128 protein-coding genes and 5 pseudogenes (1 of these 133 cut by a window edge) are annotated in these 115343 nt (G+C 44.0%); 112 read left to right on the top strand and 21 right to left on the bottom strand.

Annotated elements, in window-relative coordinates; translation table 11 throughout:
* Nucleotides 1–143: 143 nt before the first annotated feature.
* The 3 genes from MHI30_RS13880 (at nt 144) to MHI30_RS13870 (ending at nt 3664) form a co-directional block, all read left to right on the top strand.
* A complete protein-coding gene (locus MHI30_RS13880) occupies nt 144–806 on the top strand; it encodes a hypothetical protein (protein WP_075752203.1) in 663 nt (220 codons plus the stop codon).
* Between the two features lie 1195 nt (nt 807–2001).
* Nucleotides 2002–2847, top strand: coding sequence for a MerR family DNA-binding transcriptional regulator (locus MHI30_RS13875; protein ID WP_075752207.1), 846 nt, complete (start codon nt 2002–2004; stop codon nt 2845–2847).
* Nucleotides 2848–3094: 247 nt separating this feature from the next.
* Entirely contained in the window at nt 3095–3664 is a 570-nt protein-coding gene (locus MHI30_RS13870) for a flavin reductase family protein (RefSeq protein ID WP_025811105.1), read from the top strand.
* A 315-nt stretch (nt 3665–3979) separates the two neighbouring features.
* Here MHI30_RS13870 and MHI30_RS13865 read toward each other — a convergent pair whose 3' ends face one another.
* Nucleotides 3980–4711, bottom strand: coding sequence for a MurR/RpiR family transcriptional regulator (locus tag MHI30_RS13865; RefSeq protein ID WP_048350351.1), 732 nt, complete (start codon nt 4709–4711; stop codon nt 3980–3982).
* 210 nt (nt 4712–4921) lie between these two features.
* Between MHI30_RS13865 and MHI30_RS13860 the strand changes: the two genes are divergently transcribed.
* The 6 genes and pseudogenes from MHI30_RS13860 to MHI30_RS13835 all read left to right on the top strand — a co-directional run.
* Nucleotides 4922–6250 (top strand): 6-phospho-beta-glucosidase, encoded by a 1329-nt coding sequence (locus MHI30_RS13860; protein WP_020452298.1) that lies wholly within the window; start codon nt 4922–4924, stop codon nt 6248–6250.
* 55 nt (nt 6251–6305) lie between these two features.
* Entirely contained in the window at nt 6306–6731 is a 426-nt protein-coding gene (locus MHI30_RS13855) for an HAD family hydrolase (protein ID WP_316246583.1), read from the top strand.
* On the top strand, nt 6623–7072 hold the full coding sequence (locus tag MHI30_RS13850) for an HAD hydrolase family protein (protein ID WP_272914533.1): 450 nt from the start codon (nt 6623–6625) through the stop codon (nt 7070–7072). Before MHI30_RS13855 ends, MHI30_RS13850 begins: the two co-directional genes overlap by 109 nt.
* A 478-nt stretch (nt 7073–7550) precedes the next feature.
* A complete protein-coding gene (gene cotD, locus MHI30_RS13845; RefSeq protein WP_075752209.1) occupies nt 7551–7775 on the top strand; it encodes a spore coat protein CotD in 225 nt (74 codons plus the stop codon).
* Between the two features lie 109 nt (nt 7776–7884).
* A pseudogene (locus MHI30_RS13840) lies at nt 7885–8067 on the top strand (VOC family protein); the annotation flags it as partial.
* A gap of 297 nt (nt 8068–8364) precedes the next feature.
* Nucleotides 8365–8616 (top strand): annotated as a pseudogene (locus MHI30_RS13835) (MFS transporter); the annotation flags it as partial.
* A 165-nt stretch (nt 8617–8781) separates the two neighbouring features.
* On the opposite strand, the pseudogene MHI30_RS13830 reads toward MHI30_RS13835, so the two are convergent.
* A pseudogene (locus MHI30_RS13830) lies at nt 8782–9089 on the bottom strand (sigma factor-like helix-turn-helix DNA-binding protein); the annotation flags it as partial.
* 37 nt (nt 9090–9126) lie between these two features.
* Nucleotides 9127–9462, bottom strand: coding sequence for a hypothetical protein (locus tag MHI30_RS13825; RefSeq protein ID WP_178388305.1), 336 nt, complete (start codon nt 9460–9462; stop codon nt 9127–9129).
* A 716-nt stretch (nt 9463–10178) separates the two neighbouring features.
* Here MHI30_RS13825 and MHI30_RS13820 point away from each other — a divergent pair.
* The 5 genes from MHI30_RS13820 (at nt 10179) to MHI30_RS13800 (ending at nt 14325) form a co-directional block, all read left to right on the top strand.
* Complete coding sequence (locus tag MHI30_RS13820) at nt 10179–10610, top strand: hypothetical protein (RefSeq protein ID WP_075752211.1); 432 nt, start codon at nt 10179–10181, stop codon at nt 10608–10610.
* A 64-nt stretch (nt 10611–10674) separates the two neighbouring features.
* The gene (locus MHI30_RS13815) at nt 10675–12714 is read left to right on the top strand and encodes a hypothetical protein (protein WP_075752213.1); all 2040 of its coding nucleotides are present in this window, start codon (nt 10675–10677) and stop codon (nt 12712–12714) included.
* Between the two features lies 1 nt (nt 12715).
* Complete coding sequence (locus MHI30_RS13810) at nt 12716–12922, top strand: hypothetical protein (protein ID WP_075752215.1); 207 nt, start codon at nt 12716–12718, stop codon at nt 12920–12922.
* Between the two features lie 4 nt (nt 12923–12926).
* A complete protein-coding gene (locus MHI30_RS13805; protein ID WP_075752217.1) occupies nt 12927–13838 on the top strand; it encodes a hypothetical protein in 912 nt (303 codons plus the stop codon).
* Nucleotides 13801–14325, top strand: coding sequence for a GNAT family N-acetyltransferase (locus MHI30_RS13800; RefSeq protein WP_020452288.1), 525 nt, complete (start codon nt 13801–13803; stop codon nt 14323–14325). The genes MHI30_RS13805 and MHI30_RS13800 overlap by 38 nt, the downstream gene beginning before the upstream one ends.
* A gap of 185 nt (nt 14326–14510) precedes the next feature.
* Here the strand turns inward: MHI30_RS13800 and sigK are convergent, their stop codons facing one another.
* The gene (gene sigK, locus MHI30_RS13795) at nt 14511–15236 is read right to left on the bottom strand and encodes an RNA polymerase sporulation sigma factor SigK (protein WP_003183729.1); all 726 of its coding nucleotides are present in this window, start codon (nt 15234–15236) and stop codon (nt 14511–14513) included.
* A gap of 291 nt (nt 15237–15527) precedes the next feature.
* Between sigK and MHI30_RS13790 the strand changes: the two genes are divergently transcribed.
* Entirely contained in the window at nt 15528–15707 is a 180-nt protein-coding gene (locus MHI30_RS13790; RefSeq protein ID WP_154495329.1) for a hypothetical protein, read from the top strand.
* 73 nt (nt 15708–15780) lie between these two features.
* Here the strand turns inward: MHI30_RS13790 and MHI30_RS13785 are convergent, their stop codons facing one another.
* A complete protein-coding gene (locus MHI30_RS13785) occupies nt 15781–16260 on the bottom strand; it encodes a DUF1641 domain-containing protein (protein ID WP_075752219.1) in 480 nt (159 codons plus the stop codon).
* 21 nt (nt 16261–16281) lie between these two features.
* Entirely contained in the window at nt 16282–19221 is a 2940-nt protein-coding gene (gene fdhF / locus MHI30_RS13780; protein WP_020452286.1) for a formate dehydrogenase subunit alpha, read from the bottom strand.
* Between the two features lie 307 nt (nt 19222–19528).
* On the opposite strand from fdhF, the gene MHI30_RS13775 reads away from it, so the two are divergent.
* From MHI30_RS13775 to MHI30_RS13760, 4 genes are all read left to right on the top strand, one after another.
* Nucleotides 19529–19900, top strand: coding sequence for a DUF2294 domain-containing protein (locus MHI30_RS13775; RefSeq protein WP_025811122.1), 372 nt, complete (start codon nt 19529–19531; stop codon nt 19898–19900).
* Between the two features lie 28 nt (nt 19901–19928).
* On the top strand, nt 19929–20693 hold the full coding sequence (locus MHI30_RS13770; protein WP_020452284.1) for a GNAT family N-acetyltransferase: 765 nt from the start codon (nt 19929–19931) through the stop codon (nt 20691–20693).
* A gap of 162 nt (nt 20694–20855) precedes the next feature.
* Nucleotides 20856–21569 carry an SGNH/GDSL hydrolase family protein gene (locus MHI30_RS13765; protein WP_237562613.1) on the top strand — a complete coding sequence of 238 codons (714 nt, stop codon included), beginning with the start codon at nt 20856–20858 and terminating at the stop codon, nt 21567–21569.
* Between the two features lie 77 nt (nt 21570–21646).
* Nucleotides 21647–21802 (top strand): hypothetical protein, encoded by a 156-nt coding sequence (locus MHI30_RS13760; RefSeq protein ID WP_023855260.1) that lies wholly within the window; start codon nt 21647–21649, stop codon nt 21800–21802.
* A 114-nt stretch (nt 21803–21916) separates the two neighbouring features.
* Here MHI30_RS13760 and MHI30_RS13755 read toward each other — a convergent pair whose 3' ends face one another.
* Nucleotides 21917–22057 carry a sporulation histidine kinase inhibitor Sda gene (locus tag MHI30_RS13755; RefSeq protein ID WP_003183713.1) on the bottom strand — a complete coding sequence of 47 codons (141 nt, stop codon included), beginning with the start codon at nt 22055–22057 and terminating at the stop codon, nt 21917–21919.
* A gap of 368 nt (nt 22058–22425) precedes the next feature.
* Here MHI30_RS13755 and MHI30_RS13750 point away from each other — a divergent pair, with 368 nt between their 5' ends.
* Genes MHI30_RS13750 through MHI30_RS13715 form a run of 8 tightly spaced genes read left to right on the top strand, consistent with a single transcriptional unit; the run spans nt 22426 to nt 27451 of the window.
* A complete protein-coding gene (locus MHI30_RS13750) occupies nt 22426–22944 on the top strand; it encodes a YqeG family HAD IIIA-type phosphatase (RefSeq protein ID WP_020452282.1) in 519 nt (172 codons plus the stop codon).
* Nucleotides 22945–22947: 3 nt separating this feature from the next.
* Nucleotides 22948–24048 carry a ribosome biogenesis GTPase YqeH gene (yqeH, locus tag MHI30_RS13745; RefSeq protein WP_023855259.1) on the top strand — a complete coding sequence of 367 codons (1101 nt, stop codon included), beginning with the start codon at nt 22948–22950 and terminating at the stop codon, nt 24046–24048.
* 19 nt (nt 24049–24067) lie between these two features.
* On the top strand, nt 24068–24904 hold the full coding sequence (gene aroE / locus MHI30_RS13740) for a shikimate dehydrogenase (RefSeq protein ID WP_075752223.1): 837 nt from the start codon (nt 24068–24070) through the stop codon (nt 24902–24904).
* Nucleotides 24898–25188 carry a ribosome assembly RNA-binding protein YhbY gene (gene yhbY / locus MHI30_RS13735; RefSeq protein ID WP_075752225.1) on the top strand — a complete coding sequence of 97 codons (291 nt, stop codon included), beginning with the start codon at nt 24898–24900 and terminating at the stop codon, nt 25186–25188. Before aroE ends, yhbY begins: the two co-directional genes overlap by 7 nt.
* Nucleotides 25189–25206: 18 nt before the next feature.
* Nucleotides 25207–25776, top strand: a complete 570-nt coding sequence (locus MHI30_RS13730; protein ID WP_075752227.1) for a nicotinate-nucleotide adenylyltransferase — start codon at nt 25207–25209, stop codon at nt 25774–25776.
* Nucleotides 25766–26329, top strand: a complete 564-nt coding sequence (gene yqeK / locus MHI30_RS13725) for a bis(5'-nucleosyl)-tetraphosphatase (symmetrical) YqeK (RefSeq protein WP_020452278.1) — start codon at nt 25766–25768, stop codon at nt 26327–26329. Before MHI30_RS13730 ends, yqeK begins: the two co-directional genes overlap by 11 nt.
* Nucleotides 26330–26342: 13 nt before the next feature.
* A complete protein-coding gene (gene rsfS / locus MHI30_RS13720; RefSeq protein ID WP_020452277.1) occupies nt 26343–26699 on the top strand; it encodes a ribosome silencing factor in 357 nt (118 codons plus the stop codon).
* Complete coding sequence (locus tag MHI30_RS13715; RefSeq protein ID WP_020452276.1) at nt 26696–27451, top strand: class I SAM-dependent methyltransferase; 756 nt, start codon at nt 26696–26698, stop codon at nt 27449–27451. Before rsfS ends, MHI30_RS13715 begins: the two co-directional genes overlap by 4 nt.
* Nucleotides 27452–27520: 69 nt before the next feature.
* On the opposite strand, the gene comER is transcribed toward MHI30_RS13715, so the two are convergent.
* A complete protein-coding gene (comER, locus tag MHI30_RS13710) occupies nt 27521–28342 on the bottom strand; it encodes a late competence protein ComER (protein ID WP_075752229.1) in 822 nt (273 codons plus the stop codon).
* Between the two features lie 82 nt (nt 28343–28424).
* On the opposite strand from comER, the gene MHI30_RS13705 reads away from it, so the two are divergent.
* From MHI30_RS13705 to MHI30_RS13695, 3 genes are all read left to right on the top strand, one after another.
* A complete protein-coding gene (locus MHI30_RS13705) occupies nt 28425–29054 on the top strand; it encodes a helix-hairpin-helix domain-containing protein (protein ID WP_075752231.1) in 630 nt (209 codons plus the stop codon).
* A gap of 68 nt (nt 29055–29122) precedes the next feature.
* On the top strand, nt 29123–29692 hold the full coding sequence (locus MHI30_RS13700; RefSeq protein WP_020452273.1) for a ComE operon protein 2: 570 nt from the start codon (nt 29123–29125) through the stop codon (nt 29690–29692).
* 4 nt (nt 29693–29696) lie between these two features.
* Nucleotides 29697–32084 (top strand): DNA internalization-related competence protein ComEC/Rec2, encoded by a 2388-nt coding sequence (locus MHI30_RS13695; RefSeq protein WP_075752233.1) that lies wholly within the window; start codon nt 29697–29699, stop codon nt 32082–32084.
* A 24-nt stretch (nt 32085–32108) separates the two neighbouring features.
* Here the strand turns inward: MHI30_RS13695 and MHI30_RS13690 are convergent, their stop codons facing one another.
* Entirely contained in the window at nt 32109–32240 is a 132-nt protein-coding gene (locus MHI30_RS13690) for a YqzM family protein (protein ID WP_003183686.1), read from the bottom strand.
* Nucleotides 32241–32469: 229 nt separating this feature from the next.
* On the opposite strand from MHI30_RS13690, the gene holA reads away from it, so the two are divergent.
* A complete protein-coding gene (holA, locus tag MHI30_RS13685) occupies nt 32470–33495 on the top strand; it encodes a DNA polymerase III subunit delta (RefSeq protein ID WP_167564576.1) in 1026 nt (341 codons plus the stop codon).
* Nucleotides 33496–33588: 93 nt separating this feature from the next.
* Here holA and MHI30_RS13680 read toward each other — a convergent pair whose 3' ends face one another.
* The gene (locus tag MHI30_RS13680; RefSeq protein ID WP_020452270.1) at nt 33589–34122 is read right to left on the bottom strand and encodes an NAD(P)H-dependent oxidoreductase; all 534 of its coding nucleotides are present in this window, start codon (nt 34120–34122) and stop codon (nt 33589–33591) included.
* A 252-nt stretch (nt 34123–34374) separates the two neighbouring features.
* On the opposite strand from MHI30_RS13680, the gene MHI30_RS13675 reads away from it, so the two are divergent.
* Entirely contained in the window at nt 34375–34731 is a 357-nt protein-coding gene (locus MHI30_RS13675; RefSeq protein WP_020452269.1) for a winged helix-turn-helix transcriptional regulator, read from the top strand.
* Between the two features lie 379 nt (nt 34732–35110).
* The gene (locus MHI30_RS13670; protein ID WP_020452268.1) at nt 35111–35395 is read left to right on the top strand and encodes an RNA polymerase alpha subunit C-terminal domain-containing protein; all 285 of its coding nucleotides are present in this window, start codon (nt 35111–35113) and stop codon (nt 35393–35395) included.
* Nucleotides 35396–35846: 451 nt separating this feature from the next.
* Here the strand turns inward: MHI30_RS13670 and rpsT are convergent, their stop codons facing one another.
* Nucleotides 35847–36113 (bottom strand): 30S ribosomal protein S20, encoded by a 267-nt coding sequence (gene rpsT, locus MHI30_RS13665; protein ID WP_020452267.1) that lies wholly within the window; start codon nt 36111–36113, stop codon nt 35847–35849.
* 204 nt (nt 36114–36317) lie between these two features.
* Between rpsT and gpr the strand changes: the two genes are divergently transcribed.
* The 13 genes from gpr (at nt 36318) to deoC (ending at nt 51083) form a co-directional block, all read left to right on the top strand.
* The gene (gpr, locus tag MHI30_RS13660) at nt 36318–37424 is read left to right on the top strand and encodes a GPR endopeptidase (protein ID WP_050820711.1); all 1107 of its coding nucleotides are present in this window, start codon (nt 36318–36320) and stop codon (nt 37422–37424) included.
* Between the two features lie 117 nt (nt 37425–37541).
* Nucleotides 37542–38747, top strand: coding sequence for a stage II sporulation protein P (locus tag MHI30_RS13655; protein WP_075752238.1), 1206 nt, complete (start codon nt 37542–37544; stop codon nt 38745–38747).
* A 14-nt stretch (nt 38748–38761) separates the two neighbouring features.
* Nucleotides 38762–39085 carry a YqxA family protein gene (locus tag MHI30_RS13650; RefSeq protein ID WP_075752240.1) on the top strand — a complete coding sequence of 108 codons (324 nt, stop codon included), beginning with the start codon at nt 38762–38764 and terminating at the stop codon, nt 39083–39085.
* Nucleotides 39086–39230: 145 nt separating this feature from the next.
* Entirely contained in the window at nt 39231–41069 is a 1839-nt protein-coding gene (gene lepA / locus MHI30_RS13645; RefSeq protein ID WP_075752242.1) for a translation elongation factor 4, read from the top strand.
* Between the two features lie 59 nt (nt 41070–41128).
* Complete coding sequence (gene hemW / locus MHI30_RS13640) at nt 41129–42268, top strand: radical SAM family heme chaperone HemW (protein WP_075752244.1); 1140 nt, start codon at nt 41129–41131, stop codon at nt 42266–42268.
* Nucleotides 42269–42348: 80 nt separating this feature from the next.
* Nucleotides 42349–43380 carry a heat-inducible transcriptional repressor HrcA gene (hrcA, locus tag MHI30_RS13635; RefSeq protein ID WP_003183671.1) on the top strand — a complete coding sequence of 344 codons (1032 nt, stop codon included), beginning with the start codon at nt 42349–42351 and terminating at the stop codon, nt 43378–43380.
* A 78-nt stretch (nt 43381–43458) separates the two neighbouring features.
* Nucleotides 43459–44043 (top strand): nucleotide exchange factor GrpE, encoded by a 585-nt coding sequence (gene grpE, locus MHI30_RS13630; RefSeq protein ID WP_003183669.1) that lies wholly within the window; start codon nt 43459–43461, stop codon nt 44041–44043.
* 23 nt (nt 44044–44066) lie between these two features.
* On the top strand, nt 44067–45905 hold the full coding sequence (gene dnaK / locus MHI30_RS13625) for a molecular chaperone DnaK (RefSeq protein ID WP_075752246.1): 1839 nt from the start codon (nt 44067–44069) through the stop codon (nt 45903–45905).
* A 182-nt stretch (nt 45906–46087) separates the two neighbouring features.
* The gene (gene dnaJ / locus MHI30_RS13620) at nt 46088–47215 is read left to right on the top strand and encodes a molecular chaperone DnaJ (protein ID WP_065644202.1); all 1128 of its coding nucleotides are present in this window, start codon (nt 46088–46090) and stop codon (nt 47213–47215) included.
* Between the two features lie 23 nt (nt 47216–47238).
* Nucleotides 47239–48174: a 50S ribosomal protein L11 methyltransferase gene (gene prmA / locus MHI30_RS13615; protein WP_075752248.1), complete on the top strand. Its 936-nt coding sequence runs from the start codon at nt 47239–47241 to the stop codon at nt 48172–48174.
* A gap of 23 nt (nt 48175–48197) precedes the next feature.
* Nucleotides 48198–48965, top strand: a complete 768-nt coding sequence (locus tag MHI30_RS13610; protein ID WP_075752250.1) for a 16S rRNA (uracil(1498)-N(3))-methyltransferase — start codon at nt 48198–48200, stop codon at nt 48963–48965.
* Between the two features lie 2 nt (nt 48966–48967).
* Nucleotides 48968–50323 carry a tRNA (N(6)-L-threonylcarbamoyladenosine(37)-C(2))-methylthiotransferase MtaB gene (gene mtaB / locus MHI30_RS13605; RefSeq protein ID WP_075752251.1) on the top strand — a complete coding sequence of 452 codons (1356 nt, stop codon included), beginning with the start codon at nt 48968–48970 and terminating at the stop codon, nt 50321–50323.
* A gap of 88 nt (nt 50324–50411) precedes the next feature.
* Nucleotides 50412–51083, top strand: a complete 672-nt coding sequence (gene deoC / locus MHI30_RS13600) for a deoxyribose-phosphate aldolase (protein WP_075752253.1) — start codon at nt 50412–50414, stop codon at nt 51081–51083.
* Nucleotides 51084–51101: 18 nt separating this feature from the next.
* Here deoC and MHI30_RS13595 read toward each other — a convergent pair whose 3' ends face one another.
* On the bottom strand, nt 51102–52037 hold the full coding sequence (locus MHI30_RS13595; protein ID WP_075752255.1) for a Na/Pi symporter: 936 nt from the start codon (nt 52035–52037) through the stop codon (nt 51102–51104).
* A gap of 185 nt (nt 52038–52222) precedes the next feature.
* Between MHI30_RS13595 and rpsU the strand changes: the two genes are divergently transcribed.
* The 35 genes from rpsU (at nt 52223) to MHI30_RS13420 (ending at nt 82911) form a co-directional block, all read left to right on the top strand.
* Nucleotides 52223–52396 carry a 30S ribosomal protein S21 gene (rpsU, locus tag MHI30_RS13590; RefSeq protein ID WP_003183654.1) on the top strand — a complete coding sequence of 58 codons (174 nt, stop codon included), beginning with the start codon at nt 52223–52225 and terminating at the stop codon, nt 52394–52396.
* 14 nt (nt 52397–52410) lie between these two features.
* A complete protein-coding gene (locus MHI30_RS13585) occupies nt 52411–52857 on the top strand; it encodes a GatB/YqeY domain-containing protein (RefSeq protein ID WP_023855244.1) in 447 nt (148 codons plus the stop codon).
* Between the two features lie 143 nt (nt 52858–53000).
* Nucleotides 53001–54320 carry a nodulation protein NfeD gene (locus MHI30_RS13580; RefSeq protein WP_075752257.1) on the top strand — a complete coding sequence of 440 codons (1320 nt, stop codon included), beginning with the start codon at nt 53001–53003 and terminating at the stop codon, nt 54318–54320.
* Between the two features lie 23 nt (nt 54321–54343).
* Nucleotides 54344–55336, top strand: coding sequence for a flotillin-like protein FloA (gene floA, locus MHI30_RS13575; RefSeq protein ID WP_020452249.1), 993 nt, complete (start codon nt 54344–54346; stop codon nt 55334–55336).
* 29 nt (nt 55337–55365) lie between these two features.
* The gene (locus MHI30_RS13570; RefSeq protein WP_075752259.1) at nt 55366–55818 is read left to right on the top strand and encodes a hypothetical protein; all 453 of its coding nucleotides are present in this window, start codon (nt 55366–55368) and stop codon (nt 55816–55818) included.
* 55 nt (nt 55819–55873) lie between these two features.
* Nucleotides 55874–56155: a sporulation protein YqfC gene (yqfC, locus tag MHI30_RS13565; protein ID WP_020452247.1), complete on the top strand. Its 282-nt coding sequence runs from the start codon at nt 55874–55876 to the stop codon at nt 56153–56155.
* A 17-nt stretch (nt 56156–56172) separates the two neighbouring features.
* The gene (gene yqfD, locus MHI30_RS13560; RefSeq protein WP_075752261.1) at nt 56173–57369 is read left to right on the top strand and encodes a sporulation protein YqfD; all 1197 of its coding nucleotides are present in this window, start codon (nt 56173–56175) and stop codon (nt 57367–57369) included.
* A complete protein-coding gene (locus MHI30_RS13555; protein WP_017474322.1) occupies nt 57366–58325 on the top strand; it encodes a PhoH family protein in 960 nt (319 codons plus the stop codon). Before yqfD ends, MHI30_RS13555 begins: the two co-directional genes overlap by 4 nt.
* A gap of 164 nt (nt 58326–58489) precedes the next feature.
* Entirely contained in the window at nt 58490–60544 is a 2055-nt protein-coding gene (locus MHI30_RS13550; protein WP_237562614.1) for an HD family phosphohydrolase, read from the top strand.
* A complete protein-coding gene (ybeY, locus tag MHI30_RS13545) occupies nt 60541–61017 on the top strand; it encodes an rRNA maturation RNase YbeY (protein WP_075752265.1) in 477 nt (158 codons plus the stop codon). Before MHI30_RS13550 ends, ybeY begins: the two co-directional genes overlap by 4 nt.
* Nucleotides 60995–61375, top strand: coding sequence for a diacylglycerol kinase family protein (locus MHI30_RS13540; protein ID WP_075752267.1), 381 nt, complete (start codon nt 60995–60997; stop codon nt 61373–61375). The genes ybeY and MHI30_RS13540 overlap by 23 nt, the downstream gene beginning before the upstream one ends.
* A 132-nt stretch (nt 61376–61507) precedes the next feature.
* Entirely contained in the window at nt 61508–61918 is a 411-nt protein-coding gene (locus MHI30_RS13535) for a cytidine deaminase (RefSeq protein ID WP_065644190.1), read from the top strand.
* Nucleotides 61899–62804 (top strand): GTPase Era, encoded by a 906-nt coding sequence (gene era / locus MHI30_RS13530; protein WP_023855242.1) that lies wholly within the window; start codon nt 61899–61901, stop codon nt 62802–62804. The genes MHI30_RS13535 and era overlap by 20 nt, the downstream gene beginning before the upstream one ends.
* Nucleotides 62805–62965: 161 nt before the next feature.
* Entirely contained in the window at nt 62966–63109 is a 144-nt protein-coding gene (locus MHI30_RS13525) for a YqzL family protein (RefSeq protein ID WP_003183626.1), read from the top strand.
* Nucleotides 63110–63146: 37 nt separating this feature from the next.
* Nucleotides 63147–63917, top strand: coding sequence for a DNA repair protein RecO (gene recO, locus MHI30_RS13520; protein WP_075752269.1), 771 nt, complete (start codon nt 63147–63149; stop codon nt 63915–63917).
* Between the two features lie 331 nt (nt 63918–64248).
* Entirely contained in the window at nt 64249–65136 is an 888-nt protein-coding gene (glyQ, locus tag MHI30_RS13515; RefSeq protein WP_075752270.1) for a glycine--tRNA ligase subunit alpha, read from the top strand.
* Complete coding sequence (glyS, locus tag MHI30_RS13510; protein WP_075752272.1) at nt 65129–67168, top strand: glycine--tRNA ligase subunit beta; 2040 nt, start codon at nt 65129–65131, stop codon at nt 67166–67168. The genes glyQ and glyS overlap by 8 nt, the downstream gene beginning before the upstream one ends.
* A gap of 196 nt (nt 67169–67364) precedes the next feature.
* On the top strand, nt 67365–68003 hold the full coding sequence (locus MHI30_RS13505) for a helix-turn-helix transcriptional regulator (RefSeq protein ID WP_025804968.1): 639 nt from the start codon (nt 67365–67367) through the stop codon (nt 68001–68003).
* A 25-nt stretch (nt 68004–68028) separates the two neighbouring features.
* Nucleotides 68029–68841, top strand: coding sequence for a pyruvate, water dikinase regulatory protein (locus tag MHI30_RS13500; protein ID WP_020452237.1), 813 nt, complete (start codon nt 68029–68031; stop codon nt 68839–68841).
* Between the two features lie 264 nt (nt 68842–69105).
* Nucleotides 69106–69597 (top strand): YaiI/YqxD family protein, encoded by a 492-nt coding sequence (locus MHI30_RS13495; RefSeq protein ID WP_020452236.1) that lies wholly within the window; start codon nt 69106–69108, stop codon nt 69595–69597.
* Nucleotides 69598–69629: 32 nt separating this feature from the next.
* Entirely contained in the window at nt 69630–71453 is a 1824-nt protein-coding gene (dnaG, locus tag MHI30_RS13490; protein ID WP_020452235.1) for a DNA primase, read from the top strand.
* Nucleotides 71454–71660: 207 nt separating this feature from the next.
* Nucleotides 71661–72782, top strand: a complete 1122-nt coding sequence (gene rpoD / locus MHI30_RS13485) for an RNA polymerase sigma factor RpoD (protein ID WP_043928723.1) — start codon at nt 71661–71663, stop codon at nt 72780–72782.
* Nucleotides 72783–73136: 354 nt separating this feature from the next.
* The gene (gene cccA, locus MHI30_RS13480; protein ID WP_020452233.1) at nt 73137–73496 is read left to right on the top strand and encodes a cytochrome c550; all 360 of its coding nucleotides are present in this window, start codon (nt 73137–73139) and stop codon (nt 73494–73496) included.
* 358 nt (nt 73497–73854) lie between these two features.
* Nucleotides 73855–74289: a DUF5082 family protein gene (locus tag MHI30_RS13475; protein WP_075752274.1), complete on the top strand. Its 435-nt coding sequence runs from the start codon at nt 73855–73857 to the stop codon at nt 74287–74289.
* Nucleotides 74289–74552 (top strand): YwqI/YxiC family protein, encoded by a 264-nt coding sequence (locus tag MHI30_RS13470; RefSeq protein ID WP_075752276.1) that lies wholly within the window; start codon nt 74289–74291, stop codon nt 74550–74552. Before MHI30_RS13475 ends, MHI30_RS13470 begins: the two co-directional genes overlap by 1 nt.
* A gap of 25 nt (nt 74553–74577) precedes the next feature.
* Nucleotides 74578–76596, top strand: coding sequence for a T7SS effector LXG polymorphic toxin (locus MHI30_RS13465; RefSeq protein ID WP_075752278.1), 2019 nt, complete (start codon nt 74578–74580; stop codon nt 76594–76596).
* Nucleotides 76597–76612: 16 nt separating this feature from the next.
* Nucleotides 76613–77122, top strand: coding sequence for an Imm6 family immunity protein (locus MHI30_RS13460; protein ID WP_075752280.1), 510 nt, complete (start codon nt 76613–76615; stop codon nt 77120–77122).
* 178 nt (nt 77123–77300) lie between these two features.
* Nucleotides 77301–77636 (top strand): hypothetical protein, encoded by a 336-nt coding sequence (locus MHI30_RS13455; protein WP_081379890.1) that lies wholly within the window; start codon nt 77301–77303, stop codon nt 77634–77636.
* A 16-nt stretch (nt 77637–77652) separates the two neighbouring features.
* Entirely contained in the window at nt 77653–78156 is a 504-nt protein-coding gene (locus MHI30_RS13450; RefSeq protein WP_075752282.1) for an Imm6 family immunity protein, read from the top strand.
* A 244-nt stretch (nt 78157–78400) separates the two neighbouring features.
* Nucleotides 78401–78916, top strand: coding sequence for an Imm6 family immunity protein (locus MHI30_RS13445; RefSeq protein WP_236808577.1), 516 nt, complete (start codon nt 78401–78403; stop codon nt 78914–78916).
* A 149-nt stretch (nt 78917–79065) separates the two neighbouring features.
* Nucleotides 79066–79725, top strand: coding sequence for a hypothetical protein (locus tag MHI30_RS13440; protein WP_256700631.1), 660 nt, complete (start codon nt 79066–79068; stop codon nt 79723–79725).
* A 122-nt stretch (nt 79726–79847) separates the two neighbouring features.
* The gene (locus MHI30_RS13435) at nt 79848–80072 is read left to right on the top strand and encodes a hypothetical protein (RefSeq protein ID WP_020452227.1); all 225 of its coding nucleotides are present in this window, start codon (nt 79848–79850) and stop codon (nt 80070–80072) included.
* Nucleotides 80073–80264: 192 nt separating this feature from the next.
* Complete coding sequence (locus MHI30_RS13430) at nt 80265–80990, top strand: endonuclease V (protein ID WP_075752288.1); 726 nt, start codon at nt 80265–80267, stop codon at nt 80988–80990.
* Nucleotides 80991–81145: 155 nt separating this feature from the next.
* On the top strand, nt 81146–81793 hold the full coding sequence (locus MHI30_RS13425) for a tRNA (adenine(22)-N(1))-methyltransferase TrmK (RefSeq protein ID WP_256700641.1): 648 nt from the start codon (nt 81146–81148) through the stop codon (nt 81791–81793).
* Nucleotides 81790–82911: a Nif3-like dinuclear metal center hexameric protein gene (locus MHI30_RS13420; RefSeq protein ID WP_075752290.1), complete on the top strand. Its 1122-nt coding sequence runs from the start codon at nt 81790–81792 to the stop codon at nt 82909–82911. Before MHI30_RS13425 ends, MHI30_RS13420 begins: the two co-directional genes overlap by 4 nt.
* Nucleotides 82912–82937: 26 nt before the next feature.
* Here MHI30_RS13420 and MHI30_RS13415 read toward each other — a convergent pair whose 3' ends face one another.
* Together MHI30_RS13415 and vrrA are read right to left on the bottom strand one after the other, a co-directional pair.
* Nucleotides 82938–83882, bottom strand: a complete 945-nt coding sequence (locus MHI30_RS13415; RefSeq protein WP_075752292.1) for a 4-hydroxy-3-methylbut-2-enyl diphosphate reductase — start codon at nt 83880–83882, stop codon at nt 82938–82940.
* A 120-nt stretch (nt 83883–84002) separates the two neighbouring features.
* Nucleotides 84003–84653: a VrrA/YqfQ family protein gene (gene vrrA / locus MHI30_RS13410; protein ID WP_075752294.1), complete on the bottom strand. Its 651-nt coding sequence runs from the start codon at nt 84651–84653 to the stop codon at nt 84003–84005.
* Nucleotides 84654–84908: 255 nt separating this feature from the next.
* Here vrrA and MHI30_RS13405 point away from each other — a divergent pair, with 255 nt between their 5' ends.
* Together MHI30_RS13405 and MHI30_RS13400 are read left to right on the top strand one after the other, a co-directional pair.
* Nucleotides 84909–86228, top strand: coding sequence for a DEAD/DEAH box helicase (locus MHI30_RS13405; RefSeq protein WP_075752296.1), 1320 nt, complete (start codon nt 84909–84911; stop codon nt 86226–86228).
* A gap of 11 nt (nt 86229–86239) precedes the next feature.
* A complete protein-coding gene (locus MHI30_RS13400) occupies nt 86240–87133 on the top strand; it encodes a deoxyribonuclease IV (RefSeq protein ID WP_075752298.1) in 894 nt (297 codons plus the stop codon).
* Between the two features lie 27 nt (nt 87134–87160).
* On the opposite strand, the gene MHI30_RS13395 is transcribed toward MHI30_RS13400, so the two are convergent.
* On the bottom strand, nt 87161–87415 hold the full coding sequence (locus MHI30_RS13395) for a DUF2624 domain-containing protein (RefSeq protein WP_023855226.1): 255 nt from the start codon (nt 87413–87415) through the stop codon (nt 87161–87163).
* 129 nt (nt 87416–87544) lie between these two features.
* Between MHI30_RS13395 and MHI30_RS13390 the strand changes: the two genes are divergently transcribed.
* From MHI30_RS13390 to MHI30_RS13375, 4 genes are all read left to right on the top strand, one after another.
* On the top strand, nt 87545–88429 hold the full coding sequence (locus MHI30_RS13390) for a YitT family protein (protein ID WP_020452218.1): 885 nt from the start codon (nt 87545–87547) through the stop codon (nt 88427–88429).
* A 143-nt stretch (nt 88430–88572) separates the two neighbouring features.
* Nucleotides 88573–89349, top strand: coding sequence for an ABC transporter ATP-binding protein (locus tag MHI30_RS13385; RefSeq protein WP_075752300.1), 777 nt, complete (start codon nt 88573–88575; stop codon nt 89347–89349).
* Nucleotides 89349–90209, top strand: coding sequence for a metal ABC transporter permease (locus tag MHI30_RS13380; protein WP_023855222.1), 861 nt, complete (start codon nt 89349–89351; stop codon nt 90207–90209). The genes MHI30_RS13385 and MHI30_RS13380 overlap by 1 nt, the downstream gene beginning before the upstream one ends.
* The gene (locus MHI30_RS13375; RefSeq protein WP_020452215.1) at nt 90187–90618 is read left to right on the top strand and encodes a Fur family transcriptional regulator; all 432 of its coding nucleotides are present in this window, start codon (nt 90187–90189) and stop codon (nt 90616–90618) included. The genes MHI30_RS13380 and MHI30_RS13375 overlap by 23 nt, the downstream gene beginning before the upstream one ends.
* A 69-nt stretch (nt 90619–90687) precedes the next feature.
* On the opposite strand, the gene MHI30_RS13370 is transcribed toward MHI30_RS13375, so the two are convergent.
* Nucleotides 90688–91272: a hypothetical protein gene (locus tag MHI30_RS13370; RefSeq protein ID WP_075752302.1), complete on the bottom strand. Its 585-nt coding sequence runs from the start codon at nt 91270–91272 to the stop codon at nt 90688–90690.
* A 137-nt stretch (nt 91273–91409) separates the two neighbouring features.
* On the opposite strand from MHI30_RS13370, the gene MHI30_RS13365 reads away from it, so the two are divergent.
* Nucleotides 91410–91784: a hypothetical protein gene (locus tag MHI30_RS13365; RefSeq protein ID WP_075752304.1), complete on the top strand. Its 375-nt coding sequence runs from the start codon at nt 91410–91412 to the stop codon at nt 91782–91784.
* A 38-nt stretch (nt 91785–91822) separates the two neighbouring features.
* On the opposite strand, the gene ispG is transcribed toward MHI30_RS13365, so the two are convergent.
* The 3 genes from ispG to MHI30_RS13350 all read right to left on the bottom strand — a co-directional run bounded on the left by ispG (nt 91823) and on the right by MHI30_RS13350 (nt 94196).
* On the bottom strand, nt 91823–92941 hold the full coding sequence (gene ispG / locus MHI30_RS13360; protein ID WP_085959519.1) for a flavodoxin-dependent (E)-4-hydroxy-3-methylbut-2-enyl-diphosphate synthase: 1119 nt from the start codon (nt 92939–92941) through the stop codon (nt 91823–91825).
* Nucleotides 92942–93047: 106 nt separating this feature from the next.
* Nucleotides 93048–93353, bottom strand: a complete 306-nt coding sequence (locus tag MHI30_RS13355) for a LysM domain-containing protein (RefSeq protein WP_075752515.1) — start codon at nt 93351–93353, stop codon at nt 93048–93050.
* A gap of 84 nt (nt 93354–93437) precedes the next feature.
* Nucleotides 93438–94196: a DUF1189 domain-containing protein gene (locus MHI30_RS13350; RefSeq protein ID WP_020452211.1), complete on the bottom strand. Its 759-nt coding sequence runs from the start codon at nt 94194–94196 to the stop codon at nt 93438–93440.
* A 157-nt stretch (nt 94197–94353) separates the two neighbouring features.
* Here MHI30_RS13350 and MHI30_RS13345 point away from each other — a divergent pair, with 157 nt between their 5' ends.
* From MHI30_RS13345 to MHI30_RS13265, 17 genes and pseudogenes are all read left to right on the top strand, one after another.
* A complete protein-coding gene (locus MHI30_RS13345) occupies nt 94354–94836 on the top strand; it encodes a DUF456 domain-containing protein (protein ID WP_075752306.1) in 483 nt (160 codons plus the stop codon).
* A 184-nt stretch (nt 94837–95020) separates the two neighbouring features.
* A complete protein-coding gene (gene sodA / locus MHI30_RS13340; protein WP_041817255.1) occupies nt 95021–95629 on the top strand; it encodes a superoxide dismutase SodA in 609 nt (202 codons plus the stop codon).
* 382 nt (nt 95630–96011) lie between these two features.
* Nucleotides 96012–97298: an MFS transporter gene (locus tag MHI30_RS13335; protein ID WP_020452208.1), complete on the top strand. Its 1287-nt coding sequence runs from the start codon at nt 96012–96014 to the stop codon at nt 97296–97298.
* Between the two features lie 101 nt (nt 97299–97399).
* The gene (locus tag MHI30_RS13330) at nt 97400–99520 is read left to right on the top strand and encodes a penicillin-binding protein 2 (protein WP_020452207.1); all 2121 of its coding nucleotides are present in this window, start codon (nt 97400–97402) and stop codon (nt 99518–99520) included.
* 192 nt (nt 99521–99712) lie between these two features.
* Nucleotides 99713–100630 carry a phosphate ABC transporter substrate-binding protein gene (locus MHI30_RS13325; protein WP_020452206.1) on the top strand — a complete coding sequence of 306 codons (918 nt, stop codon included), beginning with the start codon at nt 99713–99715 and terminating at the stop codon, nt 100628–100630.
* A gap of 74 nt (nt 100631–100704) precedes the next feature.
* On the top strand, nt 100705–101634 hold the full coding sequence (gene pstC / locus MHI30_RS13320; protein WP_003183532.1) for a phosphate ABC transporter permease subunit PstC: 930 nt from the start codon (nt 100705–100707) through the stop codon (nt 101632–101634).
* Nucleotides 101634–102521, top strand: a complete 888-nt coding sequence (gene pstA / locus MHI30_RS13315; protein ID WP_075752308.1) for a phosphate ABC transporter permease PstA — start codon at nt 101634–101636, stop codon at nt 102519–102521. Before pstC ends, pstA begins: the two co-directional genes overlap by 1 nt.
* Nucleotides 102522–102540: 19 nt before the next feature.
* Entirely contained in the window at nt 102541–103368 is an 828-nt protein-coding gene (gene pstB / locus MHI30_RS13310; RefSeq protein WP_020452204.1) for a phosphate ABC transporter ATP-binding protein PstB, read from the top strand.
* A gap of 12 nt (nt 103369–103380) precedes the next feature.
* A complete protein-coding gene (pstB, locus tag MHI30_RS13305; protein WP_020452203.1) occupies nt 103381–104160 on the top strand; it encodes a phosphate ABC transporter ATP-binding protein PstB in 780 nt (259 codons plus the stop codon).
* A gap of 170 nt (nt 104161–104330) precedes the next feature.
* Nucleotides 104331–104558, top strand: a pseudogene (locus tag MHI30_RS13300) (IS3 family transposase); the annotation flags it as partial.
* A 192-nt stretch (nt 104559–104750) separates the two neighbouring features.
* A complete protein-coding gene (locus MHI30_RS13295) occupies nt 104751–105404 on the top strand; it encodes a YIP1 family protein (RefSeq protein ID WP_075752312.1) in 654 nt (217 codons plus the stop codon).
* A 24-nt stretch (nt 105405–105428) separates the two neighbouring features.
* Complete coding sequence (locus MHI30_RS13290; protein ID WP_020452200.1) at nt 105429–105773, top strand: uberolysin/carnocyclin family circular bacteriocin; 345 nt, start codon at nt 105429–105431, stop codon at nt 105771–105773.
* Between the two features lie 72 nt (nt 105774–105845).
* The gene (locus tag MHI30_RS13285; protein ID WP_075752314.1) at nt 105846–107540 is read left to right on the top strand and encodes a hypothetical protein; all 1695 of its coding nucleotides are present in this window, start codon (nt 105846–105848) and stop codon (nt 107538–107540) included.
* Entirely contained in the window at nt 107537–108244 is a 708-nt protein-coding gene (locus tag MHI30_RS13280) for an ABC transporter ATP-binding protein (RefSeq protein WP_075752315.1), read from the top strand. Before MHI30_RS13285 ends, MHI30_RS13280 begins: the two co-directional genes overlap by 4 nt.
* Nucleotides 108241–108795, top strand: coding sequence for a stage II sporulation protein M (locus tag MHI30_RS13275; RefSeq protein ID WP_075752317.1), 555 nt, complete (start codon nt 108241–108243; stop codon nt 108793–108795). Before MHI30_RS13280 ends, MHI30_RS13275 begins: the two co-directional genes overlap by 4 nt.
* Nucleotides 108785–109081, top strand: coding sequence for a methyltransferase (locus tag MHI30_RS13270; RefSeq protein WP_075752319.1), 297 nt, complete (start codon nt 108785–108787; stop codon nt 109079–109081). Before MHI30_RS13275 ends, MHI30_RS13270 begins: the two co-directional genes overlap by 11 nt.
* A gap of 502 nt (nt 109082–109583) precedes the next feature.
* A pseudogene (locus MHI30_RS13265) lies at nt 109584–109834 on the top strand (IS3 family transposase); the annotation flags it as partial.
* Nucleotides 109835–109890: 56 nt separating this feature from the next.
* On the opposite strand, the gene MHI30_RS13260 reads toward MHI30_RS13265, so the two are convergent.
* Together MHI30_RS13260 and MHI30_RS13255 are read right to left on the bottom strand one after the other, a co-directional pair.
* Nucleotides 109891–110370 (bottom strand): endolytic transglycosylase MltG, encoded by a 480-nt coding sequence (locus MHI30_RS13260; RefSeq protein WP_075752321.1) that lies wholly within the window; start codon nt 110368–110370, stop codon nt 109891–109893.
* Nucleotides 110367–110717: a hypothetical protein gene (locus MHI30_RS13255; protein WP_011198121.1), complete on the bottom strand. Its 351-nt coding sequence runs from the start codon at nt 110715–110717 to the stop codon at nt 110367–110369. Before MHI30_RS13255 ends, MHI30_RS13260 begins: the two co-directional genes overlap by 4 nt.
* Before the next feature lie 175 nt (nt 110718–110892).
* On the opposite strand from MHI30_RS13255, the gene MHI30_RS13250 reads away from it, so the two are divergent.
* The 7 genes from MHI30_RS13250 to MHI30_RS13220 form a co-directional block, all read left to right on the top strand.
* Complete coding sequence (locus MHI30_RS13250; protein ID WP_075752323.1) at nt 110893–111390, top strand: hypothetical protein; 498 nt, start codon at nt 110893–110895, stop codon at nt 111388–111390.
* On the top strand, nt 111387–112316 hold the full coding sequence (locus tag MHI30_RS13245) for a glycosyltransferase family 4 protein (protein ID WP_237562596.1): 930 nt from the start codon (nt 111387–111389) through the stop codon (nt 112314–112316). The genes MHI30_RS13250 and MHI30_RS13245 overlap by 4 nt, the downstream gene beginning before the upstream one ends.
* A gap of 285 nt (nt 112317–112601) precedes the next feature.
* Entirely contained in the window at nt 112602–112751 is a 150-nt protein-coding gene (gene rpmG, locus MHI30_RS13240; RefSeq protein WP_003183500.1) for a 50S ribosomal protein L33, read from the top strand.
* Nucleotides 112752–112800: 49 nt separating this feature from the next.
* Nucleotides 112801–113373 carry a 5-formyltetrahydrofolate cyclo-ligase gene (locus MHI30_RS13235; protein ID WP_075752325.1) on the top strand — a complete coding sequence of 191 codons (573 nt, stop codon included), beginning with the start codon at nt 112801–112803 and terminating at the stop codon, nt 113371–113373.
* Nucleotides 113374–113415: 42 nt separating this feature from the next.
* Nucleotides 113416–113589 (top strand): hypothetical protein, encoded by a 174-nt coding sequence (locus MHI30_RS13230; RefSeq protein ID WP_167564577.1) that lies wholly within the window; start codon nt 113416–113418, stop codon nt 113587–113589.
* 96 nt (nt 113590–113685) lie between these two features.
* Entirely contained in the window at nt 113686–115224 is a 1539-nt protein-coding gene (locus MHI30_RS13225; RefSeq protein ID WP_075752327.1) for a rhomboid family intramembrane serine protease, read from the top strand.
* Between the two features lie 77 nt (nt 115225–115301).
* Nucleotides 115302–115343, top strand: partial view of a spore germination protein gene (locus MHI30_RS13220; protein WP_075752329.1) — the beginning only. 1413 nt of this gene lie beyond the right edge of the window; the window shows 42 of its 1455 coding nt (coding positions 1–42); it begins with the start codon at nt 115302–115304; its stop codon lies off the right edge, out of view.

Raw genomic sequence — 115343 nt, 5'->3', positions numbered from 1 at the left:
TCCAAGATGTCGATACATTCCCGTGGCATACAAAAAGCGATTTATTGACTTTAGGAAATCGATATTGACAAAAGTATTGTGTAAAATAACCCCTTTTTATAAAATGTAAAGTAATTATTTGGATATTCAAGGGGGAGAGAAGTGTGAAAAAGAAAATGTATTTTTTAATAGTACTGCTTTTTGCAGGTGGTTCTTTTGTGACTCCATATGACTTTGTCTCGGCTGAAGGGTTTGTAGAACATAAAACTGCCATTGACGATCTATATTACTCAGGGAAAAAGACAAGGGAAATTGTAAAAGATGGGCAGATGCATTTTACGCTGGAAACAACATACCATGAAAATGGAATCGTTGAAGCCATCGTTACGGAAAATAAACATACGACTCATATTCAATATAACCCTGCAACGGGCATGACCTTATTAAACGGTGTAACATTAGAAACAAAGAAAGAATTTGAAATGGGTTTGTCAGCGTACAAAGAAGTATACATGGGGACTGTAACAAATAATGTTCCGGCAGGCACTTTGGTTGGAGCGGCAATTTCTTTGACAAGTATATGGACCAGGGTTCCTGCGAGCAGAGTAAAACAAACAGTTTTAACCCTAACTTCATTGGCTGTAGGAGAGACACTTGATAAATTAATAAAGGTGAAAATCAAGCAATACAGAACTTCGAAGCCTGTCAAAGATGGAAGCATGTGTTACAAACAATATAAATATAAGCATAAGTCCACATGGTATTATAAGAAAAAACAAAGCAAACAACAAAGCTCAAGCTGGTTTTTACAAAGTAAGCCCTGTTAAGGAGCGGGAAAATGAGCAAATGTCCGGTATGCAGGAAACCGTTTACTTTTAGAGAAAAATCTAAACTTATTAGAACAAAGAGGCCAACTTGTCCCAGATGTAAAAGTCCGCTAAAGGAAACAACAGCTTCAAAATTGCTTTTTAGTTTGATTTTTATTTTGCCAATACTTTATTTTATGTCTTTTTGGAGCGGATGGGATTCACTATTAAAGTGGTTTTCTCTTTTTATTTGGATTGTGTTTTGTTTATTGATTTTGCAACCTGTACTTTATCGTTATGATAAGATAAAAAAGCTAAAGGACTGAATTGAACAAGTATTTAGTCCTTTAGCCTGTCAGGGAACTATGAATGTGCAAAAAATCCTCAGCGTATTCTTTTTTCATGTAAGAGTGCAGGTTTATCTCATCCTGAGTCTCTTCACTGAATATCACACTTCCTCTTCACCCATTTCTCAGATTCGGAATCATAGCTCCGCAAGATCCTGAGCTCCTTCTTCAAATCAAGGTCGAAACGGCCGAAGATGACTTCCTTTTTTCTGACATCCAAGGTGTCGATATATCTTTTGGCTTTGGTACCAATTAAGGCGGTAAAAGATGACATACACCATTTACTTGAAGCAAGTCATTACATACCTAGATTTATGGCCTTTTCGTTGGCGATAAGTAACAACTAAAACTTAACGTCTACTCATACCCGACTTACAAATTCCATATCTTCCGCTTAAAATGCAGCTATTCATGCCATTATATACACTCTATTGACTGTGAAATTGCTATAATGTGGTTAATTCTCATTCGCGTTTTGATGATCAAAAGAACCATGAACCCATCATGAATCACTACATAAAGAAACAGAAGATGGAGTCAAAGCAATGAGACGATATATCATGTCAATTTAACACGCACGAGTACACCATACCCGGATATTTGGTGGATTCTTTAATCATCTTCTGGCAGATACTCACCCCTTTCATAATCATTTTTAAAGCTGCGTAACAAATCATAAATCTATAGTGACTATAGGATCAATTCTTTTGTGCCTGCTTAACGAGCAATCGTTATGAGACAGGAACGATCATTTCTTGGTGGATATGTTGAACAAAGAACGAAAAAAGAAGTTCGTCTTAAACAGGCTTTTCTCAAGATCGTTCAGTTAAGGTCATCTTAGAGCTAACAAAGAAGAAAGGATGAGATTGATGAAGGAATATTTTTCAATTGGGGAAACAGCCCGTCTTAATAACATTTCAATTCAAACATTGCGCTATTATGATAAGATCGGAATTTTTAAGCCTCAATGTACAGACCGGGATAATGGCTATCGATATTACCATGTTAAACAGTTTTTTTATTTAGATATTATAAAATATCTCAAATCTATTAAAACACCTTTGGGAGAAATTAAGCGCATGATTTCACATACATCTACCCCTGAACGGATGCAAGCTTTTCTTGAGGAGCAAGAAAGCGTGATTGAGCGTGAGATGGAAAGCCTCGAACGTGCCAGGCAATTGCTTCAAAGAAGAAAGAACCAGCTTAATGAACAATTGGAGATACGCACTAAAAAAGAAGAAGGTCTAGTTTATGTTCGACATATAGGAGGCCAAACCATTTTAAAAGCAGCGGCACCTCAAGTGAATCCTCATGACCAATCAGATTTGTATTACCGAAAATTGGCTGAAGTTCTTGAAGAAAGAGGGGATATCGTTGATAACTATTATGGACTTATTTATGATTTAAAGCCCTATAAAGATTCCGGTGACATTTATTGCAACAGCGTTTATACGACGATTTATGACGAAGTAAAGATAGATACAGGAGAACAAAACATGAAGATAGATACAATCCCATCCGGCGAATATGTATGTATTTCATTTGATTGCACGGCAACAAATTATTTTTACTACTATCAAAAACTGTACCATTTTATTGAATCACATGGCATTCAAACGGATGGAAAAGTATATCAAGTTTCTTTTCCAAACAGCTATAACTCTTTAAAAGAAGAAGACTTCCTCACAGAATTTAGAGTGCGGAAAAAATAAAAACCCCTTGACCCTATAGTTGCTATAGGGTTTATGATTTATGCATCGTTCTGATTAATATTTGAAAGGAAGGATGTATAAGATGGCAGAAAATAAGACGCTTCGGTTACTCATGCCGCAAAGCCTGCTGGAAGCCCATTTATTAAATTCTAAACGAATGGTTCATTTGAAGAAGTACCTGGCGATTTAGATGTGTGCCTCTCAAATTTAAATAAAAAATGAATCTAAAACAAAAGGAGCGATGAAGATGAGAGCACCGATAGATGAACCCATTTGGTACGCCTACCCTGGAATGGTAGCTGTCGTTACGGCTCAATATGAAGGTGAAAAAAACGCAATGGCTTCCGGGTGGCATACGTATATTGGATCTTCTCCCGGAATGTATGGGATATCGATAAATAAAGAGACATATACTTACAAATTGATTGAGAAAAGCGGCGTTTTCGGTGTGAATTTTCTTCCGGGGAGATGTTCGGAACTCATTCAAGCATTAGGCACCCATAGCGGCAGAGATTTAAATAAGTTTGAAGCATTTCATATTCAATACGAAGAAGGACTAAAAGCTGAGATACCGATTTTAACTGATGCGTATTTTGCTTATGAGTGTAAAGTACACAGTATTTCCACTTTGGGCGATCAAGAGTGGATTGCGGGAGAAGTTTTACAGAGATATCAAGATAAAGAGCTTTTCTTAAAAAATGGTATGCCGAATTTAGAAAAATTGGATGTTCCGCTTCATATTGGAGGGTCCAGCTATCGAATATTAAATAGTCAAGCAGAGGAGCGTCAACACGTTTTTTATCCCAAAACTGATTGAAACATTCAGGCTCCTCCGCATTCCGCAAAGCTACTTTAAGAAAGCTTTGCGGTCTTTTTTTATAAAAAAGAGGATCATGTCACTCGTTATTTCTCTTTTATTAACGCTTTTGGGAGGAACAGTCCTTAGCTTTGGAGGAGACATAGAATTTTTTTATCACACCTGCTTCTTCTTCCCCCGGTAAAACCATGAAACATCCTCATCAGCACCCGTTTCTCGGGCCCGGGACATATAGCTCCGCGAAATCGCATTTCGGACTGCGTTTTTTCTTTTCTTTAAATCAAGCCCAGAAGCACCAGGCCGAAGGTAGCGATATTAGTCTTTATTGCTAAGCTTATAGATTTCGCGAGCCATTAATTCCAAAATATACATAACGGGGATTTGCGTAGTAATATTAGCATTTTCAAACCACTCTTCTGTCACGTAATACGCAATATTAATGTCGGATATTCTGGCAATTGTGGAGTGCTTATGATTTGTAATACTGATCACTTTACTTCCTTCTTGCTTGAGCTGATGAAGATGAGTAACTGTAGAATGGCCTTCACCTGAGACGGATAAAGCAATCGTTATGCTATTGCGGCGGAATTGGGAGTGCGTCGGAAAGTAAGGATCTTTAATATACATTGAAAATTTGCCTAAACATGAGAAATACCTTGCTCCATACTCGGCAAGAATACCTGAGCTTCCTACGCCGATAAAAATGACACTCTCCGCTTTGGCAATTAGAAGTGCGGCCTCCTCAATCTTTTCTTCTATGTCTCCTTTTAATGTTCTCTCAAAAAACTCGGCTACTGAATGTTGGGAACTCTTCAATACCGTCTTTTTATCTTTTTCTAACTGCATTTTAAGCTTCACTTTAAATTCCGAAAAACCCTCACAATTTAATTTTTTGCAGAAACGCAGAATGGAGGCTGTTGATACGTGGGTTTCATCTGCCAATTCGCGGATTCGCATATAGACGACTTTCTCGCCATTTTGACAAATGTAATTGTATAAAGAAGTTTCCAGTTCATTAAACGAAGCGATGATCTCGTGTGTAAACATGGATGCGGGACTCTCCTTCCCTTGACCCTTTCTGCTAACTCCATCTTAGCATACCTGCTTCATAAGAAACATAGTGTTACATATGTGCGACAAATGACTTCTTGTGTGATTAAAAACAACATGTTACCGGCTTATTTACCGGCTTGCTCATCTGCAGATACAATTTATCCATAAGTACTTTTGCTAAAATTACCCGGAGGTGTAAAGAGGATGACACAAGGTATTAAAATTGTCACGATTGGCGGGGGATCGAGTTATACTCCTGAATTAGTAGAAGGGTTTATCAAACGGTACGATGAATTGCCGGTTCGAGAGTTATGGCTGGTAGATATTGAAGCGGGAAAAGAAAAATTAGAAATCGTCGGAAACCTTGCGAAAAGAATGATTGAAAAAGCCGGTCTTCCAATTGAAATTCATTTAACGCTTGACAGGAGATCAGCTTTACACAATGCCGATTTTGTTACGACTCAGTTTCGCGTAGGGCTGCTTGATGCCCGTGCAAAGGATGAAAGAATACCTTTAAGTCATGGAGTTTTGGGCCAAGAAACAAACGGACCGGGCGGATTGTTTAAGGGGCTGCGTACCATTCCGGTTATATTGGATATTGTAAAAGATATGAAAGAACTATGTCCGGATGCCTGGTTAATCAACTTTACAAATCCTGCCGGCATGGTGACCGAAGCTGTCCTTCGCTACACTGACCATAAGAAAATTGTCGGCTTATGCAATGTTCCAATCGGAATTGAGATGGGGATCGCCAAGCTCTTGGATGTTGATCATTCACGGGTTCGCATTGATTTCGCCGGTCTCAATCATATGGTATATGGATTGGATGTATACGTCGACGGAGTCAGCGTAAAAGAGAAAGTGATGGAGCTGTTATCAGATCCCGAGAACAGCAGTTTTGTAAAAAACATCGAAGGGCAAGGCTGGGAGCCGGAATTTATCCGGGCATTAAATGTGTTAACTTGCCCATATCATATGTACTATTATAAGACAGATGAGATGCTCCAAAAAGAATTGGAAAACTTTAAAAAGGGAACAACGAGAGCTGAAGTCGTTCAGAAGCTTGAAGAGGAATTATTTGAGCTGTACAAAGACCCCGATCTGGCCGTTAAACCTCCCCAATTAGAGGAGCGCGGCGGAGCGTATTACAGCGATGCAGCCGTTCGTCTCATTTCGTCTATCTATAACGATAAACGTGATATTCAGCCGGTTAATACAATCAACAACGGAGCGATTGCAAGTATTCCGGATGACTCTGCGGTCGAAGTAAGCTGTGTGATTACAAAAGAAGGTCCAAGGCCAATCGTTCATGGTGATCTGCCAGTTGCAGTCCGGGGACTCGTCCAGCAAATCAAGTCATTTGAACGAGTAGGCGCCGAAGCCGCTGTAACAGGAAGCTATGATACAGCTTTGCTGGCGATGACGATCAATCCGCTTGTCCCTTCTGATAAAATCGGCAAAGCGATTTTAGATGAAATGCTCGAAGCGCATAAAGAGCATTTGCCAAGGTTTTTCAAAAAAATAGAAGCATAAGGGAGGAGCAGTTGGTTAAATTGGGCGTTCACTTTATGCTGATAAGGAGGAAAAAGTGAGCATAAAACTCATAGCGGTTGATATGGACGGAACGTTTTTGGACGATGAAATGAAATATAACAAAGATCGTTTTATGAAACAATATCGTGAATTAAAAGCACGGGGGATAAAATTTGTTGTTGCAAGCGGGAATCAATATGATCAGCTTAAATCCTTTTTTCCATCAATTGAAAATGAAATAGCTTTCGTTGCTGAGAACGGTGCTTATGTAATAGATTCGGGAAAAGAAATATTCTCAAGCGAAATGTCTAAAGAAACGATAAAAAAGGTTATCGATGTTTTAGAAGGATACGAATACACAAATCTAATTGTTTGCGGAAAAAAAGTGCTTATATACATGAAGATGTCCGCGACGATGCATATCATCATGCTCGTAAATATTATCATAAACTGCAAAAAGTGCCTCGTTTCGAAAATCTGAATGATAAAATATTCAAGTTCTCCACAAGCTTTTCCGCGGAAGATGTTTCAGGACTTTTACGCGACTTGAAAAAGTCAATCGGTTCTCTCGTTACTCCCGTATCAAGCGGACATGGCGACATCGATTTGATTATACCCGGCCTTCATAAAGCAAGCTGGATTAAAATCCTTCAAGAGCGGTGGGGGATTCGTGATGCTGAGTCAGCTGCATTTGGAGACAGCGGAAACGACCTGGAGATGATTTCCACTGTTCAGTATGGAATCGCAATGGAGAATGCCCAGAAAATGATTAAAGATGCTTCCCGATATATTACACAACAAATAACGAAGAGGGCGTCTTAAATGCAATAGACGCCATTCTTAAAAATGAAGAGCCTTTTATTTAACAATAATGGCTTATAGCTTCATAAGCTTTTTTTGCTGAAAAATAGATTCTTCAATAACTTAGCTGCATATTTCATTTGCTGAATTTTCAAATGATAGGGTTTCGTAACTGATCGTAAGTTTTGTTTTAATTGAGAGCTTAATGAAAGAAGCCGGGTTGTCAGTCCGGCTTCTGCGGCAACATTTCCCCTTCGCCTTCTTCCGCTTCTCCTTCTCCGCGCGGTAAAACTCATGAAACATCTTCATCAACGCCCGTTTCTCAGGTCCGCGACACATAGCTCCACGAAATCCCGAGCTGCGTTTTTTCTTTTTTTAGATGGAGGAAATGAATAGTCGATAAAAACAGAGTAAATATAGGTGATTGTAATAGTACATGTATCCACTCTATAGCATAGTTTAATAATGAATTTACTGTGATTGAAGGGAGGATTTAGTGATGTTTCATTGTAAAACAAATGTGATGCCGCCAATTGTGCATCCGACTAACTGTTGTGAAAATCATACTTTTTCAAAAACAATTGTCCCACATATTCATCCGCAGCATGTAACAAATGTGCATCACCAGCATTTCCAGCATGTGCATCAATATCCGCATTCTTATTCTAGTTACGATCCGGTTACACACTCTCACACTCATTGTGGTAAACCTTGTTGTAACTAGTGGGATTAAACAATGTCTGTATGGTTTACAGTGCATCTTCATATTTAGCACCCAAATGAAGGGTGCTTTTTGACTTGGATAGCTACTGATCACGGAAGGAATTGGTCTAAAGAAGCTATTTGCCGAAGGCATCCCAGTAACAATGTTTGGCGTTGCAGATATTCGTGAAGAGTACGAACGATTATTGGAAAACGGCGTGAAGTTTACGATGGAGCCGACAAAAATGGGCGAAGTCACAATAGCTGTCTTCGACGATACATGCGGCAACCATATTCAGATCATACAGAAGTAACGCAGCTTTAATGACTTGATTGGCAAATATTTAGTTCAGTGAAGTGATTTTTATCAAAAATTAAACAACTTTATGTTAACCCTGTCTTATTTTTAGGATGGGGTTATACATTTATTTCGTTTACTACTTGAGATTATCCGTTTTTGTAAGTGAAAGCTTGCCGTCGGTTATAAAAACCGGCCATATCAAACATTTGAAGTTTCTCATACTTAATGCCCGCCGTGTTCGTTAAATGTCAAACAACACAATCATATGTGTCCATTGGAGTTCCGATAGGAGAAAGATAATACGTTGACGAGCGACGCTTATACAGGGCTTGACAGCAAACAATTTCCAGAAGCAGGTGTCGGTATTCATATTATTGAAAACCTTGGTTCAAGCTTTGGGTCAGCTGTGATCGCAACCGTTGGCGCAACTGTCATGCAAGGATTGCAACCAACGATTGCGAATGGCTTAAAAGGTTATCATGCCGGGTTCTTAGTTTCTACAATAGTCATTTCCATAATCTTCATTCCAAGTCTATTTCTCACACATAAAAAAGTTCAATAAACAAATGGTCACAAGTGAAGCTGAAACGCTCCAAGCGCAATCAAATTGGCTGATTTATTCCATACGGAGAAACTTCAGCGAGCAGAAGACGCACCCGTTATCCAGCCAAATTAGCTCGTATAAAAAGAGGCCGGGTTTATATCATCCCGAGCCTCTTCATTGATTTCACTTCCCCTTCCCCTTCTTCCGCTTCTCCTTCTCAGCCGGATAAAACTCATGAAACATCTTCATCAGCGCGCGCTTTTCAATCCGCGACACATGCTCCGCGAGATCCCAAGCTCTTTCGCAATTTCGCGCTGTGTTTTTTCCTTCTTCAAATCAAGACCGAAGCGGCCGACGATGCCTTCTTTTTCTCTGCTGTCCAGGTGTCGATGTATTTTTTGACTTTTTCAAGCTCTGTGCCTGAGCTGGATGGTGTCGATGACGTCTTCGTTTTCCGATTTGAGGACATCGCTGAGGCTGATTTCGTTGCCACCCATAGGTTACCTGTTTGGAATTCAGGTGAAAAGTTCAGATAAAAGGAGTTTTACAATAGCTTGTTACATACCAAAAGCGATTTATTGACTTTAGGGAATTTATATTGACAAAAGTATTGCGTGAATAACTCCTTTTTATAAAATAAAAGGTAATGATTTGGATATTCAAGGGGGAGAGTAGCACTTTTTTTACAGGTGCTTGTTTTATGACTCCGTCAACAGGCATGACCTTATTAAACCGTGTAATATTAGAATCAAAGAAAGAATTTGAATGAGGCTTGTCAGCATACAAAGAAGTATACAAGGGGACTGTAACAAATAACGTTCCGGCAGGCACTTTGGTTGGAGCGGCAATTTCTTTGACAAGCATTTGGACCAGGGTTCCTGCGAGTAGAGTAAAACAAACAGTTTTGACTCTAACTTCATTAGTTGTAGGAGAGACACTTGATAAATTAATAAAGGTAAAAATCAAGCAATATAGAACTTCGAAGCCTGTCAAAGGTGGAAGCGTGTGTTACAAACGATATAAATATAAGCATAGGTCACTTGGTATTATAAAACAAACAAAGTAAACAACAAAGCTTAAGCTGGTTTTTACAAAGTAAGCCCTGTTAAAGAGAGAGAAAGTGAGCAAATGTCTGATATGCATGAAACCATTTACTTTTAGAGAAAAATATAAGCTTATTAGAACAAAGATGCCAACTTGCCACAGATATAAAAGTCCACTAAAGAAAACAACAGCTTCAAAATTGTTTTTTGGTTTGATTTTTATTTTGCCAATACTTTATTTTATGTCTTTATGGAGCGGATGGGATTCAATATTAAAGTGTTGAACAAGTACTCAGTCCTTTAACCTGCCAGGGAACTATGAATGTGCAAAAAATCCTAAGCGTATTCAAGAGGTCAGGGTCAGGTTTATGTCTCTCTGAGTCTCTTCGATGATGTTTTATGTATATTTAGTAATTTTATTTAACTTAGTAAAAAAAGACCGAAAATTCAGAATTATATTGACTGTTTATTCGATTTGGATAATAATGTTATTGGAGCCGCCATTAGGTAAAGAAATTTTAAGGAGGTAATTAGTTCATGTTAAAAGAAAAAGACTGTCAACAAACAAAAATAAATACCATATTAATTCAAGATCCTGCTCGTAATTGTGCTTATTATCTATCAAGCACTGCTTTAAACAAATATTTAACTGAGGGATGGACAAATCTTGAAGCAGGAACGGTTACATTTGTCCTTTCGAATGAAGGATTATTGCAAGAATTGACAGAGATAACTCCTGTTGATGAATCAAAGGAAATTAGTATTTTAATTCAAGATCCCGAAAACAATGTTGCTTATTATATCAATTCAGGGGAGCTAACAAAATATAAATGCGATCTTCCAGAATCTTGGGGAGATATACCTCAGGAAGCTCTAACTTTTATAGTTCCTAGAAATAATTTGATTGAAGAATTGCCAGGTGTAAGGCGAGGTCTTCTTCAAAACAATACCCCTAGACCTACGATGTAATCCAATAAAAAACTTAATGGTGGCTCATCTTAAACTCTAAGGAATAACAAAAGGAGTGATTTATTTGAAAACCTTTATAAAATCCATTCAAACAAACATTGTAACAAACCCTAACTTATTAATCATTCAAAGTCGTCTCCATAATCCCAATCTTTATTCGTCTGCTAAATGGATTATTTTCGATGCTGAGAACAAAAAGAGTTTTTTAATTTCAAGTTTCAAAATAATCAGTATATTAATTAAAGCTTCTGTTCCTATTAATATAGATGACCTCTTAAGTTACTTTAAAAATGATAGCCAAGTAACAAAAAATTTAATCTATAAATTAATTGATTTAAATATAATTCGAAAATCAATTTATCCTTTGAAAACCCAAACAAATTATACATATTTATATCAGTTATCAAACTTTAATTATCCGTTTCGAGATTATAGCGATCCCTTTTGGCTGGAAAAAGACTTAAAAATTATGGACCAATATAAAAGACATACTACACCTCCTTCAATATATCGTAAGGTAGAAGGGGAACCAATATTTCTAAAAAAACCGACATTGAATGATACAGTGAGCATTGTTAAAAACGGACCAATAAATGAAAATTTCATTGCTAATTTATTATATTTAACTCTTGGAAAAATAGGAGAAATTAAAGGTCCTACAGGACCTTTGTTAAAAAGAACAAGTCCTTCAGGAGGTGGGAGACATCCTACTGAAGGGATTTTACTTATCAGAAAAGCAATCGGGAATATTAAAGAGGGGAATTATGCCTATGATACAGAAACACATTCACTTGTAAAACTAGATAGCAGTAATATTAAATTAGATCATATCTTACCAGAAGGGACAGATTTTTCAATATTATTCACTGTTTGTCCAGAAAGAGCTATGTGGAGATATAGAGACATTCGAGCTTTTCGTCCAATGCTAATCGATATTGGACATGTTATAGAAACATTTAAACTTTTAATATCAAAGGCCAGTTATAATTTAATTAAAGGGGGAATAACTGAAGCAACTGAAGTAGCAGAAACATTAGGAATTAATTGGATGAAAGAGCCTGCATTTAACATTTTACATGTCGGCATAGAAAAAATGAATCTTAATAACCAAAATAAAATTTACACCCCTGTTTTCCTAAAAAAATTGGTTAATAGAGTAAGTTCATATACTGCTTTAAATTTATTAACAAATCCATTTTCCTGGATTGAAATTAAAAACGGTGCAATTTTCTTAAATATCATTTATCCAGAGCAAAGACAATTACATTTAAATATTTCAGACCTTGAAGTACTAACTCATTGTTTACCCTCTCAAAGAGGGGATCGATTAACTGATATAAAGAACATATTAAATTCTGTTAACTATTATAATGAAGATCCAGAAAAGAGACTCTATAATCTCATAAACAATTATGGACTCATTCCTGAACCCATAGCTAAAGATTGGTATAATCATATAGCTAAGTGGTCGATATATGGTTGGTATCCTTCTTTACTTCAACATGCCCATACTATTACAGAACTGAGCTACAAAAAAAATTCAAGTTTTTATGAAGAAAGTCCAAGAAGGGGATTTGAGAATTTAGAAAATTCATTAATGAAAAGAAGAACAGTTAGAGAATTCGAGAATGATATTGTAACCTTTGAATCTTTTAAAAACATTATCGATTCAATTTTCCCTATAACAGAAGGTTTGTCTTTAAATATATATATAGTCGCTTTTAATATAACAAAAATAAAAAATGGTTGTTATAAGATTATCAATAAAGATGACCGCTGGCAAATAAAAAAAACCGGGATCAGTTTAAACAGAAAAGAATTTCAGGATTTAGCAATTGGGCAGTATCCTGCAAGTGCAGGAGCGTTTAATATTGTAATGATAAATGAAATGGATGTTTCTTCATCAAAAAAATACGAAGAACAATTTATATCTTTAGGAAAATTAGGTCAGCGCATATGTTTAACTGCTACGAGAGAAGACTTGGGTGTATTTTTAACCCCTGCAGTGAAAGACAAGGCCCTTTTCGGAAAATTAGGAATTACACAATATGATAGATGTGCAACATATTTATTCAGTATTGGAGTTCCGAAAGGAGAAAGATAATATGTTATTCGAATTATTGTTTGAAAAAGTTTTTAAAAAAGGATGGAAATGTGCCTTATTAAATTCTAAAGAAAAAATTTTTTTATACGATCCTAAAGAAAAATATATGGTTATAATTCCCATAACAGAGTTAAAGCTATTGCTTGAAAAATTAGATGAATTTAATTCATTAAATAAACTAACTTATATTTTTATAAATAAAGGATGATTCTATGGTAAAAAAACATTCAGCTTTTTTCGAAATGTTTGGTTCACTTATAAAAGTAGAATGTTTACATGAAGAATGCTTGAAACAAATCAAGGAACATTTCCCAATTTTCATTAGTGAAGATCCATATACAGGTCCTGATATTATAGTAGAGTGTGACTGGAAAGAACAAGGGCGGTATTTGTTTCGATCAAGACCTGAAAATCAATCTGGTATATTAGAAGGTATTCGTATAAAATTGCCCGGAGGTTCTTCTAATTATACTGTTTGGGACAAGCTTGAACCCCCTTTACCGCCTTTTTCAGTACCACCTTTATCAAATCGATTTATCGGAATCCATGCCTCTTGCATTTCTGACAGTAATGGTAATAGTATGTTAATTGTCGGAGAAAGGGGATATGGAAAAAGTACTTTATCCTTAGAGTTAGTTAACAATTATGGTTATTATTTAGTTACTGATGAATTATCGATAATACATAATCGCAGTAATATAGTTGAACCTTACCCACGACCACTTGGAATTTGGGAAACTAATTCAGAGTGTGAGCTTATAAAAATAAACGTACCAGCTACAGAAGTTTGCGAACGGATTGCCGATACACCAACAGTAATTAAACAAATTATAATATTAGATAAAAAAATGAGTCATATTTCTTCCCCTTTAATAAAAAAATTAGATAGCTATTTAATATTAAAAGCTTTATTGACACAACATATAAACTTAGGGTTAAATATGGGTGATGCAATATCTACATTAGTTAATTTATCTGTGAAGATTCCTTCTGAACAATTGATATATTCAGATTTTAACCATTTAAGAGAAGCCGCCGATATTTGCGATATCCTCTTTAAGAAAAATATTAATTATAGGAGGAAAAATGTTTTTAATAAGAAAAGCCAAAGTGTCAGACGCTAATTCAATTGCCGAAGTTCATGTGGAAAGTTGGAAAACCACATATCAAGGAGTATTGCCTGATGACACGTTATCTAAGCTCTCTGTCGAAAATCAGGCAGAGCTTTGGAAAACTTCATTAAGTGATCCTCAAAATCAAGATATTGTCTATGTTGCAGAAGAAACCGACGGTAAAATTATAGGCTTTGCTTCCGGAGGTCCAAATCGCGATCATCTTAGCAAATATAAGGGTGAAGTTTCCGCGATTTATCTGTTGTTACAGTATCAAAAAAAAGGAATCGGCTCTCGACTAATGAGGGCGGTTGTAGAGGAGCTTGTAAAGAAAAACATAAAATCATTAATGGTATGGGTTTTAGCCGGTAATCCATCGATAAATTTTTATGAAAAATTAGGTGGAAGGCAGAGCACAACAAAACAAATACAATTCGGTGAAGATTATTTCAAAGCCATTGCTATCTGCTGGACGGATATAAATAGTTTTTTGTTATAAAATGATCTCCGCGTTATTATATGCTCCCCTAAAGGTAGGGCAGATGAAATAAAAAAATCTGTTTGGCTGCTTTGGGGGAGTCGGGATGCTCGTTACCAGGCCAATGATCGCACCCGTTATCCAGCCAAATTAGCTCGCATAAAAAGAGGCTGGGTTTTATATCATCCCAAGCCTCTTCATTGATCTCATTTCCCCTTCGCCTTCTTCCGCTTCTCCTTCTCAGCCCGGTAAAATTCATGAAACATCTTCATCAGCGCCCGCTTCTCAATCCGAGACACATAGCTCCGCGAGATCCCAAGCTCCTTCGCGATCTCGCGCTGCGTTTTTTCTTTCTTCAAATCAAGACCGAAGCGGCCGACGATGACTTCTTTTTCTCTGCCGTCAAGGATGTCGATGTATTTTTTGACTTTTTCAAGCTCCATGTTGAGCTGGATGGTGTCGATGACGTCTTCGTTTTCTGATTTGAGGACATCAATCAAACTGATTTCGTTGCCTTCTTTGTCCTGGCCGATCGGGTCGTGGAGTGAGACGTCTTTTTTCGTTTTTTTCAATGCCCGCAAATGCATGAGGATCTCGTTTTCTATACACCGCGCCGCATAAGTGGCGAGCTTTGTTCCTTTTCCGGCTGAATAGCTTTCGATTGCTTTGATCAGCCCGATCGTTCCGATGGAAATCAGGTCTTCTGCATCCTCGCCTGTGTTTTCGAATTTTTTGACGATGTGGGCGACCAGCCGGAGGTTATGCTCGATCAGCATGTTTCTCGCGTGTTCATCCCCCTGGGCCATCAGCTCCAAGTACTTTTTTTCGTCACTGCTTGACAGCGGTTGTGGAAAGGCATTGTTTTTCACATATGATACTAAAAAAACGAGTTCCTTGATGACATAACCGAGCGCTGCAAAAACACCTGTCATTATCGGCACCTCCACATAATGTATGTAGGCAGAAGCCTATATGTAAATGTATGTGGGAGGGGGGATGTCTGTGTCTGTACGCGGCAAAATTGCCGGACTGCCAAATATTCCGGCGTTCTGTTCTGCATGAAGCCGCTTGTTTTCGCCGGTGATGGCGACTGGTGCAACCGCTTCCATTTTTTATCCGTTTACAAAAGTTAACAAGAGCGGGATAATAAAGGCAAGGAGGTGAGGGTGCCGGACGGTTCACCATAGGGTAAACGTTATCAACCAGTCGGTCCGGTGCGGCAGATGAAAAACAAACGTCTGTTCATACTTTCGTTAATTGTACTGAGCGTGGTCATGATCGGAGTTCAGGAAACCTTCCCAAACCCGCTGACGACAGGTTTAATGACTGTCGTTATTGCGGTGGCAGTTTTTAATATTTTAAAAGAATCGCTGAATAAAAAAGATGAAACACACAGCAAATGAGGCGACAGAAAGCGTTTGCTTCTATCGCCAATAAGAAAACCGGCTCAAAGTGGTGAGCCGGTTTTCTTATTTGTTAGTCTTTCAATGCTTTTCCCATGCCTTTTAAAAATTGCAGGCCGAAGCCGACGGCCCGGTTGATGTCCGGGTCGTTCATGGCTTTCAGCAGATCGAGGACTCCGGTTTTTTTATCGCTTTTTAAAAAGTCTTCTCCTTGTTTTGTGCCGGCGACGATGCTTTCTACCAGTTTCCCCATGATTTCCGGTTCGGCTTTGGAGAGCGCGCCGCCTGTCGCAATGGCTGTATTCATCAGGTTTTTGACCGGCTCTTTAGACAGCTGGCCGAGGACGATTTTGGCGATATCTTCCTTCGCGCCGATCATGCTGTCTGCGGCATCAAGGACCCCGAGGCCGTTCAGTTCGCCGAGAAGCTTCATCGTTTTTGAAACGGCGGCTTCCTGTTCAGCCAAAAGGGTTTTGAGTTCTTCTAATTTTTCAAGCTTCATTTGCTCCTCAGATTTGTCTTCTTTGCGGATGGCGGTGATGGGAGCTGCCATGTGTGATGACCTCCTTTTGATTTAGTCTGTTAAATGAACGTACCCCGGACGCTTCCATTTCCGCTCGACTTCAGCTCCGTTTTGCGGATGGCGTTTCTTATTGCGCGGATTTGTTTTCGGCAGCGGCGGTTCTGCGCATCCGCCGAGCACTTCCATACGCACTTTTGTCTGCTTGTAAGCAGGTGTATTGGTACGCGCATCTACTGCGGGGCCTGTCAAGAAATTGATCGCCGATTCTTTATCTGTCGAGTTCATCGGCAAATACAATTCGTTCGCTCTAACCCGGTCTGTCACAAGCGCGGTTAATTTTACGGAGCCAAACGGCGAGATCAGTCTGACCTGCGATCCGTCGCAGATGCCCCTGTCTTTGGCGAGCTCAGGCGAGACTTCAACAAAGACGTCCGGCACTTTGGCTTGGATGCCTGCTGATTTGTTCGTCATATTTCCTTCGTGAAAATGCTCCAGCATTCGGCCGTTGTTAATGTGAAGGTCGTACTCTTCAGGGAATTCGGCAGGCTCTGTCCAGTCTGCTAGGGCAAAGCGCGCTTTCCGATCAGGGAAGTTAAAGCCGTCTTCATATAAAAGAGGCGTGCTTTCTCCGGTCAGGCTGCCCCACAGGAAGCTGTTCCATCCTTCAATTGCGTCATAATCCGCCTTTGCGAACAGTGGTGACAGGCTTGCCATTTCTGAAAAAATGTCTCCCGGGTGGCTGTAATGCCAGTCAGCTCCAAGCCGGTTTGCGATCTCTTGAATGATGACCCAGTCCGGCTTTGCGTCTCCGAGGGGCGAAAGGGCCTGATACAATCGCTGGACGCGTCTTTCCGTGTTTGTAAAAGTTCCTTCTTTTTCAAGCGAAGCTGACGCAGGCAGAACAACGTCGGCGTATTGGGCTGTTTTTGAAAGAAACATATCCTGAACCACAAGGAAATCAAGGCTTGATAAAATGTCATGGACCCGGTTTGCGTTTGAATCGACTAAAGCCATATCTTCTCCGACGATATACATGGCTTTCATTTTGCCTTCTTCAACGGCGTGAAGCATTTCGATGTTGTCGAGTCCGGGCTTCTCGTCGATTGTTGTGCCGTAAGCTTTTTCGAACTTTTTCCGCGCTTTGTCATCTGTAATATGCTGATATCCCGGAAGCCAGCCGGGAAGCGTCCCCATATCGCAGGCGCCCTGGACATTGTTGTGGCCGCGGAGCGGGTACGCCCCAGCGCCCGGGCGGCGGTAATTGCCGGTAGCTAAAAGAAGGTTTGAAATCGCGGCGGACGTGTCGGAACCGCCTGTGTTTTGGGTGACTCCCATCCCCCAGAGGACGCACGTGCCGTCGGCGTCACGGATCATCTCAGCGATTTGGATCAGCGTCTGTTGATTAATGCCTGTGATTTTTTCTGCATATTCAAGGGTGTATGTCTCAAGCGATTGTTTATATTCTTCAAAGAAATTGACGTTTTCATTGATAAACGCCTGATCGTGCCAGCCTTGGTCGATCATATACTTCGTCACGGCCATCAGCCATACTTGATCAGTTCCTTGCCGCGGTCTGATAAACAGATCCGAGCGTTCGGCCATTTCGTTTTTGCGAAGGTCGGCGACGATCAGCTTTTGTCCGTGAAGCTTATGGGCGCGCTTCACACGGGTTGCCAGTACCGGGTGGCCTTCGGCCGGGTTGGCGCCGACGATGATGACGAGGCCTGCTTTCGCGATGTCTTGAATGGTGCCGGCATCACCACCCATGCCGACTGTGCGGAATAATCCGTCCGTTGCCGGAGACTGGCAGTACCGCGAGCAGTTGTCGACATTGTTTGTGCCAAATACTTGCCGCGCCAGCTTTTGCATCAAGTAGTTTTCTTCATTCGTAATTTTTGAAGACGAAATAAACCCGACGGCGTCTTTTCCGCTCTGCTCCCGAATCGAGCCTAATCTGCGGGCGACGTAGTCAAGCGCTTCTTCCCAAGTTGATTCTACAAATTCGTCATTTTTGCGGATCAGCGGTTTGGTTAAACGTTCTTCCGCATTTACGAAATCCCATCCGAATTTCCCTTTCACACACGTCGAAATGGCGTTGACGGGAGCTTCTGACACAGGCTGAATTTTTAAGATGTCACGGCCTTTTGTCCATACTTCATATGAACAGCCGACACCGCAAAATGTACAGACGGTCTTTGTCTTTTTGATCCGCTGTGAACGCATCGCCGCCTCGACTTCTGAAACGGCAAAGATGCTGCTGTATCCCGGCTCTACATCTTTGACAAGGTCGATCATTGGCTCCATGACATCCGGTTTGATGCCTGTCATGAACCCGGCTTTTCCAAGCATCGATTTTTCCATTAACGCATTGCACGGACAAACCGTGACACACTGCCCGCAGCTGACGCATGATGACTCGTTGATTGAAACGCCTTCATCCCAGATCACCCGCGGCCGTTCACGCTCCCAATCAATTGAGAGCGTCTCATTGACCTGCAGGTTTTGGCACACTTCAACACATTGTCCGCATGCGATGCACTGATTCGGATCATAGCGGTAAAAGGGGTGCGACATATCGACTGCGCAAGACGGGTCTTCTTTTGGCGTGTAAGGGTATTTCTGCTCTTCGATTCCCATCATTTCTGCCGTATTATGTAGCGTACAGTTGCCGTTGTTGTTGTCGCATACCGTACAATAAAGCAAATGGTTTTCGAGCAGGCGGTCCATTGCTTCTTTTTGTGCTGCTTTGACCCGTTCTCCAGACAGGCTGACCGTCATTCCGTCTTCTGCCCGCAGGGAGCATGCCCGTTTTAATTTTCCGTCTGCTTCCACAATACAGGTATCACACGTTTGAATAGGATCCGTCTCCGGAACATGGCATATTTGCGGGTGTTCAAACCCGTTTTTGTTCAATATGTCTAAAACGGTTGCCCCGGCCGCTGCTTTAATTTCTTTGCCGTCTATCCGGACACTGATTGGCTTTCCGTCCATCTTTATTCCCCTCCATCATCTTTTCAAAATCAAAAAAGCCATGTACATATATACCGAATCCTGGCGCGGAAAGCGGTATAGACATACATGGCGGAATAGTTTACTAGCAAAGCTTACTAACAGACCAATCCTATATTGTCAGAATTCGATAGATTCATAACACGACGGTATTACAAATCCATCAGCCCGGCTTTTATTATAAAGTGATATTGATTATAATTCAATAGAATAGGAAAATTTTAACCAAGTGAAATGTCTAAGGGGACATCGAGACAGATGGAAGGTTTAAACGGAAGGGGTATGCATGATGTCTAAAAAAATCCACGAATTCAACGATATGATCCGCAAGCTTCGAAAAGAGCTGTTTGGCAAGGGGCCTGAACGGATTCACACGGTCTTTGTCGACAATATGGCAGTTTCGACGCTTTACGGCAATTTGACGGCGAGCGAGCAATTTATTGCAAGCACGTCGGAGGGAAGGGAAATGGTCCATGCCGCAAGGACGACCCTGATTCAGAAACACTACTCCAATCACGTGCCTGAGGGAATGGAGCAGCTCATCGGAGCGAAGCTCGAGCACCTTTTTACAGACATCAAAATTCAGGAGGATATTGCGGTGTCTGTTTTTATCTTTGACCGCAATATTGAATACGGCACCGAATCAGCCAGCGGGGCTTGACGATCGGTCTCAAGTTCGAGGGGGAGTCATGATGATTGAACTGAAATCGAGTGAAAAACGAAAAGCAAAGGTTTTGTTAACAGAAGAAAGTCCGACATTCGCGCATGCGATAGCCGAAGGACTTATCGAAGGAAACGTTTATATCGATGATTTCCTCACACCGGCCACTGTTCTTTTTCGAACAGCTACCGGGATTTATTATGTCGCTGGAGATATCCCCGACAGCGGAAGGAGCGAATGGCTTCATTATCTGAATGAACAGAGGAACGGAGCGCGCTTTACCGTGTTTTCGGCTTCTGAAGAGTGGGACGCCTTTTTAATCGGGGGGCTTGGCGAGCCTCTGCAGCAAATGGAGCGCGTGTCATTTTTCCTCGGAAAAGAGGAATATGTTCGCAGCGCCGCATTTGCCGGTGTTGAAAGATTTTCTGAAGATGACCTTCAAAAAAGCGTGAATTTTACGGAAAAATACGCGGTTGAGTATTGGGGAGGGCCAGGCCGTTTTTTGAAGAACGGTTTCGGATTTAAAGTGTCGCATGAAGGTGTGATCGCCAGTGAATGTGTCACCATTTTTTGTTCGGAACGCTTTGCCGAAGTTGATATCGTAACACACCCGGATTACAGGGGACGTGGGTTTGCAGTCCGCTGCGCCGGCGCCTTTATCGCGTATGCAATAGAGAACCGCTTGAAACCGCGCTGGGATTGCGACCGGCAAAACGACGCATCGATTCGCCTCGCTGAAAAATTAGGCTTTCGACCTGTCAAAACATATTCATTGTTTGTCGGAAAACCGTGAACCAATACGAATGTTTTTAAACAGGGGGGACAGGTTAAAGGCATAGTAAGGACTAAACGCTTGCAGGATGGCAGAGATTTCTCCCATTGAAAGTGCAGCTTCTCTCCTATATGATCGTAGTATTGGCTTTTGGAGGTGGTACGAATGAAAAAAAGCTTGGTGATGGTCCTCGTCTTTCTGCTTCTGCTTGCAGGCTGCGGAGAGGACGATCCCAGAAAAGTCGTAGCATTTGGAGACAGCAATACACGCGGCTCAAATTGGCAATTTCGCGATTATCCAAAAGCGGAAAAATGGGTCAATTTACTTCAGACTTCCCTTCAAGGGCAGTACAAAATAAATAATGCGGGAATAGGCGGAGAAACAACGGAAGACGCCAGGCTTCGGTTCAGGAAGGATGTGCTGGATGACGAGCCGGCATATCTTTTTATCATGTTCGGAACAAATGATGCAGCAATTCTTGCGAAAGGGCTGCCGCGCGTATCGAAAAAAAGGTTTAAAGAAAACCTCTATTATTTTGTTAAAGAAAGCCGCCGCCGCGGGATAGAGCCGATATTAATGACGTGCCTGCCGATCGTCGAAGGAAGCGGGGACAACATCTTTTATTATGCAAGATACCGGGCTGCTTCGTTTGAAAAATACGGAGGAGCGCGTAAATGGCACGATTCCTATAATGACGTCACAAGGGAAACGGCGCGTGAACTTGATGTTCCGCTAATCGACAACTGGAAAAACATCGTGAAAAAAGCAGGCGGAGCTACAGATGAGAAGCTGATCCATTCGGGGTTTATCGACCCATCGGGAAATCACTTAACCCCAAAAGGCGCGCGAATTATTTTTGAAGGAATTAATGAAAGTAAAGTCATAAAAACTTCTTGATTTAAGTAAAAGGCCTAGCCATTTCTCCTTTTTCTTCATAGGCTGTTACTATAACAGTCTAAAGGAGGAATGATGCGATGGGATATCCTTTTCCCGCTGGTCCGTGTTCGTACCCGGCTTATCCCGGATATGCAGGCGCCGCATACGGATATGCGTTCGTTGTCGTCCTTTTAGTCGTCCTGCTCGTCATCGGCGGGTTCTACTGGCTTAGTCCTCACGGATTCTTCAAATAGCACCTCTTTTAGAGAGGTGTTTTTTCATGAAAAACAGTAGTAAGCGTATTATTCAAGTGATATAATATCAACCTAAGTGAAAAAAAGCGGTAAGAGCGCTCGGGAGTGCTTGAGCTATGAAGAGACGGAAAGCAGATGACCGAGCGACCTTCTTTTGATTTCGGTTTCAATCAGCTCGATGAATTCGCGGTTCAAATTCATCTCATTTGCTTTAATGTATGATTCTATTAAAAGTTCATCAGACAGCTTTTTCATACTCGGTACCCATTTAATGGGGAAGACACCTCCTCGTAAAAATTGGAATAACCTGTTTGGAATGAGCATAAAATGTTAAGTTATATGATCTTTGTTTGAAGTACCTATAATCTATCATGAATATTGGGCGAGAACAATCGTTCTGTTATCCACACCAAAAAGTGGATAACTTGTGGGTATCATGTTTATAATTTAATAAAAGGTCGATGAAATATGAGTGGATACTGTGTGTAATTTTATCCACACCTGTTGAAGAATCCTATTATATGTCGAAAACTTTTCGGACAGCCGATTTTTTAAGACACTTTTAGATTTGATTCGACACATTGAAAAAAGAAGCAGTAATTGAAAGGAAAGGGTGCGGCTTTGTGTTAAAAAAGTTCTTTTTGCCGGATGAATTTGTAAAAAATATTTTTCATATTACCCCTGAAAAACTAAAAGAGCGCAATGTAAAAGGTATTATTACGGATTTGGACAACACGCTTGTAGAATGGGACAGGCCTAGTGCGACACCGCGTCTCATCGAGTGGTTTGAAGAGATGAAAGAGCACGGCATTAAAGTGACAATTGTCTCAAATAATAATGAAAAACGCGTCAAAATATTTTCTGAACCGCTTAATATTCCGTTTATTTACAAAGCGAAAAAGCCGATGGGCAGAGCTTTCAGAAAAGCCGTCAAAAATATGGGTCTTAAAAAAGAAGACGTCGTTGTCATAGGAGATCAGCTCATGACAGATGTGCTGGGAGGGAACCGCAATGGGTTCCATACCATTCTTGTCGTGCCTGTGGCTGCTTCCGACGGCTTTTTTACGCGTTTCAACCGCCAGGTGGAACGCAGAATTCTCAGCGCTTTAAAACGGAAAGGCCATATTCAGTGGGAGGACTAAAGAATGGAAAAGGTAGTTTGTATCGGATGCGGAGTCGCCATTCAAACCGAAGATAAAAATAAACTGGGCTACGCGCCTGAAGCATCGCTGTTAAAAGATAATGTCATCTGTCAGCGCTGCTTCAGATTGAAAAATTATAACGAAATTCAGGATGTTTCACTGACGGACGATGACTTTTTGAAAATCCTGCACGGCATCGGGGAAACGGATTCGCTTATTGTGAAAATCGTCGACATCTTTGATTTCAATGGAAGCTGGATCAACGGCCTAAACCGCTTTGTCGGAGGCAATCCGATCTTATTAATAGGAAACAAAGCAGACATTCTCCCTAAATCAGTCAAGCGCGAGCGCCTTGTAAACTGGATGAAGCGCGAAGCGAAAGAGCTCGGCTTAAGGCCTGTTGATGTGCTGCTCGTCAGCGCCGGGCGCGGGCAGGGGATGAAAGATGCGATCGACGCGATCGAACATTACAGACAAGGCAAAGACGTATATGTCGTCGGGTGTACGAACGTAGGGAAATCAACGTTTATCAATCGGATTATTAAAGAGGTTTCCGGAGAGGGCGACATTATTACGACATCCCAATATCCGGGGACGACGCTTGACGCGATTGAAATTCCTCTGGATGACGGATCGGCGATGTATGATACGCCGGGAATCATCAACCATCATCAAATGGCGCATTATGTCGCGAAACGCGATCTTAAAATATTAACGCCGAAGAAGGAGCTGAAGCCCCGCACCTTTCAGCTGAACGAAGAACAGACGCTGTTTTTCGGCGGATTGTCGCGGTTTGATTATGCAAGCGGAGGCAGATCTTCGTTTGTATGCTATATGCCGAATGAACTCAACATCCACAGAACAAAGCTTGAAAACGCGGATCAGCTGTATGAAAAGCACGCTGGGGAAATGCTTGCTCCCCCTGCAAAAGAAGATCTTGACTCGTTTCCGGAGCTTGTTAAACATACGTTTACGATTAAAGAGCCGAAAACGGACGTTGTGTTCTCGGGCCTCGGCTGGGTAACTGTCCAAGAGGCGAACCAAAAAATTGTTGCCCACGCGCCTAAAGGTGTTCACGTGTTTTTACGCAGATCTCTAATATAAGTGCTAAGGGGAGAGAGTTATGAAACCGATATACGGACTGATTGGCAATCCGGTGGCTCATTCCATGTCTCCGGACATCCATAATGCGGCTTTGGAGGATCTTTCTTTAGAAGGGTATTATCACGCTTTTCGCGTGGAAAATGAAGATCTTGAAGATGCTGTGAAAGGTATGCGAGCCCTTGGCATTCAAGGGTTTAATGTGACCGTCCCCCATAAAGTATCGATCATGAAGCATCTCGACCGTATTGATGAAAGCGCCGAAGCTCTCGGGGCGGTCAACACTGTCAGAAGAGAAAAAGAAGGGCTGGTCGGATATAATACAGATGGAGCAGGGTTTCTTAAATCGCTGAAGCCATCCCTTGATCGTCCCCTTTCTGAGCTCTCGATACTGTTGATGGGAGCCGGCGGTGCGGCGAGGGCGATATTTACCACTCTGGCAGCTGAGATGCCGAAGCAGCTGGACGTCGCGAATCGTACGCCTGAAAAGGCACTAGCGTTCACTCGGCGTTTTGAAGGAGAGGCACGTGCTTTGTCGTTGCAGGAAGCGGAAGCAGACTTGTCAGCATATGATATCGTGATTCAAACGACGTCGGTCGGGATGCATCCGAACATCGAAGCTGCCCCGCTTTCATTGGCGAATGCGAAAGAAACGTGCCTTGTATGCGATATTATCTACAATCCGCTGAAAACGGCCCTGTTGCAGGAGGCTGAAGCAAAAGGCTTGAAAACATTGGACGGAGTCGGCATGTTCATCGGCCAGGCGGCCCTAGCTTTTGAGCTGTGGACCGGACATGAGCCGAATATGGAAAAAATGAAATCAATTGTGTTGCAGCAACTAGGAGGAAAATCATGCTAACAGGAAAACAAAAACGCTATTTGCGCCGGGAAGCGCATCATCTGTCACCGATTTTTCAAGTCGGTAAAGGCGGAGTCAACGAAAACATGGTCAAACAAATCAGTGAAGCGCTTGAAGCCAGGGAATTGATCAAGGTGAGCGTGCTGCAAAACTGCGAGCAGCCTAAAGACGAAGTAGCCGAAGCGCTGGCGGCCGGAGCACGCGCCGAACTGGTGCAGACGATCGGAAACATTATCGTGCTGTATAAGGAGTCTGAAGAAAATAAAAAAATTGAGCTTCCTTAACGCTTAAAGGTGGTAATCATGAGGAAAATCGGGATTTTTGGAGGGACATTTGATCCTCCGCACAACGGGCATTTATTAATGGCAAATGAAGTCCTGTATAAACTGGATCTTGATGAAATTTGGTTCATGCCCAACCAAATTCCGCCGCATAAACAAAAAAACTCGTTTTCGTTAAGTATGCACAGGGCGGAAATGTTGAAGCTCGCTATATCGGGGAAAGAGCAATTTAAATTGGAGACGATCGAACTTGAAAGGGAAGGCCCTTCTTATACATTTGATACCGTTCGCCTGCTGAAAGACCGATATCCAAACGATGAGTTTTACTTTATTATCGGCGCGGATATGGTGGAATACCTGCCGAAATGGTCAAACATTGACAAGCTTGTCAACATGATTCAATTTGTCGGGGTGAAACGGCCCGGCTTTCAAATTGAGACGCCGTATCCGCTCGTTTTTGTCGATGTGCCTATTTTTGAAGTGTCATCATCTTTACTTAGGGACCGCATTAAAAATCAGCAGCCGACAGATTATTTAATCCCTGACGAAGTGAAGGTCTATGTGAAGGAGAATCATCTATATGAAACGTGAGGAAGCCTTAGCCTGCGTGCAAGAACAGCTGACAGAACAGCGCTACATCCATACGGTCGGCGTAATGGAGACGGCTGTAAAACTTGCCGAACGGTTTGGCGCAGATGTGAAAAAAGCCGAAATCGCCGCGATATTTCATGACTATGCCAAATTTCGCCCGAAAGAGGAAATGAAACAAATCATCCTCGACGGAGGCGGGCCGCTTGAAGTGCTCGATTTTCATCATGAACTATGGCATGCGCCGGCAGGAGCAACGCTTGTCAAAACAGAGGTTGGAATTACGGATGAAGACATCCTGTCAGCAATTCGATTCCATACATCTGGAAAGCCGAATATGACTCTTCTTGAGAAAGTGATTTATGTAGCGGATTATATCGAGCCGGGCCGCCGTTTTCCAGGGGTTGAAGAGGTTCGGACTCTAGCTGAAGAAGATTTGGATTTGGCCCTTATCCAGGCATTGAAAAATACGATTACCTTTTTAATTTCAAAAAATCAGGCTGTTTATCCGGAAACGGTCGCCACATATAATGCTTTAGTAAACGATAGACATTAGGAGGAATTACTGAATGGATCAAGCTTCAATTTTAAAAATTGCCGCAGAGGCCTGCGATGATAAACGGGCGGAAGATATTATCGCCTTGAATATGCAGGGGATTTCCCTCGTGGCTGATTATTTTCTGATTTGCCACGGGAATTCTGACAAACAGGTTCAGGCCATTGCCCGGGAAATTAAGGATCAAGCTGAAGAAAATGGAATCGACGTGAAGAAAATGGAGGGCTTTGACGAAGCCAGATGGGTTTTGATCGATTTGGGCGATGTCGTTGTCCACGTTTTCCACAAAGAGGAACGAGGCTATTACAACCTTGAAAAGCTGTGGGGAGACGCGCCGACTGAAGACCTTTCGTTCGGAGTTAATGAATGATCTATAAAGGATTTTCCGGTATTTATGACAAGCTGATGTCTCACGCTCCTTACGATGAGTGGGTCAGCTGGATTGAAAAAACGATCGGTGCACAGCAGAAAGAACGTATACGGATACTTGATCTGGCGTGCGGAACGGGTGAAATATCGGTCCGCTTGGCTGAAAAAGGCTACGATGTCACAGGAATCGATATCAGCGAAGATATGCTTGCCCAGGCTCAGTACAAAGCAGCCGTCCGGCAGCTCGATATTCAGTTCTTTCAGCAGGATATGCGCGAACTTGCCGGGCATGGGCAAGAGTTTGACGCGGTTGTGATCTGCTGTGACTCGCTGAATTATCTAAAGAGCGAAAAAGACGTTTTCAATACTTTTAAAAACGTTTTTTCTCTATTAAAAGAAGGCGGGCTTCTTCTGTTTGATGTTCATTCCATTTACAAAATGGATGTCGTTTTTCCGGGAAGTACGTATGCCGATCAGGATGAAGAAGTCAGCGTCATTTGGCAAAGCTATGCGGGGGATGAGCCTCATTCAGCTGTTCACGATTTGACCTTCTTCGTAGAAAGCGGAGGCGTATACGAAAGGTTTGATGAATCGCATGAACAGCGGACTTTCCAGACGGAAAAGTATATCAGCTTATTGCGGCAAGCCGGATTTGAGGTGCAGTGCGTGACTGCCGATTTTTCAAAATTGGAGCCTGGCGCAGAGTCGGAACGTCATTTTTATACAGCGAAAAAAACAAAAACCATCGTTTAATCGTAACGATGGTTTTTCATAATGCATTTTTCCTTTGTTGAGATCTCAGCGCATTCGTGAAACAATGAATCAAACGGAAAATTGCTTCTTGACTAGAGCGATATCTTCTTCATACTTCAAATGGGTGTTTCGGAACATCTGGCGGAACATATCCTGAACGCCGCTTTCCAGCGCCTTAATTCCCTCACCGGTTACACCGCCTTTAACGCACACCTTTTCCTGCAGGGCGGGCAATGTGTAATGCCCTGTTTCGAGCAGCCTTCCCAAACCTACCAGCATTTCTGTCGTCATTAAAATCGCGTCTTCTTTTGATACGGAGGTTTCTTCGACAGCGGCCTGAATAAACTCCTGAACCAAATAACTGACAAAGGCGGGGCCGCAGCTGACAATGTCTGAGGCGACCCTCGTAATCCCGCTTTCGATTTCAAGAGGGATTGAGATCTTGCTCACTAAAGCCGTCAATTTTTCTTTTGCCCCAGCTGTGCAGCTTTCTCCGAAAGTCAATAATGACACGCCAGACAACGCTCTGTTCGTAATGCTCGGGATCACTCTTGCCGCCTGGCAGGAGATGATGGCTTCCAGCTGTTCGACCTGCACCGGACTCGTAATGGTGACCACAATCTGATCGCGGGTGAAGACGGGTGAGAGCCGCTTTAGCAAAGGATAAATATCCAGCGGCTTTACACAGATAAACACGGCATCACTTTCCGTAATCACTTCTTCCGGCCGTTCTGCAACCTGAATGTCTGGGAATCGTTTTTTTATGTTTAACGCTTTGTCGATCGTTCGGTTAGTAATTGTTAAAGATGAGGGAATGACCGCTCTGGATTCAATCAACGCCTCAATTAAAATGGTCCCCATATTTCCTGTCCCGATAAAGCCGATATTCAATCGTTCTCCCCTCCTTTGAACCTGTATCTTTTAAACGATATGAAGGCTTCAGTAAAAATATGTATGAAAGCAGGTGAGCAGTTTGACAGATTGGCTAAAACAATATAAATGGCATGCGGCGGGAGGAGTGGCACTCGTCTTGATCATCAGCGCGGCCTTCATGCTGTTAAGCGGAAAGCGTGAAACTTCATCCGACATTTCCATTCCTGAAGAGGCTTCTGCACAGACTTTTGACAAGAAAGAGGAAGTGAAGCTTAAAAAAAACGCGGGGAGAGAGGAGGTTATCATCGATTTGAAAGGCGCTGTGAAAAATCCGGGCGTCTATCAAATGAAGGAGGGAGACAGGGTGCACGATGCATTGAAAAAAGCAGGCGGCACCGAGAAAAAAGCGGACCAACAGCAAATTAATCTGGCGGCCGTTTTGCGGGACGGTATGGTTCTTTACATTCCATTTGAAGGGGAAGAGGCCGCTGGCTCTCTTTCGGAAGCGGACTCAAGAGCAGACGGCAGCTCAGGTGATATCGTCAATATCAATACGGCTTCCTCTGAGGAGCTTCAGACGATTCCCGGGATCGGTCCTTCAAAAGCGGAAGCGGTAATCGAATACCGTGAGGAGAACGGAATGTTTCAGACGATTGAAGACATAACAAACGTTTCGGGAATTGGAGAGAAGTCTTTTGAAAGAATAAAATCTTCAATCACGGTAAAGTAAATTGACGTTTGCGGATAAACATATGTAAACTTAGGGAAGTCGACATCGTATTTTTGGAGGGAAAACAAGTGGAACGGATTTCTTGGGATCAATATTTTATGGCGCAAAGCCATTTGCTGGCGCTTCGCAGCACGTGTACAAGGCTTGCTGTAGGGGCGACGATTGTCAGGGATAAACGAATTATCGCAGGGGGCTACAACGGATCGATCGCCGGAGGTGTTCACTGTGCGGATGAAGGCTGCTATATGGTGGACGGGCATTGCATCAGAACGATTCACGCCGAGATGAACGCGATTCTTCAGTGTGCAAAATTCGGCGTTCCGACCGAAGGCGCTGAAATATATGTCACGCATTTTCCGTGCATTCAATGCTGTAAATCGATCATTCAGGCAGGTATTAAAACGATATACTATGCGAAGGATTACAAAAACCATCCTTACGCGGTTGAACTTTTCGATCAGGCTTCTGTTAAAGTGGAGCAGGTAGAGCTCGATGAGATGATTATCGACTTAAAAAACCAGGAAAAGTTATCGTTTGTGGCCGATCTGATCAAACAGCTGGCTGATAAAGGCCTTGAGGAAGAGGAAATCAGGAAAATACACGCAGAGGCCAACAAACTGTTTACAAGCTACGTGTAATTCAATGGACAGACATCGCATCTTCCCGTGCGGAGCGATTTCAGCGGCAGCCGGAATCGCCTCCGCTCACTCTTCTCTTTATCTCTTCCTCGCCGTCGGTTTTTTTCTGTTCTTTATCCTCTGTTTCTTCAACAAACAAATGCTCCTTTTCATCATATGTGCAGCGATTTGTATTTTATATTTCACTTCTTTTTACATGATCGACCATTTCAATACAACGATTTATCATGAAGGCAAATTTCACACGCTCGCTTCTGTTCGGGATATCCCCATAATGGACGGAGACCGGCTTTCATTCACAGCCGAAACAGATAAGGGGGAAGCTTTGAAAGCGGGCTATACGATCCGGTCTCCGCAAGAAAAACGGGCGCTCTCCGCTCTTCAGCCGGGAAGCATCTGTGTCATGCAAGGTGAATTAAGAGCGCCGAAAAAAGAGACGGTTCCTGGAACTTTTGATCAAAAAGAATCCTTGTATCAAAAAGGGATTCACTGGATATTTGCGGTTCAGTCCATTGAAAACTGCAAGCCGGGCGGCGGTCTTATGCCATTTCTATTGAACATCCGAAAAGCGGGCCTTGATTTTACAGAAGAAAATATGGCGAACCCGGCTGCCGGTATTGTAAGAGCGCTTACTTTCGGTGACCGGTTTCTCATTGAACAAGATGTACTGGACGGCTATCAGCGCCTTGGGATCATTCACCTTTTAGCGATTTCCGGGCTTCATGTCGGTCTGTTGTCGGCCGCTCTGTTCCACGTATTTATTCGCTTCGGTTTGACAAGAGAATGCGCCAAATGGCTGCTCGTTTTCGGGCTGCCCGTTGCGGCAGTTTTGACCGGAGGCGCCCCGTCGGTAGTGAGGGCGGTTCTCATGTCTGAAATCTATCTGCTGGCATCACTGTCTAAAAAGAACTTCAAAAGCGCCGATGTGATCAGCCTCGCCTGCCTCGGACTGCTGCTGTATCATCCTTATCTGCTATTTCAAGCCGGATTTCAGCTTTCTTTTGCCGTATCCTTCGTTTTCATTCTTTCAAAAGAAATATTGAACAAGCCGAAAAGCCGAATCTCTCAGCTGCTATTGGGGTCATTTTTGGCTCAGCTCGCTTCCCTTCCTATTCTGCTTATTCATTTTCAAGAGTTTTCATTTCTCAGCACAGTAATGAATCTGCTTTTCATACCTCTCTATATTTTTATCATCATGCCGCTGTCTTTCGGAAGCCTGTTGGCTTTCATATGTTTTCGTCCCTTGGGGGAGGCGGCAGCCTGTGTGCTGGACCGTCTGCTTGTGTGGAGCCATCAGGCTGTTAAAGCGGTGTCTGCCGCAGATGTTTTCGTTTTTTCTGCGGTTAAACCGCCGGATATTTTGTTGTTTTTCTACTTCGCAGCTATTTTTCTGTTTTTGCTGTTTCTTGAAAAAGAGATGTCGTTTCGTGCGGTTATGATTTCGTCCGGCTTCCTTGCCGCTGTGTTTGCTATTCACTTATATCTTCCTCAGTTTGCAGGAGAAGGAGAGGTCACAATGCTTGATATCGGCCAAGGTGACAGCATGTATGTCAGCGCTCCCGGTCAGAATGGCACCGTCTTCATTGATACGGGAGGAACCGTATCCTTCCGGAAAGAGCAGTGGAGAAAGCGGAAAAAGGATTTTTCCCTGGGAGAGAGCGTATTAATGCCATTTCTGGCATCCAAAGGAGTCAAGAAGCTCGATGCTTTAATTTTGACTCATGCTGATCAGGATCATATTGGTGAAGCTCAAGTGCTGATCCAAAAACATAAAGTCAAGCAATTGATCGTGCCGAAAGGCTTCGCAGCCGAACCGTCTGATGAAAAGCTGCTTCGCCTTGCCTTGAAAGAAGGCGTCAAGGTGCATGTAGCCAAAAGAGGTGACATCCTTCATATTGGCAATCTTGAATTTTATGTTCTTTCACCGAAAGAGGCGGACAAAAACAGCAAAAACAACGGTTCCCTCGTATTGTGGATGAAAGCGGGCGAATTTTCATGGCTGTTAACGGGCGATTTGGAGAAAGAAGGTGAAAATGAGATCATGAAAGTGTATCCGAATCTTAAAGCGGATATTCTGAAAGTCGGTCACCATGGAAGCAAAGGTTCTACGGGGGAAGATCTGATTAAGCAAATTGAGCCGAAAGCAGCCATCATTTCGGCGGGAGAGCACAACCGCTACGGCCATCCCCACGGGGAAGTGCTGGATATCTTAAACCGCCACCATGTGAAGGTATTCAGAACGGATCGGCACGGTTCGATTCAGTACCTATTTCGAGGCGGAAACGGAACGTTTTTGCTTCATCCCCCATATGATAAAGTACATTCCCCGCAAGAAAAAAAGACTGCTGAAAAACAGCAGCCGTCAAAAAGCCGCTTGCCTGACGGAGAGTAAAGCGGTGTCCATGACTTGGCTTGATTAAGCGGCCAGATGTATAACAGTAGCGATAATAAACATTGTAGCGAAAAAGCCAAAAGACACGATAAAACCGACACCTGAATCTACAAGATCGTTACGTTTGCTTTGCACGTCTTTTTCAAATTCATTCACAATTTACCCCTCCTATTGATATCCAGTATAATTCAATTCTTTGCAAAAATCTAGGAGCTTCATGCAACCGTTTTCTAAAATTTATGAACATCGTCTTCTATAAACTGACCCGGGGGTTTATGGAAGGCGTTTATTATAAATGAGAGAGCGGGTGACTCCGCTTCTCTCTTTACTAATTGCAAAACACGCTTTAGGATAGAAAGGAAGGATGAAAGAGGGGAAAATGCAGATGACGGTATTTGATATTTGGAAAAGCTTAAAAAAAGGCGATATTCATCCTGTTTATTGTTTATACGGGAAAGAGACGTATCTTCTGCAGGAGACGGTTCAAAGGATCAGACAAGCCGTTGTTGATGAAGAGACGAAGGATTTCAACCTTTCCGTATTTGATCTGGAAGAAGAGGCATTGGACCTTGCTGTTGAAGATGCTGAAACTTTTCCGTTTATGGGGGATAAGCGTCTTGTTGTTGCGAAAAACCCGTCTTTTTTAACAGCTGAAAAAAAGAAAGATAAAACGGAGCATAACCTCGGGAGCCTGGAGGATTATATTGTGCAGCCGGCGCCTTATTCTGTTTTTGTGCTGCTCGCTCCTTATGAAAAGCTTGATGAGAGGAAAAAGCTGACCAAGCTCTTGAAAAAACACGCCCATATGGTTGAAGCAAAAGAACTGAACGGCCGGGAAACGGCTGATTTTATCGCAGGGCTTGCAAAATCAGAGGGGAAGCTCATAGAACGAGAAGCGGCGGAGGAGCTTGTCATCCTGTGTAATGCCAGCCTGTCGGCCATTGCCCAAGAGGTGAAAAAGCTTAGTACATATATTGGTGATCGGGATTCGATCACGCTTGAAGACGTCAAAAAGCTCGTTGCCAGAGGTCTCGAGCAGAACATTTTTGAATTGATCAACAAGGTTGTGAACCGGAAGCGTACAGAAGCGCTGCAGATTTTCTATGATCTGTTAAAGCAAAATGAAGAACCGATCAAAATGATGGCGCTGATCGCAAACCAGTTCAGGCTTTTGATGCAGACGAAATACTTTTCGCAGCAGGGGTACGGGCAAAAGCAAATCGCCTCAAACCTCAAAGTTCACCCGTTCAGGGTGAAGCTCGCGATCGACCAGGCGAGGCTGTTTTCTGAAGAAGAGCTGAAAAGCATCATCGAGCATCTCGCCGTTATGGATTATGAAATGAAGACAGGCAAAAAAGACAAGCAGCTCCTGCTTGAGCTGTTTTTGCTCAAGCTTTTGCAGTCCGATTGAAAAAACGGCTCTCTAATTTTAAGAGAGCCGTTAGGCTGTCGAGAAAATCTCGACAGCCTTTTCAGTTATCCTTATTTCTTTTTCCATTTACCTTCATAATCGGCAAGCTTCACCCTTAGGTGATAAAACATGCTTTGCATATCGCTTCGCTTCGGCTTTGAGGATATTGTCATTAGGATTGTGAGATGCAAAAGCCGGAAGAAACGTGCCGTGACATCGGATAATAGTACCCTCAATCGGCCGTAAATACTCTTCTACAGTGAACATATTGCGGCCCCCAACGCGATATTCTTCTTCCGCTCCGCCTGTTGTCGTAGCAATCATGAATTCTTTGCCTTTCAAGTTTTCGCCTCCGGGGCCGTGCGCCCAGCCGTATGTCAGCACATCATCAAACCATTTTTTCAAAAGAGGCGGACAGCTGAACCAATAAAATGGGAACTGAAGAACGATCCGGTCATATTCAAGTAATAATCGCTGTTCTTTTTCAACATCGATACTCCAATTTTGATACTCCTGATACAGATCACGAATAAAGATATCAGGATGATTTTTCAATTCGTTCATTAGTGCCTTGTTCCATTTGGACTCCCTCAGATTTGGGTGTGCTGCAATTACCATTATGTTCATAAACATCTTCCTTTACTGTTTGTTGTTTTCCTTGAACCTTTGTTCGTCCCAATTATTACGAATATTTTTGGCATTGCAAAGTACGCTTTTTTTTCGTACATAGTCCTTTAAATCGTACGATTGCGGTGAAAGAACTTTTTTATGGTAGTACGGTAAACCGTACTATGTATGTAAAATAAGAGTACTACCGCGAATCAGAATGATATGGTAACGTAACTGATATCACGAATACCGAATCGGGAGTTGACAAAGATGAAGTCAAAAGTACAGGAAATGAAGACGACGGAAGGTATAATCATAACTTTGGCGGCCATAGGAGGAAAATGGAAGCCGCTGATCCTGTTCGTATTACTTCATGAAGGCACCAAACGCTTCGGAGAGCTGAGGCGGATGCTCCCTGGGGTTACACAAGGGATGCTGACCAACCAGCTTAGGGAGCTCGAACATGATGGTCTCGTCAAACGGCAAGTTTATCAGGAAATCCCTCCGAAGGTCGAATATAGTTTAACCGGGCACGGAAAAACGTTGGCGCCGGTGTTGACTGATATGTGCAGCTGGGGATATAAGCATCTCGACTTTGTGAAGCAATTGAGTGATGAAGAGGAATGAGTTTGGCCTAAAAGTCTTTACAACAATGGGGACCTTCATGATTTATGTCTATTTCGCTTCAGTCCGGGGCATTGTTTTTGGGGCGCTTCCCTTTCTTTACTCAAAACGTGTTTCACTTTGATGCCCGCTCCAGTTACTCACAGGTTATAAGTAAAACCATCCTTGCTAAACCGTTATGACGATCCGGGAACCAGTTGGAGCTTCGATTTCTGAAACCGACGATTTCGCAGCCTTTCTTTTTCCGGGAGATAGTTTAACGAGTTTCGGTGTATCCTGAATATGAACAGCAGAGGCCAAACATAGCAAAGGGGCACGATTGCAAAAAAAGAAAAGATAAAATCGGAAACATTGAAATGTGCGGAAAAGGAGAAATGTAAAAATGACAAAGAATTTAAGGACTTGCAGCAAAGGACACGAATATTATAAAAGCAGTGATTGTCCTGTTTGCCCGATTTGTGAGCAACAGCGCAAACCTGACAACGGATTTCTTTCATTGCTCTCTGCGCCAGCCAGACGAGCTTTGGAACACAATGGAATAACTTCTTTGCAGGATCTGTCAAAATACAGCGAAAAAGAGATTTTGAAATTTCACGGTATGGGACCGGCATCTTTGCCTAAATTGCGAGTTGCTTTGAAGGAAAAAGGGTTATCATTTAAAAGTTAAACACCATGAATGATTATACTTGTACATAGCAAGGGAACTTCCTTTTTTGGAAGTTCCCTTGCTATGTATAAAAATCAACAATATTTAGCACAAAAAATAGCGCCGTGCGAGTGAACATAGCTGACAGGTGGAAGGAAAGCTCTTCCCCTTGATAAGTCTTATACGCTATTTCATTTCATGTCCAGTTTACTCAATCCGCGAATATTTCGCTTCGGCACGGGTTCAGGCTTGACGCAAAAAAAGGTCGGACCCCAGAGCATTCTCTTTTCCGCAGAGCCTACCCATGGCTGGATTTTTGCAATGCAGCGCATCGCGCACATTGTCATGTTGATTTTCTTCCGCCAGCGGACCGCGCGGTTTTTACGATTTATCGGCGGTCTGACGGCTTCTCAATTAAGAGAGCCGTTTTTTTGACGGCAAGCAAAAAAGCTTGGCATGGCCAAGCTTTCTATTATGCAGAAAGTCCGTTCACTTTTTTCGCTAGGTTTGATTTGTAACGAGCTGCGGTGTTTTTGTGGACAAGACCTTTTTTAGCTGCTTTATCGATTTTCTTTGCTGCTGCAGAAAGAGCTGCTTTCGCTTTGTCTGCTTCGTTGTTGCTTACGAAAGTTTCAACTTGTTTCATAGCAGTGCGCATTGAAGATTTGATTGTTGCGTTGTGCGCGCGGCGCTCGTTGTTTGTTTTTGTGCGTTTGATCGCTGATTTAATGTTTGGCAATGTGTTTCACCTCCTAAGACATAACCTCTGTTCCTTTTCTATAGGTTAGATCTCAACAATAGAACAAATTGTATTCTATCAAACACACCCTTAGATTGCAATATAAATGTAAAGTATTTTTATTTGAAAGCTCCGCTTCGCGGGAATGTTTGCAGACCTTGTGGGCACACTAACACCAGTTATGTTTTTGGAGGGAATGCAAATATGGAGAAAAAGAAGCTTGATTTAAGTCAATATGCAGTCCGGACAGACTTAGCCGTGGAAGCGAGGGATCTGGCAGAGGAAAAGGAAGCTTCTCCAAAGAAAGAGCTGAAAGGGTTTACAGTCAAAGAATACGAAAAAGACGGGATCAAAATTCAGACAATGGACATTGATGAAGAAGGAGCGAAGCTGTCGGGGAAAAAAGCCGGCCGCTATTTAACCTTTGAAACACAAGGGATCAGACAGCAGGATTCCGTATTGCAGGAAAAAGTCGTCAATGTGTTCGCGAAGGAATTTTCCGCATTTCTCGATTATTTGAACATTCCGCGGGATGCCAGCTGCTTAATTGTAGGGCTCGGCAACTGGAATGTCACGCCTGACTCGCTCGGCCCCCTAGTGACGGAGAACCTTCTCGTGACGAGGCACCTTTTTCAGCTGCAGCCCGAAAATGTAGAGGATGGCTACCGTCCGGTGAGCGCGCTTTCCCCGGGAGTCATGGGCTTGACCGGAATTGAAACGAGCGACATTATCCAAGGGGTAATCGATCGCTCAAAGCCCGATTTTGTCATTGCCATTGATGCGCTGGCATCAAGAGGGATCGAGCGTGTGAATTCTACCATTCAAATTTCAGACAGCGGGATACACCCCGGGTCTGGGGTGGGGAATAAAAGAAAAGAGTTAAGCAAGGATACGCTTGGCATTCCGGTCATCGCCATCGGTGTTCCGACGGTGGTCGATGCCGTCACGATCACGAGTGATACGATTGATTATATGCTGAAGCATTTTGGAAGAGAGATGAGAGATGACAGTCCGTCCAGGTCGCTCGTTCCCGCGGGGATGAGCTTTGGGAAAAGAAAGGTCCTCACCGAAGAAGACCTTCCCGATGAGGAGCACCGCAAATCGTTTCTCGGTATAGTCGGAGGCCTCGCAGAGGATGAAAAAAGGCAGCTGATCCATGAAGTCCTCGCTCCGCTCGGCCATAACTTAATGGTGACCCCAAAAGAGGTCGATACCTTTATCGATGATATGGCAAATGTGATTGCGAACGGTCTGAACACAGCGCTTCATGAAAATGTCTCGCAGGACAATAAAGGAATGTATAACCACTAAGATCAAGGCGGCTGACCAGGCCGCTTTTTTTCGTGCTTATAGCATTGCCGGAACTTGTTCTACTTCCTCTATCTTGTACATAGTCTATTTACTAGACAAGCTCTGGAGGGATTTGCGATGAGAAAAAGAGGCAGGAATCGTCAGTTTGTGCTGGCTGTAAATGGAAGAAATGCGGTTAAGACAGTATTCTTATTTATCGTCAGCCTGCTGCTCGTTTTTATTTTATCAGGCGTGCTGACATCGCTGCGTCCTGAGTTAAGGCCGTCTTCATCGTTGTACCGGGTGACTGATGAACTGGCGGGCGAGACCTTTGGGCTCATTTTGGGAATGGAAAACCACTACTTCGCATCAGAATTGCCGGAACCGAATAAACGCTTTGAGCTTTCTCCCATCGTCTTGAAACTGGCGACCAGCATTAATTTAAAAGATCCGCGAAGTTTTCTCGGGCGGGAGCTTCCGGGCTTCTCTCATTTTGACTCGGAAATCCTCATTGCAGGGCAAGGGACGGATTACACGAATATGCCGTCAGAATCTCCGCCGCCGACAGAGGTCTTAAAAGAGGAGAGAGAAGCGAATCTTGCAGAGCTTGAAGGGAAGCAGAAAAAGAAAACAGGGGAGGAAAAACCCCCTGAACAATCGACGGGCGGCCGAAAAGTCGTATTTATCTACAATACGCACAATACGGAATCGTATCTCCCCTTTTTAAAAGGTGAGACGGAACCTAATCGGGCGATTCATTCGAAAGCAAATGTTACGCTTGTCAGCGATATGCTCGCAAATGCGATGAAATCGCAGGGTGTCGGGGCAATGGTGGATAAAACCGATTTTCAGGCGAATTTGCGGAAAAAAGGCTGGGCCTATGCCCGTTCCTATGATGAATCAAGGCCGGCCGTTAAAGAGGCGATGGCTCAAAACAAAGATTTACAGTATTTTATCGATATTCACAGAGATGCTACACGGAAAAAAGCGACCACAACAACGGTAAACGGAAAAAGCTATGCGAGGCTCGCATTTGTCATCGGTAAGAAGAGTCCTAATTTTGAATCGAATTTTAAATTGGCAAAAGAACTGCATGAACGGCTGGAAAAAAAATATCCCGGTTTGAGCCGCGGTGTTATATCTAAGGGAGCTGCCGGGGATAATGGCATATATAATCAGGATTTAAACGAAAGATCCGTCTTAATCGAATTTGGCGGCGTAGATAATAACCGCGAAGAGCTGGAGCGGGCTGCGGAAGCGATGGCGGATGTATTCAGCGAGATGTACTGGAATGCTGAAAAAGTTGATGCAGACACCGGTGAAGACGATAAGAAAAAACAATAGGACAGGTGATGGAAGTGGCTTCTTTTATGGGAAAATGCATATTGGCTTGCGCTGTCATGTTTTTCGGCGTCCTTCTCGGCATGCAGCAGGCGAACAACGGAATGATTGAAATGAAAGGGTATCAGGACCCTGATTTAAAAGCGGCGCTCAGCATATCTGAAGGGGATGCGAAAGAGGCGTCAGTCCTCGGCCATCAAATCGATTTGGAGGAAAAACAAAAAGAGCTGGAACAGCTGGAAGCTTTCAACCTCTTTTCCTCGGCCGGCCGCGCCCTGGCCGATTCGGTCACAAACACAGCCCGTTCATTGTATGACTGGATAAAGGAAAAAACGGAATAAGTAAAAGAAAAAACGAGCCGGATAGAGGACTCGTTTTTTCTTTTTCGGGTTTAGAAAGCATATGTGACTTAGCATTGAATCTTCACAACCCTATTGATATAATCTAAGCTAGCGCATATTGCGTTTCATAGTAGGAGTGATTAGTGTGACAGATAAAGAAAAACGATTACAAAGGCAGTCGAGAATCCGAAATTTCTCTATTATCGCCCATATCGACCACGGCAAGTCAACGCTTGCGGATCGAATCCTTGAAAAGACGGCGGCAATCACTCAAAGGGAAATGAAAGAACAGCTCCTCGACTCGATGGATTTGGAACGTGAAAGAGGAATCACCATTAAACTGAACTCCGTACAGCTGAAATATCAGGCAAAGGACGGAGAGGAATATATTTTTCATCTGATCGATACCCCGGGACACGTCGATTTTACGTATGAGGTTTCGAGAAGCCTTGCCGCATGCGAAGGCGCGATTCTCGTCGTCGACGCCGCACAGGGAATCGAGGCGCAAACGCTGGCAAACGTTTACCTTGCGCTTGACAACGACCTTGAAATCCTGCCGGTCATTAATAAAATCGACCTTCCAAGCGCAGAACCCGAACGCGTCCGCCAGGAAGTCGAGGATGTCATCGGTCTTGACGCTTCAGAAGCCGTCCTTGCTTCAGCAAAAGCAGGCATCGGAATTGAAGAAATATTGGAGCAGATCGTTGAAAAGGTTCCCGCACCAAGCGGAGATCCGGAAGCGCCGCTTCAGGCTCTGATCTTTGACTCTCTGTATGATGCATACCGCGGGGTCGTCGCCTATATCAGAGTCGTGCAAGGTACCGTAAAAGCCGGTCAAAAAATCAAGATGATGGCGACCGGAAAAGAATTTGAAGTCACTGAAGTCGGCGTTTTCACTCCGAAGGCCGTTCCGGTTGACGAACTGACTGTCGGCGACGTCGGATTCCTGACGGCCGCAATCAAAAACGTCGGAGACACCCGTGTAGGGGATACGATTACAAGTGCGGAAAACCCAGCGCCCGAAGCCCTGCCAGGCTACAGAAAGCTGAATCCGATGGTCTATTGCGGTCTGTATCCGATTGATACAGCGAAATACAACGACTTGCGGGAAGCGCTTGAAAAACTTGAGCTGAACGATTCAGCCCTGCAGTATGAGGCGGAAACGTCCCAAGCTCTAGGATTCGGCTTCCGCTGCGGTTTCCTGGGAATGCTTCACATGGAAATCATTCAGGAGCGGATTGAACGCGAATTCAACATCGATTTGATTACGACGGCTCCGAGCGTTATCTATGACGTGTACATGACAGACGGAGAAAAAATCGTTGTCGATAACCCGTCAAATATGCCTGATCCGCAGAAGATCGACCGGGTGGAAGAACCGTTCGTCAAAGCGACGATGATGGTGCCGAACGACTTTGTCGGAGCGGTCATGGAACTGTGCCAGGGCAAGCGCGGCCAGTTTATTGATATGCAGTACCTTGATGCGAACCGCGTCAGCATTGTCTACGAAATTCCGCTTGCGGAAATCGTCTACGAGTTTTTCGATCAGCTTAAATCAAATACGAAAGGCTATGCGTCATTTGATTACGAACTCATCGGATATAAACCGTCCAAGCTCGTGAAAATGGATATTATGCTGAACGGCGAAAAAATCGATGCCCTTTCCTTTATCGTTCACCGCGATTATGCTTATGAACGAGGAAAAGTTATCGTCGAAAAGCTGAAAGAGCTCATTCCGCGCCAGCAGTTTGAAGTGCCTGTCCAGGCAGCCATCGGTACAAAAATTGTCGCCCGTTCAACCATCAAAGCAATGCGCAAAAACGTTTTGGCGAAGTGCTACGGCGGGGATATTTCCAGAAAGCGCAAACTGCTTGAAAAGCAAAAGGAAGGAAAGCGAAGAATGAAACAGGTCGGCTCTGTCGAAGTTCCGCAGGAAGCCTTTATGGCAGTCCTGAAAATGGACGACAGCGGCCCGAAATCATAATCATGAGCCGCCGCAGCGTAACACACTGCGGCTTCTTCCTGTAAAAGAAGGTGAAAACAATGAAAGCAGCATATATCCATATTCCGTTTTGCGAGCACATTTGCCATTATTGCGACTTCAACAAGTTTTTTATTCAATCTCAGCCCGTTGATGAATATTTGCGTTCCTTAGAGAAGGAAATGGCCAATTCAATGGAGGCAACCGGACATCCGGAGCTGAAAACGATCTTTATCGGGGGAGGAACGCCGACATCGCTGTCGGCAGCTCAGCTCGAACGGCTCCTCGATTCCATTCATCGCGTTTTGAAACCGTCCGAAAGCCTTGCTGAATTTGCAGTGGAAGCCAATCCCGACGATTTATCAGCTGAAAAGCTGGATGTTTTAAAAGCTGCCGGTGTAGACAGGCTGAGCTTTGGCGTGCAGACGTTTGAAGACGAGCTGCTGAAAAAAATCGGCAGGGTTCACGAGCAAAAAGACGTACTCGTTTCGTTTGAAAGAGCGAGAAAGGCGGGGTTTGATAATATCAGCCTTGATCTGATGTTCGGTCTGCCCGGACAAACCATCGGCCACCTCGCTTCATCGCTCGATACGGCGCTTGCCCTCGGTGCTGAACACTATTCGGTTTATTCGCTGATCGTCGAACCGAAAACCGTTTTCTACAACTTGATGAAAAAAGGCCGGCTTCACCTGCCGCCGCAGGATCAGGAAGCTGAAATGTACGAACTCGTTATGCGGAAAATGGAAGAAGCGGGCATCGGCCAATACGAAATCAGCAACTACGCCAAAAAAGGATATGAGAGCAAACATAACCTCACATATTGGAACAATGAGGATTATTTCGGTTTTGGCGCGGGCGCACACGGTTATATCAATGGTGAAAGAACGGTAAATGCGGGCCCTGTCAAACATTATATCGACCTGATTGAACAGTCAGGTTTTCCTTATAAAGAAAAACACAGGGTTACAAAAAATGAACAGATTGAAGAAGAAATGTTTCTCGGTCTTCGAAAAACCGCGGGAGTAGACAAAGAACGCTTTTTCGAAAAATACGGAAGAACTGTTGACGATCTCTTCCCGAAAGTGCTCCATTCGCTGGAAGAAACAGGGCTGATTGTGAACACGAGCAAAAACGTATTTTTAACACATAATGGAAAATTGTTAGGGAATGAAGTATTTCAGGCATTCCTGGGTGAGTTATAATTGACATTTTGATTTCGGTTTGGTAATTTTGATATACAATTAGCACTCAGTTGTGCCGAGTGCTAACAGGGGTGATATGGATGTTAACAAATCGTCAGCTGTTAATCTTGCAGGTTATCGTCAACGATTTCATTCGTTCAGCTCAGCCGGTAGGATCAAGAACGCTTTCCAAAAAGGAAGATATCACATTCAGCTCGGCAACGATCAGAAACGAAATGGCTGACTTGGAAGAGCTCGGTTTTATCGAAAAAACCCACTCATCTTCAGGCCGGATTCCTTCTGAAAAGGGCTATCGCTATTATGTCGATCATCTGCTTTCACCTGGAAAGCTGTCAAAAACGGACTTAAACATTATTCATTCGATTTTCAAAGAAAAAATCTTTGAACTCGAAAAAGCCGTGCAGAAGTCGGCCCAAGTGCTGTCCGACCTGACAAATTATACATCGATTGTCCTCGGTCCGAGACTGAGTGAAAACCATCTCAAACAGATCCAGATTGTACCGATTCAGCCCAAGAAGGCCGTTGCCATTCTAGTAACGAATACCGGCCATGTGGAGAATAAAACGATTAACTTCCCGGCGGAGGTCGATCTTTCCGATCTCGAGAAGCTGGTGAATATATTAAATGAACGCCTTAGAGGCGTGCCGATCTCAGAACTGAAAGACAGGATTTTCAAAGAGGTTGTCATCTTCTTGAAGTCGCACATTCAAAATTACGATACGATTTTGCACGCGCTCGGCGCAACGCTGGATTCATCTGTTCAAACCGACCGGCTGTTTTTCGGCGGCAAGATTAACATGCTGAACCAGCCCGAATTTCACGATATTGACAGAGTGAAATCGCTATTGTCGCTCATTGAGAAAGAACAGGAGATTCTCCGGCTCTTTCAGTCGACTGAGTCCGGAATTACCATCAAAATCGGCAAAGAAAACGACTATGAAGAGATGGAAAACTGCAGCCTGATTACCGCAACATACACGGTCGGCTCAAAACAGATCGGCTCCATTGCGGTCATCGGACCGACGCGCATGGACTACTCCCGCGTCGTCGGCTTGCTTCAGCACGTATCATCTGACTTGTCAAAAGCGCTGACAAGTTTGTATGATGGGTAAGGCAGTACCTGAAAACAAACAGAAGGGAGGAATCCCTTCTTTATCATGAAACTCATCCTTTAAGGGAGGTGAACACAGATGGCAGAAGAAAAACAAAACGAAGAGCTAAACGAACAAGAGGAACTGAACGAGACAGAAGCGGAGACAGCCGAAGCTGAACAAACGGCTGCTGAAGCTGATGCCCCGGCAGAAGAAACTCAAACAGAAATGCTTGAAAAACAACTAAAAGAACTTCAAGAACGTCTTGAAGAAAAAGAAAATAAACTTTTACGTGTTCAGGCGGACTTTGAAAACTACAAAAGACGCGCACGCCTTGATCTCGAGGCTGCTGAAAAGTACCGCTCCCAGCGCATCATCAGCGATTTGCTGCCGGCGCTTGACAACTTTGAGCGCGCACTTCAGATCGATCCTGACAATGAGCAGACGAAAAGCCTGCTTCAAGGAATGGAAATGGTGCACCGTCAAATTTTGGAGGCTCTTAAAAATGAAGGAGTTGAACAGATTCCATCAGTCGGAGAGCAATTTGACCCGAACATGCACCAAGCTGTTATGCAGGTTGAGGATGAAGCGTACGAATCAAACGCAGTCGTTGAGGAACTGCAAAAAGGCTATAAACTTAAGGACCGGGTGATCCGTCCTTCTATGGTAAAAGTCAATCAATAACTACATAGCAGGAGGTAAAAATCATGAGCAAAGTAATCGGAATCGACTTGGGAACAACGAACTCATGCGTTGCAGTGCTTGAAGGCGGAGAGCCGAAAGTCATCCCAAATCCAGAAGGAGCCCGCACGACTCCTTCAGTTGTCGCATTTAAAAACGGAGAACGCCAGGTGGGTGAAGTGGCGAAACGCCAGTCCATCACGAACCCGAACACGATCATGTCGATCAAGCGCCACATGGGCACTGACTATACAGTTGAAATTGAAGGCAAAAAGTACACGCCGCAAGAAGTGTCTGCCATCATCCTTCAGCATTTGAAATCATATGCTGAAAGCTATTTGGGCGAAACCGTGTCTAAAGCCGTGATCACAGTTCCTGCATACTTCAACGATGCAGAGCGTCAAGCGACTAAAGATGCCGGTAAAATCGCCGGACTTGAAGTTGAGCGGATCATCAACGAGCCGACTGCAGCTGCGCTTGCCTACGGTCTGGATAAAACGGAAGAAGATCAGACGATCCTCGTCTACGACCTTGGCGGCGGTACATTCGACGTTTCCATCCTTGAATTGGGAGACGGCGTATTCGAAGTTCGCTCTACAGCGGGTGACAACCGCCTTGGAGGAGACGACTTTGACCAAGTGATCATCGATCATCTCGTCTCAGAATTCAAAAAAGAAAACGGCATCGACCTTTCTAAAGACAAAATGGCGCTTCAGCGCTTAAAAGATGCTGCTGAGAAAGCGAAAAAAGACCTTTCCGGCGTATCTTCTACGCAAATTTCCCTGCCGTTTATCACAGCGGGTGAAGCAGGTCCGCTGCACCTTGAATTGACACTGACCCGCGCGAAGTTTGAAGAGCTGTCTTCACACTTGGTAGAGCGCACAATGGGTCCTGTCCGCCAGGCTCTTCAAGATGCGGGGCTTTCTGCAAGCGAAATCGACAAAGTGATCCTTGTCGGCGGATCAACACGTATTCCTGCCGTTCAGGAAGCGATCAAAAAAGAAACTGGAAAAGAAGCGCATAAAGGCGTCAACCCTGACGAAGTCGTAGCCCTTGGTGCAGCCATTCAAGGCGGCGTCATCACAGGCGATGTCAAAGATGTTGTCCTTCTGGACGTAACTCCGCTGTCACTTGGTATCGAAACAATGGGCGGCGTGTTCACGAAGCTGATTGAGCGCAACACGACAATCCCGACAAGCAAGTCCCAAGTGTTCTCAACAGCGGCTGACAACCAAACAGCGGTTGACATCCACGTGCTCCAAGGTGAGCGCCCGATGGCTGCCGACAACAAAACGCTCGGACGCTTCCAGCTTACAGATATTCCGCCGGCTCCTCGCGGCGTACCGCAAATCGAAGTGTCATTTGACATCGATAAGAACGGTATCGTCAACGTCAGCGCGAAAGATCTGGGCACCGGCAAAGAGCAAAACATCACGATCAAATCTTCTTCAGGCCTTTCTGACGATGAGATCGAGCGCATGGTGAAAGAAGCTGAAGAAAACGCCGAAGCGGATCAGAAGAAAAAAGAAGAAATCGAGCTTCGCAACGAAGCGGATCAGCTTGTCTTCACAACTGAAAAAACGCTGAAAGATCTTGAAGGCAAAGCCGATGAAGCGCAAGTGAAAAAAGCGAATGAAGCAAAAGACGCGTTAAAAGCTGCGATCGAGAAAAATGACCTTGATGAAATCAAGGCGAAAAAAGATGAGCTGCAAGCAATCGTCCAAGAGCTTTCAATGAAGCTTTACGAAGAAGCTGCAAAACAGGCTCAGGCTCAGCAAGACGGCGGAGCCGGCGCTAAAAAAGCCGACGACAATGTCGTTGACGCTGAATATGAAGAAGTAAACGACGACAAAGATCAAAAATAATTGAAATAAAATGTGCTGTGCTTACCCCGGTTTGCACAGCACATGACCTTACAGGCGATGAAAGTCAAAGTCAGGATCTCTTGACTTTGACTTTTTTCTTCCTAAAGGACAAAAGGAATTGAAAAAACATAATTTGAAATGATACAATCTAATTTATGTGAGAAAATCGGGAGTGTGAAGAGATGAGTAAGCGTGATTACTATGAGGTGCTTGGGGTAGGTAAGAGCGCTTCTAAAGATGAGATTAAAAAAGCTTACCGCAAGCTTTCTAAAAAATATCACCCGGACATCAACAAAGAAGCCGGAGCGGATGAAAAATTCAAAGAAGTCAAGGAAGCCTATGAAACACTTTCTGATGACCAAAAACGGGCTCATTACGACCAGTTTGGCCACACCGATCCAAATCAGGGATTCGGCGGCGGAGGTTTCGGCGGCGGCGACTTCGGCGGCTTTGGGTTTGACGATATTTTCTCAAGCATTTTCGGAGGCGGCGCAAGGCGGAGAGATCCGAATGCCCCGAGGCAGGGCGCCGATCTGCAGTATACGATGACACTGTCATTTGAAGAAGCGGCCTTCGGAAAAGAGACGACGATCGAAATTCCGCGTGAAGAAACATGTGAAACATGCAGCGGCTCAGGCGCGAAACCGGGAACAAAGCCGGAAACATGTTCACACTGCGGCGGCTCAGGCCAGCTGAACATGGAGCAGTCGACTCCGTTCGGAAAAGTTGTCAACAGAAGAGTATGTCATTACTGTAATGGAACGGGTAAGCAAATTAAGCACAAATGTTCAACTTGCGGCGGTTCAGGAAAAGTTAAAAAACGCAAGAAAATCAATGTCACCATCCCGGCGGGTGTGGATGACGGCCAGCAGCTTCGAGTATCCGGACAGGGTGAACCGGGGATCAACGGCGGTCCGTCAGGTGACTTATTCGTCGTTTTCCGCGTCCAAGAACACGAATTTTTCGAGCGCGATGGAGACGATATTTACTGCGAAATGCCGCTGACATTTGCACAGGCTGCGCTCGGGGACGAAATCGAAGTGCCTACTCTTCACGGTAAAGTAAAATTAAAAGTGCCGGCGGGCACGCAGACAGGCACCAAGTTCCGCTTAAAAGGAAAAGGCGTTGCCAACGTACGCGGGTACGGTCAAGGCGATCAGCACATCGTCGTCCGCGTCGTGACACCGACGAATTTAACAGAAAACCAGAAAAATATTCTCCGTGAATTTGCAGAAGTGAGCGGAAATATGCCGGATGAACAGGAAATGAGTTTTTTCGATAAAGTAAAGCGCGCCTTTAAAGGCGATTAATGATTGGATGAGGAGTTGGTAGTATGAAATGGTCCGAAATCTGCATTCACACGACACATGAAGCGGTTGAGCCCATCTCGAATATTTTGCATGAAGCTGGTGCGAGTGGAGTCGTAATTGAAGATCCGCTTGATTTAATTAAAGAGCGTGAGAATGTATACGGAGAAATCTACCAGCTCGATCCCAATGATTACCCTGATGAAGGAGTCATTATTAAAGCGTATCTCCCGATCAACAGCTTTTTGGGAGAGACCGTAGAAGGAATCAAGGAAACCATCAATAATCTGCTGCTGTATGATATTGACCTCGGACGCAACAAAATCACCATCAGCGAGGTTAACGAAGAAGAATGGGCGACAGCATGGAAAAAATATTATCATCCCGTAAAAATTTCTGAGAAATTTACGATTGTTCCGACATGGGAAGAGTACACACCGGTTCATACGGATGAACTCATCATCGAGATGGATCCGGGAATGGCGTTTGGAACAGGCACACACCCGACAACCGTACTTTGCATACAGGCGCTTGAAAGGTATGTGAAAGAAGGGGATTCGGTTGTGGATGTCGGAACGGGAACAGGCATTTTAAGCATTGCATCAGCCATGCTTCGTGCCAAACAGGTTGAAGGATATGATCTCGATCCTGTAGCCGTTGAAAGCGCCCGCTTGAACTCCAAGCTCAATAAAGTCAGCGATCATATTGTGATCAAGCAAAATAATCTGCTCGACGGCGTTGAAGGGGAAAAAGACGTCATCGTCGCCAATATCCTGGCTGAAGTCATCTTGCGCTTTACGGATCAGGCATACAGCCTGTTGAAAGACGGCGGTTATTTCATTACTTCGGGGATCATCCAGCAGAAAAAACAGGAAGTCAAAGATGCACTGGTGAAAGAAGGCTTTACGATCGTCGAGGTTCTTTCAATGGAGGACTGGGTCAGCATCATCGCTAAAAAATAATCGTTAGTAGGTGTGACAAGCGTATGCAACGATATTTTATCGAACAATCAAAACAAGAGGTCATGGCCGCACCCGCGTTCTCGATCAAAGGCGAAGACGTTCATCACATTGCGACCGTGATGAGGATGTCTCCCGGAGACGAGGTCATTTGCTGTGCAAAAGACGGTCATGAAGCGAACTGCCGGATCGAGTCCGTCACAAAAGAAGAGGTTTTATTGAGCGTAATCGAATGGACGGGGGAAACGCGCGAACTGCCCGTCCAGATCCATATTGCAAACGGCCTTCCTAAAGGAGATAAGCTGGAATGGATCATTCAAAAAGGGACAGAGCTCGGTGCAAGCTCGTTTATTCCTTTTCAGGCATCACGCTCCGTTGTTAAACTTGATGAAAAAAAGGCAAAGAAAAAGCGGGAAAGGTGGGCGAAAATCGCCAAGGAAGCGGCAGAACAGTCCCACAGAAACGCGATTCCCGATGTGGCGCCTGTTCACACGTTTCAACGTTTGCTTGAGAGCCTTGAGGACTTCGATAAATGTGTCGTTGCATACGAAGAGTCATCAAAGCAAGGCGAGACGAGCCGTTTTCAATCCGTGCTCAAAAGCCTGCCGGAAGGATCATCCGTACTCATGGTGTTCGGTCCTGAAGGCGGATTTTCAGAAAATGAAATTGAGGCGCTTAAAGAAAAAGGAGCCCTCGCCTGCGGGCTCGGTCCGCGGATTTTAAGGGCGGAAACAGCTCCGCTGTACGCGTTGGCGGCAGTTTCTTATCATACAGAGTTATTAAGAGGTGAATAACAATGGCAACCGTTGCATTTCATACACTTGGCTGCAAGGTCAACCATTATGAAACAGAAGCAATCTGGCAGCTTTTCAAAGAAGCCGGCTACGAAAGAAAAGAATTTGAAAGTTCGGCGGACGTATACGTCATTAATACATGCACTGTCACAAATACAGGTGATAAAAAAAGCCGCCAGGTGATCAGACGGGCGATCCGCCAAAATCCTGACGCCGTCATTTGCGTGACAGGGTGCTATGCCCAGACTTCCCCGGCGGAAATCATGGCGATCCCGGGCGTTGATATCGTCGTCGGTACGCAGGACCGCGAAAAAATGCTCGGCTATATTAAGCAGTACCAGGAAGAAAGACAGCCGATTAACGGCGTCAGCAATATTATGAAAGCAAGAGTGTTTGAGGAGCTTGATGTTCCTGCATTTACCGACAGAACGCGTGCTTCTTTGAAAATTCAAGAAGGCTGCAACAATTTCTGCACATTCTGCATCATTCCGTGGGCGCGCGGCCTGCTTCGTTCCCGCGACCCTGAGGAAGTCATCCGCCAAGCACAGCAGCTCGTTGATGCCGGCTATAAAGAAATCGTTTTGACCGGTATCCATACCGGCGGTTATGGAGAAGATATGAAAGACTACAACTTTGCGCAGCTGTTGAAAGAATTGGACAGCCGTGTAAAAGGTCTGAAACGAATCCGTATCTCTTCAATCGAAGCGAGCCAAATTACAGACGAAGTAATCGAAGTGCTTGACCGCTCAGACAAGATCGTCAGACACCTTCACATCCCGCTTCAATCCGGCTCAAACAGCGTTTTAAAGCGGATGAGAAGAAAGTATACGATGGAGTTTTTCGCCGATCGGCTGACGAAACTCAAAAAAGCTCTTCCCGGGCTTGCAGTCACTTCTGATGTGATCGTCGGCTTCCCGGGTGAAACGGAAGAAGAATTCATGGAGACGTACAACTTTATTAAAGAACACAAGTTTTCCGAGCTCCACGTCTTCCCGTACAGCAAACGGACCGGAACTCCAGCAGCACGCATGGACGGCCAGGTTGACGAGAACGTGAAAAACGAAAGAGTTCACAAACTGATCGCTCTTTCAGATCAGCTTGCGAAAGAATATGCATCAGACTATGAAGGTGATGTTCTGGAAATTATTCCGGAAGAGCCGTTCACGGAAACGGGTGAAGACAACCTGTTTGTCGGCTACACGGACAACTATATGAAGGTCGTTTTCGAAGGTTCAGAAGACCTGATCGGCCAGCTTGTTAAAGTGAAGATTTTAGAAGCGGGCTATCCGTACAACAAAGGACAGTTCGTCCGCGTCGCAGAAGACGACGTCCATGAAAACATCCGCTTATCGTCATAATCATCAATTCAGCCGGTTCACGAAAAAGGTGTTCCGGCTTTTTTTGCGAATATCATAAGAGACAACCACTTGAAAAGGAGTCGGAACGATGACAAAACAAATTGCGCGAATGATCGATCATACGCTATTGAAGCCCGATGCTGTCACATCCGAAATCGAAGCGCTTTGCAAAGAAGCGCAGGAATACGGTTTTGCCTCCGTTTGCGTCAACCCTTGCTGGGTAAAGCTGTGCGCCGAGCTTCTTAAAGATTCAGAAGTGAAAGTATGCACGGTTATCGGCTTTCCTTTAGGTGCGGCGTCTCCGGAAACAAAAGCTTTTGAAACCAAGCAGGCGATCGCAGACGGATCCGGTGAAGTTGATATGGTGATCAACATCGGTGCATTAAAAGACCGCGGTACCGGAACCGTGGAGCATGACATCAGAGCGGTGACAGACGCGGCCGCCGGCAAAGCTCTTGTAAAAGTCATCATAGAGACATCGCTGTTGACGGATGAAGAAAAAAGGCTCGCTTGTGAACTGGCCGTAAAAGCAGGCGCCGACTTTGTCAAAACATCGACCGGTTTTTCCGGCGGCGGTGCGACAGTTCAGGATATAAAACTGATGCGGGAAGCTGTCGGACCTGATATCGGTGTTAAAGCTTCAGGAGGCGTCCGGGATAAGGAAAGCGCCCTTGCCATGATTGAAGCCGGAGCGACGAGAATCGGAGCAAGCGCGGGCGTGTCGATTGTCAAAGGCTTAACAGCGGATGAAGACTACTAATCAACAAAAACCAGGCGTTTACCGGGCCTGGTTTTTGTTTGGAATGAGAAACATGATCAGCGAGTGAAACAGATTTGAAAGTGGCAGAAACAATAGGGACGTGACGACGTTGAACAGCAGGCTGAAATGGGCAATCTGCTGAGCGGGGCTTGCGGACAGTCCGGAGATAAAGCCTGTTATTGATGAGAGCAGGGGGTATACAGCTGCTACACCGATGACATTAAACAGCACATGGGCATAAGCCGTTTGCCTGGCTGCAGCCCCGCCTTTGAAGGACGCCATCACGGCTGTGATGCATGTCCCGATATTGGAGCCGAGAACAACGCTCATCGCTTCGGTCAAACCCACGACACCTTGATCCATAAAGCTCATCAGGATGCCGACACACGCCGAACTGGAATGAATCATCGCAGTCAAAACCGTGCCGATGATCAAGGCGTAAAGCGGTGAATTTTCGGCAAGCTGCACAATATAAGCGCCCGAGTCTAGCTGTGACAACGGCACGGCAAGCCGGCTGAAGCCGCTGATACAGAAAAAAATAACACCCAAGCCGATCATGCTTACGCCCACTTGCCGAAAAGGGGATTTTCCGGCAATGAAAAGAACCGTACCTGCGGCAAAAAGGGCAAAAATCAAAAATTCCAGCTTCACCGCCAAAAATTCCGTTGTGAAGGTAGACCCGATGTTTGTTCCCAAAATGAGCGGAATCGAACGTTTAAATGATAGGGCGCCTACCGAGACAAAGCCAATGACGATCACCATAAATGCCGAGCTGCTTTGCAAAACCCCCGTAAATACAATGCTGACCAAAAAGGCTTTCACCGGATGATCCGTGAAAAACAGCAGCCGCTTTTCGATTTTTTCAAATGTCAGTGAAATCAAGCCTTTTCTCAGCATGCTCATGCCTTTGAGAAAAAGAACGATCAATAATATGAATAAGATCAAGATTATCATCAGTTTTTCGAACAGCCTCCTTTATAAATATATACAGACAAGCTGCCGAAATCATGACTGAACAATAAAACGATTCTCCTTGGTTGACCTTACCGGAGGCTTATATTATAATGTCAAAGTACATGTTTATATGTATGTCTTTTTTTAAAGCAGTCGATTGGTGTATTCGGAGGGAGGGAAAGAGAATGTCAAAAACGGTCGTTAGAAAAAACGAATCGCTTGAAGATGCTCTTCGTCGCTTCAAACGCAGTGTATCAAAGACAGGTACTTTGCAGGAAGCAAGAAAGCGTGAATTTTATGAAAAACCTAGCGTAAGACGCAAGAAAAAGTCTGAAGCTGCAAGAAAGCGCAAATACTAAAAGAGGGTGGATTTATGAGTCTTCTTGAGCGGCTGAATCAAGATATGAAGCTCTATATGAAAAACCGTGAGAAAGACAAACTGACTGTCATTCGCATGGTCAAAGCTTCGCTTCAAAACGAAGCAATCAAGCTTAAGAAAGACAGGCTGACCGATGATGAAGAACTGACTGTTCTTTCTCGTGAATTAAAACAGCGTAAAGACTCCCTCCATGAATTTTCAAACGCTAATCGTTCAGATTTAGTAGATAAAGTTCAAAAAGAGTTAGACATTCTGGAAGCTTATATGCCTGAACAGCTGACGGAAGAAGAGCTGCTCGGCATCGTCAACGAGACGATCGCAGAAGTCGGCGCCTCTTCAAAAGCGGATATGGGCAAAGTGATGAGCGCTATCATGCCGAAAGTCAAAGGCAAGGCGGACGGCGGTCTCGTCAATAAGCTTGTCAGCAAACAACTGTCTTAAGAAAAAGACGCCTTTAAGCAATTAAAGGCGTCTTTTTTTGTGCGTGTTCATACAATAGAAAAGAAGTAGAAAGATGAAACCTTTGCTACATTTATAACGTATGTAATGTTAATGATAATAGGGGAAGGAGGCCTCAGACATCATTGCTGCTGAAAAAATTTAGAATTTTTGTTGCTCTGGCCAGCGGTTTTGTTTTATTCTTATTACTAGGCGTTCATTTGACCGTGAAAGCGGATGGAGATACAGTGTATGTCATTCCGATCGAAGAAACGGTTGAAAAAGGGCTTTCAAAATTTCTTGAGCGCTCTTTTCAAGAAGCGGAAGATATGAATGCCAAACATATCATACTCGATATCAATACCCCCGGCGGAGCGGTCGACGCAGTCCTTGACATGGCTGATACGATACATAACTCCGACATTCCGGTGACCGCTTATGTGAATAGAAGGGCTCTGTCCGCAGGCGCTTACCTCGCCTTGAATGCAGACGATATTTATATGGCGCCCGGCGGGAAAATGGGAGCTGCCGCGATCATTGACACGCAGGGAAATGCCGCTGACAAAAAGTCGGAATCGCTGTGGCTCGCTGAAATGGAAGACGCAGCCAAAAAGAACGGACGTGATCCGAAATACGCTCTCGCGATGGCCGATGCTGACGTCGATGCTAAAGAAGTTGGGGCGCCGAAGGGCGAGCTGCTCACATTAAGCCCTGACAAAGCGCTGGAAGTCGGCTATTCCGAAGGCACAGTTTCGAGCCTTGATGATCTTTTGAAAAAGCTGAACTTGCAGGATGCCAAAATCGAGCGTGCCGAGGTGAGCTTCGCCGAAAAGGTGGCTCGGTTCATCACGCATCCGGTCGTGATTCCGATTCTCCTTTCAATCGGAAGTCTCGGGTTGATTGTGGAGCTTTATTCGCCTGGTTTTGGGATCCCCGGCTTTATGGGACTCTCCGCGCTGCTGCTCTTTTTCTACGGTCATCTCGTCGCCGGGCTTGCCGGAATGGAAACGATCCTTCTGTTTGCAGCAGGCATTATTTTAATCATTTTAGAGATTTTTCTGCCGGGCGGAATAGCAGGGATTGCCGGCCTGATCGCGATTGTTGCGAGCCTCTTTTTAGCATCGGGAAGCTTTAAGGTCATGGCCGTCTCCATTTTGATTGCAACTGCTGTTTCTATAGCGGCATCCATTCTATTAACAAGGGTGTTGGGGAAGCGTATGAAATTTTTTAAAAAATTGATCTTAACCGACTCGACAAGCACGGAAAGCGGATATGTGTCAAATGAAAGCCGGCGCGATTTAATTGGTAAAACCGGCGTCACGTTTACACCGCTCAGACCGTCCGGAACGGTCATCATCGGCGATGAACGGCTTGATGTCGTATCTGAAGGCTCGTTCACCGCGAAGGACAAGAAAGTGAAAGTGGTTAAAGTGGAAGGCTCACGCATTGTTGTGAGAGAATTATAAATTACATTATTAGGAGGAATATTATGGATCCGTCAACACTGTTTCTTTTGCTTATTATAGCAGCCGGAATCATCTTACTAGCTGTCTTCTTTACATTCGTCCCGGTCATGCTGTGGATCTCGGCTTTGGCCGCTGGTGTTAAAATCAGCATTTTCACACTGATCGGAATGAGGCTCCGCCGCGTCATTCCAAACCGCGTGGTGAACCCGCTGATCAAAGCGCATAAAGCGGGACTTGATGTTACGATCAATCAGCTTGAAAGCCACTATCTTGCAGGGGGTAATGTTGACCGGGTTGTCAACGCGCTCATCGCTGCCCAACGTGCAAACATTGAACTCACATTCGCCAGATGTGCGGCCATCGATTTAGCGGGGCGTGACGTGCTTGAAGCCGTTCAAATGAGCGTTAATCCGAAAGTCATCGAAACGCCGTTTATTGCCGGTGTAGCAATGGATGGTATCGAGGTGAAAGCAAAAGCGAGAATCACGGTTCGCGCAAACATCGACCGCCTTGTCGGGGGAGCGGGAGAAGAAACGATCATTGCCCGTGTCGGCGAAGGGATCGTTTCGACAATCGGTTCCTCCGATAATCATAAAAAAGTGCTTGAGAACCCGGATATGATTTCACAAACCGTCTTGAGCAAAGGATTGGATTCAGGCACAGCGTTTGAAATTCTATCGATTGATATCGCTGACGTTGACATCGGCAAAAACATCGGAGCGATTCTGCAGACCGACCAAGCTGAAGCCGATAAAAACATCGCCCAGGCGAAAGCGGAAGAACGCCGCGCCATGGCGGTTGCGCAAGAACAGGAAATGCGCGCCCGCGTCGAAGAAATGCGCGCTAAAGTCGTCGAGGCAGAAGCCGAAGTGCCGCTTGCGATGTCTGAAGCTCTCCGAAGCGGAAAGATCGGAGTCATGGACTACCTCAATATGAAAAACATCGACGCCGACACAGACATGCGCGATTCTTTCGGAAAGATGACGAAAGACCAAAATGAAGAGGATCATAAATAAACAAGCCCCTGTAAAAAGGAGGGAGCTCATTGCTTGATATCCTGTTCGACAATCCGATTATCATGGCGGCCATCATCGCAGCCATCTCCTTCATATTCAACAAGCTCGGAAAAAATGATGAAAATGAAGAAACAAAGAGTAAACCGGCGCCTGAACGGCCGAAAACGCAGACGACGCCGAAGCAGACGGCACAGCGCCGGCCGGCAGAAAACAAAAAACAACGGCCTGCAGCAGCTGCGGCTGCTGCAAAAAGCGAAGATATGGCCGCAGAACTCCGCAGAATACAAGCGGATGCCGAGCGGTCCGTGCCGGCCGTTGAACGGGCCATTAAAAAGCAGAGCAGCCGGGTGATCAACCGGAAACAAGAGCTGCTCGATTTGAATAAAAACACGATTGTCCAAGGCGTTGTACTCAGCGAAGTATTCGGCCCTCCGCGGTCGAGAAAGCCGCATTACACAATGAGGCGCCGGCCTAAAATTTAAGTATTAGAACCCCCATATCACTCATACATATGAGATGAAAGGGGGTTCTTTTTTTATGGCGCAAAGAAAAAACCGCATCAAAGCGTGGCTGACAAGAACATTGGAAATTCCCCCTGATGTCATGATGGATCTTCCGAGAATCACGATGATAGGAAGACTTCACATATATATTGAAAACCACAGAGGGCTTTTGCTTTTCAGCGATACCGAAGTAAGGCTGATGCTCAAACAGGGGCAGTGCATCATTCAAGGCAAAAACTTTGTCATCAAAACGATTTTGCCTGAGGAAATTCTGCTTGAAGGCACGATTGAGCTCGTACGCTATATCGATTCATAAGTCGGGGGGAAAGAATCGTGAAAAATAAATGGCTTTCTTTTTTTTCAGGAAAGATCCAGCTTGAGATAACGGGAAAGGGGATCGAACGATTATTAAATGAATGCACCAGGCGCAGCATCCCGATGTTTAACGTAAAGAAAAAGAAAGACGCTGTCTTTCTTTATATTCCGCTTTCTGATGTACATGCCTTCCGGAGGGTCATAAGGGATTTTGACTGCAAGTGCCGCTTGGTCAGACGAAAAGGTTTCCCTTTCCTTGTGCAGAAGTCTAAACGGAATAGCGGCTTCACTATTGGAATTGCTGCTTTTTTTATCATCATGTTTTTATTGTCCAACATGCTTTGGAAAATTGACATAACAGGAGCCAATCCGGAGACAGAACATCAAATCAGACAGCACTTGAATCAAATCGGCGTCAAAAAAGGCCGCCTTCAGTTTACAATGCTGACCCCGGAAAAAATTCAGCAGGCGCTTACAAAGCGTGTCGAAAACATCACCTGGGTGGGCATTGATTTAAACGGCACGGCCCTTCACATGAAAGTGGTTGAAAAAAATGAACCTGACAAAGAAAAATATATTGGCCCGAGGCACATCGTCGCCAAAAAAGGGGCGACCATCTCGAAAATGTTCGTAGAAAAAGGCGAGCCGCTTGTCACCGTGAACCAGCATGTTGAAAAAGGGCAAATGCTCGTTTCCGGACTGATCGGGAGCGAAGAGGAAAAGCAAAAAGTCGGAGCCAAAGGGAAAATCTACGGTGAAACCTGGTACAAGTCAAAGGTAACGGTTCCTCTTGAGACATCATTTGACGTTTTTACGGGTAAAGTAAGGACAAGTCACAAGCTATCCTTCGGTTCTTTTTCCGTGCCTGTCTGGGGCTTTTCTTTTAAAAAAGAAGAGTTCTCGCGCCCGAAGACAGAAACCGAAAAACACTCGCTGCATTTTATGAATTTTACGCTTCCTGTCGCGTATGAAAAGGAACATACGAGGGAGAGCGAACAAATCAAAAGGGTGTACTCGAAAAAAGAAGCGGTCCTTGAAGGGATCGAAATGGGAAAAAGAGACATCAGGAAAAAAATCGGCAGCGACGGGAACATTATCAGTGAAAAAGTTTTGCACGAAACGAGTGAGAATGGTAAAGTTAAATTGATCATCCTTTACCAGGTTATTGAAGACATTGTTCAAACAACACCAATTGTTCAGGAGACTAAAGAATGACAGAACACTTACTTGCGATTCATCAGCAACTGGAAAGTCCGAACGAGGCTCAAGCGCTGTTTGGGAACCAGGATTCCCATTTGAAGTTGATGGAGGAAGAGCTGAACATTTCGATTGTCACGCGCGGTGAAACCGTCTATGTGACCGGAGACGAAGAAACGTTTGAAATCGTGGACAGCCTGCTTGCATCCCTCTTGAATCTCATCCGCAAAGGAATCGAGATATCAGAACGCGATGTCTTGTATGCGATCAAGATGGCGAAAAAGCAGAAGCTTGAGTTTTTTGAAAGCATGTACGAAGAGGAAATTACGAAAAACGCCAAAGGAAAACCGATCAGAGTCAAAACCATCGGTCAAAGAGAATATATCGCCGCCATGAAAAGGCACGACTTAATCTTCGGCATCGGCCCTGCAGGAACGGGGAAAACCTATTTGGCTGTCGTAAAGGCCGTTCATGAACTGAAAAACGGACGCATCAAAAAAATCATTTTGACAAGACCAGCTGTTGAAGCAGGGGAAAGCCTCGGGTTTTTGCCGGGGGATTTAAAGGAGAAAGTCGACCCTTATTTAAGGCCGCTGTATGACGCGCTCCATGACGTGCTCGGAACGGACCATACGGCACGGCTGCTTGAAAGAGGAACGATTGAAATCGCGCCGCTTGCTTACATGAGGGGGCGGACGCTCGACGACGCGTTTGTGATTTTGGATGAAGCGCAGAATACGACACCGGCACAAATGAAAATGTTTTTGACGAGATTGGGTTTTGGTTCTAAAATGGTCATTACAGGCGACATTACGCAAATCGATTTGCCGAAGGGCGTCACATCGGGGCTTGCCGTTGCAAAAAAGATGCTCCTTGATATCGAAGGCATTTCAATTGTTGAACTGGATCAGACGGACGTGGTCAGACATCCGCTTGTCGCCCGTATTATTGAAGCATACGAAAAGTCAAAATAATTCCGAATGGCCCGATCGCCCGTTATCGGGTCATTTTTTAGTTTCTCGCGGGAAAAGAGGTGCTTTTGTTGAAAAAGAAAAAAAGAGACGGAAAGTTTCGGCCCATCCGCTTGGAAAACGGCCGGTTCCTCCCCGTCATTCTTTATGCGGCTTTATCCGCGCTGATGTTCATCCTGCTGTTTTTCCATGTGAGGCCCGAGTCCCTCGACCTCGATTTATTTTCGATCAGCGAGAATACGATCTATGCGCCGGCGACTGTCGAAGATCAAAAGGCAACGGCTAATAAAAAGCAGGAAGCAAGAGAAGAAGTTCCCGACCAGTACACCTTGAAAAAAGAGTACTCTGACAACAGGGTCGACCTTGTCTCATCAATATTCGACATCTTTAAAGAAGTGAAAAAAGAAAGCGCAGAACAAGAGAAAAAAGACAAGCAGGCCCCATCAGAAAAAGACCAGATCAAATCTGTCGAAGAAAAGCTGACTTCAGATGTGACGGACTCGCTGTCGCAGGATTCAGTCAAACACCTGCTGAAGGCCAGCGACGGAGAGCTTTCCATGACACAGGATTCGGTCATCACCGCCGTCAATGATGTGATGAGCAAAGAAATCCGCGCCGGAAAGCTTGATGAAGCGAAAGAGCATGTAACGAAAGAGCTGAAGGGTAATTCGATACCTTCAAAATTAAAAAACGCCGCTGATGAAATCGGACGCTTTGCAATCATTCCCAACTATGTATACGATCCTGACAAGACGGAGCAGAAGCGTCAGGAAGCGGCTGACAGCGTGCAGCAGGTGCAGATCAAGCAGGGGCAGATACTCGTTGAGGAAAATCAGCTGATCGACAGGGAAGTCTATCGAAAGCTTGAACTGACAGGACTCTTAAGCGGAGCCAACATCTTCAAGCCTGTCGGCGGACTGCTGCTTTTAATCGCGCTTTTCATCTCAGCTTTGGTTTACTATTTCGAAAAGCAGTACAGCAGCCGGATTCCGAAAAATAAGTCGCTCATGCTGTTTTCATTGATTACAGCGATCGTTTTAATCGTCATGGAAGTGATCAGTCTTTTTCAGCAGCTTGAAATCGGCCATATCGGCTATCTCGTGCCGATTGCGATGGGCGTGATGCTCATTAAACTGCTGATCAATGAAAGGCTGGCGATCCTGTCGAGCATGATCCTTTCCATTTGCGGAAGCATGATGTTTAACCAAGGTGTGACAGGCACGTTTAACTATGGAATCGGAACGTATTTCTTGATCAGCTCGATGGCGGGTATACTGTTTTTAGGGAAGCATAATGCGAGGGCGAAAATCCTCCAGGCCGGCTTGTTTGTCTCCCTGATCAACATCGTCGTCCTGTTTACCCTGCAGCTCATTCAAAACACGGCGCAAACCGGACTTGAGATGGGTACATACCTTGTCATGGGAGCGGTGTCCGGCATCGGATCGTCAGTTCTTGTGCTCGGGCTCATGCCGTTTTTTGAAAGCGGCTTTGGGATACTGTCCACGATGAAGCTTCTCGAGCTTTCAAACCCGAACCATCCGCTGCTCCGCAAAATTCTGACGGAAACACCCGGCACATACCATCACAGCGTTATGGTCGCGAACTTATCGGAGGCGGCATGTGAAGCTGTCGGAGCAAACGGGCTTTTGGCAAGAGTCGGAGCCTATTACCATGATATCGGCAAGACAAAGCGGCCCCAATACTTTATAGAAAACCAAATGAATATTGATAATCCGCATGACAAGCTTTCTCCGCAGCTGAGCAAAAACATTATCATTGCCCATGCGACAGACGGCGCCGATATGCTGAGGGATCATAAAATGCCGAAGGAGCTTGTCGACATCGCCGAACAGCATCACGGCACATCGCTGCTCAAGTTTTTTTACTATAAGGCGAAAGAAAAAGGCGATCAGACGACTGAAGAAGAGTTCCGCTATCCTGGTCCGAAGCCCCAGACAAAAGAGGCGGCGATCATCTCGGTGGCCGACAGCGTCGAAGCAGCCGTCCGCTCAATGCATAACCCGAATCCCGAAAGGATTGAAAAGCTGGTGCGCGGGATCATATCAGATAAGCTGCAGGACGGGCAGTTTGACGAATGCGATTTGACTTTAAAAGAGCTCAATATTATCGCGAAGACGCTCTGCGAAACGCTGAAAGGCATTTTTCATTCCCGGATCGAATATCCGGAAGCTAATCCTAAACAGAAGGTGAAACACACATGAGTTTAATTCTAGATATCACAGACGAGACCGGACGGGTTCCTGAAGACCAGCTTGCTGAAATTGAAAAAATTCTTCAATTCGCAGCGGCAGAGGAAGGCGTCGCAGACGGCGCCGAAGTTTCGGTTACGATCGTCAACAATGAAGAGATACAAAAAATCAACAAAGAGTACAGAGGCAAAGATTATCCGACTGACGTCATTTCATTTGCCCTTGAAGAAGACGGCGAAGGAGAGATTGAAATTATCGGCGCTGACATGCCGCCCGTTCTCGGAGATATCATCATCAGCGCTGATAAAGCACGGGAACAGGCCGAAGAATACGGGCATTCACTGATGAGGGAGCTGGGTTTTCTGACGGTTCACGGCTTCTTGCACCTCCTCGGCTATGACCATATGACAGAGGAAGAGGAAAAAGAGATGTTCACTAAGCAAAAGGAAATTTTGAATCGATATGGGCTCTCAAGATCCTCATAAACAAAACGAATGGCGCCGTCTGAAATGGAGTTTTTCAAACGCCTTTACAGGAATAGTTAAGACGTTCATGTCGGAGCGCAATTTTAGAATTCATTCTGGAGCCGCCATCCTCGTGATCGCCTGCGGCTTTTTCTTCAGGCTGACGCTGATCGAATGGACCATCATCTTGATCCTGATCGGCGGAATGCTCGCCTTGGAGCTGATGAATACGGCTGTGGAGCATACGATCGACCTTTTCACAAAAGAGAACCACCCGCTTGCAAAGGCGGCAAAGGACGCGGCGGCCGGGGCGGTTTGCGTGTTTGCGGCCGTTTCGTGTATGATTGGGTTACTCATCTTTTTGTCAAAATTGTTTTGATGCCGTGCCTTTCATTGTGCGCAATTCTTACAAAAATTTTACATTTGTGATTTGGGCGTGAAAAAGAAGCCATTTTTATGTAAAATAAAAGTGTTAGCGGTACCATAACCGCTATAGGAAGGAATACACACATTGACTAAACAAGAATTGATTGCAGAAGCTTTAAAAGCAAGGGAATTTGCATATGTTCCGTATTCGAAATTCAAAGTCGGCGCTGCCCTTTTGACTGAGGACGGCAAGGTGTACAAAGGCTGCAACATTGAAAATGCTGCATACAGCCTGTGCAACTGCGCCGAGCGGACAGCGTTGTTCAAGGCTTACTCGGAAGGGGAAAAATCGTTTAAGATGCTTGCCGTCGCTGCGGATACGCCGGGTCCGGTGTCGCCGTGCGGAGCGTGCAGACAGGTGATTTCCGAACTTTGTTCAGCAAATATGCCTGTCATCTTAACCAATCTGAATGGCCAAGTCAAAGAAATGACGGTTCAAGAATTACTGCCAGGAGCATTTTCATCGGAGGACTTACATGACACAGGAAAGCTTTAAATCAGGATTTGTCTCCATTATCGGACGACCAAACGTAGGAAAATCTACATTTTTGAATCGCGTGATCGGCCAAAAAATCGCCATCATGAGCGACAAACCGCAAACAACAAGAAACAAAGTGCAAGGTGTGCTGACAACCGATACATCCCAGACGATTTTTATCGATACGCCGGGCATTCATAAACCGAAGCATAAATTGGGCGATTTTATGATGAAGGTGGCGCAGAACACTTTAAAGGAAGTCGACTTGATCTTGTTTATGATCAATGCGGAGGAAGGCTACGGAAAAGGCGACGAATTTATCATCGAGCGCTTAAAAGGAGTCAAGACGCCGGTATTTTTGATCGTCAACAAAATCGACCGGATTCATCCGGATGAGCTTCTTGTGCTTATCGATGAGTACAGAACCAGGTATCCGTTTCAGGAAATCGTTCCGATCTCCGCCCTTGAGGGAAATAATATCGATACGCTTTTAAAGCAAATTGAGGATTATTTGCCGGAAGGTCCGCAGTTTTACCCGAGTGACCAGGTGACCGATCATCCGGAGCGATTTATCATTTCTGAGCTGATTCGGGAAAAAGTGCTGCATCTGACAAGGGAAGAGATCCCTCACAGCATTGCGGTCTCGATCGAGTCCATTCAAGAACGGGAAAACGGTTCTGTGTATGTGAGCGCGACCATCGTCGTCGAACGCGATTCGCAAAAAGGGATCGTCATCGGAAAAAGAGGCAGCCTGCTTAAAGAAATCGGCAAGCGGGCAAGAACCGATATCGAGGCGCTGCTCGGATCATCGGTGTTTTTAGAGCTGTGGGTTAAAGTGCAGAAAGACTGGCGCAACAAGATGTCTCAGCTTCGTGATTTTGGATTTAGAGAAGACGAGTATTAACGGACAGAGCTTGACCGCGGTTTAGTCGTGACAAAATCTCTCGAAATCAAAGATATATTAGAAAAAATTGTTTAACATGAAATGGAGGATACAAGGTCAAGATAATCTTAAGAATTTGGATGTTTAAAAAGCTAGTTATAAACAGAAAGGTGGGGCTTTTTATGTTGAATTTTACTTGGAATGTATTTTCACAAACAGGAAGCGTAGACACGTACCTCCTTTTTAAAGAATTGGAAAAGGAGAACCTGGAAAGACCCGAAGTACTTGAAGAAGAGCTAGCGCAAATTGACTTTCCAATTTTGTGATCATGCTTGACCCCTCCAATTTTTGGATGGTGCACATATGCTGACGAAATGTGAAGGTATCGTCCTTCGTACAAACGACTATGGTGAAACAAATAAAATCATTACGCTGTTGACGAGAGAACACGGGAAAATCGGTGTGCTGGCAAGGGGCGCCAAAAAGCCGAACAGCCGCTTGTCAGCGATTTCCCAGCCGTTCCTTTATGCTTCTTTTTTATTCCGCAAATCATCCGGTCTCGGCACATTGGAGCAGGGCGAGATGATCGAAAGCATGAGGCATATACGCGAGGATCTGTTTTTAACAGCATATGCGGCCTACATCGCTGAATTAATCGACAAGGGAACGGAGGAAAAGAAACCGAATCCGTTTTTATTTGAGCTGCTTCTTCAGTCGATGAGGAGGCTCGATGACGGTACAGATCCCGACATTATCGCCAACCTTATCGAAGTTAAAATGCTCAGCGTGATGGGGCTGTATCCGGAGCTGGATGAATGTGTGCACTGCAAAAGCAAAGACGGCACATTTCATTTTTCGATCCGCGACAACGGCTTTATCTGCCACCGCTGTTTTGCGAAAGATCCATACAGGATACCGCTGTCTCCCGCATCCGCCAGGCTGTTGAGGCTGTTTTTTTATTTTGACCTGTCAAGGCTCGGAAATGTCTCCGTCAAACAGGAGACGAAGGATGAGCTGAAAAGGGTCATTCAGACGTACTATGACGAGTACTCAGGGATCTACCTGAAATCGCGGCGCTTCATGGAACAAATGGACAATATGAAAAAGATGCTGGGCGATGAAAACAAAAGTTGACAACCTCTTCATCTTTTTATAAGATCATGTCATGAAGATTGGATTCAATAATGACGTTGCGTTGACGGAAAGAAGTAATTGCGCATGGCCTCATTGAAGCGACTCCGGGGCGGTGAAAGCCGGGGATGAGAGCGTAATGAAAGGCATTCCTTGAGCAACTTTTAAAAAAGAGGCTGAGACATTTCCTCTCAGCAATTAGGGTGGAACCGCGGGAGAACTCTCGTCCCTATGTTTGTGGGCAAACAAGCATAGGGACGGGAGTTTTTTTCTGCTCAAACCAGCCCTATGCCAAAAATTAAACTTGAAAACACGTTTTGTGGAGGTGCTTCATTTGAATATTCAAGAAATGATTCTGACCCTGCAAAAGCACTGGTCCAATGAAGGATGCGTACTTTTACAGTCGTATGATGTAGAGAAGGGTGCAGGAACGATGAGTCCATATACATTTTTGCGGAGCCTTGGACCTGAACCTTGGAAAGTCGCTTATGTGGAGCCGTCAAGACGCCCTGCGGACGGAAGATACGGGGACAATCCGAACAGGCTTTATCAGCACCATCAATTCCAGGTGATCATTAAGCCGTCTCCCGACAATATTCAAGAGCTTTATTTAGAGTCATTAAAAGCCCTTGGAATCGACCCTCTGGAGCATGATATCCGTTTTGTCGAGGATAACTGGGAAAATCCGTCGCTCGGCTGTGCCGGGATTGGCTGGGAAGTGTGGCTTGACGGCATGGAAATCACCCAGTTTACCTATTTTCAGCAGGTCGGCGGGCTTGAGTGCAAACCGGTTTCTGTGGAAATCACATACGGTATTGAACGCCTTGCTTCTTATATTCAAGACAAAGAAAACGTCTTTGACCTCGAATGGACGAAAGGCTATACGATAAAAGACCTGTTCAAGATGGCTGAATACGAGCATTCCGTCTATACGTTCGAGACATCTGACGTCGACATGCTGTTCGAATTGTTTGCCACGTACGAGAAAGAAGCGAACCGCCAGATGGATCAGGGCCTTGTCCATCCTGCTTATGATTATGTACTGAAATGCTCGCATACGTTCAACTTGCTTGACGCAAAAGGAGCGATTTCCGTCACGGAGCGTACAGGATATATTGCAAGGGTGAGAAATCTGGCCAGAAAAGTGGCGAAAACGTATTATGATGAACGCGAAAAGTTGGGTTTCCCAATGCTGAAGGAGGAAGAGGCTTCACATGAGTAATCAAGATTTGCTTTTAGAAATCGGATTAGAAGAAATGCCGGCTCGCTTCATGCATGACAGCATGACTCAGCTTGGTGAAAAACTGGAAAGCTGGCTCAAGGAAAAAAATATTGCCTTCGGTTCCGTCAAACTGTATAACTCCCCTAGAAGACTGGCCGTTCTTGTCGAGAACGTGGCGGAGAAGCAGGACGATGTGACAGAAGAAGCGAAAGGACCGGCAAAGAAAATCGCCCTTGACGAAAACGGCGAATGGACAAAGGCGGCCATCGGCTTTTCACGGGGGCAAGGAGCAAGTCCGGAAGATTTGTATTTTAAAGACATCAAAGGAACAGAATATGTTTTTGTGCAAAAATTCCAAAAAGGTCAGGATACGTTTTCATTACTTCCTGAGCTCGGCGACTTGGTGACAAGCCTCCACTTTCCAAAAAACATGCGCTGGGGCAGCGAAGATTTGAAATATATCAGGCCGATTAAATGGATCGTCGCGCTGTTCGGCAGTGAAGTCGTTCCGTTTTCAGTCGCTCATGTCGAAACCGGCCGCACAACACAGGGTCACCGCTTCCTCGGAAAAGCAGCCGGCTTGAACGCACCTTCTGAATACGAAGCGGCACTGGAAAGCCAGTTTGTGATTGCCGATCCGGACAAACGGAAACAGCTGATCGTTAAGCAGCTTGACGAACTGGCGGCTGAAAAGTCCTGGGACATTCCGAGAGACGAGGATCTGCTGGATGAGGTTACCCATCTGGTTGAATATCCAACGGTTCTGTTCGGTTCTTACGAAAAGGAATTTCTCGCAATTCCTGAAGAAGTGCTCGTGACAACGATGAAAGAGCATCAGCGTTATTTCCCTGTCAAAGATAAAAACGGCGATTTGCTTCCTTACTTTGTGACCGTCCGCAACGGAGACAGCCGCGCCCTTGAAAACGTGGCGAGAGGGAACGAAAAAGTACTGAGAGCAAGGCTTTCAGACGCCGCCTTCTTCTATAAAGAAGATCAAAAATTAAACATTGACGAGAATGTGAAAAAACTCGAAAAGATCGTTTTCCACGAAGAATTGGGATCGCTTGGAGACAAAGTGAGACGCACTGAGGCGGTTGCTGAACGGATCGCTGAAGTCATCGGTGCGGATCAAGAGATGGTGCAGCTGATCAAGCGCGCTTCGCACATTTCAAAATTCGACCTTGTGACACACATGGTTTACGAATTTCCTGAGCTTCAGGGCATCATGGGTGAAAAATATGCGCGGATGCTCGGTGAGAAAGAAGAAGTGGCGCTCGCTGTCAATGAGCACTATATGCCGAGACAAGCCGGAGGGGAAACGCCTTCATCAATCGTCGGCGCCGTCGTCGCATTAGCGGATAAACTCGACACGGTCGCTTCATTCTTTAAAATCGGCGTCATTCCGACAGGATCTCAGGACCCGTATGGACTGAGAAGACAGGCGAGCGGCATCGTCCAAATCCTGCTTGACCGGAACTGGGGCATTTCATTCAAAGAACTGGCTGCGTTTGCCGGACAGGAAGCAAACAGCGAACTGCTCGAATTCTTTAAACAGCGCCTCAAATACGTATTAACAGCGGAAAACATCCGCTACGATGTGGTGGATGCCGTGCTCGAAAGCTCGAACCTTGAGCCGTATTCGGCTGTCAAAAAAGCCGCTGTCCTTGAATCGGCTGCAGCAAAACCGGAATTTAAAGAAACGGCTGAAGCGCTGGCAAGGGTTATTTCGATCAGCAAAAAGAGCGAAACGAACGCCATTGACGCGTCACTGTTTGAAAACCCTCAAGAAGAGGAGCTTTTCAAAGCTTATGAGGCGTGCAGACAGCAATTAGAGACCCTTTACAAAGCCAAAGATTATGAGGGAGCCTTCAGTGAGCTGTCCAAGCTGAAAGAGCCGATCGAAGCTTATTTTGATCACACGATGGTCCATGCCGAAGATGAAAGATTAAAAGCGAACCGCCTGGCGCAAATGGCAAGCCTGGCGGAGCTGATCCGATCTTTTGCAAACATCAATGCCATCATTGTAAAATAAACACCGCGGAAGACGGTTGCTGACAAGCTGGCAATCGTCTTTTTGCTCAAATCGGTTTTTCACATCCTTGTCAAATTGTGCCTGTCTTTTTCATAGAATTCAATTGTAATTGCTGTTATTTTAGTCTTCATATGCGTTATAATATGTTATCGACTTTTATCATATCGAACGAATTGTGAGCTTCGGCTTAAAGGTGGTGAGTACGATCGAACTAAATAAACGTCAGGAGCATATTTTGCAGATTGTCAAAGAGAACGGGCCGATTACCGGAGAACATATCGCGGAAAAGCTGAATCTGACAAGGGCTACACTTCGTCCGGACTTGGCGATATTGACGATGTCAGGATTTTTGGAAGCAAGGCCGCGGGTCGGTTATTTCTACACGGGAAAGACGGGTACGCAGCTCTTGGCTGATAAGCTGAAAAAGCTGCAGGTGAAAGACTTCCAGTCCATTCCGGTGGTCATTCATGAAAATGTCTCCGTTTATGATGCGATTTGCACGATGTTTTTAGAGGACGTAGGAACGCTTTTTGTCGTTGATGATAATGCCATCTTAGTCGGTGTACTTTCACGAAAAGACTTGCTCAGAGCCAGCATCGGCAAACAGGAGCTCCCTTCAATACCCGTCCATATCATTATGACGAGAATGCCGAACATTACGCTTTGCAGGCGCGACGATTTCATTTTGGACATTGCCAAGATGCTTATCGAAAAACAAATTGACGCACTGCCTGTTGTAAAAGATACAGAAAAAGGCTATGAAGTTGTGGGAAGAATTACGAAAACGAACATGACAAAAATTTTAGTCGGCTTATCTGAAAATGAAATCATGTAGAGTGAACTTCAAATGGAGGGATATCATGAGTAATCGGACGATTTATGTTGTATCAGACTCTGTCGGCGAGACCGCTGAGCTCGTAGTCAAGGCGGCTATCAGCCAGTTTAACGGTTCATCCGAGCAGACAAACATCAGGCGGATTCCTTATGTTGAAGACCGCGGAACAATAAAAGAAGTGATCTCGCTGGCAGAAGCGGACGGCGGCATCATCTGTTTTACGCTTGTTGTCCCGGAGATTCGTGATTTTTTAATCGCCGAAGCGGAAAAGGCGAATGTCGTGTATTACGATATCATCGGCCCGCTGATTGAGAAAATGGAGACGGCCTACGGCTTCAGCGCGAAATATGAGCCGGGCAGAGTCCGGCAGCTGGACGAAGATTATTTTAAGAAGGTAGAGGCCATCGAATTTGCCGTAAAATATGACGATGGCAGAGACCCAAGGGGCATCTTAAAAGCGGATATCGTGCTGATCGGCGTGTCGAGAACGTCCAAAACTCCGTTATCCCAATACTTGGCGCACAAACGGTTAAAAGTGGCAAACGTTCCGATCGTTCCCGAGGTGGATCCTCCTGAAGAGCTCTTTACCGTTGATCCGGCTAAATGCATCGGGTTAAAAATCAGCCCGGATAAGCTGAACCATATTCGCAAGGAGCGCCTGAAATCGCTCGGCCTCAACGACAAAGCGATTTACGCTAATATCAACCGCATCAAAGAAGAGCTGGAGTTCTTTGAAAAGATCGTCGGCCGCATCGGCTGCAATGTCGTAGACGTATCAAATAAAGCGGTAGAGGAAACGGCCAACATTATTCACAACATGATGACAAAAAGGGTCTAAGAATAAAACTCAGGACACCCCATCCTGGGTTTTTGCTTTGATGGTTTTGGGAAAAGTGAAAATGATAGCATCTTTAACCCATTTGTATTATAATAAAAAATTGTGATAAAATAATTAACTTTTAGGTTTAAGCTTAGTACAGAACGAATAAACTATTATGGGTATCGTGTCAAGAATTTCCCCAAAAAAACTTTCGACAAATTCTTATAGATCGATTATTTTTGAAACCTGTGTGATTTTGCCTGTATTTATAGCAGGAGATTGATGGAGGGATGGAGAATTAGTCTTCTTGAAAAAGAAAGGACGATTTTTGTCGATGCAGACGCATGCCCGGTAAAAGATGAAGTGCTTAAAACAGCGGCGGATTTCGACGTTAAGGTGGTATTCGTGGCTTCATTCGAGCATTTTCAAGTCACAAGGAAAGAAGAAGAGAATTGGACATATGTCGATCCGCACAAAGAAGCAGCCGATCTGTACATTGCCAACCATGTTCGACCAGGTGATGTCGTCGTGACACAAGATATCGGGCTGGCATCGCTTTTGCTTGGCAAAAAGGTCTATGTGATGACGGAGAGAGGCTTTCTTTTCGAAGAGGACACCATCGATCATGCTCTTTTCCGCCGTCACGTCGCACAAAAATTGAGAAGAAGCGGACGTTACACGAAAGGCCCGAAAAAACTGGTCAAGGAAGACCGAGAGCGATTTGTCAAAGAGCTGCAAAAAATCTTGTCGAAAATTGAAGGATTTACGTACTAAGCAGCGAATTATGTACGACGGAGTGTTGGAACATGGGCAATCGTATACCAGACGAAATTGTAGAACAGGTACAAAAATCAGCTGATATCGTAGAAGTTATCGGAGAGTACGTCCAGTTGAGAAAACAGGGGCGTAATTATTTTGGGCTTTGTCCTTTTCATGGTGAGAATACGCCATCTTTTTCCGTTTCCGGAGAAAAACAGATTTTTCATTGTTTTGGCTGCGGAGCGGGAGGGAATGTTTTTTCATTTTTAAGACAAATGGAAGGCTATTCATTTACGGAGGCCGTCTCTCACCTGGCGGACAAATATCAAATAGATCTGCCGGAGCAGGTTGCAGCTGTATCAGCATACAGCACAGGCAGTTCGGATGAACAGAAAATGGCGGAAGCTCATGATCTGTTAAAGAAATTTTATCATCATTTGCTGGTCAATACAAAGGAAGGCCAGGAAGCGCTCGATTATTTGCTCGGAAGAGGCTTTGAGATGGAGCAGATCGAGCAGTTTGAAATCGGATGCGCCCTTGATTCATGGGATTTCATCACAAAGTTTTTGGAACGGAGAGGTTTTGATCTTGCGCTGATGGAAAGAGCCGGACTCATCATCAGACGCGAGAACGGTGACGGCTATTTTGACCGTTTCAGAAACAGGATTATGTTTCCGATTCATGATCATCACGGCGCAACGGTCGCTTTTTCCGGACGGACGTTCACCGGGGAGCAGCCAAAATACATGAACAGCCCGGAAACGCCGCTTTTTCGAAAAAGCAAGCTTCTCTATCATTTCCATCAGGCCCGCCTTCACATTCGAAAAGAAGAGAGGGCCGTCCTTTTTGAAGGATTTGCCGACGTCATTTCAGCCGTCAGTTCCGGTGTGAAAGAATCGATCGCCACGATGGGCACATCGCTGACAGAAGAACATGCGAAAATCATCAGGCGAAATGTCGGAGAGGTCATACTGTGCTATGACTCGGATCATGCCGGTTATGAAGCCACGCTGAAAGCGGCGGAGATTCTTCAGAAAAAAGGCTGCGACGTCAAGGTGGCCATGATACCTGACGGGCTGGATCCCGATGACTACATCAAAAAATTCGGCAGCGAGAAATTTAAGAATGATGTAATAGGGGCCAGCGTTACGATGATGACGTTTAAAATGAACTATTTCCGCAAGGGCAGAAACCTGTCTGATGAAGGAGACCGTTTAGCCTATATCAACGATGTACTGAAGGAAGTCAGCCTTCTCAGCGGGCCTTTGGAACAGGAAATATACATCAAACAGCTGGCAAATGAATTTTCAATCTCATTTGAATCCTTGAAGGATCAGCTTTCCGTATTTGAAAAGCAGGCTGTAAGCCGCAGCAGGGAAAGCAGCCGTCAGGACTCAAAAGAGCGGCAGGCGGCCGTTTCGCGCGCGCCGCGGAGAAAGACGGGTCTTCGGCCGGCTCATGAGAACGCGGAGCGGATGCTCCTGGCTCACATGATTCATGACCGGGACGTCATTCGAAAGGTTTTAGACCGGGTGGGCTTTGAATTCAACCTTGATCAGCACCGCGCGATTGCCGCTTATTTGTACGCCATGTATGAAGAAGGAGCGGACATTTCCATCCAGGAGCTTTTTAAAAGAGTTGAGGATCAGGAACTCGGTCAGCTTCTGACAGATATCTTAATGCTTCAGGTGAACGAAGAATTAAGTGAAGCGGAATTATCTGATTATGTAAAAAAAGTGTTGAATTATCGAAATTGGTCAATGATAAAAGAAAAAGAAGCTGCAAGGGCGGAAGCCGAGAGGCAAAAAGACTTCATCAAAGCGGCAACTTTGGCGCAGGAAATTGTTAAGCTGAACCGTTCGCTGAAATAAACCGTTATATATAATAGGAAAAGCTTTTGGCAATGAATCCTAACGGAGGAGCAAAAGCTGCTTGTCCTAATCATATATTGTCAATTTATGATTTGCTTTCCCGTGAAGCCCTAGATAAGAGAGAAGGCTTTACTCCGTGAAATAGGAACAAAAAAAGCGGGATGCTTTTAGAATTCGTCTGTAAGTTTTGGAAGGAGGGATCCATGAATGGCTGATAAACAAGCACACGAGACCGAAACTGAATTCACATTTGAACAGGTGAGGGATCAATTAACAGAAGCCGGGAAAAAGCGCGGAGTGCTCACATATGAAGAAATTGCAGAGCGCATGTCCAGCTTCGAGATCGAATCAGACCAAATGGATGAGTATTATGAATTTTTAGGAGAACAAGGCGTTGAATTAATTAGCGAGAACGAAGAAACTGAGGATCCTAATATTCAACAGCTGGCCAAGGCCGAAGAAGAATTTGACCTTAACGATTTAAGCGTGCCTCCGGGCGTTAAGATAAACGACCCTGTCCGCATGTATCTGAAAGAAATCGGACGGGTAAACCTTTTGTCTGCAAAAGAAGAAATCGAATACGCGAAAAAAATTGAAGAAGGCGACGAAGAGTCGAAGCGCCGTCTCGCTGAAGCCAACTTGAGACTTGTCGTCAGCATCGCAAAACGGTATGTCGGCCGCGGAATGCTTTTCCTTGACCTTATTCAGGAAGGAAACATGGGCCTGATGAAGGCGGTAGAAAAGTTTGACTACCGCAAAGGATACAAATTCAGCACATACGCGACATGGTGGATCAGACAGGCGATTACAAGAGCGATTGCCGACCAGGCGAGAACGATCAGGATTCCTGTTCATATGGTTGAAACCATCAACAAGCTGATTCGTGTTCAAAGGCAGCTCCTTCAGGATCTCGGCCGCGAACCAACGCCTGAAGAGATTGCGGAAGATATGGATCTGACGCCTGAAAAAGTCCGCGAAATCCTAAAGATCGCCCAGGAACCGGTTTCACTCGAGACTCCGATCGGTGAAGAGGACGATTCACATCTGGGAGACTTCATTGAGGATCAGGAAGCGACTTCTCCGTCAGATCATGCAGCATATGAATTGCTGAAAGAACAGCTTGAAGATGTACTGGATACATTGACAGACCGTGAAGAAAATGTGCTCCGCCTTCGCTTCGGCCTTGATGATGGTCGTACAAGAACATTAGAAGAAGTTGGTAAGGTATTTGGGGTAACAAGAGAACGAATTCGTCAAATAGAAGCTAAAGCACTTCGTAAATTAAGACATCCAAGCAGAAGCAAACGCTTGAAAGATTTTCTCGAATAAACTTGAACGGGTCAGGAGATCCGTTCTTTTTTCACGACATAATGAAAGCGCTATTATTGGTAACCCGATTATATTTTACTTAATTTCTTTCGAATTTGCAAATATCCAAAAGTGCATTTTGAGTCATTATAACCTTGAGATCGAAGGAAAAGCCCTTTATAATTGTTGTTGTAACCGTATTCAAAAACTGGTCTTTAAATGGAAAATGAACAATCGCTTCATCATCCGTTATTTTGTCTAAAATGTGAACTTCATCAGCTTTTGTTTCATAATTGGTTTACTTTTTGTAAAATTAAAGTAGAATTAGAATTGTTTACATAAGGGGCAGGGGTAAATTAAAAAGGGGGATGTAAAATGAACCGCAATCCATTGATACCATTTTTGTTAATCGCCATTATGGGCATAGGACTTGTTTTTATCTTATCCATAAAAGGCCTTTATGACGAAAAAGAAATTGCAGGTGAAGGGAATAAAACAGCTCAAGAAGACAAAGCGGATGCCTCGCCTGAAGAAATTTACAAAGCGAACTGTGTAACCTGCCACGGCGAGAATTATGAAGGTGTATCAGGTCCTAAACTGAAGGGCGTCGGGGACCGGATGGATACAGGTGCGATTAAAGAAAAGATTGAAAAAGGCGGTAACGGAATGCCGGGCGGACTTGTTCCGGCGGAAAAGCTTGATGATATGGCAAAATGGGTGTCAGAGATTAAATAGCTTTTCCAGATTGGCTAAATCACCAAAAGGATTCGTAATGAAAGCTTAGACAAGAGCTTTTGTGCGAATCCTTTTTTGTTTTCGTTAAACGGGGGCTTTTGCTTAGCGGTGAGTCATGTTGAAGGGTGATTTGGACTATTTAGATTTTCGGTCCCGGCCTTTATGAGTGTGATGCGTCTGCCTGAAATAGGCCTTTGTTACTTTTTTTGGGGCGCACTCCACCTTTGTGGGGGAAAAAATAAGCATTACACCCTATTTAAGTAAGATTGCATCTATTTTACTATTATATAAATGGAGAAAATGCAGCGGATGCACTGGTGCCATCCGTCTATTTGAGTATTTCCCTGAGGTGAATCATATGAGTCATGAGAGCACATTGAATCATATCCACAGCACGATTAACCAAAAGCTGGCTGATGTAGAAAGCCGGATTGAACGTGTCAAAACAGCAAAAAAGGAGATTGAGAAAGAACACGAAAGCGGGATTGTCGAGATCAGACAAATCTTGCACCCTCATCTGAACAGCCACTGGACGGGGGACTTCGCCAATGATTTTGATGACGAACGGGATGAAGCTCATACATCAATGTACAACATCGTGAACGGAAAGTATGAAGGCTATATTTCACAGCTGGAGAGAAAAATTTTCGCGCTGGAAATTGAAAAACACAGCCTTGAATTGGCGGGAGCGGCAGCTAAAGAGGCGGATCATTTGCTTTCTCTCGGAGAAAAAGCGGTTGATCAGTTGAGCGATAAACTCCGCTCAATCAAAAACAGTTGGAGCTGGTTTTAATGACGACAATCAAGCTGAAACATGAAGCGGTCATCAAAAAGCTGGAGGCCGTAAGAGAGGCGCTCGATGCCCTGGGCCTGCCAAATCCTCCGAAAGCGGCGGGGAAAAATAAATTGACATATGTGACAAAGTGCAACGAACGCGAGCAGAACATTCATCAGATGGTGGTTGATTACAAAAAAGCCGTACACAAAAACATAAGGGATACGAAGGAAAATGTCGATTTGCTGAAAGAGCAGGACAAAGCAATCGCCAGAAAATAGCCCTTAGGTTAGAGAGGACAATTCAATGAAAGTATTTGAAGCGCATTCTTTAATTGAAGCAGCGAATAACCGCAAGAAACAATACGAAACCTTTGAGGATCAACTGCAGACGCTCAAAAAAGCGTTTCTTGGGGTCGCTGATTTAGGTGAAGATTTTCAGGGGAAAGGTGCCGACAACATTAAAGACTTCTACAAAGGACAGGCAGAGATCGTAGACAGCTGGTTAAAGCTTGTTGAAGCGCAGATTGCTTTTTTTAAAGGTGTATCAGGTGATATAAAGGACAAAAAGCTGTCCGATTCTTATGTGGAAATCTCTTTTTTGGATCATGAACTGAAAAACGCGGATTTGAAAGCGACGGAAATCGTCTCGGGGCTCAAGCTGGAAATGGATAAAATCATCGCAAGTATCAGCGATATCGTTGACTTGGACAATTGGACGCTCGACGATTATATTGATAAAATGTCTAAAGCACAAACAACCCGGCAAAACACCATCGACGCCGTTAATCAGCTGGATGAATCGCTCAAGACCGAATACACAAACTTACAAGCGCTCGACAGCGCCGTGCTCGGCAAATATTCCGGGCTGATGGAAGCTACAAGCCACGGAAAAACCGCCTCGCCGATGTATTTTAGCTTGAAATCATTCCACTCAAGCGAGATCTATAAAAATACGATAGAAGTCGAAAATCAAGCCGCCAATTATATTCAATTCAAAAATGAACAGGCAGAAGCGCGCAGGCTTCAGGAAAAACAAGAAGAAGAAGCGAACAAGCCTTGGTATTTAAAAGCGCTTGATGCAGCCGGAACATTTGTCGGAGAAGTCAGCGGGTATTATGATTATAAGAGAGCCGCTGAAGGCGTCGACCCGGTCACAGGAGAAAAGCTGACAGACGGCCAGCGTGTCGCCGCCGGAGCAATGGCGGCAGCAGGATTTATTCCGATTGTCGGCTGGGCGGGGCGCGCCTTCAAAGGCGGAAAAGCCATTTATAAAACAGGAAAAGGACTCATCGCCGCTGAACACGCACTTGACGCTTACAAAGCCTCAAAAACGTTGAATGCCCTGAAAATGACGGAAATGGGCGCCTACGGCCTTGTCGCTTCAAATGGGTTCTCAGAAGCTGTTACGGGCAAGGACATGTTTGGAAACAAAGTTTCTGAAGAAAGACGGAAACAAGGCCTGATTGAAGCAGCCTTGAGTCTCGTCGGTGCAGGTGCTGTCGCAAAAACAGCAAACCACGGCGCTCAAACATTGGCCAAAACACCTGGCAAAAATATTCCGCTCGCGAAATCGCCAAAAGCGGCGCTGGTGCAAAAAGGAAACAACATCCTTGAAAAGGTGAAATCCTTCCAAGTTCCGACAAACGTCCGCGTCTACGTCGAACAGCCGGCCTCCGCAACAGGCCACCACATCGGCACCCCAATTGTCCGCGTGAATGTTGAGAAAACGCCGGTGAAAGAGCTTGGGATTGTGAAGATGGTGAGTGGTGGGGGGACTGGTAAAGGTAAGATCCAACTGGGTAAAAAAGATTTGGATGTTTTACGGAAAAAATGGAATGTTCCAGAGACTAATACAATTGCAGTTGGTAAAACCGATGTAAAAGGACTTGAAAAAATGACTTTTGAAGGTGGATCTCCAGAAGTAAGAAAAGAAGCTGGACTGCCTTCATTGGATACAATCTTACCAAATAGAGAGATTAGGGCCCCATACGATCATATGAAAAATCCTAAATTAGCACAGTTTACAAGGCATGCTGAAGAAGGAGTTTTAAACGAGTTTGATTCTGCTGTAAAGAAGGCAGGCATCGAACCGACGGAAGTAACAGGTACATTAAGAGTTCACCAGTCTAATCCAAGAGGCGTATGCAATAAGTGTAGTAAAGGATTACTTAAACCTTATCCTATTGAGAAGAGTGGTATATTTTATCAAGCGAGTAAGAAATATCCTAATCTAACAATAGAAGTAACATCAGAGATTGATGATAGTGTTAAAACTAATGGACTGTTATCTTTCGTTTTAAAAGATGGAAAGATTATCGGATAATTTTAAGGAGGAAATCATGGATAATATATTTTTGGATAATTTACAAGATGAAGTTAAAGTAGGCTTTGTTTTAACAGTTGCCGAAAGAGTATTTTCTGTAATCAGCAAAGACGATGAAAGGTATGCTGAAGGAAGAGAAGCATTGGACAAATGTTGGTTATGGGTTGAATCTTATGCCGTTACTGGTGATGACTTATACGAGCTTATTGATAACGCAGACTTTACAGGAATTTCAGAATTTGCTGAGGAAGAAGAAGACTTGAATATTGCTAGGTTGTGGTCACTATTGGTTGATGCTGTCGCTTATACTTCTTGGGAAGCTTATAAAAAAGAAAAAGTAAAATATTTACCACAAGCTTTAGAAGGTATAAATAAAGATAGCATTACCATCTTTTTAAACAGTGCAGTGGAAACTGGTTTTATCACATCGAAAGAGGTTGAAAGGATAAGAAAGGGCATTGAGGATTATCAGAGTACAAACGAGGAGATCCCCACAAAAAGAGAAGTGTTTATAAAGTTATTTTAATTAGGAAAGAATCAATCGTAAGTTTAATATATGTTTATTAACCGTTCCTAAAGTTAAGAATAAAGCACTTGATTGCCAAGCAAAGGCGATAAGTGCTTTTTCCAGTTTTAGGATATAAAATGAAAGTGGTGCACTTGAAGTTAGAAAAGAAGCCGGGCTTCCCGATTTAGACTCAGTAATGCCAGATAGACCTATAAAATCTCCAGGAAAAATCGCAAGTGCAACAAGACATGCTGAAGAAGGCGTGTTAAATGACTTTATAAGGAAAGTAGAAGCTTTAGGAAAAAATCCTGCTGAAATAACAGGAACATTAAAAATTCACCAATCTAATCCTAAAGGGGTTTGTCCAACCTGTATTCAAGGACTAAATAATCCGAATGTATCAGCTGGAGTATTTAAGAAATTTATCGAGATGTTTCCTAATTTAACGATAAAAGTAACTTCTGAGACTATTCAAGGAATCAAGCCAAACGGAAGATTGAATTTAGTTATTAAAAATGGTGAATATATTTAATTGAGGAGTGTAGTAGATGTTTCAAGAGTGGGAAGAATTGAATGATCATTTAAAATCTGCATATTATTTAGGACTTTGTGAAGCAATAGTTCCTGCATTAAAACAATCAAATAATTTCAATTATATAAAAGAAGCATTAGATGCCTGCTGGAAGTGGCTTGAACACAAGAATATAGAAGCAGACGATCTTTATGCTTACCTGGAAAATTTAGATGATACAGGGATTTTAACTTTAATGCAGCTTGAATCAAATGAAGATGATCTAGATGCTTGGATATGTATTGCTGATGCAACATCTTATACAATTTACAAAGCATATAAATATCAGAAAGATGAGCATTTACCTGAAACCATCGAATCTATTGATTCGTACGAGTTATTTGAGGAATTTCATAGTCACTATAATTTATTATCTAAAAATCCAGGTCAAAAAGAAAAAGCTTTTTTGAAGTTTTTGAAAAAAGAGGGGTCAGAAAAAGTTTCCAAGGAGAGCGTTCAAGATTTTTTACTTAATAGTTAGAATAGAAATAAGAAAGCTGGAATATCCAAGCTACGGATTGGACACTCGACGATGATATTAATAAAATGTCAAATCGCAAAAAACGGCAAAACACCATCATGAATACGCGCTTGACGCCTACAAAGCCTCAAACACGTTGAACGTCTTTGTAACATCGGAAGGAAATTGATGAAAGCATTAAAGTAACCGGTGACTTAATCTAAAGATTAAAAATGGAAAGGATATTGATTAGTTGGAGGTTAAAATGATGACTGATACAAACTTCGATCGTTTCACAGAAGACAGTAAAGTAATATTTTTTCTTGGACTTTCAGAAAAAGTTTCGTCGGTATTTTCCCGAAAGGAAGACCAGATGTTTGCCCGGGAAGCTCTAGAAAAATGTTGGGAGTGGATAAAAGATAAAAATAATATAGGGGATATTCTTTATGATTTATTGGATAGTGAGGGAAATGGCATAACTATAATTCAAGAGATGTCAGATAATGAAATAGATGTCGCAGCTTGGAACTGTATGATTGATGCAGTTGCATACACTAGTCGAAAAGCATTTGAACGAGAAGGTGTTAAATATTATCCAGAACCAATTGCTTTAGTGGATGACACATTAGTGGACCATTTTATTGACTGTTTTGACAAATGTATAGAGGGTTCAGATAATTATATTCAGAGAATAAATTCTTTGCTGGACGATTACAGGAATGCGGATATTGCGAGTGATTTGAGGAAAAAAATATTAAAGGAATTACAAATACAAAATTAACTACAGCTCTCCTATTTTATGAACCTTTGTGAATTAGAACTTATCAAATTAGAAAAGGATGTTTAAAGTTTAGAGTTACAGGAAATCCCTGAGCAGAAATACAAGATATAGCAGAAAACAAATCAACAGTTCATAATAGAAAATCAGGAGTGAACGCTTTGTCTAATTCCATAAAATCATTAGAACCTATAAATATACCGTGCGGCTGGTTCGTTAAATATAATGATTTAACCGACACACATGAAAAAGTTGAACCAAATACCATATTATTAGAATTAGAAAAACAAAGATATCATGCTGCGGTCAAAATCATGAAAGGCCGGGATGATTATCTTATTCATATGTGTGATAATTATGGAGAAACGATTGACACAATCCATGTTGAAGATCGCCGGCAGTTAGTGAAGGAATTGGAACGGATCATTTGGAAAATTGAAGCGGCGGCATTTGGAGGAAACATTTTCATTTTTGAAGGACCTCCTGACTATTTGCGTCTGAGAATTCCTCAAGGGTGGACCGTCTCTTATAATAAACTAATTGATATCGATCCAGATCAGTTAGAGGAAGACAGTGATGACTGGTTTAACTTTACGTCATCATTATTGCAGTTGGAGCATAAAGAAAGCCGCTTGATTTTAGATGTCGGATGGTACATAGATATTGATCCTTCAGGCACCTTTTATATGCTGTTAATAAAAAATCTAGACTGGGAAAACCCGTTAGAAGACATGGAAACGAGAAGGCCGGAAAAATTAGTGGCCCATATAGAAGCCACCCTTCAAAAAGCAGTCGAACATAAATATAAATAGCCGGCCGATGATATGTTGGATTAAGCCACCTCATTATTAATTGATTTTGATAAGCGAAAGTTGTATTCCATGTACCCAGAGCCGGCATCTTATGAAGAATATAAAAGATAGGAGAGTGTCTTATGAATAGTAATGATACGGTAACCATGTTAAATGAGGAATTTGTGAATGATCAGACAGGTGAAAAGGTTGAAGGCATTACGATTATCATAGATGGACAATTTAAACAAGTTTTAGATATCATTAAAGCCAAAAGCGACAGTTATGAGAATTACACTGAAATCATACGGGACGCTGTTTTTGAGGGTGTAAACAGTATGACGATGAAGCTGAGAAATAAAGAATAATAATGAATGATTAGAAAATACTTCGATTTACAAAAAGACAAACAGAGCTCCCAATTTTTTGCTTGTTGAGGGGTTCTTTTTATATATGCTGATCGTTCTATAAGACATCTCGCTGTCCCGGCTTATCCCGGTATGAATCAATAACTTTGAATGAACTTAAAAAATGGGATGATAGAAAGTTGGTTTTTAAAGATGAACATCAACAACATACACGATTTTAATTTAAACCAAGAAAATGACTTCTTAACGATACAAACAAAACTAAAAAAACATATCAATCTAGTAAACTCCATCAGTAAAGACGCTCTGCAAACCTGTGCGGGGGTTGATTTAGCTTATTGGGAGGAAGATGGTGAAGCGTTTGGTGTCTGCAGTATCATCGTGCTGGATTTTCATACGAAGCGTGTCATTGAAAAAGTACATAGTGCAGGGAAAATCGCTGTGCCTTATATCGCGGGGTTTCTTGCTTTTAGGGAGCTGCCGCTTATTATTAAGGCGGCTAAGAAGCTGACGATTGAACCGGATGTTTTTTTATTTGACGGGAATGGCTATCTCCATTTTAACCATATGGGGATTGCGACACATGCGGCGTTTTTTCTCGAAAAGCCAACGATCGGCATTGCGAAAACTTACTTGAAAATAAAACAAACTGATTTTGTGATGCCTGATAATAAATTCGGCGCTTATACCGATATTGTAATTGATGGCGAAGTCTACGGACGTGCGGTGCGGACAAGGCAAGATGTCAAACCGATATTTCTATCATGCGGACATTTGCTTGATTTAGACAGCAGTTATGACATCGCGATGAGCTTGGTCAATCGAGAAAGCAGGCTGCCGATTCCGGTTTGGCTCGCGGATCTTGAGACTCATGCTTTACGTGCGTACTACAGAGAAAATCAAAAATTGATCGAGTAGAATGTTGATTTGCTGTTCCAGCTTGGAAACTAAAGCGATTTTTTATATGATAGTAAAGGAAAAATGAATCTAGAAAAGTTGTGATAATTGTGAATGAATTGAAGTTATCGAAAAGGCTGCAGACTGTGGCGGAATACATAACAAAAGGGGCGGTTGTGGCTGATATCGGGTCTGATCATGCGTATTTACCTTGCTATTGTGTGCTGAATCGCCTGGCAAGCGCCGCGATTGCCGGAGAAATCACAGATGGTCCTTTTCTTTCTGCGAAGCAGCAGGTTGAGAAATTGCAGTTAAGTCCGCTCATTTCCGTGAGGAAAGGAGACGGGCTTGAAGTGATTGAAAAGGGCGAAGCTGATGTGATCACGATTGCCGGAATGGGAGGCTCGCTCATTGCTCACATTCTAAAAGCGGGCAAGGATAAGCTCTCAGGTAAGGAACGTCTGGTTTTACAGCCGAATATCCACGCTCACCATATTAGAGAGTGGCTTTATCAGGAAGGCTATGCACTGATCAATGAAGAAATCCTTGAAGAAGACGGCAAGTACTATGAGGTTCTCGTCGCGGAAGCGGGCGATCGGGATGCGGCTTACGATGGGGTTTCCTTTGAGGCAGGCATGCTTGTCGGCCCATTTTTGGCCAAACAAAAAAATGCTGTTTTTATCGAAAAATGGTCGCAAGAACTGAAACATACGGAAAACATCTATCAACAAATTGAAGCGGCTCTTCCGAGTGCAGAAAATCAACAAAAATTGCTTGAACTGTCAAAACGGATAGAGATCTTAAAGGAGGTACTTAGAAGATGACAAAAACGATAAACGGGCATGAAATCATCCAATTGTTTGAACAATTTTCACCAAAGTCATACGCCGTTGAAGGCGATAAAATCGGCCTGCAAATCGGCACGCTGAACAAAACGGTGTCAAATGTTATGGTCACGTTAGATGTTCTTGAAGAAACGGTTGATGAAGCGATTGCAAAGAACGTTGACTTAATCATTGCGCACCATCCGCCTGTTTTCAGGCCGCTGAAACATGTCATCACAGATCAGCCCGGCGGAAGGCTGATCGAAAAGTGCATCAAGCATGATATCGCCGTTTATGCGGCTCATACAAATCTCGATGTCGCTGACGGCGGAGTCAATGACATGCTTGCGGAAGCGCTGGAATTAAAGAACACAAAAGTGCTCGTTCCGACCTATGAAGAGCCCCTGAAAAAACTTGCCGTCTATGTCCCGAAAGATTATGAAGAACAGGTGCGCGCAGCGCTTGGAGACGCCGGAGCCGGCCATATCGGCGCCTACAGCCACTGTGCGTTTTCTTCAGAAGGAGTCGGCAGCTTCAAGCCGCTGTCTGAAGCCGATCCGTTTATCGGCAAGCGGGGCGAGCTTGAACGGGTCGAAGAGGTAAGAATCGAGACCGTTTATCCGTCAGGTATTGAAAAATCCGTGATCAAAGCGATGAATAAGGCCCATCCCTATGAAGAAGTGGCCTTTGATATTTATCCCGTCGAGCAGAATCCGCTCCAAAAAGGGCTGGGCCGTATCGGTGAATTGAATGAAGAGATGACACTCGAAGCGTTTGCCAGCTATGTGAAGGAAAAGCTGGAGGCAAACGGAGCGCGGATGGTAGGCAAGTCTGATGCGAAAGTGAAGAAGGTCGCTGTATTAGGGGGCGACGGCAACAAATACATCCATCATGCAAAACGAATGGGCGCCGATGTATATGTCACAGGAGACCTTTATTTCCATACGGCGCACGATGCCATGATGATCGGGCTGAATGTGGTCGACCCCGGACATTATGCCGAACAAATCATGAAAAACGGAGTTGCGAAAAAGCTGACGGCGATGTGCCGGGAGAAAAAATACAATGTCGCCGTCTTTCCATCAGATACAAATACGAACCCGTTTACATTTGTATAAAAACAAAACCTGAAGCGATAGATGCTTCAGGTTTTTGCTTTTACTTTAGGCAAGATTTTTTGAAGAGGTACTTCGTGACTGATCTTCCATGTGGAAGGATCTTCACGATCGAATTGTTCTAAAAAGCGGATGACTTCTTTTGTAATCGGGGTCGGGGTCGATGCGCCGGCCGTTACAGCGACGGTTTCCACGCCGTCAAGCCATTCCAGCTTTAATTCGCTTAAATCGCCGATCCGGTATGCTTTCGTGCCCGCGATTTCTTCGGAGACCTGGGCGAGACGGTTCGAGTTATTGCTTTTCGGATCGCCGACAACGATTGTCAAGTCGGCTTTTTTCGCCTGCTCGGACACCGCTTCCTGACGCACCTGGGTGGCCAGGCAAATCTCCTGGTGGAATTCAACATCCGGATATTTTTCTTTTACTTTTTCCATAATATCATGGACATCCCATTGGGACATCGTCGTTTGGTTCGTGACAATCAGTTTCTCCGCATCAATGTCCAGCCTTTCCACATCTTCTTCGGTTTCAACAAGATGAACGATATCCGGGGCGACACCGACCGCTCCTTCAGGCTCCGGGTGTCCTTTTTTTCCGATGTAGATGACGTGATAGCCTTCCGCTTTCATTTTGCGGATTAAATCGTGTGTTTTTGTCACATCAGGGCAGGTGGCGTCAATCGCGACAAGACCTTTATCCTCAGCTATTTTGCGGACTTCAGGCGAAACGCCGTGAGCGGTGAAGATCACCGTTCCTTTGTCGACCTGATTCAAAATCTCAAGCCGGTTCGGACCGTCAAGCGTATAAATGCCCTCTTTTTCAAATGCGTCGGTGACATGTTTATTGTGAACGATCATACCTAAAATATATATAGGTCTCGGCAAACTTTTATCGAGAGCCGCGTTTTTGGCGATGACCATGGCGTCGACGACACCGTAGCAATAGCCGCGCGGCGATATTTTAATTACGTTCATTCTTAGTCCTCCTATAAAGAAGTAAGAGCCGGGCATGATAAAAAGCCGTAAAAAACGGCTTATTTTTGCAGTCTCTATAGACCTCATTATATCTGATCCCGCAGGAGATATCAAAGAATGTTATACATACAGTTTAGGTTTTGATCCTCCGGTTTTTCTTTTTGCAGACGGAGGGGCTGAACGGCTCTGTTTTTTTCTGATTTCTTCGGCTTTGGATTTTTCGGGTGTTTTGGAAGATACTTTTATTTCTTCTTTCTTTTCGCCGCTCGTTTCGGTCTTGTTGTCCGGTTCGTCTTTTTGTTGTTCGCTGTCCTCCGCTTCAGTATCATCGGAATTCAGCTGTCTGAACATTTTCACCATGCCAGGGAGATTGCGGACGAGCGGTCCGTATTGCTGAATCATCGGCGTTACTTGCTGTGCTACACCGAGCGCTTTTTGAACATTGCCGAGCATGTTTGAAATGGTAGCCGGATTGGCAAGACCCTGAATGCCTCCAAGGCCGCTTCCGGTTCCGCCGAGGCCTGCTCCTGTTCCCCCGGACGCGGCAGATCCGGGAAGGATTTTCGAGAGCAAACCCTGAATCCCGCCGCCTCCTCGCGCGCCTGCTTGCTGCTGGGCGGCGCCCAGCGGCTGAAACATTTGCTGCAGGCCGCGGGGCTGCGCTTGAGGGGGCTGCATTCTCATCCCCGGATGTCTCGGCATCAAGGCTCTGCCGGGCCTTTGCGGCATCTGCGGTCTTGGCTGATTTCTCATCGGCTGTTGATGAAACATACTTGTACCTCCTTTCAAAATCCTTCTCTTGATAGGGTATGCACCAACGGTGGCAAAGTGCCTTTGCCGCCGGCCCGAATAGGGCGGGGGTGATGGTTTTTTTCCGCAGGATCAGTTATAATTTAATGATGGACATGATATCAGCCTTTTTTTAAGCAGTGCGGCATAAAAAAGGATACATAAGCGCACAATTCAGCCATATAGGATAAAGCTTGGAGCGCCGGAATAAAGGCTTTCCAAGAAGGAGTTGGGAAAATGAAACAAACGAAATTTGAAATGTACGATTTAAAGCCGTTTATTATAGAGGCTGTTCACCACTTGGGATTTTATGAGCCGACTGATATTCAAAAGCGGTTAATCCCTGCGGCGCTGAAAGGGGAGAGCGCAATCGGACAGTCGCAGACAGGTACGGGAAAAACGCATGCCTATCTGCTCCCGCTCTTGAGCAGGATCGATCTTGAAAAAGAGTTCGTTCAAGTCGTGATTACGGCTCCGACAAGGGAGCTGGCCAACCAGATTCATCAGGAAGTCCTGAAAATCACCAAGTTTTTAGGGCCTGATGAAGCGGTTCGTTCAAAATGTTTCATCGGCGGGACCGATAAACAAAAATCGATTGACAAATTAAAAACGCAGCCCCATCTGGTGGTTGGTACGCCGGGGCGAATTGCAGATCTGATCAGGGAGCAGGCGCTCGATGTTCATAAAGCCGGTTCGCTCGTTATCGACGAGGCGGACTTAATGCTTGATATGGGATTTTTGGAAGATGTCGATTTTATCGGGTCGCATATGCCTGAAGGCTTGCAGATGCTCGTATTTTCCGCAACGATTCCCGAAAAATTAAAGCCTTTCCTGAAAAAGTACATGGCCAATCCGAGGTATGCACATGTTGAGCCGAAGCACATCACGGCCGAAAAAATCGAACACGTGCTCATACCTTCCAGACACAGGAACAAAAATGAGCTGCTGCTCGAGGTTATGACCCATTTAAATCCGTATTTGGCGATTGTTTTTGCCAATACAAAAACAACGGCTGACGAAATCGCCGCATACCTGACGGACAAAGGGATGAAAGTCGGACTTCTTCACGGAGGGCTCACGCCGCGGGAACGAAAAAAAGTGATGAAGCAAATCGGCGATCTGGAATTCACCTATATCATAGCCACTGATTTGGCTGCAAGGGGAATCGATATTAAAGGCGTCAGCCATGTCATTAACTATGAACTGCCAGACGATCTTGATTTTTACGTTCACCGCGTCGGCCGTACAGCGCGCGCCGGAACATCCGGAACAGCGATGACGTTTTATGATACATCTGACGAAGATGCGCTTGTGAAGCTTGAACAGATGGGAATCGTATTTGAAAACATGAGGCTTGAAAAAGGCGAGTGGAAAAAGATCGATGACCGCAAGCGCCGCCAGAACCGAAAAAGAACGCCTGATGAAACGGATGAGGTCGCCAAGCGGCTTGTGAAAAAACCGAGAAAAGTCAAGCCAGGATATAAGAAGAAAATGCAGACGGAAATCAATAAAATAAAAAGACAGCAAAAAAGAAAGCAATTTAGAAAAGGAAAGTAGGGGAAACAGTTTTGTTGAAAATCGGTTCACACGTCTCAATGAGCGGAAAACATATGCTGCTTGCGGCCAGTCAGGAGGCAAGCTCCTACGGCGCCAATACTTTTATGATCTATACTGGAGCGCCGCAAAACACGCGCAGGAAAAAAATCGAGGATTTGAATATTGAAGCAGGAAGGGCTCATATGGAGGAGAACGGCATCTCTGATATCGTCGTTCATGCCCCGTATATTATCAATATCGGCAATACAACAAATCCGGCCACATTTGAGCTCGGTGTCGAGTTCCTGCGTTCTGAAATTGAAAGGACGTCGGCGATCGGCGCCAGACAAATCGTTCTTCACCCGGGAGCTCATGTAGGTGCGGGCGCAGAAGCGGGCATTCAAAAAATCATCGAAGGATTGAACGAGGTCATCGACCCGAATCAGAATGTGCAGATCGCTTTGGAAACGATGGCCGGCAAAGGTTCAGAATGCGGACGGACGTTTGAGGAGCTGGCACAGATCATCGACGGCGTTACACACAATGAACATTTATCCGTCTGCTTCGATACATGCCATACCCATGACGCGGGTTACGATCTAGTATCCGACTTTGACGGTGTCTTAAACGAATTCGATAAAATCGTCGGAATCGACCGTTTAAAAGTGCTTCATATTAATGACAGCAAGAATGTCAGAGGCGCGAGAAAGGACCGGCACGAAAACATCGGATTCGGAGAAATCGGTTTTGATGCGCTTCAATACATCGTTCACCACGATCAGCTGAAAGATATTCCGAAAATCCTTGAAACGCCTTATGTAGGAGAAGATAAAAAGAACAAGAAGCCGCCGTACCGGTTTGAAATTGAAATGCTTAAAAATAAACAGTTTGATGAAGGGCTGCTGGAAAAAATCAAGCAGCAATAAAAAAGGGGGGCGTATCAGCTCCCCTTTTTATGATACGTATTGAGAAAACAGCTGGTTCAAAAGCTGCACCGCTTCTTTTGAAGTGACCGCTTCCACCTGCTTGAGCAGTTTATTGCGTTCTTCCTCATTAAAAATATTGATGTTTTTTCCTTTCACAAGCTTTTCTACTTCAAGCGCCTGTTTTCTTGTTACATGAATTCCGTATTGTTTAGCGTACTTCAGCACCTCGTCAGCCGTGACCTGATTTAAACGCTGCAGCACGATTTTTTGAAATAAAATCACGTCCATTCCTCCCCTCTGAACTAATGTATGGCGTAAAATTAAAAATGTGTCATTTTTTTATTTCAGTCTGTTAAATGATATGATGATGATAAGGGACGGTTTGGCCAGTTTGGGAAAAGGAGAGACAGAATGGCAAATACCATAAAACAGCATAAAAAAGAATCAGCGGTCAAAATGGCGTTTCGGATCGTCATGATTCTCGTCGGGGCTGCCTGCGCAGCCGCCAGCATCGAATTATTTTTAGTGCCGAACAACATCATTGACGGGGGCATTATCGGCATTTCACTAATATTGGACTACATTTTTAAAGATACTCCGTATATCAACTTCGCACTGCTCGTCGTCGTTCTTAACATTCCGTTTATGTTTTCAGGCTACAAGCACATCGGAAAAACGTTCTTAATTTCAACACTGATCGGAATCATCAGCTTGTCAATTATTGAAACCTTGTTGCATCATGTAGAAGGGGTTACGACTCAGCCCGTCCTGGCAGCCGTATTCGGCGGTCTTCTGCTCGGATTCGGCGTAGGGCTTGTTATTCGTAACGGCGGTTCTATGGATGGAACTGAGATACTCGGCATTTTGCTTACGAAAAAGCTGCCGTTTTCAGTCGGCGAATTTGTCATGTTCGTCAATGTCTTTATTTTTGCGTGGGCAAGCTTTGTATTCGGCCTTGAGCAGGCTATGTTTTCGGTTATGACGTACTATATTGCGATGAAGACGATCGACGCCGTTATTCAAGGGCTTGATGAGACGAAAGCGGTCATCATCGTTTCAGATCAATACGAGGAGATTTCCGATGCGCTGCTGCATCGCCTCGGCCGGGGAACGACCAAGCTCAAAGGGAAAGGCGGCTATTCCGATGAGGACACAGAGGTGATTTATGCCGTTGTGACCAGGCTTGAAGTGACGAAGCTGAAATCGATTGTTTTCGATATTGATCACAATGCTTTTATAACGATTATGGACACGCACGAAACGCGTGGAGGAAAGTTCAAAAACGCCATCCATTAGGCTTTCATTTACTTTTTTTTAGTTTATATGTATAATTTAAAGATGAACTGGTCAATCGTGAAAATGGCTTGCTGCTTTTCGGCTGCCATTTTCTTTTTGTGCGATAAATCGTAATGATTCTGGAGAATTTGAAGGTGAACGTATTGAAACAACCTATTATTGAAATGAAGCATATATCATATTCCTATGATCATCGAAATGTGATAGAAGATATAAATTTGAAAATTGAAGAAGGGACTTTTCTCGGCTTGGTCGGTCCAAACGGATCGGGAAAGACGACATTGCTGAAATGCATTCTCGGGCTGATTAAGCCGCAGACAGGCGAACTTAAATTGTTCGGCGTCCCTTTCAGAAAATTTAAGGACTGGAGCAAAATCGGCTTCGTATCCCAAAAAGCAAACAGCTTTAACACCGGTTTTCCCGCTTCCGTATATGAAGTGGTGGCAAGCGGTTTAACAGCGAAGCTCGGCTTATTCAGGCGCATGTCCAAAGCCGATAAGCAAAAGGTGGATGAAGCGATCGAAGCCGTCGGCATCACGTCCCTGAAAGACAGGAACATCGGCGAGCTTTCGGGGGGACAGCAGCAAAGAACTTTCATTGCGAGAGCGCTTGTGAGCGAACCGAAGCTGCTCATTCTTGACGAGCCGACGGTCGGAGTCGATCAAAAAACAGTTGAAGGGTTTTACAAGCTGCTGGAGAAGTTGAATCGTGAAAAAGGCATTACGCTCATTCTTGTCACCCATGATGTCGGCACGGTTTCCGATAAAGTCACACACGTTGCCTGCATGAATAAACATCTTCATTTTCACGGCAATACAGAAGAGTTTGAGTCCATGACAGATCAAGACTTGTCTCAATTTTACGGGCATGATGTTCAAGCCATCAGCCACAATCACCATCATCATGGAGGACACGAATAATGCTGACACCTTTTTTTCATTATGAGTTTTTGCAAAACGCTTTTATTTCAGGAATATTAATCGGCCTCATCGCGCCCTTGCTCGGTGTATTCATCGTTGTCAGGCGCCTGTCGCTGATCGCAGATGCGCTCAGCCACGTTTCTTTAGCCGGCATAGCGGCGAGCCTGTATGCAGGCAAACAGTTTGCAGTGCTCGCCGGGGTCAGCCCGATCTATTTCGGAATGGCGTTTTCCGTTGCCGGATCTTTGATCATCGAGAGGCTGAGAACGGTTTATAAACATTATCAGGAGCTGGCGATCCCGATTATCATGTCGGGGGGAATAGGGATTTCCGTTATTTTTATTTCGCTTGCGGACGGATTTAATACGGATCTGTTCAGCTATCTATTCGGCAGCGTCAGCGCTGTTTCGCGCGAAGACATGCTGGTGATCGTCGGAATTTCCGCAGCCGTTCTGATCGTGGTGTTTTCCCTTTTTAAAGAGCTGTTTCTTCTGTCGTTTGATGAAGAGCATGCTAAAGCTTCGGGGATTTCCGCAAAATGGATTCATTTTATATTTATTTTGATCGTTGCGCTTGTTATCGCCGCCTCTATGAGAATCGTCGGTACGCTTCTCGTTTCAGCGCTGATGACGCTCCCTGTCGCTGCGAGCATGCGCATTGCCAAGGGGTTTAAGCAGGCGATCTTCTTATCGATCCTATTCGGTGAACTTTCCGTCATCGTCGGCCTGGTGCTTGCTTATCATCTCGATCTTGCGCCGGGGGGAACGATCGTGATGCTGTCGATCTTTATCCTGATACTGTGCATCAGTTATAATAAAATCAAAAGGAGGATTCGCCGTGAACGTACAGGAAGCGCTTGATTTACTGAAGGAAAAAGGATATAAATATACAAGCAAACGGGAGGATATGCTTCAGCTGTTTAGTGATTCTGATAAATATTTAACGGCGAAAAATGTCCTTTCCGCTTTAAACGATGATTATCCGGGGTTAAGCTTTGATACGATCTACAGGAATTTGTCGCTGTTTGAAGAACTCGGCATTTTGGAAACGACTGAGCTTTCCGGTGAAAAGCTGTTCCGTTTTAAATGTTCTTCTGCTCATCACCACCATCATTTTATTTGCATGGTGTGCGGCAAAACGAAGGAAATCGAGCTATGTCCGATGGAAAAGCTGACAGACGATCTTGACGGCTACCAGATCAGCGGCCATAAGTTTGAAATTTACGGAACGTGCCCGCGATGCGAAGAAAAAAGCACGGAAGCGCAGTAAAGAAAAGCGGCATATGGCGTTTAGAGCCATATGCCTTTTTAACGCAAAAAGCATGTAAGAGACTTTATCTTACATGCTTTTTGCGCCTTTAATCGTTTTCTCGTTCTTTTTCAGCCATTCGGCGGCTTCAAGCCAGCTGTCGACTCTGACGATGTTTGAATCGGTCGGAAGCTGATTGTACGGCGTATTAAACAACAGAACCGGAATGCCTGCTTCTTTTGCAATCATGGTTGCATTCCCGTGGTGGTCCTCAAAGAAAACATCGATTTCATGCCTGAAGACGGCTTCCAGTTTATCGTGTCCGCCGACAAGTTCTATATGGTCATAATGAATGTCGCGTTTCTCGAACCAGTCAAAGGTGACATCCTCCAGATGGTGTCTTCTTGCTGTAATGTATATCAGTTTATGCTGTTTTTTCAGCTCATCCAGCGTCTGTTTGGCATATTGAGCCAGCAACGCTTCCTGATAGATACGGGGCTCGTTTTCGTTCATCCATTTCCAAAAATCTTTTTGGGATATATTCAGCAGCTTTGTTAAGTCATATTCCTTAATATCTTCCAATGTAATGGAGAGGCTGAACGACTCGTTCAAATAGGGAACAAAAGTATCCTGGGCAGTGATCGTTCCATCAATATCGATTCCTAAATGTAACATGTCCACACTCCTTATCATCCATTCCTCCAGTGTATCATAATCTTTTAACATTTACAGTAAAGTTTAGCAAACATGAATCGGGCTAAAATGCTTAAACTATAAATGCTCCTTTATGGATTAAAGAGGGGGGATATCGAATGGAAAAAGATCAAAATGTTCGCGATCGTGACCGAGCCGGTTATGATGCTGACCTAGTCGATGCGACTTTAGATAATGATGAATTTTTAGAAGAAACAGCAGCAGAAGTTGCCCCGACTTATCGTACAGATAACGGGAAAAACGGAGAAGCGCGTAACGATGCCGCCGATGCTGCCGGCGGACGTGTAACCGGATATATCGCGCTTGCGCTTTCGATTATTTCCTTGTTTATGCTTCCAGTGCTGTTAGGGATTGCAGGGATCATTGTCGGTTATATAGCCAGAAGACAAGGAGCAGCTGGCTTAGGAGCATGGGCAATGGGTATCGGTGCAGTTTCCTTGGTGCTTGGCATATTCATCACCCCGTTTTTCTAACGGAAAAAGCTTGACGGATATCCGTCAAGCTTTTTTTATTATGTGTTTAATTTTTCTTTTTCGGCCGCTTGTTTCGCATAATGTTCTTCGGCGAGCTTGTCGATTTCTTTTTTCAATTCCTCGACCATCGTTTCCTCAGGCACTTTCCGGACGATTTCGCCTTTGCGGAACAGGAGGCCTTCGCCGCGTGCGCCGGCAATCCCGATATCGGCTTCGCGAGCTTCTCCGGGACCGTTGACGGCACAGCCGAGAACGGCAACTTTGATCGGCGCCTTGATTTTAGCGATGTAATCTTCGACTTCATTGGCGATGCTGATCAAATCGATTTCGATCCGGCCGCAAGTCGGGCAGGAAATCAATGTCGCTGCATTGGAAGCGAGCCCGAAAGATTTCAGGAGCTCCCTGGCGACTTTTACTTCTTCGACCGGGTCCGCGCTTAAAGAAATCCGCAATGTATTGCCGATTCCTTTTGAAAGGATCGCGCCGAGCCCGGCGGCGCTTTTCACCGTACCGGCAAACAGCGTTCCCGATTCGGTGATGCCTAAATGAAGCGGATAATCGAATGCTTTTGCCGCTTTTTCGTACGCTTCAATCGCCAGATTTACATCAGACGCCTTCATGCTGACGATGATATCGTGGAAATCGAGATCCTCAAGAATTTTAATGTGGTGCAGTGCACTTTCGACCATGCCGTCTGCTGTCGGATAGCCGTATTTCTCAAGGATTCGTTTTTCCAGAGAACCTGCATTGACGCCGATCCGGATCGGAATGCCCTTTTCCTTCGCTGCATTGACAACCGCTTCAACCTTTTCGCGGCGGCCGATGTTTCCCGGATTGATGCGGATTTTATCGGCTCCGCCTTCGATCGCTTTTAAAGCCAATTTATAGTTGAAATGAATATCCACGACAAGAGGGATGGATATCCGCTTTTTGATCTCAGGAATCGCGTCTGCAGCCCGTTCATCAGGACAGGCGACGCGGACGATTTGACATCCCGCTTCCGCGAGTCTGTTGATTTCGGCGACGGTTGCTTCAACGTCATGTGTTTTCGTTGTTGTCATGCTTTGAATGACGACTTCGTTATTGCCGCCTATTGTTAAAGGTCCCACTTTAACGGGACGCGTTTTTGTACGATGTGTGATTTCACTCACTTGAATTCGCTCCTTAAGTATAATTCGGAGGCGGTTGCTCCTTTTCTTATACCAAATCGTTTACAAGTCTTATTGTAACAGCCCGTTCATGAAACTGACAAGAAATTAACGCTTATTCAGGATAAACGGGAAACTTGTAGGTGACGCCTGCTTGAATGCGGCTCGCCTTAACATTCGGATTCAGCGCTTCAAAATCTTCGGCTATTTTGTCGGCCGGAACGGCGCTGTTCCCGATGATTGAAAATACGGTCTGTCCGGGTTTGACGGTAATGGTCTTATATTGCAGGCTTGCAGCCGGAGCTTCCGCTGCCATGGTTGAAGCCGGCAAGGCGTTTTGAGGGATGGTGCCTGATTTCAAGTCATAATAAACAATGAACAGGGCGAGCAAAATCGAAAACAGCACAATCACACGTTTCATCTGATTTGTCCCCATTTCCTGCATTTTTTATTATGTTACGCTTGTCCCTCTTTCAACATGACAATAAATTTGCTCCTGCCCGCTTTACCTTGCTGCTTTAGAAGCCGGCGTCTCTTTAATGGCGAGAAACAGGATAATAAAGTTCACAAACCAGTTCAGGAGGAACTGACTTGGAACCACCGCCTCCAGCGCGTCCATAATTGCAAAAAACACGGTTGCGAGCGTGATCGAATAAGCAGACATCACCCAAAGGTGCTTATAGGAGAGCATTTTCTTCTGTCCGTTGCGAATGATCAGCCCGATGACGGCAAGAACCGAGACATCAATGAATTTTCCGGCTGCCGTCGCCAAAAACAGCAGAACGCATAAGACGGGAACAATCACCGATTTATTTTGATCAACTAAAGAAAGGATATCGTCCTTGGACATATCTTCGGGAAGCATTGTGTACGGCATTTCCTGGACTTGGCCGTCAATGGCGATGACGAACTTATCTTTCAGAATGCCGACGGAATTCCGTTTGTCTTCGATCTGTTTTGTTTTATAAGAGCCGCTCGGATCAAAAACGATGACAAATCCGAATGACTGTGATTCAATCGCTTTCTTTGCATCTGTTTGCAGTGAGCCGTCTTTTATGGAGAAAGCGGGGAATTCTTTCACAGCTGACTGAAAGCTGTTCATTGTATTCACCACTCCGCTGCTGATATGGTAAAGATTCGGGAGAGCGGCGATGATGCTGAGCAAAAATACGTATAAAATCGTTTTCCCTATGCCTTGGAAACGCATTTTGCCAATCGCGTGAGGGGAATATGTACTTTTAAAAAATCGCTGAAATAAATTCATTCGGTTTCACTTCCTATATCTATAATGTATCTGCATTATTGTATCGTCACAAAAGGACGAATACAAGAAAACTTATCGATCAACAGGGACTCTGGAAGTTTCCTTTTGGAAAAATGGGTATAATATGAAGCATCACAATCGATTGGAGGGGATTCGGATGGATGTTTTATATTGGATCATCATTGCGGCGATGTTCGTCATTGCGTTCATCGGCCTTGTTTATCCCATCATTCCGAGCGTCGTTTTCATCGTAGCCGGCTTTGTTCTATACGGTTTTTTATTTACATTCGGGCATTACTCCTACCTGTTTTGGATTATTGAAGGCATTTTTACAGCCGTATTGTTTGCCGCTGACTATATTGCAAATCTCCTCGGTATTAAGCGCTTCGGCGGCAGCAAGGCGGCGATATGGGGCAGCACAATCGGCCTTTTGATCGGACCTTTTGTGATACCTGTGGCGGGCATTATTTTGGGGCCGTTTGTCGGGGCCTTGGCGGGTGAGATGATTGTCCATCAGAAGGATTTGAAAACAGCGGCCAGAATCGGAATCGGTTCATTGATCGGATTTATTTCAGGCGTTTTTGCGAAAGGTGTGATTCAGCTGATGATGATCGGTTACTTTTTATATACCGTGCTCTAAAATTTTCCCGTCCATGTTTAAAAAGAGGGGGAAAAGGATAAAGTTTAGTGAGCGCTTGAAATGCAATTGTGATCATTTTGTGAGCATTTCCATTGAAACAAGCCTTTTCTTTTGATACATTGAAAGAGGAAAGGCTTGCTAAAGGCGGCATTTCAATACATACAATATTAAGGAGGAATTGATGATGGCTTACAAACTTCCAGAATTACCTTATGCTTACGATGCGTTAGAACCACACATCGACAAAGAGACGATGAATATTCACCATACGAAGCACCATAACACATATGTTACAAAATTGAACGAAGCGGTGGCAGGCAAACAGGATCTTGAAAGCAAATCTGTTGAAGAGCTTGTTGCAAACCTTGATGCTGTACCGGAAAACATCCGCTCAGCTGTCCGCAACAATGGCGGTGGACATGCCAACCACTCATTGTTCTGGAAACTTCTTTCTCCAAACGGAGGAGGCGCTCCGACTGGTGAATTGGCAGAAGCGATCAACAGCAAATTCGGCAGCTTCGATCAATTCAAAGAAGACTTTGCCGCTGCAGCAGCTGGCCGTTTCGGCTCCGGCTGGGCATGGCTTGTTGTCAATAACGGAGAGCTTGAAATCACAAGCACGCCAAACCAAGATTCTCCTCTTTCAGAAGGCAAGACCCCTATCTTAGGTCTTGACGTATGGGAGCACGCATACTACCTGAATTACCAAAACCGCCGTCCAGATTATATTAAAGCATTCTGGAACGTCGTTAACTGGGATGAAGTTGCACGCCTATACAGCGAAGCAAAATAATCCAGCTTGAGAAAAGAGGCCCGCTTAAAAGCGGGCCTTTCAGATTGTTGACAAAATCCCAAAACACTTTTTGTTTTGGGATTTTGTCATCCCTTTTCAGCGTGATTGAAAACCCTTGCAGTCTAGGAAGGCCGAGCATCGGAGCGGAGCGAATTTGGAATTCGTGAGCACCGACGCGCAGGCCTGACAACGAATGCGAGGGTTTGTCGACACGCTGAGAGGCCCGCGAAAAGCGGGCCTTTTTATGTTATTCGCGAAGCGGAGCGTCTGCTGAAGGACCGGCAAAAAGCCGGTCTGTTTGTTTTTCGTTTCTTTTGCTCTGAAGTACATAACTGACTTTTGATGAGACAGACTAATGGTGATCAGTAAAGGGGAGTCAGTTATGAGCAGAATCAAAAACATAATAGGCGATGTTGAAGTAAACAGGGACCTCCTGCTGCTGCTTGCAGTCGGCGGCCTTTATTCTCTTAGCATTGCCCTTTCCAATACGTTTGTGAATGTATATCTGTGGAAGCAGTCCGGACAGTTTGTCGATTTGGCCATTTACAATTTGTCGATCGTCGTGATGCAGCCGATCATTTTTATGTTTGCCGGCCGCCTTGCCAAAAAAATCGACAGGGTGTTTATCCTCAGGTTTGGCGTTTCGTTTTTGGCTGTATTTTATTTAACCGTGCTGTTGGCGGGGGAGAATGCGGGATCACGGCTTGTGCTGCTCGGCAGTGTGCTCGGAATTGGCTACGGATTTTACTGGCTTGCGTTTAATGTCCTGACATTTGAAATCACTGAGCCGGACACGAGAGATTTTTTTAACGGCTTTCTCGGCATTTTAAATTCCGGCGCGGGAATGATCGGTCCGATTGTCGCCGGCTATGTTATTTCACGGCTTGCTGACAACACGGGGTACACGGTGATTTTCAGCCTGTCTTTGGCTTTATTTTCGGTGGCCGTCATCACGAGCTTTTTTTTAAAGAGGCGCGAATCGCGCGGCCGCTATATTTTGAAAAAAATCTGGACGGAACGAAATTCAGACCCGAATTGGCGCAGCATTACAAATGCTCATTTTTTTCAGGGACTGAGAGAAGGGATTTTCGTTTTTTTAATCAATGTCTTTGTCTTTATCACGACAAAGAGCGAGTTGGCATTGGGGAAGTTCGGCTTGATTAATTCAGCTGTTTCTTTTTTTGCATACTATTTCGCAACGCGGCTTATTAAAAAGGGAGCGCGCAAAAAGGCGATTTTAATGGGCGGTCTCGTCCTGTTCGGCGCTCTCTTTCTGATTTTGTTTCATATGACGTATGTGACGCTGTTGCTGTATGCCGTTGCGATTGCGATCGGCTATCCGATTTTGCTCGTACCGTATTCATCGCTCACATATGATGTGATCGGTAAAGCAAGGTATGCCCGGAAAGCGCGGATCGAATACATTGTCGTCAGAGAGGTTTTTTTAAACATCGGACGGATTGTCTCGATTTTGGTTTTTTTGCTGCTCGTGTCGCTCCTGAAGGAAGACTTGGGCATTCCGGTTTCCCTCGTTTTGCTGGGGGCAGGCCACACGCTGATCTACTATTTCGTCAAAGATATCCGTCTGACAGAGCCCGCCCGCGAAACGGTCGGAAAAGATGCGCATAAACAAACAGCTGAACCGAATTATTTAGAAGGAAAAAGGTAAGCCCCAAGGGAAAATAGTAGAAAAATGCCGAAAAAAACTTTACAATAGATTTGGCACCTTTTCATAAGGTGTCTTTTCTTTATTTCAAAAAGGTGATGCTAATGATGAACAAAAAAATGAAAACTGAAAAACGCAAATCGCTCCCCATCAGATTGAACATATTGTTCCTTCTCGCTTTTATTATTTTCACCATCGTCGTCGTGCGCTTAGGCATGGTGCAGATCGTCTTTGGCGAAGACTATACGAACGAAGTGCAGAAGCAGGAAGAAGTCGATGTCTCGACAAGCGTTCCGCGGGGGAAAATATATGACCGGAACTTGAACACGATCGTGAAAAATAAACCGATGAATGCCATTACATACACAAGGACATCATCGACCTCTCAGGAGGACAGGCTCAAAGTAGCAAAAAAACTTGCAGAAATGATCGAAATCGATACAGATAAAATAACGGAGCGCGATAAAAAGGACTATTGGATTTTAACGCGGCCGAAAAAAGCCGAGAAGCTCATCACCGATCAAGATCGAAAAAAAGTTAAGGACGGCAAGCTGAAAGAAGATGATCTATACCAGCTGCAGCTTGACAGGATCACGGAAGATAAACTGAATGAACTGACAGATCAAGATTTGAAAGTCTTGGCAATCAAGCGTCAGATGGATTCTGGATACGCGCTGACTCCGCAGTATATTAAAAACAAGGACGTAACCGCAAAAGAAATGGCGGTTGTCAGCGAACACCTGGACGAGCTCCCTGGAGTCGATGTGACGTCAGATTGGAAGCGGGATTATCCTTATAACGGTCTGCTCAGAACGATGATCGGCAGCATATCCGATTCAAATGAAGGACTTCCGAAAAGTCTGCTCGATCATTATTTGTCGCTCGGCTACAACCGGAATGACCGGGTTGGAAAAAGCTACCTTGAAGCCGAATATGAAAATGTGCTTCAGGGACAGAAAGAGAAAGTGAAAAATATTACCGACAAATCAGGGGACATCGTCGATACGGAAGTCATTTCCGAGGGGAAAAGCGGAAAAGATTTAGTCTTGACGATTGATGTTGATATGCAAAAAGCGATTGAAAAAATTATCGAGGATGAACTGAAGTCTGCCAAAGCCCGGCATAGCGCTCCGCTTCTCGACCGCGCATTCGTCGTCATGATGGATCCGCGAAACGGGGAAGTGTTATCGATTGCCGGCAAGCAGCTTAAAAACGAAAGCGGCAAATTAAAGGTTGACGACTATGCGCTCGGCGCGATGACGTCTTCTTATGCGATGGGCTCGGCTGTCAAAGGGGCCACCGTTTTAACAGGTCTGCAGACGGGAGCCATTAATTTAAATACGACTTTTCTTGATGAACCGCTCTACATCGGAAAAGGCAACCCGAAAAAATCTTGGGCAAGCAACTTGGGAACACTGGGTATCCAGGGAGCGCTTGAAAAATCTTCAAACGTGTTCATGTTTAAAACGGCGATCGCCCTTGGTAAAGGCCAGTATAAGGCGCGCCAGCCGCTCGACCTTCAAACAAAAGCATTTGATACATTCAGGTATTATTTCAGCCAGTTCGGCCTCGGCGTCAAAACCGGAATCGATCTGCCAAATGAAGCAACAGGCTACAAAGGATCTCAAAGACTGCCTGGTTTCTTGCTTGACTATTCCATCGGACAGTATGACACATACACACCGCTGCAGCTGGCTCAGTATGTATCAACGATTGCCAATGGCGGGTACCGCATGAAGCCGCAGCTCGTGAAAGAGATCAGGGAGCCTGATTCGAAAAAAGGAATCGGGGCCGTTACACAGTCCGTGCAGCCTGAAGTATTGAACAAATTAGACATGAGCGATCAATATATTAAAGAAGTCCAAAACGGATTCAGGCGCGTCATGACAAAAGGTACGGCAGCGGGTCAGTTTGCTTCTGCTTCATATAAACCAGCAGGAAAAACAGGAACGGCCCAGTCTTTCTATGACGGACCGGACAAATCGAAAACGGGAACACCGACATATAATACAACGCTTGTTGCCTACGCTCCTTACGATAATCCGGAAGTCGCAATTTCCGTCGTCGTTCCTTGGGTTTATAACGACTATGGTCAAAGATATTCAATTACAAACGAAATCGGCCGGAAAGTGCTTGATAAGTATTTTGAACTGAAATCAAAACAATCGAAAGAAAATACCGCCGAAAAAAATAAAGACAAAATCGAAAAAGAAGCTACAGAATAGGACTTTTTCATTAAAACACCTGCATTGAACCATGCAGGTGTTTTTTTGTGCGCCCGTTCCTTTCGTCCGCATTCTATACAAAGTTCAAGCTTATTTTACAAAACCTTAATAATTCATTTAAACAAGATTAATATTGAAAAGTTACGCTATACCCGTAGGACAAATTACACATTTACGCGGGAGGATTAAGAAGTGAAACCATTTAAAAAAATCACACTGATGTTCATCATGTCCGTTTTAGTTGTCTTCGCAGCAGCTTGCGGAAGCAGCAGTACAAACAACAATGCAGACGAAGGCAAACAAAGCGATAAAGCAGAGAATAAGGCTTCAGGTTCTTTAACGATTTCGGGTTCTTCGGCGATGCAGCCTCTTGTCTTAGCAGCGGCTGAAAAATTCATGGATGAAAATCCTGATGCCGATATTCAAGTTCAGGCTGGAGGTTCTGGCACAGGCCTTTCCCAAGTGGCTGAAGGCACAGTCCAAATCGGAAACTCCGATGTCTTTGCCGAAGAAAAAGAAGGCATTCCTGCAAAAGAACTTACCGATCATCAAGTTGCGGTTGTCGGAATGGCAGCTGCCATCAACCCTGAAGTAGGCATCGATGACATTTCGTTAGAGGATCTCAAAAAGGTATTCACAGGTAAAATCAAAAACTGGAAGGAACTAGGCGGGAAAGATCAAAAGATTACGCTTGTCAACCGTCCTGATTCTTCAGGAACCCGCGCGACTTTTGTCAAATATGCACTTGACGGAGAAACTCCGGCTGAAGGAATCACGGAAGATTCTTCAAACACAGTGAAAAAGTTAATCGCTGAAACGCCTGGGGCAATCGGATATCTTGCGTTTTCTTATATCAAGGATGACACTGTCACTCCGCTTTCAATCGACGGCGTTAAGCCGACAGCCGAAAATGTACAAAAAGGCAAATTCCCGATCTGGGCATACCAGCATTCTTATACGAAAGGCGAGCCTGAAGGCTTGGCGAAAGAATTCCTCGACTATTTGATGAACGATGACATTCAAAAATCCATCGTGACGGAGCAGGGCTACATTCCAGTAACAGACATGGAAGTAAAGCGCGATGCGGATGGAAAGCAAACTGATAAATAATTGACAATAGAAGGCGGGAAAGTGTGCTCCTGACACTTTCCCTCTTATGACTTGTTCTTATAGGAGTGTAAAAAATGGTTCAAAAAATAGAGAAACTGTCCGCGAAAGAGCGGCTGATCAGCTCCAAGCATAATCGCAAAATGGATGAAATCCGCGGGAGGATTTTGGTTGCGTCGTGCGCGTTTATCATGATGGCGGCGGCGATTTCGATCACAATTTTTCTCGGAAATAAGGGGTTGCAATCTTTTCTGGCCAATGGTGTAAGTCCAATTGAGTTCTTAACCAGTCTAGATTGGAATCCAACGAACGAAAACCCTGAATACGGAGCCCTTCCGTTTATACTCGGATCTTTTGCAGTGACCCTTCTTGCATCTTTGATTGCTGCACCGCTTGGAATAGGAGGTGCGATTTTCATGACGGAAATCGCGCCATCATGGGGCAGAAAAGTACTGCAGCCGGTTGTCGAATTGCTTGTTGGTATTCCTTCCGTCGTTTATGGATTCATAGGCCTTACAGTGTTAGTGCCGTTCATCTCACAGTTTAAGTCAAGCGGATCGGGCCACAGCCTTCTGGCGGGAACGATCGTCCTGGCTGTCATGATTTTGCCGACGGTCACTTCTATTTCAACGGATGCGCTCATGTCGCTGCCGAAAAATCTGCGCGAAGGATCATACGCATTGGGCGCAACCCGCTGGCAGACGATCCGCAAAGTGCTGATACCGGCAGCGCTGCCTTCGCTTCTGACAGCCGTCGTCTTAGGAATGGCGAGGGCGTTCGGCGAAGCGCTGGCCGTGCAGATGGTCATCGGAAATTCCCGAAACTTGTTTGAGAGCCTTTTAGACCCTGCGGGGACATTAACAACGATCATAACGTTGAATATGGGCCATACAACATACGGGAGCGTGGAAAACAATACGCTCTGGTCAATGGGGCTTGTCCTTCTGATCATGTCGTTCTTGTTCATCCTGCTCATCCGCTATCTGTCATCCAGGAGGAAACTGTAATGAACAGCAAAGTAACAGATCGTTTAGCAACCGGTGTTTTTGGATTGATCGCTGCGGTAATCGCCGCCATTCTTGTCGGTTTGTTCGCTTATATCATCATCAATGGTGTTTCACATATCAGCCTCAGCTTTTTAACTTCGCGTTCCAGTGCGCTTTCAAGCGGCGGCGGAATCCGCGATCAGCTGTTCAACTCGTTTTATATTCTCGCACTGACGATGCTGATCACGGTTCCCCTTGGAGTCGGCGGAGGAATTTATATGGCTGAATATGCGCCCGCCAACAAATTGACTGATTTTATCCGTGTCTGTATTGAAGTTTTGTCATCCCTCCCTTCGATCGTCATGGGGATGTTCGGCATGCTGCTGTTTGTAAATCTGACCGGATGGGGGTACAGCATTATCGGAGGAGCGCTTGCTTTGACGATTTTCAACCTTCCCGTCATGGTCAGGGTGACAGAGGATGCGATCCGCTCTGTACCTAAGGAACAAAAAGAAGCTTCCCTTGCTTTAGGTGTATCCAAGTGGCATACGATTAAAACGGTATTGATCCCTGGTGCGGTGCCGTCCATCATCACAGGCGCGATTCTTGCGTCGGGCCGCGTATTTGGCGAAGCTGCCGCTTTGCTGTTTACAGCCGGACTAACCACGCCGAGACTGAATTTCGCCGATTGGAATCCGTTTTCTGAGACATCGCCGCTCAATATTTTCAGACCGGCTGAAACGCTGGCCGTTCATATTTGGAATGTAAACACGCAGGGGATCATTCCCGATGCTGAAGCGATTGCAAACGGCGCATCCGCCGTTCTCGTAATTTCCGTCTTGATCTTTAATTTGGCAGCCCGATGGCTCGGCTCTTTTATTCATAAAAAATTAACGGCAAACAAATAAGAAGGAAGGATGAAATCATATGGCTCAGGTCCAGATGCCGGTTTTGGAAACCGTGCGCGACAATATCGGAATCGCTCCGTTTCCTGAAGCGAAAGAACATATTTTAGAAGTGAAAAATTTAAATATTTACTATGGAGAAAAGCGGGCCGTCAACGACATTTCCATGCATGTTGACAAACATGCCGTTACGGCTTTGATCGGTCCGTCAGGCTGCGGAAAATCAACTTTTTTAAGAAGCATCAACCGGATGAACGATCTGATTCCATCAGCCAGAACATCCGGAGAAATACGATATGAAGGGCTTAACATCCTTGATTCCAATATCAATGTCGTCAATCTGAGAAGGGAAATCGGAATGGTATTTCAGAAGCCGAACCCCTTTCCAAAATCGATTTACAGCAACATTACCCACGCTTTAAAGTATGCGGGCGAACGGCGTAAATCCGTGCTTGATGAGATCGTGGAAGAAAGCTTGAGGAAAGCCGCGCTGTGGGATGAAGTGAAAGACAGGCTGCATGAGTCGGCTTTTTCGCTGTCAGGCGGGCAGCAGCAGCGCCTCTGCATCGCCCGGACGCTCGCGATGAAGCCTGAAGTCTTGCTTCTGGATGAGCCTGCTTCAGCGCTCGATCCGATTTCAAATGCGAAAATAGAGGAATTAATCGTCGGTTTAAAAGAGGAATACTCGATCATCATTGTCACGCATAACATGCAGCAAGCTTCAAGAATTTCCGATCAAACGGCGTTTTTCCTTAACGGAGATTTGATCGAATACGATCGTACGGAAAAGATTTTTATGAATCCTTCAGAAAAAAAGACAGAGGATTACATCAACGGCAGGTTTGGATAAGGAGGGGCCGGTATGAGCGCTGTAACAGCTGTAAAGCCAAAAGATGTGTACCAGATCAACGATTTGAATTTATGGTACGGCGAACATCACGCATTAAAGAACATTAACTTGACAATACCCGAGTACGAAATTACCGCCATCATCGGTCCGTCAGGCTGCGGAAAGTCGACCTTCATTAAAACGCTGAATCTCATGATCAATATGGTTCCGAATGTCAAAATGACCGGAGAGATCAGCTACAACGGAACGAACGTACTCAACAGCAAAGTCGACCTTGTTGAGCTGCGGAAGAAAGTCGGTATGGTGTTTCAAAAAGGAAATCCGTTTCCCCAGTCGATTTTTGATAATGTCGCATACGGACCGAGGATCCATGGACTGAAAAACAAAAAAGAATTGAATGAGAGAGTGGAAAAAGCGCTTATGGATGTGGCGCTGTGGGATGAAGTGAAAGACCGGCTTCATTCCCAGGCGCTCGGACTTTCCGGAGGGCAGCAGCAGCGCCTCTGCATCGCAAGGGCGCTGGCCACCAATCCGGACGTTCTCTTGATGGATGAACCGACATCCGCTCTTGATCCAGTTTCGACTTTGAAAATTGAAGAGCTGATGCTTAAGCTGAAAGAGAAATACACGATTGCAATCGTCACGCACAATATGCAGCAGGCATCGAGAATTTCCGATCAAACGGCGTTTTTCCTCATGGGCGAGCTGATTGAGTGCAACGATACGGTCAAAATGTTTTCAAGTCCTGACGATTATCGGACAAAAGATTATATTACAGGCCGGTTCGGATGAGAAAGAGGCTGCCGTTTTAAAGCGGCAGTCTTTTTTGCATCGGCGGCGGAGGCAATAAAAAAGCAGGCTGGTACGAAGGGGTCTGACCCCATAGATGAGACAAATAAAAAACACCTTCAAGTTTGCACGGATAGTTGTTATCCGAAATAAGACATGGAGGTGTTTTTTCTATGGGGACAAGTAAACGGAAGGCTGGAGAAATGAGATTGGTAGGCGTACCTATGAAAGAGATCATGCAGAAATCGAATATCAAGAATAAGGCGCGGGTTCAGACATGGGTCAGGTGGTATAAGGCTGCGGATAAACACCGATTCGAACAGCCTGTTGAAAAACAATATACTTATGGAAAGGATCCCGAGTATTCTTCTGAATTAGAGAGACTGCAGGCAGAAAGTCGTTAGCTGAAACAACAAAATGAAGTTTTAAAAAAAGGGGGTAGTCCCAGAGGCATTCTTTTCGATTTTTATGAAACAATTCAACCTTAAATTTACCTTAATAAATAAAATTCCATATTGACCAAACATTGTAAAAGGTGATACATTATTTAATAGAATTAACAAAAAATACTTTTGTTTATATAAGGAGCATTTATGGATAACAAACAAAACTTTATTACTCTCATACATCATTTCATATTTTCTCCAAAGGACTTTCTTTCTATCAAGTATTCTAGCGATAAGAATTATCGTCATTCTTGGTTTGTCTTCCTAGCTGTATTGTTTCTGTTTTTAGGCTTTTATTTAGCTATCTTCCCAACACTCTCTACCTTGATTAATAATTCATTTCAAGACAATGGAATTGATTATACAACTGATATGAATACACTCATTATGATTATTACATTAGTATTAGGTATTATTCAATTTACCTCGATGGTTCTTGTAAGCTTTTTTATTATACATATTATTGGGATATTAATTGGCGGGACCGCTACCGCCAAAGAATTTTTCCCTAGTTTTATTTATTCAATCATACCAATAGGCATCAAATTTACAATACTCGTTATTTTTTCTTTCTTTTTAGGTAGTGATTTCGCCTTTTCAGTTATTTACCCAAATTCTCAACAGCCACTAGATATTATCTTGAATATTATTATTGACCCTTTCTTTTGGTGGTCTACCATTCTAGGGTGTATTGCCTTAAAAGTAATACATCAAATTTCTTATAAAAAAACCATCATAATCATTAGCATTACAATGTCTTTAGGTATTATTTCTCTTTTTTCAACAAGTTTATTTTTATAAACTGAAAGGAGGTGAAATTTCAAAATGAAAAATAGCAATCTTTTTAAAATTGCAAGTATTACAGGTGTAGTTTCTCTCTTTGCCATTGCTACTTTCCTGATGGGCTCTTCAGAAGGTATTGCAGGTTTAGCTTCTATTGACTTTAGTTCAGGTCATCAGTTCGCTTTAGACCTTGCAACAAACCTAGGAATTAGTAAAAAAACAGCCTATGTAGCAATCGGTGTTATTATGACAACAGGCGATGTATTAACAATTCTCAGCCTATTGGCTGTTGTTTTGGGCGGAACGGGTCTAATTACAGCTGCAATGGTAGCTACAGCGAAAAAGCTGGCTAAAAAATACGGCAAGAAATATGCTGCTGAATGGTAAAATGACCAAAAGGAAGAGATTGAGGAGTATAATTATACTCCTCCTTATTTTCGTTTTAGGAGGAATATACACATGCTCAACAAAAGGGTTCTCATTGCAAACTTTAAACTAACCTATAGACGAACTTTAAATCGCTTGATTTATTTTTTTCCATCAAGCGAAAATTTACTTAAATCAAATAAAATTCTATTTGTCTTTGCGCCCTTTTTCTTGGTGTATATATTTATTCTATATAAAGCCTCACAGACTCTTTTAACTGGAGTTCCAGAGCATATTCTAACCCTAGGTACTAATTTTATCATTCTCTTTTTTGTTTTGAATATATTAAAATCATCGACTGATATCATACATCGATATGTATATCCTGAAGATTTTCTTCTTCTCCATACTTTAAAAACGGATCCAAAAAAAATTTTATTATCAAGGTTCTTTACAACAATTTTTCTAAACATCCTGTTTAAATTAACAGTAGTGTTATTCCCTATACTCTTTTTTATAAATTTTTCTACACATGACCGTATATATCTTTTGTTATCATTTCCATCACTGCTAATATTTATTGTTGGACTGACAAGTCTTTATTCATCGCTTACATACATCGTTTATTCTAAATTTCTACATAACATTTTAAATTCACGATTAAAAAGCTTGTTATCCCTTATAGGAATTGCCTGTATATCTGCCATTTCAACTACTTTTCTTGGCTGGATTGGACTTAATTATTTTTATCAAAATGATCTCCTTGAAGCTATTGGCAATTTCATATATCTATTCAAATTAGATATGATATTAGCCACCAATTGGCTACCTACAAATTGGTTTTTACTTTCAACAAGTGATATACATTTATTTTTTATATATTCTATAGGTTATATTGCTTTAGGTTGCCTTTGCGTCTTTATTACCTTTCATTTAATTTCGAAAGTATTGATTATAAAAGAAGCAGTACCTAATAATCTTTTGCCAAAATTAAAACCAATTAAGTTGCCTTTTTTAAGCTTCTTACAAAAGGCCTTACCACGGCAAAATATTGCTATTCTAAAGAAAGACCTTACTGCACTATTAAGGGCTAATTTTACAATAAAAAAACGACTGGTACTTTCCATTAATATGATTGCAATAGAACTAGGTGTATTGATAGGTCTTAGTTTAAATCAAATGTGGTTTGATTTCTCAGATATCTTTGTTATCTACCCAATTTTATTTGCGGTGACTTATAATACATCTTTATTAGGAGAGGGATTACTTGGCGTAACTTCAGCAGATGCAGAGCGTGAGAACCTTTATGTTTATAAGAGTTCGGGTGCTTCTATTTTTAAATTGATCGCAGGAAAATCTTTATTGCACTTATCTGTGATTCTTATTTTAATGAATACGTTATTTCTATTTATCTTATTGTTATTCAACTTAGATATTATGACGCAATTTATATTGTTCATCATGATTAACTCCATCAGTCTTATCATAGGTGCTGGGCAAATTATTGGAACATTTCTCTATCCTCGTTTAGATTGGGAGAATTTCGAAGATATTGGTTCATCTGTTAAAGCATCATTTTTTGAACATACTATTCTCGGAGTGTTACTGGCATTTTACCTTCAGTTGTATGGTATCACAGGCGTTCTCGTTACATTTGATATTATTAATAGGGGAATATTCTTTTTAGTCATTGTAACAGGCACCATTTTATTTGTTATAGGTATTGGATTCTTTTATTATTTTTGGATTAAAAGAATAGGAACGAAAAATTGGGAGATGAAAACATGAACATTGAAAATGTGTCTTTCAAATATAAAGATAAACTGATCCTTAAATCTATTAATTTAAAGATAGAGAAAGGCAAAGTGTACGGCTTGCTTGGACCAAATGGAGCCGGTAAATCAACTCTTTTAAAATGTATCCTTGGTATAGTGAAACCTTACGAAGGTAAAATCACTATCAAAGGAGAAACCTTGGAATCTGAAAGATCCTCTTACCTTAAATATATAGGATACGTTCCAGACGCGCCTTTTATCTATCATTATTTAACACCTAGAGAGTACCTTGAGTTTGTTGCTGATTTACAAGATGTCCCTTATGAGATTAAAAATGATAGAATAGATCTTTTGTTAAGTCAATTTAACTTGAAAGATAATGAAAATGACATGATATCTACATTTTCTTTTGGTATGAAACATAAGTTATCTGTTGCAGGAGCCATACTTCATGAACCAGAAATATTAATATTAGATGAACCATTAGGTGCATTTGATCCTCCAACTACAAAGATGATGAAAAGTTTTCTCAAACGTTATGCTGAACAGGGAAACACTGTCATCATGTCTACACACCTTGTAAACATAGCACAACAACTATGTGATAAGGTTGGAATACTGATTAATGGTACTTTAGTTAAAGAATATAATCACCTTACAGACATAAAGGATTTTGAAGATTTGATTATAAGGGATATGGATACGATTCTAAAATGAAGGAATTATTAAAAAGAAATAAGCGTATACTCTATATAGCAAGCTCCTTTTACATAGTGGGTTTAGTTCTTGGTGTGATTTTTAACAATATTCTACCTAGTCTTAGTCAAGATAATGTTCAAAATATCACAGTATTGGGTTATTTTACACATAATTTTGCAGCAAATTTATTTCTCATTTTTTCAATGTTTACATTTGGAATTTTGACATCTATCTTATTAATATTGAATGGCTTCTTAGTCGGTCTATCTTCTTTACATAGTATCACCGACCATGGAAACGATGTCTTATTTATATTAACTGCTTTGGTTCCTCACGGTATTTTTGAGATTCCCGCAATGATTTTATCGGGAGCACTTGGTTTCAAATTGTTAGATTACGTATATATGAAGATAAGGGGTATTAAATTTCCGAAAAAACAGTTTTTACTAGATTTTTTGTACTTTGTTATTATACTATTTTTATTGACATTACTTGCTGCTGTTACAGAAGCATTAATAACGCCTTATTTACTTACCAAATTAACATTAGGAGGCTCTTATGTTCTTTAATAAAAAGCAGATAGATAAATTATTGGATGATCATACAGAAGAAGAACAAAAAGAAACGAAAAGTAAAGTTAATACTTCATTTATAATAGTATTTTATTTTTCAATACTGCTATCAATCTGTACTATCTTTTTTGATTATAGGTACTTTTTGATTGCTTTGTTTGGCCCGACTATTTTAGTAACTTTTATATCCCCACCTTTCCAAACCAAAAAAGGTATTTATAGAATTTTTTCGGCCATATATTTAATAATTTTAATTACAGTTACTTTCTTTTGGTTAAATTAAGTGCTTAATTCTCAATCAAAAAACATCCTTAATGGATGTTTTTTGATTGTTTAAATTAATAATTTGAATTGCTTTTTGACAAGTTCCACCCCGTACTACGAATGGGTTCTTCATCCTTTTTGTTACTGTATAGGTATGTAAACGGTTTATTGTAGGAGGGGTCTTATGTTAACGTTTACTGGTTTGCTGATTTTGGGAAAGTAAGTCCGACCATCGTGTCTCTGATAGGGGTGCTCATTGCTGGATTTGACATCAATGATATTTAAACCTTCTTTGAAGAAGGGATTATCAAAGTACTGCCAGTGGCGACCATGTTTATCTTCGCCACTTTATTTTTTGCATTTTACAAGACACAGGATTCTTTGAACCTCTAATCAAAGCATTAAAAAGCTGACAAAGGGGAATGTTGTCACTGTTTCCATGGGGACAGCTGCAATTGGGATGATCTCACACTTAACTGTACCCGCACTGCTTCCACTTGTAAAAATTACATATAAGTCCTTGCTTACTGTACGACCAAGGTTAAGTGTATACATCTTACGAGTATCAGAAAGCTATTAATATAATGCCTCCATCGGATCGTTTCATTCCTCACTAAAGTCTGAAACGTTCTATCTTAACAGCATTGATCGAACTACGACTGCCATCGTAGAACGCACTGTTAAAGAATACATTCATTATTTTAACAATATTCGTATTCAAACAAAACTAAACAACCAATCACCGGTAAACTATCGGGAATTGGTTGTTTAAAGGTGTTTTTGAATCCTGTCTCAAAACGGGGGTCAGTCCCGTTCCAGTCTGCTTTTTTATTTAGACAGCGTTTTGACGATGTTTTTCAAGCTGTCACCGCGCTTCAGTTCGTATTTACCTGCGCGGATTTTAGATTCGTTTCCGGTCTTTTTCACATAATCTTTGAAGTCATCGGCAGATGAAATCACTTTTCCTTTTGCAAGGAGGTCTGCTATCTCAGCCGTGCTCATGCCGCTTTTGATTTCAAGCTTATACTTGGAATCTTTTTTTTCTGCTTCCTTCTCTTTTTTGTTTTGAGACGAAGCATCCTGCTTCAGAGCGGTCTCTTTATAATGGAGCAGCTGCTGGTATTCTTCGCGTTTCAGCGAAACCTGCTGGTTGTCCTTTAAATAAGTTTTGACATCGTTTTCGCTGATGTTTTGAGCGTCTTTAGAAGCTTCAGCTTTTCCGTTATCCGTCAAATAAAATGCGCCTGCAAGAACGGCGGTAGCCAAAATCATTCCTCCGGCAAATGCTTGTACACTTTGTCTGGTCATACAAGCACCCTCTCATTGTCTTTAATGATCGCTTTGACATCTTCGACAGATACGTGCTCAGCTTTTGCGATGGCGTCTACAGACATGCCGTTTTGGTATTTTGAAAGAATCTGCTTCGCAATATGCTGGCTGATTCCGGCATTTGGTCTGCGGACGACCACATTTGAATCGAGGAGCTCTTCCTCAAGGACGGTCATCTTCTTTTTTAGTTTATAGATTTCCTGCATGGCGGACAGCTGAAGGGTTTCCAACTCCTGTTCAACTTCCTTGATCGGTTCTCTTTGAAAATATGAGAATGCAATCAGCGCAATACTGACAACGAGCAGCGCAATGATAGCAATTTCCACGTTCATCACCTTCAATTCTAATTTTCTCCTTCTTTTTTATACCATAAAAACGCTTGCTTCAAAAGGAGTTAATGCAAAAAATAAAAATTTTGTCGAAGAATTTTATTTTCGTTGCGCCTGCGGGGCCATTTCCAATAGGATAGATACATAACAGGACTTAACGGGAGGGCGCACGGTGAAAAGGATAATCATCTCGAAAAAACCTTTTCAACATAGTATTCGAAGCGAATCTTCGTTTTGTAACGATATTTTAAAAATATCTTCGCCGGATCATGAAACCGTTCGGCTGAGCTGGGAGATCTCAGATGCGGCCCTTTCTGCGGCTGAAGCGGTTCTGTTTGAAAGGATAAGAGACGTCGAAAAGCAAATTCTTCTCTTTTGCGTAAAAAACGGAGAGCGCAGCGTACGGACGATCCATACCGATGCATTTAAAGGGGAAGCCTCGGTTTTTCCCGCTGCAGGCAATGCGTTCTACAAAGCGGAATACCGGATATACAATTCGCTCAACATGTCGCTGGCCGTTCTCACATCCAGCTGCTTCTTCCTTGGGGAAAACGGAATCCATTCAAACAGCAGCTGTTTTCTGTATCACGACAATCAGCAGGATTGGACGACTCAATTTTCCTCGTATACGAGTTATTCTTTAATAGAAGGAAAGGAGCGTTTCCGTTGATCAACGTATTGCTGCTGTCGCTGGAAAATCCCCTTTTATTGAAAAGCGGAGCGGGACGCTATGTGAAAAGTCACCTTGAACTATTGCGGAACGAAGTCAGCTTTACCGTCTGCACGACGGCTGCCGGGCAAAACAGCCATGCATGGGAAACGCTTGAGATTCCGCTTGATTTAAAAGTGTTCGCTTCTTTTGAAGAGGCGGTGGCCGCCATGAATTTTCAGATGATCAAAACCGTGCTGGCTCAAAAAGGACAATTTCATTTCATCCATGCAAATGATGATATCACCGCGCCTGCCGCCGTTTATCTCAGCGAGATGCTGGCTGTGCCGCTGATTTCCACGGTACACGGCCTTGAAAGCGGCCGGAAAACGGCAGCAGGCGAAAATGTCCACCCATACAGAGCAAGCCTCGAACGGCTTCTGGCTGAAAAAAGCGATCAAATTCTCGTGCTGAGCAGCATGATGAAGTCAGACATGCAAAAGGCGTTTTCGCTTCCTTTCGAGCAAGTCCGCGTCATTCCCCATCCGTGCAAAAAAAGCCGCACAGTGAAAAAACGAATGAAAAGCGCGCCGTACTTTTTTTCCTGCGGAAGGTTTGTTCCGGAAAAAGGGTTTATCGCATTGCTGCACGCCTTTCAGCAGCTTCGCAAACGGCGGCCTGATCTTGAACTTGTCATTGCCGGGGAGGGACCGCTTCAAAGCGGGATCGAGGCCAAGGCAAGAGAATTGGGTATTAAGGAAAGTGTGACAATTCTTCCTTTCCTTTGTGAAGAGGAAAGAGAGAGCTGGCTGGCATTTTGTGAAATGGCTGTTTTCCCAAGTTGTTATGAGCCGTTCGGCATCGCTGTTCAAGAAAGCATGGCCGCAGGCGCTGCCGTCGCCGTCGGAATCAACGGGGATGGAACGATTTCGTCATCGATCGGGTGACAGGCTTTCATCTTGATTTTAATGATCCGGATAAGGCTGCATATGCGCTCGCAGAAATTGTCGGCGCTAAGGAGCAGCTGCTCAAGGTCGGGCGAACGGCAGAGGCTTATATAGTGGATTTGCATGATCCTGGATATATCAAAAATGTGTTTTTGCAACATGTGTATCACACGTCTTTTTAACAAACCGTGACAAACTAAAAAAAACGCCTGGCATTCCGGCATCATAAGTGGTATTATAGATAAGTCTGAACAGAAATGATATATAGTTTGGAGGGAAAAATAAATGCGCGTTAATATTACTTTAGCTTGCACTGAATGCGGCGAGCGTAACTATATTTCTACAAAGAACAAGCGTAACAATCCAGATCGCGTTGAATTCAAAAAGTATTGCCCACGTGACAAAAAATCAACATTACACCGCGAAACAAAGTAAGCAGCAGGGATTTTCCTGCTGTTTTTCTGTTTTTAAGGGGGAAAGAGATGTGAAGCGTTCTTTACGAAACGAGGTCAGAAAGAGGCTTGCAAACATGCCGGAACAGGAGTTTCTTCTAAAGGCGGAAGCGATTCACCGGAAGCTTTTTCAATCAAAACAGTGGAAAAAAGCGTCTGTCATTGCCCTCACGATATCCAGAAATCGCGAAGTTCCGACAAAACCGATTATCGAACAGGCACGGCTTGAAGGAAAAACGGTGTGCATTCCGAAATGTATGCCTGATACAAAAGAGATGCACTTTCGCAGCTTTCAGGATGAAAGCGATCTTGAAGTTGTGTATTTTGGGCTGCAGGAACCGATCGTGCACAAAACCGGGCGGATGGAGCCTGAAGACATCGATTTCATCCTTGTGCCGGGAATTTGCTATGACCGGACAGGATACAGAATCGGTTATGGAGGCGGCTATTATGACAGATACCTGGCCGGTTTCACAAAAGATACCGCATCGCTGGCTTTCGAGTGCCAAGTGATCGATCATGTCCCAAAAGAACCGCACGACATTCCGGTTGAGCAAATTTTTACCGAAGACGCCGTTTACACCTGCAGCGGGTCTGCTGAATAATTATTAAAAAATGAGACACGATACGGTTATAGGAGGGATCATATGAGAAAAGTTACATTCGCTGCAGTAGGCGTCATTGCCGCTCTTGTGTTTTTTCAAAACCGTTATCGTGTCATCAATTTCATTCTTGGTCAAAACCAGATCCGCCACTATTTTATCCATTTGATGATGAGAATTCCGTTTTTTCGCAATAAGTTTATACAGCAGGCTTTCTGAATCCCGTTTAAAAACGGGGTTTTTTTAAAGCGCTTAAAAGGCGCAGAATGACGCGTTTCCTGTTATAATGGACAAAAACAATTGTGGAGCGTCGGTATGTATTCAATCGATTATTTGTATTGGAATTTCATCGGGAACCTCTTAGACAGGGATTTTGAGCTTGTCCAGGCACCCGCTTCATTCGGAGAAGCCTGGCTTGAAGCAAGGGGGAGCGCGCCGTATGATTTGGTTCGCGTTTTTCGAAAGGATATCGATTTCAGACAGGATCTCGTCGGTGACTTGGAATCTCTTTATGAAAGAGCGGAGCGCCTGAGAGCAGCATCAAGGCAGCGAAAGCTCTCGATATTGAACGTCTATTTGTCGCAGGAAGCACCTGTAGATGAGTGGGAAGATGTTGTCAGTCATCCGGTCGCAGATAAACGGATCAGCATCGTGCCGGTTTTTATTGAGCACGCTTCGGCTGAAGAAGGCTTCCGCAAACTCGCCGTTGCTTTAAACATGGGGCCGGATGAGCTGACAGGCCACATGCAGGATGCCGGATACGAGAATGTGGAAGAGAAGAGAGCCGAAGTATTAGCAGCGGCTAAAGCAAGAGAAGAAGAAAGGCGGCGGGAAGCGGCTGTATTTGAGAAAGGCAAACCGATGTTTACCTGGATTTTTGCAGTGCTTCAAGTCTTCATGTTTCTGCTTCTGGAAATGTCGGGCGGCAGTCAGAATACCGACACGCTCATCCGGTTCGGTGCGAAGGAAAACAGCCTCCTGTTAGCCGGGGAATGGTGGCGGCTTGTCACGCCGATCGTTCTTCATATCGGATTGGTCCACCTCATGTTTAATACATTTGCATTGCTGTCTGTCGGAGCCGCGGCAGAAAGGGTGTTTGGATCATTCCGCTTTCTTGTTATATACATATCAGCCGGAATTTTTGGATCGATCGGCAGCTTTCTGTTCAGCCCGTATCCGTCCGCAGGGGCTTCGGGAGCCATCTTCGGTTGTTTGGGGGCACTTTTGTATCTGGCTTTTTCAAACCGGAAAGCTTTCTTAAAAACGATCGGAACAAATATCATTGTGATTATCATTCTGAACCTCGGCCTCGGTTTCACCATTTCAAATGTTGACAATGCCGGCCATATCGGCGGATTGATCGGCGGTCTCCTGACGGCCTTGGCGGTCGGAATCCCCGGGAAAAAAAGACCGCTCCAACGGCTGGCAGGCTGGGTCCTCATCTTTGTCATCGGAGGAGGGGCCCTGTACTTTGGGACACATTCAGCTTCGATGCAGGAAAATGCCATGCTGCATCAGGCGGCGCAATGGTATGATGAGGGAGACTATGAAAAGGTAAAAGATGCCTTGCAGGAAGCGGGCTCAAAACAGGATGCTTCCAGCGACACTTTAAGACTGCTCGCTTATTCCGAATATCAGCTCGGCGAGTATGAAAACGCGGAGAAAAGGTTCGAGGCCGTCGTTGAAAAAGATCCATCAGATCACGCCTCACACTATAATCTTGCCAGGCTCTATGCTCAAAAAGGCGAGTTTGCCAAAGCCGAACAGTCTGTTGTAAGAGCGTTGGCAGAAAAGCCTGATGAAGAGTTGTATAAAGCGTTTCGGGACGAACTTAAGAAAGAAACCGCCCGGTAACCAAGTATGAAAAGCTTCCGTTATGTTAAAAATGGTCTTTAGAACAGACTCATTTTGACGGGAGCTTTTAATATACAATGGAAAAAAAGCATGCGGTCCAAAAAAATTTAGCGAAAAAT

Source organism: Bacillus sp. FSL L8-0528, from assembly GCF_038593085.1.
GTDB lineage: Bacteria > Bacillota > Bacilli > Bacillales > Bacillaceae > Bacillus > Bacillus paralicheniformis.
Note: the sequence above shows the minus strand (reverse complement) of the source record. Positions and strands in the feature narration are given on the sequence as shown.

Coding starts and splice junctions, on each gene's coding strand:
- mtaB (WP_075752251.1), top strand. CDS start 48,968: ATGGCAACCGTTGCATTTCATACACTTGGCTGCAAGGTCAACCATTAT.
- holA (WP_167564576.1), top strand. CDS start 32,470: ATGACGGTATTTGATATTTGGAAAAGCTTAAAAAAAGGCGATATTCAT.
- gpr (WP_050820711.1), top strand. CDS start 36,318: ATGGAGAAAAAGAAGCTTGATTTAAGTCAATATGCAGTCCGGACAGAC.
- MHI30_RS13415 (WP_075752292.1), bottom strand. CDS start 83,882: ATGAACGTAATTAAAATATCGCCGCGCGGCTATTGCTACGGTGTCGTC.
- MHI30_RS13280 (WP_075752315.1), top strand. CDS start 107,537: ATGAACATTGAAAATGTGTCTTTCAAATATAAAGATAAACTGATCCTT.
- MHI30_RS13450 (WP_075752282.1), top strand. CDS start 77,653: ATGTTTCAAGAGTGGGAAGAATTGAATGATCATTTAAAATCTGCATAT.
- MHI30_RS13355 (WP_075752515.1), bottom strand. CDS start 93,353: ATGAAACGTGTGATTGTGCTGTTTTCGATTTTGCTCGCCCTGTTCATT.
- MHI30_RS13810 (WP_075752215.1), top strand. CDS start 12,716: ATGTTATTCGAATTATTGTTTGAAAAAGTTTTTAAAAAAGGATGGAAA.
- MHI30_RS13790 (WP_154495329.1), top strand. CDS start 15,528: ATGAAAAACAAACGTCTGTTCATACTTTCGTTAATTGTACTGAGCGTG.
- MHI30_RS13655 (WP_075752238.1), top strand. CDS start 37,542: ATGAGAAAAAGAGGCAGGAATCGTCAGTTTGTGCTGGCTGTAAATGGA.
- MHI30_RS13585 (WP_023855244.1), top strand. CDS start 52,411: ATGAGTCTTCTTGAGCGGCTGAATCAAGATATGAAGCTCTATATGAAA.
- floA (WP_020452249.1), top strand. CDS start 54,344: ATGGATCCGTCAACACTGTTTCTTTTGCTTATTATAGCAGCCGGAATC.
- grpE (WP_003183669.1), top strand. CDS start 43,459: ATGGCAGAAGAAAAACAAAACGAAGAGCTAAACGAACAAGAGGAACTG.
- era (WP_023855242.1), top strand. CDS start 61,899: ATGACACAGGAAAGCTTTAAATCAGGATTTGTCTCCATTATCGGACGA.
- rpmG (WP_003183500.1), top strand. CDS start 112,602: ATGCGCGTTAATATTACTTTAGCTTGCACTGAATGCGGCGAGCGTAAC.
- MHI30_RS13405 (WP_075752296.1), top strand. CDS start 84,909: ATGAAACAAACGAAATTTGAAATGTACGATTTAAAGCCGTTTATTATA.
- MHI30_RS13800 (WP_020452288.1), top strand. CDS start 13,801: ATGTTTTTAATAAGAAAAGCCAAAGTGTCAGACGCTAATTCAATTGCC.
- dnaG (WP_020452235.1), top strand. CDS start 69,630: ATGGGCAATCGTATACCAGACGAAATTGTAGAACAGGTACAAAAATCA.
- aroE (WP_075752223.1), top strand. CDS start 24,068: ATGAAACCGATATACGGACTGATTGGCAATCCGGTGGCTCATTCCATG.
- MHI30_RS13390 (WP_020452218.1), top strand. CDS start 87,545: ATGGCAAATACCATAAAACAGCATAAAAAAGAATCAGCGGTCAAAATG.
- MHI30_RS13270 (WP_075752319.1), top strand. CDS start 108,785: ATGTTCTTTAATAAAAAGCAGATAGATAAATTATTGGATGATCATACA.
- yqfC (WP_020452247.1), top strand. CDS start 55,874: ATGGCGCAAAGAAAAAACCGCATCAAAGCGTGGCTGACAAGAACATTG.
- MHI30_RS13475 (WP_075752274.1), top strand. CDS start 73,855: ATGAGTCATGAGAGCACATTGAATCATATCCACAGCACGATTAACCAA.
- MHI30_RS13365 (WP_075752304.1), top strand. CDS start 91,410: ATGGAAAAAGATCAAAATGTTCGCGATCGTGACCGAGCCGGTTATGAT.
- MHI30_RS13555 (WP_017474322.1), top strand. CDS start 57,366: ATGACAGAACACTTACTTGCGATTCATCAGCAACTGGAAAGTCCGAAC.
- MHI30_RS13455 (WP_081379890.1), top strand. CDS start 77,301: ATGCCAGATAGACCTATAAAATCTCCAGGAAAAATCGCAAGTGCAACA.
- MHI30_RS13760 (WP_023855260.1), top strand. CDS start 21,647: ATGGGATATCCTTTTCCCGCTGGTCCGTGTTCGTACCCGGCTTATCCC.
- MHI30_RS13330 (WP_020452207.1), top strand. CDS start 97,400: ATGATGAACAAAAAAATGAAAACTGAAAAACGCAAATCGCTCCCCATC.
- MHI30_RS13290 (WP_020452200.1), top strand. CDS start 105,429: ATGAAAAATAGCAATCTTTTTAAAATTGCAAGTATTACAGGTGTAGTT.
- MHI30_RS13380 (WP_023855222.1), top strand. CDS start 89,349: ATGCTGACACCTTTTTTTCATTATGAGTTTTTGCAAAACGCTTTTATT.
- MHI30_RS13435 (WP_020452227.1), top strand. CDS start 79,848: ATGAATAGTAATGATACGGTAACCATGTTAAATGAGGAATTTGTGAAT.
- yhbY (WP_075752225.1), top strand. CDS start 24,898: ATGCTAACAGGAAAACAAAAACGCTATTTGCGCCGGGAAGCGCATCAT.
- MHI30_RS13420 (WP_075752290.1), top strand. CDS start 81,790: ATGACAAAAACGATAAACGGGCATGAAATCATCCAATTGTTTGAACAA.
- MHI30_RS13865 (WP_048350351.1), bottom strand. CDS start 4,711: ATGTTTACACACGAGATCATCGCTTCGTTTAATGAACTGGAAACTTCT.
- MHI30_RS13805 (WP_075752217.1), top strand. CDS start 12,927: ATGGTAAAAAAACATTCAGCTTTTTTCGAAATGTTTGGTTCACTTATA.
- MHI30_RS13260 (WP_075752321.1), bottom strand. CDS start 110,370: ATGACCAGACAAAGTGTACAAGCATTTGCCGGAGGAATGATTTTGGCT.
- MHI30_RS13775 (WP_025811122.1), top strand. CDS start 19,529: ATGTCTAAAAAAATCCACGAATTCAACGATATGATCCGCAAGCTTCGA.
- rsfS (WP_020452277.1), top strand. CDS start 26,343: ATGGATCAAGCTTCAATTTTAAAAATTGCCGCAGAGGCCTGCGATGAT.
- deoC (WP_075752253.1), top strand. CDS start 50,412: ATGACAAAACAAATTGCGCGAATGATCGATCATACGCTATTGAAGCCC.
- pstB (WP_020452204.1), top strand. CDS start 102,541: ATGGCTCAGGTCCAGATGCCGGTTTTGGAAACCGTGCGCGACAATATC.
- MHI30_RS13295 (WP_075752312.1), top strand. CDS start 104,751: ATGGATAACAAACAAAACTTTATTACTCTCATACATCATTTCATATTT.
- MHI30_RS13550 (WP_237562614.1), top strand. CDS start 58,490: ATGTTCATCCTGCTGTTTTTCCATGTGAGGCCCGAGTCCCTCGACCTC.
- MHI30_RS13465 (WP_075752278.1), top strand. CDS start 74,578: ATGAAAGTATTTGAAGCGCATTCTTTAATTGAAGCAGCGAATAACCGC.
- MHI30_RS13610 (WP_075752250.1), top strand. CDS start 48,198: ATGCAACGATATTTTATCGAACAATCAAAACAAGAGGTCATGGCCGCA.
- dnaK (WP_075752246.1), top strand. CDS start 44,067: ATGAGCAAAGTAATCGGAATCGACTTGGGAACAACGAACTCATGCGTT.
- glyS (WP_075752272.1), top strand. CDS start 65,129: ATGAGTAATCAAGATTTGCTTTTAGAAATCGGATTAGAAGAAATGCCG.
- MHI30_RS13820 (WP_075752211.1), top strand. CDS start 10,179: ATGTTAAAAGAAAAAGACTGTCAACAAACAAAAATAAATACCATATTA.
- MHI30_RS13770 (WP_020452284.1), top strand. CDS start 19,929: ATGATGATTGAACTGAAATCGAGTGAAAAACGAAAAGCAAAGGTTTTG.
- MHI30_RS13730 (WP_075752227.1), top strand. CDS start 25,207: ATGAGGAAAATCGGGATTTTTGGAGGGACATTTGATCCTCCGCACAAC.
- MHI30_RS13825 (WP_178388305.1), bottom strand. CDS start 9,462: ATGCTTGTCAAAGAAATTGCCGCTCCAACCAAAGTGCCTGCCGGAACG.
- MHI30_RS13460 (WP_075752280.1), top strand. CDS start 76,613: ATGGATAATATATTTTTGGATAATTTACAAGATGAAGTTAAAGTAGGC.
- sodA (WP_041817255.1), top strand. CDS start 95,021: ATGGCTTACAAACTTCCAGAATTACCTTATGCTTACGATGCGTTAGAA.
- ybeY (WP_075752265.1), top strand. CDS start 60,541: ATGAGTTTAATTCTAGATATCACAGACGAGACCGGACGGGTTCCTGAA.
- MHI30_RS13860 (WP_020452298.1), top strand. CDS start 4,922: ATGACACAAGGTATTAAAATTGTCACGATTGGCGGGGGATCGAGTTAT.
- MHI30_RS13275 (WP_075752317.1), top strand. CDS start 108,241: ATGAAGGAATTATTAAAAAGAAATAAGCGTATACTCTATATAGCAAGC.
- MHI30_RS13350 (WP_020452211.1), bottom strand. CDS start 94,196: ATGAATTTATTTCAGCGATTTTTTAAAAGTACATATTCCCCTCACGCG.
- MHI30_RS13870 (WP_025811105.1), top strand. CDS start 3,095: ATGAGAGCACCGATAGATGAACCCATTTGGTACGCCTACCCTGGAATG.
- MHI30_RS13715 (WP_020452276.1), top strand. CDS start 26,696: ATGATCTATAAAGGATTTTCCGGTATTTATGACAAGCTGATGTCTCAC.
- dnaJ (WP_065644202.1), top strand. CDS start 46,088: ATGAGTAAGCGTGATTACTATGAGGTGCTTGGGGTAGGTAAGAGCGCT.
- cotD (WP_075752209.1), top strand. CDS start 7,551: ATGTTTCATTGTAAAACAAATGTGATGCCGCCAATTGTGCATCCGACT.
- MHI30_RS13695 (WP_075752233.1), top strand. CDS start 29,697: ATGGACAGACATCGCATCTTCCCGTGCGGAGCGATTTCAGCGGCAGCC.
- MHI30_RS13525 (WP_003183626.1), top strand. CDS start 62,966: ATGTTGAATTTTACTTGGAATGTATTTTCACAAACAGGAAGCGTAGAC.
- prmA (WP_075752248.1), top strand. CDS start 47,239: ATGAAATGGTCCGAAATCTGCATTCACACGACACATGAAGCGGTTGAG.
- pstA (WP_075752308.1), top strand. CDS start 101,634: ATGAACAGCAAAGTAACAGATCGTTTAGCAACCGGTGTTTTTGGATTG.
- rpsU (WP_003183654.1), top strand. CDS start 52,223: ATGTCAAAAACGGTCGTTAGAAAAAACGAATCGCTTGAAGATGCTCTT.
- rpoD (WP_043928723.1), top strand. CDS start 71,661: ATGGCTGATAAACAAGCACACGAGACCGAAACTGAATTCACATTTGAA.
- hemW (WP_075752244.1), top strand. CDS start 41,129: ATGAAAGCAGCATATATCCATATTCCGTTTTGCGAGCACATTTGCCAT.
- hrcA (WP_003183671.1), top strand. CDS start 42,349: ATGTTAACAAATCGTCAGCTGTTAATCTTGCAGGTTATCGTCAACGAT.
- MHI30_RS13500 (WP_020452237.1), top strand. CDS start 68,029: ATGAGTAATCGGACGATTTATGTTGTATCAGACTCTGTCGGCGAGACC.
- MHI30_RS13670 (WP_020452268.1), top strand. CDS start 35,111: ATGACAAAGAATTTAAGGACTTGCAGCAAAGGACACGAATATTATAAA.
- MHI30_RS13370 (WP_075752302.1), bottom strand. CDS start 91,272: ATGTTACATTTAGGAATCGATATTGATGGAACGATCACTGCCCAGGAT.
- MHI30_RS13755 (WP_003183713.1), bottom strand. CDS start 22,057: ATGAAAAAGCTGTCTGATGAACTTTTAATAGAATCATACATTAAAGCA.
- MHI30_RS13495 (WP_020452236.1), top strand. CDS start 69,106: ATGGAGGGATGGAGAATTAGTCTTCTTGAAAAAGAAAGGACGATTTTT.
- MHI30_RS13540 (WP_075752267.1), top strand. CDS start 60,995: ATGGGCTCTCAAGATCCTCATAAACAAAACGAATGGCGCCGTCTGAAA.
- MHI30_RS13680 (WP_020452270.1), bottom strand. CDS start 34,122: ATGAACATAATGGTAATTGCAGCACACCCAAATCTGAGGGAGTCCAAA.
- sigK (WP_003183729.1), bottom strand. CDS start 15,236: ATGACAGGTGTTTTTGCAGCGCTCGGTTATGTCATCAAGGAACTCGTT.
- MHI30_RS13335 (WP_020452208.1), top strand. CDS start 96,012: ATGAGCAGAATCAAAAACATAATAGGCGATGTTGAAGTAAACAGGGAC.
- MHI30_RS13230 (WP_167564577.1), top strand. CDS start 113,416: ATGAGAAAAGTTACATTCGCTGCAGTAGGCGTCATTGCCGCTCTTGTG.
- MHI30_RS13430 (WP_075752288.1), top strand. CDS start 80,265: ATGAACATCAACAACATACACGATTTTAATTTAAACCAAGAAAATGAC.
- MHI30_RS13285 (WP_075752314.1), top strand. CDS start 105,846: ATGCTCAACAAAAGGGTTCTCATTGCAAACTTTAAACTAACCTATAGA.
- MHI30_RS13345 (WP_075752306.1), top strand. CDS start 94,354: ATGGATGTTTTATATTGGATCATCATTGCGGCGATGTTCGTCATTGCG.
- yqeK (WP_020452278.1), top strand. CDS start 25,766: ATGAAACGTGAGGAAGCCTTAGCCTGCGTGCAAGAACAGCTGACAGAA.
- fdhF (WP_020452286.1), bottom strand. CDS start 19,221: ATGGACGGAAAGCCAATCAGTGTCCGGATAGACGGCAAAGAAATTAAA.
- MHI30_RS13675 (WP_020452269.1), top strand. CDS start 34,375: ATGAAGTCAAAAGTACAGGAAATGAAGACGACGGAAGGTATAATCATA.
- MHI30_RS13470 (WP_075752276.1), top strand. CDS start 74,289: ATGACGACAATCAAGCTGAAACATGAAGCGGTCATCAAAAAGCTGGAG.
- vrrA (WP_075752294.1), bottom strand. CDS start 84,653: ATGTTTCATCAACAGCCGATGAGAAATCAGCCAAGACCGCAGATGCCG.
- MHI30_RS13875 (WP_075752207.1), top strand. CDS start 2,002: ATGAAGGAATATTTTTCAATTGGGGAAACAGCCCGTCTTAATAACATT.
- MHI30_RS13225 (WP_075752327.1), top strand. CDS start 113,686: ATGTATTCAATCGATTATTTGTATTGGAATTTCATCGGGAACCTCTTA.
- cccA (WP_020452233.1), top strand. CDS start 73,137: ATGAACCGCAATCCATTGATACCATTTTTGTTAATCGCCATTATGGGC.
- recO (WP_075752269.1), top strand. CDS start 63,147: ATGCTGACGAAATGTGAAGGTATCGTCCTTCGTACAAACGACTATGGT.
- MHI30_RS13445 (WP_236808577.1), top strand. CDS start 78,401: ATGATGACTGATACAAACTTCGATCGTTTCACAGAAGACAGTAAAGTA.
- pstC (WP_003183532.1), top strand. CDS start 100,705: ATGGTTCAAAAAATAGAGAAACTGTCCGCGAAAGAGCGGCTGATCAGC.
- MHI30_RS13765 (WP_237562613.1), top strand. CDS start 20,856: ATGGTCCTCGTCTTTCTGCTTCTGCTTGCAGGCTGCGGAGAGGACGAT.
- MHI30_RS13785 (WP_075752219.1), bottom strand. CDS start 16,260: ATGGCAGCTCCCATCACCGCCATCCGCAAAGAAGACAAATCTGAGGAG.
- pstB (WP_020452203.1), top strand. CDS start 103,381: ATGAGCGCTGTAACAGCTGTAAAGCCAAAAGATGTGTACCAGATCAAC.
- yqeH (WP_023855259.1), top strand. CDS start 22,948: ATGGAAAAGGTAGTTTGTATCGGATGCGGAGTCGCCATTCAAACCGAA.
- MHI30_RS13595 (WP_075752255.1), bottom strand. CDS start 52,037: ATGATAATCTTGATCTTATTCATATTATTGATCGTTCTTTTTCTCAAA.